This window comes from Agrobacterium sp. LY4 (assembly GCF_001526585.1).
Taxonomy (GTDB): domain Bacteria; phylum Pseudomonadota; class Alphaproteobacteria; order Rhizobiales; family Rhizobiaceae; genus Agrobacterium; species Agrobacterium leguminum.
The window spans coordinates 683,194-796,302 of record NZ_ASYA01000001.1; the positions used below are offsets into that span (position 1 = coordinate 683,194).

Here is a 113,109-nt window from a genome sequence, read left to right on the forward strand (position 1 = left end):
TTCCGTCAACATGGCGTTAAGCGTTAATCCGCCTTTAATCGGCCTTGATTATGGTGAGGCGGCTTGAAATGACCGCAGGAACGGGGCCGCCTTCGCCGGGCGGTGTGTGACGTCGAATATGGGTGAGCGTCATCTTCCCCTCAAGACTGCTTCAAGTTGCAAACCCTGATGTCTCTTTTTCGGAATTTTTCGTTTCATCCCGGCATTTGCCCTGGACGATTCCACTAGAAACATAAGCCTGACCCCTGAAAAACAGGCGGGAGTTTGCAGTTGAGTGATTTGGCGTCCTCTGGCGCGGGCGTTCATACGGTGATGCTTGATGCCCTTTGCGACGCGCTTGGCGCGGCGATCGTCGTTTACGACCGGAACGATCACATTATTTTCGCAAGCCGGAAACTCTTGAGCTTTTTTCCGCTGGAAGAGGCCGTCATCGGCCCGGGCGCGCGGCTGCGCGACTATCTGAGCGCGCTTTACGATTGTTATCTGCTCGAGGCGGAGAGCCTCTCCGCCAATGCCCGCCCGCTCGGCCGGGAGGAATGGATCGGCGAGCGGCTGGCGCTGCACTGGAAGGAAAGATCGGAAAAAACCGAGCGGCTGAAGGGAGAACGCTTCCTGCGCTTCGTCATGAATCGCCTGCCGTCCGGCCTCGGCATCAGCGTGGTTGCGGATATTTCCGAACAGAAGAAACGCGAAGAGCAATGGCGCATCGACCTCGAGCGCGTGCAGCTCATCGAGGATATTCTCGACAATCTGCCGTTTCCCGTCTTCGTCAAGGACCGGAACATGGCCTATGCCGCCGTCAACAAATCCGCCTGCGCTTTGGTCGAAACCAGCCCCGAGAGCATTCTCGGCCGCACCGTTTTCGATCTCCACTCGCGCAAGGTCGCCGGAAGGATCGATATTGCCGATCGTATGGTGCTGGATAGCGGCACGCCGAGCGTCATCCCCGAAAGGGTGCGGCGGCTGAGCGGCGAAGAGGTGCTGACCATCACCCGCAAGCAGCGTGTGGGCAGGCCCGGCCGATATTTCCTGGTGACGACGATGGAGGACGTGACCGCTCTCGCCACCATCGATGCCAACGGCACGCCCGTCATCCCCTCGCTTGAACATGTCCCTTTCGTCGCCTCCACCTATGGCAAGGACGAAGAAACGGACAATCGCGGCGGGGTTTTAAAGAGCAAGGCGGTGCTGATCGTCTCTGAAAACGGACGCTTTGCACAAGCGGCCGGTCGCCGGCTTACGGCGGGCGGCATGGACCATGCGGCGGTGACGAGCGAGGACGAGCAGCGCGCCTTCATCGACGTCGCGACCTCCGCCGGCGTGAGCATCGATGTGGTCGTTGTCGACGCCCAGATGAGCGTCGCCTGCCTCGATATTGCCGCCGAGCATGATCTGCCCGTCGTCACCATCGAGGAAGAGGAGATAGACGCTTCGTTGCTGCATTATCTTGCGGCCGGGCTGCAATCGTCCCCGAAGGAAAAAACCGCCGACGAGGACTGGGAGATCATGACGGAGGACCTGCCTGAAATCCTCAAGACCGGCGGCGTCTGCGATATACTTCTTGTCGAGGATAACAGGGTCAACCAGATCGTCTTTTCGCAGATACTCGAGGGCCTCGGGCTTTCCTGGCGGCTCGCCACCTCGGGCGAGGAAGCGCTGCGTCTCTTTGCCGAACAGCCGCCTTCCGCCGTCCTGCTCGACACGACGCTGGGCGATATCGACGGCTTCGAAGTCGCGCGCCGCATGCGCGGTCTTTGCGGCGAAAAGCACATTCCCATCGTCGGCGTCATCACCCACGCTTTCGAGGGCGATCTCGACAAATGCCGCGCGTCGGGCATGGACGACATGCTGCTGAAACCCGTCAGCCCGGATATGGTCGAGGCGGTTTTCCTGCGGCTTTTCGGCAAGGATGTCCTGCGGCTGCAGGCCTGACATTGCCTTTGTCGGGAGGCTATGGCTTTTTTAATACTTGCCCTGCATTGTGAGCGCGGTCGACACAGGATTCACGAGATGCAGGAATGAAACGGGCAGAGCCGCAAACGTTGCAGGTCAGCCAGAACGAGCTGCAGGCGATGGCCTACAGCGACCCGCTGACGGGGCTCGGCAACCGCTACCGTCTGCGGGACAAGATTCGCATGCTTGCCAGCGAGCGCTCCAGCGATCCGGCGCCTTTCACGGTCGGCATCGCCAATATAGATGGCTTCAAACCTATCAACGATCTGTTCGGCGTGCAGGCGGGCGATGAAATCCTGTGTCAGGTCGCGCACCGGCTGAAGGCCTGCATTCCCGATGGCGCGGTCGTGACGCGCCATGACGGCGACGAATTCGCCTTTGTGCTGCCGCTGGTGTTCGAGCGCACCGGTGCCGAGCGCATCGGCAACATGATCAAGGACGTGCTTTCGGCCCCTTACGATCTCGGCGACCGTAACGTTCGCCTGTCCTCTTCCTTCGGTTTCGCCATCTATCCCTTCGCCGGCGATGAATTCGAGGATTTACTGAAAAGCGCCGAGACGGCGCTCTATCGCTCCAAGAGACGTGGCCGCGGCCAGATCACGGTCTATTCGCGCGAGATCGCGCAGGAGATGAAGCGCGCCACGCAACTGGAACAGGCGCTCAGAAACGCCATCATAACCGATGCCATCGACGTGCATTTCCAGCCCATCGTCAGGCTGGAAGAGGCGAAAGTCATCGGTTTCGAGGCGTTGGCTCGCTGGAACGATCCCGATCTCGGTTTCGTATCGCCCGCCGTTTTCGTGCCGCTTGCCGAAGAGCGCGGTTTCATCGATGCGCTGTCGGAAGCTTTGCTCCGAAAGGCGGCGGAGGCAGCCCTGTTCTGGCCGCGTGAGCTTTTCCTGTCCTTCAACCTCTCTTCCGCGCAATTGATGGACCCCAGCACGGCGGACAATATTCTCTCCATCCTCTCGCGTGTCGGCCTCGACCCGCATCGGCTGGAGCTTGAAATCACCGAAACGGCTGTGATGACTTCCGCCGATACCGCCCAGCGCATCATCAGCGAATTGCAGAGCGCCGGCGTTCGCATTTCTCTGGATGATTTCGGCACCGGCCAGTCGAGCCTCGGCCGCCTGCGGGATTTCACCTTCGACAAGGTGAAGATCGACCGCGCCTTCGTCTCGCGCATCAGCAGCGACCGCCCTTCCGAACACATCATCAAGGCCATCGTCGCCATGTGCGAAGGGCTCGACCTCGAGGTCGTGGCCGAAGGGATCGAAGAACGGGCGGAAGAGGAAAAGCTGCGCGCGCTCGGCTGCGCCATGGGGCAGGGCTATTTCTACGGCCGCCCCGCCGATGCCGCCGCGACCCAGCGCTATCTGCACGAGAATTACCGCGAGATATTGTCGGATATTTCCTGAGGCGGTACGGCTTGGCCGTGACGCTTGTTGGAGAAAACTGCATCTCGGCCAAGCTTGTGTGCGCCGGCGCATCCCCACAACCCTCATTCCTGTGCTTGTCACAGGAATCCAGCCGACGCGCGTCTGCGCGGCGAAACGACTCCTTTCAGCCCAAGGACTTGGGCTGGCTAGATTCCTGTGACAAGCACAGGAATGAGGGAGGTCGTTTCGGGAACAACCCTTGCCAGAAGGCTCTCCACGTTTTGTTGCGTGCGGCCTGCGCCGCGCCTTAGAGCCTGTAAAGCGGCTCGAACCGGCCCTTCACCTCAACCCCCAGCTCGAACGTCAACCCATGCTGCGGATTGACGGCAATGGCGTCATCATCGAGATGTTCGCGCGCCGAGGTGACGAGAAGGTGCGATGCGTCGGGGCCGATGAAGGCCGGGCAGGTCGTCTGTCCGCCGGGCACCTCATATCGGGCGATGTGATTGCCGTCCGCATCGTAACGATCCACAGCACCCACGCCCCAGCGGGCGTTCCAGATATGCCCTTCGGCATCGCAGACCGACCCGTCGATGCCGCCTTTGATACCGGTGGAATCGATGAAGACTTCAGCCTTGCCTGCGGGAAGGCCGGTCTCCGCATCGAGCGGTACCCGCATCAGCTTGTTCACCTTGGTATCGACGTAATATCCCGTCGCGCCATCGGGCGAAAAGCAGATCGAATTCGGAATGCTGATCTCGGCAAACAGCTTGGTCACGGTGCCCTTCGCGACATGATAGATGCTGCCCGCGCCGGTCTCCGCCTTGCGGCCCATGGTGCCGATCCACAGCGCGCCGGAGGGGTGCATGCGCCCATCATTGGAGCGGTTGCCGGGTAAATCCTTTTCCAGCTCCGCATGCAGCGTCAGCACGCCGGTTGCCGTGTCGCGCAGGAAAAGCCCGTCATCGGAGGCGATCAGCTGCTTGCTGTCGCTGACTTTGGCCAGCGCACTGCCCATGAAAGGCAGGGCGTGCACGGTCTTGCGGCCGGAGGCGAGATGCAGCTCATGCAGTTCCCGCTTGAGAATATTGAACCACCAGGCGGTGCCGGTCGCAGGGTCGAAGGTCGGGCCTTCGCCGAGCAGCATCGGCGTCTCGTCCAGAACACGTCCGGCAAAGGGAAAAACAGTCGCCAAGCTCTTATCCTCCGATGGCTGCATCATAGGCTGAAAGTGTGACAGTGGCGCGTTCGCGCACCTCCGCTGCCGTCATGCCCGGCTTGTAAAGGCTTGTGCCAAGCCCGAAAGCCACGATACCGGCCGAGGTATATTCAGCGAAATTCTTGTCCGAGACGCCGCCGACGGCGGCAATGACCAGATCCTTCGGCAGGATCGTCCGGATCGCATTGATGCCGGGGGGCCGATGATGCTGGCGGGAAAGAATTTCAGCCCGGTCGCGCCGGCCTTCGCGGCCACCAGCGCCTCGGTGGGGGTCAGAACACCCGGCATCGTCACCATGCCCTTGACGCGCGCGGCAACGATCACATCGGCGTCGGCATTGGGGCTCACCATCAGCTTGCCGCCGGCCGCATCCAGCGAGGCCACGTCTTCCACGCTGAGCACGGTGCCCGCGCCGATGAGGCAATCGGCGGGCGCCATCTTCGCGGCGATCTCGATTGAGCGGAACGGATCGGGCGAGTTGAGCGGGATTTCAATGGCGCGGAAGCCGGTTTCGATCAGCGCGCCGACGACGCCTTCGGTCTCCTCGGGCTTCAGACCGCGCAGGATGGCGATCAGCGGATATTTGATGGAAGGGAAGGGAATACGCATGGTCGATCTTTCTTCTTATGGCCAGATGGCATTTGCAGCGGCCAGCAATCCGCGCCGCACGGCCTCGTCTGCATCGATGACCGTATAGTGGATATCAAGGGCGGTGAAGGCGCCTTCGTAAAGCGCGCCGAGCGCACCGGAACCGATCAGCACCACCGGCGTCTCGCGCCGGGCGGTGGAATGCGCGCCGGCGATTTCCAGCCCGATCATGATGCCGGAAAGCTTGGCCTTGGCATCGGTGGCGGTGAGGCCGTGCAGCAACTGGCCGGAGCGAAGGGTGAAGAAGCGATTGGTCGCAAGCTGCGGATTGGCGTAGATGTCGCGCACCGCCGCCGTGAAAGCCGCATGCTCGCCGGTAAAGGCTTCGGCCTCGGCCACCGCATGGGAAAGGATCGTCTGTTTCGAGACGACTTCGAAGAGTTCGCCGGTCATGAAAGTGGCAAAGCCGGTCACGCCGCCATCCTTCACGGTCACCCATTTGGAATGGGTGCCGGGCATGCAGACGAGCTTTTCACCGGCGTCCGAGGAGGCGAGAGCGCCAAGCAATTGCGTTTCCTCGCCGCGCATCACGTCGGGCGCGTTTTTATCCCGTTGCGCCAGCCCCGGCAAAATGCGCACATCCCGCGCCTGGCCCGGCACGCGAACCGCGCCATCGAGAACCGCCGAAAGCGATGTCGGCACATCGATATAACCCGCTTCGACCCAGCCCTGCCGCGCGCCTGCCATGCCGCAGACGAGAACCGGTAAACCTTCCGGCGCGCCGATGGCGTCGAGATGCGATTGCAGCACATCGGCGAAACCGGTCCGCATGGCCGTGGTCATGCCTTCCGTGCTTCTGCGCTCCGCCAGCACCGCGCCCGATCGGCTCATGAGCCAGAGCCGGAAACTGGTCGTACCCCAGTCGACGGCGATGAAAGCGGGTTCAGACATTATAGGAGGCCTCCGTCTACGATTATGGATTGCGCCGTGATGGCGCCCGATGCCGATGATGCGAGAAACAGGCACGGGCCCGCCAGATCGGCGGCGACGAGCGTGCGTTTCAGACATTGCCGCGCGGTGGTGGCGGCAATGCCGTCATCCGTCAGCCATAGTTCCTTCTGCCGCTCCGTCACGATCATGCCGGGCAGCAGCGTGTTGACGCGGATATTTTCCGGCCCCAGCCGGCCGGCGAGGCTTTTCGTCAGCCCGATGATGCCGGCCTTGGCCGCCGCATAGGAGGGCAGCTCGCCCATGTTGAGCAGAAACGAGATGGACGAGAAATTGACGATGGAGGCGTCCTTCGCCTGCCGGAGATAGGGCAGGGCTGCCTGAACCGTGAAGAACATCTGCTTGAGATTGACCGCCTGATTGGCGTCCCAATAGGCTTCCGTCACCGTGTCTATGTCGTGGCGGTCGTCCCAGGCGGCGTTGTTGACCAGTACCTTGATGCCACCGGTGGCGGAAGCCGCCGCCTCCACCGTCTTGCCGATCGCCGCAATATCGCGAAGGTCGGTCTTGAAGAAGTGGACCGGATGCGGCGTCGTTATCGCAAGCCGCTTGACGAGCGCCAGGCTCGGCTCTTCGGCGATATCGATGAACGAAACCTTCGCGCCCTGCATCGCAAAGGCTTCCACCAGCGATGCCCCGATGCCGGAACCGCCGCCGGTGACGAGCACGCCCGCATCCTTGAGGTCCGGAAATTGGGCTTGCGTCATCGGCGTCATCTCGTCCATGAAAGGCTTGATTGTTCCATTATTTGGAACTAGATTTTACTAAATGGAATTATTCTCTTGGCGTCACGCTTATGTCAAGGCAGATGATGGTGGATGTTGTCATGCCCGATAATAAAAAGCCCAATGGGCAAAAGCCTGATGCGGTTCCGGTGACGCAACGGAAAACCGGAGTTGAGACGGGCACGCTCGGCAAGGCCGTCTCGCTGCTGGAGTTGATCGCCTTTGCTGAAAAACCGATGCGCTTTACCGATGTGGTCGAAGCCTGCGGCCAGCCGCGCGGCACGGTTCACCGCCAGCTCGCCCATCTCGTTGCCGAAGGCCTTGTCGATCACGCTGCCGATCAAACCTATGCCGTGGGGCTGAGGCTGCTGCAACTGGCCGCGAAAGCCTGGAGCGGCAACGACCTGCGCAGCGTCGCGGCCCCCCATCTAGCGGCCTTGCAGGAGGTGACGCAGGAGTCGGTGCATCTCGCCGTTTTGAACGGCAGACTGGTCACCTATCTGGACAAGATGGAGGGGCAGCACACATTGCGCATGCATTCGCAGGTCGGCAAAACCTCGCCAGCCTATTGCACCGGCGTGGGCAAGGCGGCGCTGTCGCTGCTCTCCGCCGACGATCTGGCGCAGCTGGCGGCGGAACTGGATTTTCATCGCTTCACGGAAAGCACGGTCACGACGCCGGAAGCGCTGATGGCGGAGGTGGCGACCATTCGCGACAATGGCTACGGGTTCGACCTTCAGGAGCACGAGATCGGAATTCATTGCGTCGCCGCGCCGGTCCGGGCGCCCGGCCGCAATTTTCGCGCGGCGATTTCCGTCACCGGTCCGGCCTATCGCGTGGATGTGGAGCAGCTTCGTAAATGGGCCCCTCTGGTGCGCGAGACCGCCGACAGGATTTCCGACGATCTTGCCTGCAGATTATCCCCGGTTGCGGATGGTTGAAGAAAACAGGGTGCGCAGTCCCTGGATTTTCCCGTGCGGAACCGCCGGCCATGCACCCATTCTTATGCGTTCGATATTATTTTCGACTATTCTGAATTAAGTTTTCAACTTTTGTTTGCATGAATCGTTTTGGTGAGTAACATCCGCAACGATTTCCGGGCAAGGGCGGGCCTTTGCGGCGGCATTTTCTCATTCTCGAAGAACAGCTTTGATGCAGAAAACAGAGACGGCCGCCGTTCAGTCGATTGGTGTTGATTGCGTTCGCGAGATCGCCGATCTCAACACGCAATTCGATATATTCCGGTTTTTGAAACGGCTGACGGAGGCCTGGGAATTCAAGGCTTTCATGGTGCTCGACCTGTCTTCGGAAGTGGCGAGCGAACTGTCGCAATATACGATCATCACCAGCTGGCCGGCTGAGCTTCTGCAGCGTTACGATGAAGAGGGCATGCTCCAGACCAGCCGGGTGATGGCGCAGTTGAAAAAATCGACCGTCCCCTTTTCCGTCTCCATGGATTTTCTGGTCAGAGGCGACGGAGAAATCGCCAAGAAAACCGTGATCAACCTTTTCGAACGGTTCGAGATGATCAATTCGGTCTGGTTTCCCGTTCACGACATCACCATGCGACGGGGCGCGGTATCCTTTTCCGGCAACAAGACGGCTGTGCCCGCCAGCCGGCTTGCGGAGCTTTTTTACATTTCCAGCCATGTCTTTGCCCGGCTGTCTGAAATCCGTCGCCTCGATCTCAGGGTTCCCGAAACCTTGAGCGAGCGGGAGATCGACTGCCTGAACTGGACCGCCGCCGGCAAGACCAGCGCCGAAATCGCTGAAATCATGATGCTGTCGGAACATACCATCAATCATTACCTGAACCGCGCGACGAAAAAACTCGACACGGTCAACCGCACCCAGGCCGTCGCAAAAGCGCTGCGGGTCGGCCTGATAAAATAGCGAAATCTTAATTTTATCATTGTGATAAACCGCTTCCTGGGCGATCCTCTTTTCGAATCACCGGAAAGGAGAAATCGTTTGCCGGAACGGCATAAGGTAAAAGCAGGATTTTCTCCGACTATCGACTGCGCCGTGCTGATAGCCGCTGCCGAAAAAGGCTTTGCTGCCGATGAAGGCATAGAACTCGAACTTTTCCGAAAACAGTCAGCCCGCGCCGTGCTTGCGGCGCTTGGCGAGGATGGCGTTCACGTCGCGCATCTGCCCGCTCCGGTTCCGGTCGGCTCCGCTGTCGGCCTTGACGATCTGCCGGCCGATATTGTCGGCGTTTTCACGCTTTCCCTCGGTGGATCGGCGACGACCGTTTCCCACGGATTTTATGACGAACTCTACCGCGAAGGGCTGAAGCTGCCGGACCCGGCGGCTTTTGGACGCGCCATGGCCCGTGTCTGCGCCGCGCGCCGGGCGGCGGGGAAAAATCCGCCGGTCTTTGCGGTCGAGGATATCGTCTCTACGCCGTTTTATGCGCTGCGTTACCTGCTCGGAAGCTGCGGCGTGCTGCTCGGCCGGGATATGGAAATCGTCGAGGCCCTGCCGAAGGCGATGCCGGCGCTCCTGGAAAGCGGCAAGGTCGATGCGCTCTGTACCGCCGAACCGGCGGGCAGCGCCGTGGTGCTCGGCGGCGCCGGCCGGATCGTCACCACCGGGGCGTTGATCTGGCACAATGCGCCGGAAAAGATACTGGCGACGAAGAAGCGCTGGGCGGAGGAGAACCCCTCCCTTCTGGAAGGGCTGTTGCGTGCGCTTTACCGTGCCGGCGAATGGTGCGCCAATGCCGCCAATATCGAGGAACTGGCCGGCATCCTCGCCGCCCCTCAATATATGGATGAGAACGGCGAATTCCTGCTGCCGGCGCTGACGGGCTATATTTCCACCTCGCAGCGGGACATGCAGCGTTTTCAGGAGTTTTTCGTGACCAGCGCCAAGGCCGCCAATTTTCCCTGGCAGAGCCAGGCCCTGTGGTTCTTCAGCCAGATGTTGCGCTGGGGCGAGGTTTCCGCCGATTACCGGTTCGATGCCGCCATGGTGGAGGCGGCCCGCAACGCCTACCGGCCGGATATTTTCCGCAAGGCGATGAAGCCGCTTTTCGTACCGGTGCCGGGTGCTAATCTGAAGCTCGAGGGCACGCTGCGTGAGCCTGTTCATGTCGGCGCATCCCGCACGGGTCTGGTGCTCGGCCCCGACTGTTTTTTCGACGGCCATGTTTTCGATCCGGAAACGCTCGAGATGGACGACGAAATCTGAAACCGCAGCGTTAAATCGTCGCGAATGCCTGACTGTCGCGCTTTGGCATTGGCGAAGCGCTCCGGCTTGTCTATGGATGGCACGCAATACCCGGTCGGATGATGAAGCGGAGCAGGAATATGGCAGAGGTCAGCAGAAGCCAGGTGGAAAAGGCGCTGGAAGCGGTGATCTATCCCGGCAGCGGCAAGAGCATCGTCGCACTCGGCATGGTCTCGGAAATCTTCATCGCCGATGCGAAGGCCTACTTCTCGATCACTGTCCCGGCCGACAAGGCTGCGGAGATGGAGCCGTTGCGGCTTGCCGCCGAACAGGCGGCCAAAAGCGTAGAAGGTATCGTCGGCGCGGTCGTGGCACTGACGGCCGACCGCAAGCCCGGCCAGCAGCAACCCGCACCCGCCGCGCGCCGCGCCGCCGCAACCGGCCGGCCGGCCCAACAGCCCGGCTCGTCGAAGGTGGGCGTTCCGGGTGTGCGGGCAATCATCGCTGTCGCCTCGGGCAAGGGCGGGGTGGGCAAGTCGACCACCGCGGTCAATCTGGCGCTCGGCCTCCAGTCGCTCGGCCTTAAGGTCGGCATGCTCGATGCCGATATTTACGGCCCTTCGCTGCCGCGACTGCTGAAAATTTCCGGCCGCCCGCAGCAGCAGGAAGACCGCATCATCCTTCCCATGGAAAACTACGGGCTGAAGGTCATGTCCATGGGCTTTCTGGTGGATGAGGAAGCCGCGATGATCTGGCGCGGGCCGATGGTGCAGTCCGCCCTGATGCAGATGCTGCGCGAAGTGGCCTGGGGCGAACTGGATGTGCTGGTGCTGGACATGCCGCCCGGCACGGGCGATGCGCAGCTTACCATCGCCCAGCAGGTGCCGCTCGCCGGCGCCGTCATCGTTTCCACGCCGCAGGATCTGGCGCTGATCGACGCACGCAAGGGCATCACCATGTTCCGCAAGGTGGAGGTTCCACTCCTCGGCGTCATCGAGAATATGAGCTATTTCATCGCGCCCGATACCGGCGCGCGCTACGATATTTTCGGCCATGGCGGCGCGAAGGCGGAGGCTGAAAGGATCGGCGTGCCCTTCCTCGGCGAAGTGCCGCTCACCATCTCCATCCGCGAAATGTCGGACGCCGGAACGCCGGTCGTCGCCGCCGAGCCCGATGGCCCGCAGGCCGCGATCTATCGCGATATTGCCGAAAAAGTCTGGGCGCGCATCGGTGCGGGCGAGAGAAAAGCGGCGCCGAAGATCGTTTTCGAATAGCGCGGCAATCATGGACGGAAAATCGGGCAGGTGTCTGCCCGCTTTGAATAATCCTTTGAAAACAGAAGATTAATCGCCAGTATCCAGCAGGCTTTCCGGGTTTGAACTGCAGAAATGCTTCACCTGCAATGCTGTCGAGAAAAAATATTGCTTGATTGCATCTCGCTTTGGGCGCATACGCCTGCGCCGTTTGGCTCTTGGTCCATCGGGCTGGCGAGATTGTGAAAATCCCGCTCGTTCCGGCGTTCCCTGAAGTGTCGTCCAAGGGTTTGCCGAGCGCAAACAGGATATGTTAAGCAGCATTGCGGCTGAAGCCTGCAATGTGGAGCGGAGAAACGGATTGATAAAAGCCTATCGCGCCAATTGCGAGGCGATCAGCCTGTCGTCAGACGACGGCTCCGGACAGATTCCCGACGACATCGTCTGGATCGATCTCGTCAATCCGGACAGGGCGGAAGAGCAGCATGTGGAAAAGCTGCTGGGGCTCGATCTGCCCACCCGCGAAGATCTGAAGGATATCGAACCCTCCAGCCGGCTTTATATGGAAGACGGCAATGTCTTCATGACCGCCTCCCTGGTGTGGAAGGCGGATTCGGACGATCCCCGTCTCACAGACGTCGCCTTCATCCTTGCCGGCAAGCGTCTGGTGACGATCCGTTACGCCGAGCCGAAATCTTTCCATCTCTTCATTGCCGCCATCACCCGCGTTCCGCACGAGATGCGCAGCGGCGCGGCGCTGCTCCTGAAGCTGCTGGAAACCATCGTCGACCGCACGGCGGAAATTCTCGAAAACTCGGTTACGGGGATCGACAATCTCGCCGCCGACATTCTCGGCAGCCAGGCTCGTTCCAAACGCAAGGCGCCGCGCTATCTCGAAGACCGCCTCGGCAACATCGCCGCCTATCACCGGCTTATATCGAAGGTCCGCGTGAGCCTTGCATCTCTGGCGCGCCTTCAGACCTTTCTGTCCACCAGCGATCAGGTGCGCGAAGACAAGGGCGCGCGGGAGCAGGGCAAGTCGATCGGCCGCGATATTCAATCGCTGAACGAACATGCCTCCTTCGTTTCCGGCAATCTGACCTTCCTGCTGGATGCCTCGCTTGGTATCATCAACATCGAGCAGAACAGCATCATCAAGATTTTCTCCATCGCTTCGGTGGTGTTCCTGCCGCCGACGCTGGTGGCCTCTGTTTATGGAATGAACTTTCAGCTCATGCCGGAGTTGAACTGGACATTCGGTTACCCACTCGCGCTCATCGTCATGCTGATGTCCGCCATCATCCCGTTTCTCTTTTTTCGTTGGAAGGGCTGGCTCTGAGGAGCCAGGATCATCATGTCCCAGATCGCTGACAAGGATGTTGCCGAGAAACCGGATGCGGATGACGAGCACAAGAACAAGGGGCTTTATGCCGCGATCCTTGGTTCCATCGGCGTCGTCTATGGCGATATCGGCACCAGCCCGCTCTACGCCTTCCGCGAGGCCCTGCGGCCCATCGCCTATGACGGCGTGACGCAGGAAGAAGTCATCGGCCTCACATCGCTGATGATCTGGTCTTTGACCATCATCGTCACCTTCAAATACATTACCCTGCTGCTGCGCGCCGACAATGACGGCGAAGGTGGCACGCTGTCGCTGCTGGCGCTGCTGATGAAAACGGCGGGCACCCATCGCGGCGTTCTCATCGTGCTCGGCCTCATCGGCGCGGCGCTGTTTCTGGGCGATGCCATGATTACCCCGGCGCTTTCGGTGCTTTCGGCGGTGGAGGGCCTGAAGCTCGTCACGCCGGAAATGGACGCCTTCATCATCCCGATCTCAGTCGGCATTCTCATCGGCCTTTTTGCCATCCAGTCCCACGGCACGGGCACGGTGGCGAAATTCTTCGGACCGATCACTGCCGTCTGGTTCATCGTCATGGGTCTGGCCGGTCTCCTTCATATCGCCGATGATTTCAGCATCCTCTTCGCCTTCAACCCGTGGCATGCGGTGGAGTTTCTGGCCAGTGAAGGCTTCTACGGCATCGTTGTGCTTGGCGCGGTTTTCCTGACGATCACCGGGGCGGAAGCGCTTTACGCCGATCTCGGCCATTTCGGCCGCCGTCCCATCCAGTGGGCGTGGTTCTGTCTGGTTTTCCCGGCATTGACGCTGAATTATCTCGGGCAGGGCGCGCTGGTGCTGAAAGACCCGGCGGCAATGTCCAATCCCTTCTACCTGATGTTCCCGCAATGGGCGATCCTGCCGGCCGTCATTCTGGCGACCGCCGCCACCATCATCGCCAGCCAGGCGGTCATAACAGGCGCGTTTTCGCTCGTGCGTCAGGCGATCCATCTCGGCTATCTGCCGCGCATGGAAATCCTCTTCACCTCGGAAACCAATACCGGGCAGATTTACCTGCCGGCCGTCAACACCATCCTGCTGTTCGGCGTCGTGGCGCTGGTGCTCACCTTCAAGAGTTCGGATGCGCTGGCCACCGCCTACGGTATTTCCGTCACCGGCGCGATGGTCGTCACCAGCCTGATGTTCTTCGAATTCGTGCGCAAGCGCTGGCAATGGTCGGTCTGGCTGGCCATTGCCGTTCTGGCCCCGCTTCTGGCGCTGGAGCTGATCTTCCTCGGTGCGAACCTCCTGAAGATTCACGATGGCGGTTATGTGCCGGTGCTGCTGGCAATCGCCTTCACCGTCATCATGACCACCTGGCAGCGCGGTTCGAGAATCCTCTTCGCCAAGACCCGCCGTATCGATGTGCCGCTGAAGGCTTTCATCGCCTCGGTGGAAAAGGAAAGCGCCCATGCGCCGGTGCGCGTGCCCGGCACGGCCATCTTCCTCACCGGCGATCCGGAGGCGGCCCCGGCCGCACTGCTGCACAATCTCAAGCATAACCACGTCCTTCACGACAAGAACGTCATCCTGACGATCCGCACCGAAGACCAGCCCCGCGTTCATCCCGCAGATCGTTATACGCTGACGAAGATGAGTGAGCGCTTTGTCGTGGTCGAACTGCATTTCGGCTTCATGGAAACCCAGAACGTCACCCAGGCGCTGGGTTATCTCCGGCGCACCGGCTACAAGTTCGACATCATGTCGACCTCGTTTTATCTCGGCCGCCGCAAGCTGGTGCCGGATCCGAAATCGGGCATGCCGGGCTGGCAGAACCGCCTGTTCATCGCGCTGGCCGAAACCGCCGCCGATCCGTCCGATTATTTCCGCCTGCCGGCCAACCGCGTGGTGGAACTGGGTTCGCACGTCGTCGTCTGACGACGTGGGCTTGCCCTCAATTTAGCTGGGCGGTCTCCTTCTTTCCGTCATACCGGCCTTGGGCCGGAATGACGGATGTGGAGATGCCCTGCGGGACAGTTATGATCGGCACATGCGAACGCGACTCCACGCCACGGCATTAGAGGATGGTTACACATTAACGTGAAGCCGCGTCCGCGCGCGGCGTTAACCAAGCATCAAGGTTAATAAGAGATTCTCGAACACCTGTAGCAAATATGGTTGTCGGTGTTCGGAGTGCTGGTTTTGCGTTCGAAAAGAGTAATGCGTCGTCGGTCCCCCGTGTCCCTTCAGGGGTGGGCGTCAAAATGGACCTCGCCCGTCGTCTTCGGCCTTGCCGCCTGGCTCGTTTTTCCCTCCCTCGCTGCGCGCGCGGATCTGGCCTCGCTTCTGGCCGGTCTTGATAATGGCGGCGAGCAATGGCGCATGGTGCTGACGGCCTCTCCGGCGGGCTCGGTGCACAATGCCTCGCTCACCTTCAACGATGCCGCAGGGGAGGCGGCGCTGCAGGGCGGCGGCATGACCCTGCCCAATGGCAGCAAGGTCGCCTTCGTCACCAACAAGAAGGGCGAGGCAACGACGCCCGACAGCGAGCGCGTCAATCGCGCCGCCAAGAAGGGCCGTATCGTCGCCACTGAAATCATGCAGCCGCCCAAAGCCTTCACCGCCGGTTCCGTCCTGCAACGCACCAGCATGCTGGATATCGAGCCGCTGAAGCGCAAGGACCGCACCGCTTTCGTCAAGCCGAAGCGCGGCAAGGACGTGGAACTTGCCTCCTTCTATTTCCGTCGTGAGGAAAAGAAGGCGGACAGAAGCGTCTCGCCGATGCTGGCCGAGCTCATCACCAATCGCACGCCGGATATTCTCGCCACGGCCTATGCGCCGGCCGAACCGGATTTCGCCCGCGAGTCGCCCTTCGACGCCATTCTCAAAAAGCCCGAGGCCGGCCGTTTCGTGCCGCAGATCGCCGAGGACGACCACGCTTGGGCAGCCACCCCGCTGCCCGCCACCGTGTTTTCCGCAGCCGAACAGCAATGCCTCGCCTCCGGCATCTATTTCGAGGCGCGCGGAGAATCGGTGAAGGGGCAGGCGGCGGTGGCGCAGGTCATTCTCAATCGCGTGCGCAATCCCGCCTATCCGAAAACCATCTGCGGCGTCGTCTATCAGAACAAGGACTGGCGTAACCGCTGCCAGTTTTCCTTCGCCTGCGACAATATCAAGGACCGGGTGAATTCCGAACGCCACTGGAAAATGGCGCGCGAAGTGGCCATGGCCACCACCGCCGGCAAAATCTGGATGAAGGAAGTGGGTTCGGCAACCCATTATCACGCCGTTTATGTGCGTCCCGCCTGGGGCCGCACGATGAAGAAGGTCGGCAGAATCGGATTGCACGTCTTTTACCGTACCTATGGTGGCGGCTGGAGCTGATACCACCGCCGATTTGTCGCATTTTGCGTGTCAAAAATGCCGATTCCTTTGCGAAACATCGCGGTCAAACGGCGATTTGAGGTCAAGCTGTTGTTTTTGCATGATTAATTTGTGCTGCAACAACCGTCGCCAGTGCCTTGACTAGAGAAGCCCCTAAAACTATGTTGCGCGCGACTTCAGAGCGGGCTGGAACAGGCTTAATCCGTCACCGTTTACAACTCCAAAGGGTTCTGGCATGGCTGGAACGGAGAAAATGGGTGGGATTTTAAGATGACTGGCAACCGTGACGATAGTCTGGACGAGCGCCGCAAGCGCCTTGCTGACGAGTTGGCGAAGGTGAAGGCGGAGGATGAGGCGGAAGTGAGGGCGGAGACCAATGCTGCGGAAAGCCGGAAGGGCTTTGCGATGGCGGTTAAGCTCTCATCGGAGTTCATTTCGGCCATCGTGGTCGGCGCTATGCTGGGTTATCTTCTGGACTATTTTGCCGGCACGACGCCGTGGGGGATGATCGTTCTTCTTCTTCTCGGTTTCTGCGCAGGCGTATTGAATGTGTTGCGCTCGACGGGCGCGGTGGCCAAGCCGCCGCTGCTGGAGAAGGCGGACAGGCGAGACGAGGGTGGAAAAGGCGGCGTTTAAGCTGTTTTTTCTTGCAGTTGAGATGCCGCGACAGGCGGCGACAGGTAAAGAGGGCAGCCGGTGGCAAACGATCCGACCCATCAGTTCTTGGTGCAGCCGATCATTCCGATCGAAATTGGCGGCGTCGATTTTTCCTTCACCAATGCGTCGCTCTTCATGGTCGCGACCGTGGCTGCCGCTTCCGGTTTCCTTTATTTCGCAACGTCGAACCGCGGTCTGATCCCGACCCGCATGCAGTCCGTCGCTGAAATGTCCTATGAATTCATCGCCTCCATGCTGCGCGAAGGCGCCGGCAAGAAGGGCATGGTGTTCTTCCCCTTCGTATTCTCGCTGTTCATGTTCGTGCTGACGGCCAATCTTCTCGGCATGTTCCCGTATTTCTTCACGGTCACCAGCCAGATCATCGTCACCTTCGCGCTCGCCTGCCTCGTCATCGGCACGGTCCTGGTTTACGGTTTCTGGAAGCATGGCCTGCATTTCTTCGGCATCTTCGCCCCCTCGGGCGTGCCCAAGGCGCTTTTGCCGCTTGTGGCGTCGATTGAAATGATCTCGTTCCTGTCGCGCCCGATCAGCCTTTCGGTTCGTCTTTTTGCGAACATGCTGGCCGGCCACATCACGCTCAAGGTTTTCGCAGGCTTCGTCGCCTCCATGAGTGCGCTCGGCGCGCTCGGTGTCGGCGGTGCTGTCCTGCCTCTCATTATGACGGTCGCCATGACCGCTCTCGAATTTCTCGTTGCCTTCCTGCAGGCTTATGTCTTCGCGGTACTGACTTGCATGTACCTGAACGACGCCGTGCATGGTGGTCACTGAGAAGTAAAGTCGCTGGCCCCGGCAACGGGCGTCAAAAACAGCCGCAACAACCAATATCTCAAGGAGTCTCACATGGAAGCGGAAGCAGCAAAGTACATCGGCGCAGGTCTCGCATGCCTCGGCATGGCTGGTACGTCCCTCGCACTCGGCCGTATCTTCGGTGATTACCTGTCCGGCGCACTGCGCAACCCCTCTGCTGCCGACAGCCAGTTCGGCCGTCTGGTATTCGGCTTCGCCGTTACGGAAGCTCTGGGCATCTTCTCGCTGCTCGTTGCTCTCCTTCTCCTGTTCGCTGTTTAATATCGGCATCAGGTCTGGATCACGGCCCGCAAATGGCGTGCCGTGATCCTTCGCATTTGCAGTCCCCCTGGAGGTGAGCATGTTCGTGACCGAGGCTTATGCCCAGTCAGCACCGACCGTAGGTGAAACGCATACGGAAACTCCGGCTGTCGGCCAGCCGCAACCGGAAGCCACGCACACGGAAACCGGTGTGGCGCACGGCGCCGAACACGGCGCTTCCGGCGTATTCCCGCCGTTCGACCAGTCTACTTATGCATCGCAGGTTCTCTGGCTGGCGATCACGTTCGGCCTTTTCTACCTGCTCATGCAGAAGGTCATCGTTCCGCGCGTCGGCGGCATTCTCGAAAACCGTCATGGACGTATCGCACAGGATCTCGATGAAGCGGCACGGCTGAAAAGCGAAGCCGACGCTGCCGTCGAAACCTATGAAAAAGAACTCGCGGCAGCTCGCGCCAAGGCAGGCTCCATCGGCGCTGCGGCCCGTGACGCCGCAAAGGCGAAGGCCGATGCCGACCGCGCCGCTATCGAAGCCGGTCTTGCTGAAAAGCTCGCCGCCGCCGAAAAGCGCATTGCCGGCATCAAGGAACAGGCATTCGCCGATGTCGGCGCAATCGCCGAAGAAACCGCGACCGCAATCGTCGACCAGCTGGTCGGCGCCAAGGTCAAGGACACGGACGTCAAGGCAGCGATTGCCGCCGCTTCGAACGTGAAGGGAGCCTGATATGGCATTTGATGCATCATTTTTCGCTCTCGTCGGTCTCGTCCTCTTCTTCGTTCTGGTTGCCTATCTCAAGGTTCCCGGCATGCTCGCCAAGTCTCTGGACGAGCGCGCCCAGAACATCCAGGACGAGCTGGCCGAAGCCAAGCGCCTGCGCGAAGAGGCCCAGCACCTGCTGGCCGAATATCAGCGCAAGCGTAAGGAAGCCGAGGCGGAAGCCGCAGGTATCGTTGCCGCCGCCGAGCGCGAGGCCGCAGCCCTGACGGAAGAAGCCAAGCAGAAGACGGAAGAATTCGTCGCCCGCCGCACGGCCCTTTCGGAACAGAAGATCAAGCAGGCCGAAGACGACGCCATCGGCGCCGTCCGCGCCGCCGCCGTGGATATCGCCATTGCCGCTTCCGAGAAGCTCATTGCCGAAAAGACCACCGCTGCTGCAAAGGCCAAGCTTTTCACCGCCACGATCGGCGAAGTGAAGTCGAAGCTGAACTGAGATTTATCTCGGTATTGTTCAAAGCCCCTCCGGCGAGAGCCGTGAGGGGTTTTTGTTTGAGGTGGTAAGGCTGGTTCCGGATGTGGTGAAGCCTGAACTATGGAAATGCGGCATGCGCTTCAGCAGGCCTCCCTCGGAGGTGGCTGTGATTGGCTTTAGTGTTTTTGTCGCTGAATGTCGGATTGCGTTTCCGCTCTGCGCCAGAAGCGGACGGATGAAGTGTGCGTCGCCTGATTGCCATGGCGCCGAAAGCGAAGGCGGCCATTCCATACCTGGCGGAGCATTTTCCAAGGGTCGACCGTCAGCAGTGTGGGCTAAGCCGCCGTTCGTCTAATCGTTCAGACTCTTTAGAACTTGTTGGTAGAACGCGCCTTGTGCATTCTCAGCGGTAGACCTTACGACCCATTCCCAATCCAAATTCAGTTTTCCTGCCGGGACCATTTGCTGCGCGATTTCAGCCGGTGTGGTTTCGTTGCTGGTTCCGTTCTCCCAGTCGTGAAAGGCCGATGAGTATCGAACGACCGCTCCGCTGATCGGCAAATCGAGCAACCCTCCCTCGGCAAAAAAACTCAACCCGTCGCCCATTTCTTCCCCGATGAGTTTGAGCCTACGTCCCAAACGATGTTTGAGGATGGCTACAAACACTATCGCTGCGGAAAACGTGAATTTGTCGACAAGCACAGCAACCTGCCCGCCTGCGTTTTCAGAGATGGCGTCGATCAAGGGCATCGTTTGAAGGAAGTCGCCACCCGTGTTTCCGCGAACGTCAATCAAGAGTGTTTTGTTCGAGCAGGTGCTTACATGCTCCGCTGCACCAGCGATGGCTTCCGGCAACGCAGTTTCGCCTGGATCGAAGAAACTTGGCAATGATATTGAAAGCCCAAGCCCCTGCCAGTCCTTGATCTCCACAAATCTCTCGGGCTTCCAGGCCGGATCAGCCTTGCCATGCTCGTTTCTCGGGTAGAGCATCGATGCAGGAACCGTATGCCCGTTCTCCACTTTCAAATCGGTTATTCGCCCATTCTCGTCTTTCACGCGATATTCAGTCGTATTCTCTTTTGAAGAAAAACCGAGGTGGGCCAATGCATACGGCCATGCCAGAAGAATCGGCCCGATGACCCGTTTCCTCTGGCGCGTTCCCGCCAGAAATTTCTCTGCGGCGGCTTCAATTTGGCCCAAAGGTGTGCCGTTGACTGCTATCAGCTCTCCTCTTGGCGCAGTTGTTTCCAGTGCCGTGTCAGTTAACTGTACCACCGTCCCGACGCTCACAAACCTCAGCGGGAGTACCGCGATGGAATCGTTCGGGATCAGCCGTGTGTGTCCGTTGTCGGGAAGTGCGAGCAGGCGCATCGCGGAGAACAGAAAGGCCTCTTTGGAGCCCTCCAAAGCGTATCGTCGAGTGTCACAAATGCAGCTGTCTATCGTCGCTTGTTCGATCCGCCGAAAGCTGGGATCGGTTGGCAGGACAGTTTCCAGAATTTTCTCGAGGTCTTGCGTCAGGGACATGATTTACGGTGCGCATAGTTGCTCGTCGATGTCCAGATCGGGTCGATAGCGGAGGTTCTGGTTGGAACTCCATTACTTGTCATCAATCCCGCTTCAGCGGCCTGAAGCTCATCCGGTGCAGCGGGCAGGGCCCGTGGCTTTCAATGGCGCGCAGGTGGGCCGGCGTGCCGTAACCGGCATGGCCTTCAAAACCGTAGGATGTGTGCACCACACCCGCGCGTTCCATCATCCGGTCGCGGGTTACCTTGGCGATGATCGAGGCGGCGGCGATGGAGAGGGAGCGGGAATCGCCCTTGATGACGGCTTTGGCCTCGCAGGCGATGCCGGGCGGGCGGTCGCGGCCGTCGGCCAGCACGAGGGCAGGGGAGATTTCGAGACCGAGCACGGCGCGGCGCATGGCGTCGAGGCTGGCGCGCAGGATATTCATGCTGTCGATCAGGCCGGGGCCGGAAGAGGCGACGGATACGATCGAGGTTTCCATGATCTGTACGAACAGGCTTTCCCGCTTCTGCTTCGTCAGCTTCTTGGAATCGTCCATCCCCTTGGGAATATTGTCCGGATCGAGAATGACGGCTGCCGCAACCACCGGTCCGGCCAGAGGTCCCCGTCCTGCCTCATCCGTGCCGGCCACGGGCCAGAGGCCCTTCTTTTTCGCTTCCAGTTCGAAGGAAAAATCCGGGCCGGTATCGGCAAGATCAAAAAGAGCAGGAGAATCGGGTGTGGCCGTGCGTTTCATGCGGCGAAACTGGCACACACACCCGATCTCCTGCAAGCCCCCGGAAGCGGGCGATGACAGGCGCGGTGAGCCGGGGTCAAGGGGCGTGGCTCACCGTGCCCCGAAGGTCATCATGACCTTTGATCCTCCAACGGGGCGGCGGAGGAAAAACGATCGCACGCGAGGCGGCGGTTCCGGGGGCGATGTCCGGCGGGCCAGGGAAAACCCGCCGGGCATTTCGTGGGAGCGTGGCCGGTCCAAAAAAGAGGCCGCCGCTCCCTGTCATATTCTGCCTGATATCGCCGCACGTTCCGTATGGTGCGTCGATCAGGCGGAGTTCTTTTCAGCATCGGTCTTTCAAAGCAGCGACAATTGCACGCCGGCTCCACCCGGCGGCACGAAGAGATCGTCGCGCAGGTGGATGCCGCGACGGATGAGGCCGAGCCTTTTCGTCGCCATCTCGAAACGCCTGCCGATCTGCCAGGCATAGGGGCCGGCGCCCTTCATGCGTTTTCCGAATTCCGCGTCGTAGTCCTTGCCGTCGCGCATGGAGCGCACCAGCGACATGACATGACGATAGCGGTCCGGATAGTTGCGCAGCAGCCAGTCGCGGAACAACGGGCTCACCTCCAGCGGCAGACGCAAAAGCACATAAGACGCTTCGGTGGCGCCGGCGGCCTTGCCGGCCTCGAGAATACGCTCGATCTCATGATCGTTGAGTGCCGGGATGACAGGCGCCATCATCACGGCCACGGGAATGCCGGCCTCGGTCAGCGCCTTGACGGCTTCCAGCCGCTTCTCCGGCGTGGCGGCGCGCGGCTCCATGTTGCGCGCGAGCTTCCGGTCCAGCGTGGTGACGGAAATACCGACCTTGGCGAGCCCCTTTTTGGCCATGGGCGCCAGAATGTCTATATCCCGCTTGATCAGCGCCGATTTGGTGACGATGGCGACGGGATGATCGGCCTTGGCCAGCACTTCCAGTATCTGCCGCATGATGCGCCATTCGCGCTCGATCGGCTGATAGGGATCGGTATTGGTGCCGATGGCGATCACCCGCGGCTTGTAGCCCGGCTTCGCCAGTTCCCGTTCCAGCAGCTTCGCCGCATCCGGCTTGGCGAAGAGCTTGGCTTCGAAATCCAGTCCGGCTGAAAGCCCCATATAGCTGTGCGTAGGGCGCGCAAAACAATAGATGCAGCCATGTTCGCAGCCGCGATAGGGATTGATGGAGCGGTCGAAGGGGATATCGGGCGATTCATTGCGGGTGATGATGCTGCGCGGCTTTTCCACCTGCACTTCGGTGCGGAATTCCGGCATGTCCTCGAGAGTCTGCCAGCCATCGTCAAAAACCTCGTGCTGCAGGGTCTCGAAGCGTCCATCCGGGTTCAGCCCGGCGCCACGGCCGCGACGACGGTCGATCTCGATGCGCAGGCCGGATGCATCGGCCAGCGCATTGGCAATATCCGGCATATGGCTCGGCTGGAAGGCAGCCTGCCCCGAAAGCGTATGGTTTCTCATCTGGATGCTCCCAGGACGCCGCACGCCTCTCAAGGCACGCTCAACGCCCTAAACCGTTTCCATCCGGGCAGGCTTTCAACCGCCTTCCGAATGATTAAATTCCTACATCAGGAATGAGAACAATACAAGAACAAAATTGCAAATTCGGCTCGTTCTCCAGAGATGGATGCGTGGGCGCGACAGGCACGGCCACATCTGGAGACTGTGCGGTCGGTGGCATGGACAGCCTTGGATTTTACAGCGATGAGCATAGTGGCAATTTATTGTGCGATGCGTTAGAGCTATGCAGATGTTGACAGTCATAATGGAATGCCGGGATCACGAGCCGGAACTGGCGCACACATTGTCTGCGCTTGTAACCGGGGCCGTGGAAGGGCTTGTAAGCGATGTTGTGATTCTCGATCACGGTTCGCGCGATGGATCGTCGCGCGTCGCCGATGCCGCCGGCTGCCGTTTTTATGGGCAGTGGGACATCGAAGACGTGGTGAAGTCCGCACGCGGCGGCTGGCTGCTTCTGATCGAGCCGGGCGCGCGCCCGCAGGCGGGCTGGATCGACGAGATTCTCGAATATGTGGCGATCTGCGCGCAGCCGGCCCGCTTTTCGCCCTCGCGCTATCACCGGCGCAATGTCTTCAGCCGTATGCTGCGGCGTATTCCGCCATTGGAACACGGATATCTTCTGCCAAAGAAGCATGCCGTGTCGATTGCGAAATCGGGCATGAGCCTGACGCAATTTGTCGGCGCGCAGAAACCGCGCCGGCTGAATGCGGAAATGGTGCCTGCCTGGGCGCTGCGGGCCTCGGCCTAACCTCGGGGGCCGCTTTACCCGGCCAGAACCTTGCCGGGGTTCATGATGCCGGCAGGGTCGAAAGCGTGCTTGATGCGCCGCATCAGTTCCATTTCGATGCCGGGGCGGATGGCGGCCAGTTCGTCGCGCTTCAATTGCCCGATGCCGTGTTCGGCCGAAATGGAACCGCCGAGCGACAGCACGATGCCATGCACGATCTCGTTCATGTCCCGCCAGCGGCCAATGAATTCGGCCTTGTCGGCACCCACCGGCTGGGAAATATTGTAGTGAATATTGCCGTCGCCCAGATGCCCGAAGGCGCAGACGCGGGCGCCGGGAATGGCGGCAAGAACCGCCTTTTCCGCCGTCGCCATGAATTCCGGTATTTTCGACACCGGAACGGAAACATCGTGCTTGATGGAGCCGCCTTCGGGTTTCTGCGCCTCCGACATGCTTTCGCGCATGTGCCAGAGCGCCTGCCGCTGCGCTTCGGACGCGGCGATCACCGCATCCTGAACCAGCCCGGCCTCAAAACCGCGCTCCAGCAGCGATTGCATCATGCTATCCGCCGTTTCGGCCGAGTCGGAGGTGGAAATATCGATGAGCGCGTACCAGTCATGCGGCTGTTCCAGGGGATCGCGCACGCCGGGAATATGCCGGGCGGTGAATTCGACGCCGATTCGCGGCATGAGTTCGAAACCGGTCAGCGCCGTGCCGCAGAGATTGGAGGCCATCTCGAACAGCTTCAGCGCGTCTTCGGTGGAGCTGAGACCGGCAAAGGCCACCTGATGGCCGAGCGGTTTCGGGAAGAGCTTCAGCACCGCGCCGGTGATGATGCCAAGCGTACCTTCGGAACCGATGAAGAGATCGCGCAGATCGTAACCCGTATTGTCCTTTTTCAGCCGGCGCAGCCCGTTCCAGATTTCGCCGGTCGGCAGCACCACTTCCAGCCCAAGGCAGAGCTGGCGCATATTGCCATAGGCGAGCACCGCCGTGCCGCCGGCATTGGTGGCGAGATTGCCGCCGATGCGGCAGGAACCCTGCGAGCCGAGCGACAGCGGGAACATCCGCTCCACGGAATCAGCAGCCTTGTGGATGTCATCGAGAATGCAGCCGGCATCGGCGACGATGATATTGGCGACGGGATCGATATCGCGAACGCGGTTCATGCGCTCCAGCGACAGGATGATGTCCGTTCCTTCGGCACGCGGTGTCTGGCCGCCCACGAGGCCGGTATTGCCGGTCTGCGGCACGATGGCGGTGCCGGTCTCGCTGGCGAGCTTCAGGATGGCGGCAACTTCTTCAACCGAACCGGGCTTGATGAGCAGCGGCGAGGCGCCGCGATAAAGCCCGCGATTTTCCACCAGGCGCGGCGCCATTTCCGCCGGGTCGCGGACCGCGTTTTTTTCGCCGACAATGGCGGTGAAGCGGTCGAGGATGTCGGAGGAGGGGATGGCGGTGGTCGTCATGGGCGGCGTCTCGCTGTCTTTTGAAACATGGGCGAAAGGATTGGGTGCCGTCAGCCTCGCGGCGCGGCGGCGCGGGAAAGGCGGTCGTTGATCGCCTCTCCGAGACCATGGGTGGGAATGGCGGTGATGGCGATCATGTCTGCGCCGCTCGCATCGGCGGCTTTCAGATAATCGAACAGATTGGCGGCGGCCTCGGAAAGATCGCCGGAAGGGCTGAGATCGAGCACGGTGCGCGCCGTCTCTTCGCCGGCAATGGCGATGCCGCCGAAGCGGATCAGCGCTTCGCCCGGCAGAACCGATGTGGCGTGAAGGCGCACGGCAGCACCCGGCGCGTAATGCGAGGCCAGCATTCCCGGCGCTTCAATGGCGGCGGCGGCTTTTTTCGGCCGTTCGAGCCGTTTACCGGCAATGCGCTCTATATCCGCCGTGACGATGCCGCCGGGACGAAGCAGCCGCACCCGGCCATCCTCTTCCACCTTGACGATGGTGGATTCGACGCCGACAGCGGCCGCACCGCCATCGAGAATGAGATTGATCTTCTGGCCGAGATCCGCCTCCACATGGGAGGCACTTGTCGGGCTGATCTTGCCGGAACTATTGGCGCTGGGGGCGGCGAGCGGCCTGTCGAAGCGGCGGATCAGATCGCCGGCAAAACCCTGCGGCACACGAATGCCGACCGTATCGAGACCGGCTGTCGCCAGCGAATGAATGTCGCTTGCCGGTTTCAGCGGCAGCACCAGCGTCAGCGGGCCGGGCCAGAAGGCTTCTGCCAGCTTCAGCGATATGGGGTCGAAGACGGCGTAACGTTCGGCCATGGCGATATCGGCCATGTGGCAGATCAGGGGGTTGAACTGCGGCCGGCCTTTTGTCTCGTAAATGCGGGTAATCGCCGCCGGATTGGTGGCATCGGCGGCAAGGCCATAGACGGTTTCCGTCGGCAGGGCGATGGGCTGGCCGGCGGCAAGCTCCGCCACGGATGCCTGCAGGGCCGTTTCCCGCTCTTTGTCTATATCGATATGACGCGCCATGATGCTGCCTTTCAGGGCGGTCAATAGCGTATTTCAGAGGCTTATGGAAAGTTTTATATCGCCTTGATGATCCTGCGCATCTCCTCGGACCGCGCGCCGAGCATGAGCACGTTTTTCAGCGCCACCCGCGGATCGTGGGTCTGGAACAGCAGGCCGCCGCGATGCACGGAGGTATCGACGGCGATTTCCTGATCGGGAAGCGCGTTGATGGCGACGGCGAAATACATGCGCGAATAGCGCGCATCGATATTTTCGAAGAAGTTTTCGGCCCCGCTCAGCTCGGCGAAGAAATTCGCGAAATAGAAGGACCAGAGCACATGGCGCTCGGCATCGAAGCTGGTTTTCGCCGCCGTGACGTGACAATAGCCGAGATGCGGCCGGTCATTGAGCAGATGGTGAAAAACCATCTTCGGAAAACGGATGGACTGGTGAAAGCCGTTCAGACGGCTGTGGGTGGCATCGGCGGCAGCTTCCAGCTTTCGCCCGGTCAGCGCAGCCACTTCGTCATGGCTGTAATAGACGCGTTCTTTCGGCAGCCATCGTTCTTCATAACGGCTAATGCGCCCTGTCCGCAGAAAATCGGAATGCGCGGTCTTCGAGCGTATCGGTGTGACCGAATGCCTGCTCGCATCGAAATAGCGTATGCGTGTCGCCTTCTCCACCGGGAACACCCTCGTTGCTGTCGATCCGGCAAGATAATTTAGGGCGCGTTAATACTCCGTTGCGCCGCATCCCCCGTTTTTTAATGGGTGGGGAGCAGGACGCGCGCCATCATGCGTCATATTGCGACGTCATTTCCGTCATTGAATAGCTGTCGGATTTCCCAGCGGAATGGGCTGAGAGGGCGAATTGCGCATGTCGCAATTTGTCGCCAATGCGGAAGGTAATGTCGCTGTTTGTGCTGCCGCAAATGAGCGCCGGTGTTTAGATGAGTACATGCTTCCGCAACCCCGCAAATGGTGTCGGGCAGGGCGGTTTGATCGAGGATTTGGCCATGGAATTGCGTGATACCGTATTGCGCCAGCTGAAAAACCGCCGCGAAGGCTTCAGCCTGGAACAGCCCTTCTACACGGACCCGGATTATTTCAAGCTGGATATGGAAACCATCTGGTATCGCGACTGGCTGTTTGTCGGCCATGATTGCGAAGTGTCGAAATCCGGCAGCTATTTCACCGTGCAGGTCGGGGCCTATTCCGTGGTCATCGTTCGCGGTCGCGACGGGCAGATCCGCGCCTTCCACAATTCCTGCCGCCATCGCGGCTCCCGCGTTTGCACCACGCAGAAGGGCCAGTCGGCCCGCCTCGTCTGTCCCTATCACCAGTGGACCTACGATCTCGACGGCAAGCTGCTTTTTGCACGTCACATGGGAGAAGAGTTTGACAAGGGCGATTTCGGCCTGAAGCCGGTCGCCTGCGAAACCGTCGCCGGTTACGTCTTCATCTGCCTTGCCGATCAGCCGGCCGATTTCGAGCCCATGCGCAGGGAAGTCGAGAGCTACATGGCGCCGCACCGCATCTGGGAAGCGAAGGTCGCGCATGAGAGCACGATCATCGAAAAGGGCAACTGGAAGCTCGTCTGGGAAAATAACCGCGAGTGCTACCATTGCGCCGCCAACCACCCGGAACTCTGCCGCACCTATCCCGAAAACCCGAGCGTGACGGGAACGGACGGCGGTGCGAGCGATCCCGAGATCGGCGGCCACTGGGCGCGCTGCGAGGCCGCCGGCCTGCCGAGCCGTTTCAAGATCGACCCCAAGGGCCAGTTCCGTGTCGCCCGCATGCCGCTGATCGGCGAGGCGGAAAGCTACACCATGTCCGGCAAGCGCGCCGTGCGCCGGCCGCTGTCAGACGATGTCAGCATCAGCCATATCGGCGCGCTGCTCCTGTTCCATTACCCGACGACCTGGAACCACTTCCTCGGCGACCACACCATTTCCTTCCGGGTGCTGCCGCTCAGCGCCACGGAAACCATGGTCACCACCAAATGGCTGGTGCACAAGGATGCCGTCGAAGGTGTGGATTACGATCTCGAGGACCTCACCCACGTCTGGAACGAGACCAACGACCAGGACCGCCGCATTGTCGAGGAAAATGCCTTCGGCATTCGTTCCCCGGCCTACGAGCCCGGCCCCTATTCCATGGAGGATGAGGGCGGCGTGATGCAGTTCGTCAACTGGTACTCCGATTTCATGGTCGACCGGCTCTCCGGCGATAAGGCCCGGCTTTCGGCTGTAGCGTGATGCGAAGATGAATATGGTTGTGACCTATAAGCATATTGACGAGATGAAGCCATGGAGCGACAAGCTCCAGCTTCTGGAGTGCATCTCGGTGACGCCCGAGACGCCTGATGTGATGACGTTCCTGTTCCGCTCGGAGGATCAGAACTGGTTCCGTTATCTGCCGGGGCAGTTCGTCACGCTGGAACTGCCGGTGGGCAAGGAGCCGCTTTACCGCACCTACACATTGTCCTCCAGCCCGTCGCGGCCCTATGCGCTGTCGGTCACGGTCAAGGCGCAGGCCAACAGCATCGGCACGCGCTGGATGTTCGACAATCTGAAGCCCGGCATGAAAATCCGGGCGCTCGGGCCGCTCGGTGACTTTTCCTACGTCAAGCATCCCGGCGACAAATATTTGTTCATCTCGGCAGGCTCCGGCGTTACGCCGATGATGTCGATGGTGCGCGACATGAGCGACCGCGCCCCGCAGAGCGATATTGCCTTCATCAATTGTTCGCGTACCCCCGGCGATATCGTCTTCCGTCACGAGCTGGAATATCTCGCCCGCTTCATGCCGAACCTGTCTCTCGGCTTCATTGTCGAGAAATGCGGCCGCACCGATCTGTGGTCCGGGCTGAAGGGCATGGTCGACAAGGCCAAGATCGCGCTGCTCGCGCATGATTTCATGGAGCGCACCGTCTTCTGCTGCGGGCCGGAGCCGTTCATGGCCGCCGTCCGCTCGATGCTCGATGCCTCCGGCTTCGACATGAGCCGCTATCATCAGGAAAGCTTCGCGCCGGCCGCGCCGGTCACCGTCGGTGAAGCCGTGCTTACCGGTGCGGATGGCGAAGCGCTGTCTATGGTGGGTTTCACCCTTTCCGGTAAAGAAATGCCCTGCCAGCCCGGCCAGACGGTTCTGATGACGGCGCGCGCCGCCGGGGTCCGTATCGGGGCGGCCTGCGAATCGGGGATTTGCGGCACCTGCCGGGTGCTGAAGCTTTCCGGTGAGGTGGAGATGAACCACAATGGCGGCATTCTCGATGAGGAAATCGAGGAAGGCTATATTCTCGCCTGCTGCTCACGCCCGTTGACCGATGTAAAGGTGGAAGCCTGACACGAGCAGGCGTTTCATTTTATCGGTCTTTCACCGGATGGTTGTCTTGGAACCAAATTTCTCTAAACTCGTTTGCACGTCATCGAATTCTTTTCGGGCATGAAACGGGGCTGTCCCATATCTCCGACAAGAGCGAGTGGGTGAAAAGGCGCGGGTCCAACGCGCTGAAGCAAACGGAGGAAGATCATGATGAATTTCCGGACAACGAGTGTCGCCACGGCGATGATCGTGTTCCTCACCAGCTTTACGCCGTCGCAGGCGTTCCAGGCCCCTGTGCCGATGCCCAAGCCGGCGGTTTCGACCGACAATGTCGTGCCGGTGCAGTACCGTGAATGGGACCGCCGATACGACCGCCGGCATGGCGACCGCATGTATCGCCCGCGCCCCCCGCGTGACGGCTATTATAACGGTCACCGCGGCTATCGCGATCGTCGTCCGGGTTACCGTTATCACAATGGTTACTGGTTCCCGCTCGCTGCCTTTGCGGCCGGTGCGATCATCGGCGGTGCCATGCAGCAGCCGCGTCCGACCTATGGCGGCAGCCATGTTTCCTGGTGCCAGAACCGCTGGCGGTCCTACCGCGCTTACGACAACAGCTATCAGCCGAGCAGCGGTCCGCGCCGCATATGCGTATCGCCTTACAGCCGCTGACAGGACTTTCGAAAGCCCGGATTTTGATCCGGGCTTTTGCTTTCCGGCTGCCGGATCGGGTAAACGAAGCGTGATGGGATCGTTAATGCTGGGTTCAGGCGAAAACGCCTAGCCTGCAACCTGCAATGTTCCAGCCAGACCGAAAAACTGGCCGAATGAGAATAAAAAAGTGTTATTATTCACGGAGAACGGCCTGTTGACCGTCGTGAATGGAGGAAGTCAGATGAGAAGCTATATGAAGAATATCCTGGCTGTCGGTCTTTCTGCGATTGTGGTTGCGGGAGCGATTGTTCCGGCGGAAGCAGCAATGCCTTTGCCGATCGCGCCGAAGAGCGTTGAGACCGCAGGCAACGATGCCAGCAAGAATATCGTGAACGTGCAATATTGGCGTGATCGCGACGGCTGGGGCGATCGTCGCGGCTGGTATCGCGGCCACCGTGGTTATCGCGATTACCGTCCGGGCTATCGTCACCATGACGGTTACTGGTTCCCGCTCGCAGCCTTTGCGACGGGCGCGATCATCGGCGGCGCACTCTCGCAGCCGCGTGAAGTTTACCGCCCGGTACCGGAATATCGTCCGCGCCCGGTCTATCGCGAATATCGCCCGGTCTATCGTGGCGGCATGAGCCGCGCGCATGTGAACTGGTGCTATGGCCGCTATCGTTCCTACGATGCCTATAGCAACACGTTCCAGCCGTATCACGGCCCGCGCCAGCCCTGCTATTCGCCCTACGGCTGATAGAGCCGCTTCAATCGAGAGAGCCGTCCGGTCGCCACCGGGCGGCTTTTTGCTGTCACAAGATCCGTGCGCGCTTCAGCACGAACCAGGCGAGCGCAACCGAAATCATGATGAAGATGCTGGCCGACAGCGTGCCGCCCGTGCCGACGGTAAACGGCAGCTCATCCGTATTCATGCCGAAGAAGCCGGTGACCAGCGAGGGCGGCAGCAGGAATGCCGTCATCAGCGACAGGATATAAAGATGCCGGTTGGTTTCGGATGAAAGTTTGGAATCGATTTCTTCATGCAGCAGCCTTGCCCGCTCCTGCAGGGCATAGACGTCGTGGTCGACAGCTTCCAGACGGGCCATCAGGCGTGAGGCGACATCCTCGAAACCGTCCGGCATCTCGTCATCATCGGCGGCCGAAGCCCGCCGCATCAGGGTCAACACGGTGCGCAGATGCCGGTGCAGGCGAACCACGGTGCGGCGCAGCGGGGCAAGACGCCGCCGCTCGTCACGGTTCTCGCTGTCATAGACCATATCCTCGATGGCGTTCAGCTCTTCTGTCGTCTCCATCACCAGATTGATGAGCGAGCGCTGGAACTCCGCCACCAGCCCCTCGAACACATGCGATGGCGTGAGGTAACGGTTGGAATTCTTGTCGACCGCCGCTTTCAGCCGGTCCACCGAATGCAGCGGCTGCAGGCGGGTCGTGATGATAAAACGGTCGCTCACCGCAAAATGCAGCCAGCCGAAATCGCGCGTTTCCTTGTCGAATTCCCGCTGGAAATCGACCAATGTGCCATAGAGCGATTTTTCATCGACCACGATGGACGGATGCGTCTCATGGGTGGTGAGGCTTGCCCGCGCCGCCGGGTCGAGACCGTCGATGGTCTCGAGAAAACCTGCCACACGCTGATCGGCGAGGTTGAGGTGCAGCCAGAAGAACCCTTCGCACTCTGCCATTTCGTGAAAGCCGGCATCGGGCGCGAGCCGCCGGCACGGGGCTGTACCGGGATGAAATTGATAGGCCCAGACAAGGCCGGGAATAACGGGTGTTACGAGATCCATCGTGGCAGTCCTGACCGGCTGGATGGGAGGGGGGAGGCGTCCGTCGTTCCGGTGTGGGAGCGGCGGCGGCGAGGCGCCTTTCAGCGCATGCTGAGCAAATTCATATGACAGTTTTATAACAATCCTGCCGAAATGACGGGAATTTTCAAATTGACGTTTACGTAAAAATCATTTAGCCCGAAGGCAGTAGCAAGATGCCAGAGCTTCGGGAGGAGGCAGCATGTATAGCGCGCCGGTGGACGATATCGCCTTTACACTCAAACATGTAGCGGGTCTTGAAGACGCGCTGTCGACGGGTGCGCTGGGAGACCTTGGGGAAGATCTGGTCGATGCCATTCTGCACGAAGCCGGCCGTTTCGCCACCGCAGAGGTCGCGCCGCTCGCCGACATCGGCGACCGCCAGGGCGCAAAGCTTGCCGACGGCAAGGTGACGACACCGGATGGCTGGGCCGATCTTTACCGCCGCTGGGCGGAAGCGGGCTGGAACAGCCTGACGGCGCCGGAAGAATTCGGCGGCCAGAACCTGCCGCATATGCTGAATGTCGCCGCACTCGAAATGTGGAATTCCGGCTCCATGGCCTTTGCGCTGGCCCCGACGCTGACCATGGGCGCGGTGGAAGCCCTTGTCGCCCACGGCAGCGATGACCTCAAGCGCACCTATCTGCCGAAACTCGTCTCCGGCGAATGGACCGGCACGATGAACCTTACCGAGCCGCATGCGGGTTCGGATCTCGGCGTCCTGAAGACCCGGGCGGAGCGCAATGGCGACGGCACTTACCGCATCTTCGGGCAGAAGATTTTCATCACCTGGGGTGAACACGACGCGGCGGACAATATCATCCACCTCGTTCTCGCCCGCCTGCCGGATGCGCCGGCCGGCACGCGTGGCATCTCGCTGTTCCTCGTGCCGAAGTTCCTGCCCGATGAGAACGGCGCGCCGGGCAGCCGCAACGATCTGTTCTGCCATTCGCTGGAACACAAGCTCGGCATTCACGGCTCGCCCACCTGCACGATGATTTTCGGTGACGGCAAATTCGGAGAAGGGAAGGGCGCTCTCGGTTGGCTGGTCGGCGAGGAGAACAAGGGTCTCGCCTGCATGTTCACCATGATGAACAACGCCCGCCTTGCCGTTGGCATGCAGGGCGTGGCGATCTGCGAAGCGGCGACCCAGAAGGCCATCGAATATGCCAGGGAGCGCACGCAGGGCAAGGCGCCCGGCTGGCAGGGTTCCGGCATGAGCCCGATTATCGAGCACCCGGATATCGCCAGAACGCTTCTGACGATGAAGGCGCTCACTCAAGGGTCGCGGGCGATTTCCTTCAGCTGCGCGCACGCCATCGATATGGCGCATACGACTGAAGACGCCCGGCAGCGCGCTCACTGGCAGGAGCGCGCTGCCCTTTTGACACCCATCGCCAAATCCTTCTCCACCGATGCCGGCGTCGATGTCGCCTCCATGGGCATTCAGGTGCATGGCGGCATGGGCTTTATCGAGGAAACCGGCGCGGCGCGTTATCTGCGCGATGCCCGTATCGCGCCGATCTATGAAGGCACCAACGGCATTCAGGCCATCGATCTGGTGCTGCGCAAGCTGCCGCTCTCCGAAGGCGCGCAGGTGCGCGGTTTCATCGCCGAACTGCGCGAGATCGCCGCCCGCACAGCCGCGTCGAACCGCGACGATCTCGGCGAGACCGGCCGTTATCTCGAAGCGAGCCTCGCCGATCTGGAAACGGCGACCGACTGGCTGCTGGACCGCATCAAGGCAGGCGAAACCGAAACCGCGCTCGCCGGCGCGACGCCCTATCAGCGCCTTTTCGGTCTGGCGCTCACCGGCGCCTATCTCGCCAAGGGCGCATTGGCCGCCGTCGATGATGGCAGGAGCGGGCATCGCGCAGCCCTTTGCCGTTTCGCAGCGGAAAATCTGCTGGCGGAAACGGCAGCGTTGAAGGACCGCGTTATCGCCGGTGCGGCAAGTCTTGCCGCCGCCCGCACCGTATTGGCTTGAGGAGCTTTAGATGTCGGACGAACACATTCTCGTCGAGCGCGTCGGCCATGCGCCGGAAGTCTTGACCATCCGCTTCAACCGGCCGGACAAGAAAAACGCCATCACCGATGCCATGTATCTGCGCATGGCAGATGCCCTCCACGCTGCCAATACGGACCCGGAGATTCGCGTCGTCGCCTTTCTCGGCACGGAAGGCTGCTTCTCTGCCGGTAACGACATGGCCGATTTTCTGGCCTTCGCCATGTCGGGCGGAAAGGGCAAGCTTGCCGCGCTCGAGCTTCTGAAAGCGCTCGTCGCTTTCGAAAAGCCCATGGTATCCGGCGTCGACGGGCTCGCCATCGGCATCGGCACGACGCTGAACCTGCATTGCGACCTGACGGTCGCCTCCAGCCGCAGCCTGTTCAAGACCCCATTCGTGGATCTCGCTCTGGTGCCGGAAGCGGCTTCCAGCCTGCTCGTGCCGAAACTCATGGGACACCAGCGCGCCTTTGCGCTGCTTGCCATGGGCGAAGGTTTTACTGCTGAACAGGCGTTACAGGCCGGAATGATCTGGAAAGTCGTCGCCCCTGAACATGTGGAGAGCGAAACGCTGGCGCTTGCCACCCGGCTTGCAGCCAAACCGCAGCAGGCGCTGAAGATCGCCCGCGATCTGGTTCGCGGCAATCCGAACGATCTTCTCGCCCGCATCGAAGAGGAAGGCCGTCATTTCATCGCGCAACTGCAAAGCGCCGAAGCGCGCGCCGCCTTCGAGGCATTCATGCGTCGTTAAGCGTTCTGGCAGGAATTCCTTGCGGTTAAGCAACCGGGCAATATGGGTTGGGTTAAATAATGCAACGTCATCGCCCGAAAGCCACCCGCATGCGTCACGTCGTTTTCGCCCTGTCCGTCTTCCTCTGCGCCGCCACTGTCACCGAAGCGGCGGCGATAACGCGCCCTCCGGCGGCTTCCGCCGGCAATGTCATTCTGGCGCAATCTGTCATTACCGAAGACGATGGCTCGGATTATTATTCCGGCCGCAATCGCGACCGCCAGCGCCGCGCCCGTTTCGTCTGCGTCATCACCCCGCCGGAGAGCGCCAATCGCCGCCGGCCCTATGTCTGCCCCATCGAGCGGGGCCGCGTGGGCGGCGCCTGCCGCTGCTCGGGCGTGGTCGGTAACGGCACGGTCGATACGGCCTGGTGATTATTTCTCCAGCGTCGCCACCGCTTCCACATGCGGCGACCATAGAAACTGGTCGACAGGCGTGACGCGGGTGATGCGATAGCCGCCTTCCGTGAGGATGGTAAGATCGCGCGCAAGCGTTAGCGGGTTGCAGCTCACCGCAACGATCTTCTTCACCGTGCTGCGGGCCAGTTCCTTGCACTGGAATTCCGCACCGGCGCGCGGCGGATCGAACACGACAGCATCGTAGTTCTTCAGTTCGCTTGTCATCAGCGGCCGGCGGAAGAGATCGCGTTTCTCGACGCTCACCGGCTTCAGGCCCTGTGTGTTGCGGGCGGCGAAGTCCAGGGCCTTCAGCGGCTTGTCTTCCGCTTCCACCGCATGCACCTTGCCGATGCGTGCGAGCCTCAGCGCGAAGGTGCCGGAACCGCAGAAGAGATCGGCAATGCGCTTGGATTTGCCGATATGGCCAAGAACCAGCTCGGCCATGGCGTCTTCCGCCTGTTTCGTCGCCTGCGTGAAGCTGCCGGCTGGCGGCGAAACCGCAACGCCGCCGAATTCGATGATCGGCTTTTGCGGTTCGATCAGGATTTCACCTGAGAGCGAAACACGGGCAATGCCGCGCATGGCGAGCACCGTTTCCGTGAGTGTGCGCCGCTGCTTGTCACTGACCGACTTGATGCCTTCGACCGAAATATCGAGACCCGAGAGCGTTTCGAGAACGGTGATGCGGAACGGTTCGGCATTCGCCACCATGGAAAGCCCGATGGCACGGATGGCATCCAGCCGCGAGACGATGCCGGGCGAGGTGACGGGACATTCCTCGATGGCGACGATGTGATGGCTGTTCGCCTGGCTGAAACCGAGCAGCAGGCCCTTTTCCGTCTTGCGGGCGGCGAACACCGCGCGGCGGCGCTCGCCGGGGCGACAGATGACGAGATCGTCGACCGTCGGCGTCAGACCTTTCGATTTCAGTGCCGAAACCACCAGCTCCCGCTTGTAGGCATGGTAAGGCTGATCGGCCAGATGCTGCAGCGAACAGCCGCCGCAGGTGCCGTTCTTGCCATCGGGGCCGAAATGGCGGCAGGCCGGTTCACGGCGCTCCGCCGAGGCTTCCGTTATCGACATGACGGTGCCGTGATCTTTCACCTTCGCAATCGCGACCGTTTCGCCGGGCAGCGCGAAGGGCACATAGACCGGGCCGTCGGGACAGTGCGCGATGCCGTCGCCCTGCGCGCCGAGGCTCTTGATGGTGACGGTCTGTGTGCTCATGGCTTTTCGCCTCCGAGAAGAAATTCGATGTTGCCATCGCCGCCGGAAATCGGCGAGGGAATGAGGCCGAGGCTTTTCCAGCCCATGTCCTCGGTCAGCCAGCGTTCCAGTTCGGCAGCCACGGCAGGCGCCGTTTCCGGTTCTTTCAACAGCCCGGCCTTGCTGATGGCGTCGCGCCCCGCCTCGAATTGCGGCTTCACCAGCAGAACCGCGAGAGCACCCGGCTCCGCAAGCTCAAGTGCCGGGGCAAGTGCAAGCTTCAGCGAAATGAAGGACACGTCGGAGACGATGAAGCCGATGGGCCGGTCATCGATATCTTCCGCCGTCAGGAAGCGCGCATTCAGCCCTTCCAGATTGGTCACGCGCGGATCGTTCTCGATTCTCGCATGCATCTGCCCGTGGCCGACATCGATGGCGGTGACGTGTTTTGCGCCGCGCTCCAGCAGCACCTCGGTGAAACCGCCGGTCGAAGCGCCGACATCGAGACAGTCATGGCCCGACGGGTCGAGCCGGAAATGATCGAGCGCGGCCACGAGCTTCAGCGCGGCGCGCGAAACATAGGCCTGCGCCGGATCGCTGATGGCGATTTCGGCATCGCCGGCGACGGTCTGGCTCGGTTTGGTGACGGTTTTACCGTTGACGCTCACGGTGCCGCGCGCAACCGCGTCGCGCGCACGCGAGCGGCTGGCGAAGTGGCCGAGCGACACGAGAAGCTGGTCAAGCCGTTCATTTTCAGATGTTTTGGACATGGTCCCGTGTCAATGACCGCCAAACCCCGCCGATGCAAGCGATTTATCGCTGAAAGGGACCGGCGATGCCTGCTGTCGCCCATTGATGTTGCACCGCAAAGTCAGAATGTTCGATTAATCCAATATAAAGGCTTGTATTGCACTTTGTGCACAAGGCCCGTGCGGCCACCGGAACCTGCCATGACGGCATCTCCTCCCATCCACAAAATTGCGGCCGTTGCAGCGCAGACGCTTGCTTCGAGGCATCGGGTCGCCGAGAGAGTTTGCGATGTCGCTTAAAAACCTCCCCATCAATCTGAAGCTCATAGCCACCTTCTGTGCCTTGATGAGCGTGTGCCTGCTCGCTTCCGCGGTCGTATTCTGGCAGACGCTGGGGAGCGAGCGTGTCACGATCGAAAACAACCGCACCAAGGATATTATCCAGGCCGTGGATGGCGCGACGGCAGCCATGCTGGAGCAGGCCGTCAATCAGCGCGGCTTCCTGCTGTTCCGCAGCGACAGCACCTACAACGATGTATTCGCCCAGCGCGACCTGATGCTGAAGAAGCTCGACGAGCCCGCGCGCTGGCCGTCGGCCGGCCGGACATCCTGACATCCATCGACGACATGCAGAAATCCGCAACCGTGTTCTTCAAGGAACTGGCGGAACCGCAGATCGCCGCACGCAAGACGACCGAAGCGCCGATTTCCGAAATCATCGAGATCGGCCGCAATCAGGCCAAGGGCCAGCTCGACGGCTTCCGTGCCTCCGCCGCCAAGATCAAGGAGCAGTTGAACGGCCTGTCCACCGCTTACGCGGCAGAACAGCAGGCAGCCGCACTGAACCTGAAATATGCGCTTCTGGGTGGCGGCGCTGTCGCCGGTCTTCTGGCTGTCGCCCTCATCTGGGCGCTGTCGCGCTCCATCGTCACGCCGATCATCGGCATGACGGCAGCGATGAGCCGGCTTGCCGATGGCGATCTGACGACGGAAGTTCCGGCCACGGATCGTGGCGACGAAGTCGGCAAGATGGCGAAGGCCGTTCTGGTCTTCAAGGAAGCCGGGCTGGAAAAATCCCGCCTTGCCGGCGAGACCGACCGCATGCGCTCCGCGACGGAGGCTGAACGTCGCCGCAACGAGGAAGAAAAGGCCAAGGACGAAGCCGCCAGCGCTTTTGCCAGCGCCGAGCTTGGCAAGGGCCTTGCCGCTCTCGCGGATGGCGATCTTTCCTATCGCATCGAGACGCCTTTTGCGCCCGCCATCGATCCGGTTCGCGTGAATTTCAACAGCGCCGTCGAAAAACTCCAGCAGGCGTTGCGCACCGTCGGTGAGAACGCAGCCGCGATCAATGCCGGTGCCTCGGAAATGCTCTCCGCCGCCGACGACCTGTCGCGCCGCACCGAACAGCAGGCGGCCTCCATCGAGGAAACCGCCGCAGCCCTGGAAGAGGTCACCACCACGGTGCGCGATAGCGCCCGCGGCGCGGAAGATGCCGGCAATCTGGTCCAGCGCGCTCGCGCCGGTGCGGAAAAATCCGGCGTCGTGGTCCGCAAGGCGGTTGCCGCCATGCGCGAAATCGAGAAGTCTTCGGGCGAAATCGGCAACATCATCGGTGTCATCGACGATATCGCCTTCCAGACCAATCTTCTGGCGTTGAATGCCGGCGTGGAAGCCGCCCGCGCCGGTGATGCCGGCAAGGGCTTTGCGGTGGTTGCGCAGGAAGTCCGCGAGCTCGCCCAGCGTTCCGCCAATGCCGCCAAGGAGATCAAGACGCTGATCGGCGCTTCCAGCCAGCAGGTGGAAAACGGCGTCAATCTGGTCGACGAGACCGGCAAGGCTCTGGAACTCATCGTTGCGGAAGTCGAAGAGATCAATGCCCATGTCAGCGCCATCGTCGTCGCCGCCCGCGAACAGGCGACCGGCCTGCAGGAAATCAACACGGCCGTGAACACCATGGACCAGGGCACGCAGCAGAATGCCGCCATGGTGGAACAGCAGACCGCCGCCAGCCATTCGCTGGCCCGCGAAGCGGGAGCGCTGAACAGCCTGCTCGGCCAGTTCAGAATGGATGGCGCACGCGCTGCCGTTGCCAGTGCCGGCGGCTATTCCGCGCCGCGCCAGTCTTCCGCCAGACCCGCCTTCCAGCCCGCGCCGGCCGCACCGGCCCGCAAGGCGCCGGTAAAATCGGCCTCCGCAGCCGCAAGGCCTGTCGCCTCGCCGGCCCGTGCGCTTGGCCAGAGCCTCGCCCGCGCCTTCGGCGGTGCGGCCGAAGCGCCGGCTGCCAAGGATCAGGACTGGACGGAGTTCTGAGCCGGGCTTTCGGATTGAACTTATGGATTGGGGGCCGAAAGGCCCCCTTTTTGCGTCGGTCATTTCAGACGGGAAACGCCGCTTAGAGTTTTTTCGCTTTTCTTCGAAGCGCGAAAACACTCTAACTCTTTGTTTTGGCGCATTTCCGGACGGAAAACCGGGGTCCACTTTTCCTGGAAATGCTCTATGTGCCCTGTAGTCGGAACATCCGCGCAAAGAATAGCTCATCCGACAGGCGGTGAAGCAGGGCGGCAATGCCGGCGGTCGCGGCAATGGCGAAAACAAGCCGCCCGGCCAGAACGCCATAGACATCCGCGCCAAGCGACATCACCACAAGGGTGTCCTCGATCACGCTATGGGCAAAACCCATGAACACGCAGGACAGAAACACCTGACGCGGCGAGATCGTGCCCGATTGCGCCTCGCGGATCAGGAAGCCGGCGCCGTAGGAAATGCCGAGAAACAATCCGATGGCGGTGAGATGTTCGGCCTCGCCGCGAATGCCCGCAAGACGCAGCAGGGGCGAGAGCGCTTTCATCATCAGCGCCAGTAGGCCCGTCAACCTGAGGATTTCAAGGCAAAGGGAAAGTGCCAGGAGGATGACGAGCATCCAGACCATGGTTTCCCCGAGGCCGAGGAAATAGGCGGTCCATTCAGGCGTGGCGCTCATCGCAATCCAGGCGGGGTTTACCGGCGCGGACAGCCATCCCATCGCCTCCAGAACGTGATGCAGCATGAAGGCATAGAGCAATCCGCCGCCGACGCGCAGCGCCGTGGTGACGATCATGCCCGGTCCCGCCTTTTCAATGATCTTCTGTTCGATGGGTAAGCCATGGGCGAACAGGATGAGCGCCGAAAAAACGGTGATATCCGCAACGGTCAAAGAGGATGCGGGCACAAGCGTGAAGATGAGAGGCACCGCACCCCATATGCCGACCAGCATCGCGGTCAGCCAGGCAAGACCAAGCTCCGGCGGCAGCCCGACGAGGTTCATGACCGGCGCGAAGGCAGGCGCCACCGCCTCGATCGCGCCCATCCTCGACAACAACTCGGTCAGAATGGCGATGGGAACCGTGATCCGCACAAGCACCCAGTAGATCGCAAGCGTTTCCCGCGTTTTTTGCCAGACGGGCAGGAGAAGTGACATGTGAGACTCCCTGAAGGTTGTTCCCATTCACTAATCCCGGACCCTTCGCATTTTCGGTCAAAGATTGCAGCTTCATGCAATTTTATTGCAAATCCAATGGCAGGCGATATGCTGCCGGCATGGATCGGATCGACCGGAAACTTCTGAACCTTTTGCAGAACGATGCGTCGCGCACCAATGTGGATATGGCCGATGAAGTCGGGCTGTCTCCATCCAGTTGCCTGCGCCGCCTGCAGCGGCTGCGCAAGTCGGGCGTGATCGACCGCATCGTGGCGATCCTCAACCCCGCAAAGGCGGGACGGGTGATCAAGGCTCTGGTGACGGTGGAGCTGAAATTGCACGGCGAGCAGCATATGCGCCGCTTTCTGGATATTGCGAGTGTCGAAGAGGCCGTGTCGCAGGCCTATGCCGTCACCGGCGCAACCGATGTCGTGCTGATGCTGCGCCTGCGGGATATGGAAGAATTCGACGCTCTGTGCGACAGGCTCTTCCGCGACCAGCACAATGTCGCGCGCTTTGTCACCATGGTCGTCATCAAGACGGCGAAAGAGGAAACGGCCATCAGGCTTTAACCGGAGCCCTTCAATGCGGGACATTCACTCGTCTAGGAAGCCATTTCGCCACGGCGTTTTTTGAAGAGGTGCGTTTTGAACAGTGAAATCGAACTGCCGGTACAAAAGCAGCTTGAGGCCTATAATGCCCGTGACATCGATGCCTTTATGCTCTGGTGGGCGGATGATTGCCAGTATTACGCTTTCCCGGCGACGCTTCTGGCGGGAAGCGCGGCAGAGATTCGACAGCGTCACATCGAGCGTTTCGAGGAGCCGGATTTACATGGGAAACTGCTGACGCGCATTGTCGTTGGCAATGTCGTCATCGACCATGAAACGGTCACCCGGAACTTTCTGGAAGGAAAGGGAGAGGTCGACGTTGCCTGCATCTATGAAGTTGAGAACGGCAGGATCGCCAAGGCCTGGTTCAAAATCGGCGAACCGCGGATATTGTCGCGAAAATCCTAGCGCGTGCAAAGGGTGCGTGCGCGGCTTTCCCATCGTCCATGTCGCTATGCGGTGTGATCCGCCCGCATGGGATGCCAGACGGAAATATCCCGTGGCGCATCCAGAAGCTCGGGCAGGGCATCGTGCCATGCCTGCCGATAGGGGCGGTGGATCTGAACGTCGATGACGTCCTGATGGTCGCTCCAGGTCTCGTGCAGCAGGAAGCGGTTCTCGTTTTCGCCATCCCGGTGCAGGGTTGCGTTCACGAAGGTCTTTTCGTGCCGCATGGCGTCGAGCAGCGCATTCAGCAATTCGAGAAAGTGCTCGCGCTGGCCGGGGCGGACCTGGAAACCGATGAGATAGGTGGTGTGCACGGGTGTTACTCCTTGGTGCCTTGCATCAGTGCTTCGCGGGTTGCCGCGTCGGCGGGGTAGAAACATTCCAGCACCAGTTCGGACAGTGTGACGTCTGTGGCCGTTCCGAAAACCGTGGTGGTTGAAATGAAGCTCAATATGCCGCCCGAAGATGGATCGCGAAGCTGGAGCGGTATGGCCAGAGGGTCGGCCCCGGCGGCATGGGGCGAGGCCTTTGGCGCGGGATAGGCGGCAAGCTCCGCATGCAGCCGGGAAAGCACCTCGTCTCCCGTCTCTTCGACCTGACGGCGCAGACGTTCCAGCAGGTGATGACGCCATTCGGCGAGATTGACGATGCGCGAACTCAGGCCCTGCGGATGCAGGCTCAGCCTCAAGGCGTTAAGCGGCGGGCGAAGCAGCTCCTCGGAAACGCCGGCCAGAAGCGACGTGATCGCCCCATTGGCGAGAACGACGTTCCAGTGTCGGTCAACGGCAAGGGCGGGGAAGGGCATATGTCCGTGCACCACAGTTTCGACCGCCTGCCGGGCCGCCGCCATATCGGGCGCATCTATCGGCCGTTCGGAATGAACAGGCGCATAACCCGCCGCCAGCATCAGCCGGTTGGCGGCGCGGGCGGGCATGGAAAGCTGCTCGGCCAGTTTCGCGAGCATCTCGCGGCTGGGGGATGATCGCCCGCTTTCCACAAAGCTCAGATGGCGCGCGGATATGTCCGCCTCCATCGCCAGATCGAGCTGGCTTAACCTGCGGCGCGCACGCCATTCCTTCAGCACCTGGCCGACATGTTCTCGATGATGTGTCATGCCCCGCAGCCTAGCAGAAGAGAGCAGCAATGCGATTACCTCTGAGGTAATTGTTCCGCTTCCCGACCCCCGGCATGTTTGGGCTGTCAACCAGAAGGAGCGCAATCATGACGCAGCATCTCGCAATCGCCGAAACCTATCTCGCAGCTTGGAACGAAGAGGACAATGAACGCCGCAGGCATCTCGTCGGTCAGGCATGGGCAGAAAATACGCGCTACGTCGATCCGCTGATGCAGGGCGAGGGGCAGCAGGGGATTGCCGCGATGATCGAGGCGGCGCGGCAGAAATTTCCGGGATATCGTTTCGTGCTCACAGGCACCCCGGATGGCCACGGCAACTTCACCCGTTTCTCATGGCGTCTCATTTCGCCTGATGGGGATGATGTCGCTGGCGGAACCGATGTCGTCAGCCTGAATGCCGAGGGGCGGATCGAAAATGTCGTCGGTTTTCTCGATGGCGCCGCATCCTGAGAAAGAGGCGGGATAGTCCCACCTCCTGTCCCGGCAATCTTGTCAGCCTACGAAACCGACGCCGGCCTGACGCTGGCCGAGCGCGTTGAACACGGTGGAAACGATGCCGGCACGGTCGAGGCCGGCATTGGCATACATGGTCTCGGGCTTGGCCTGCTCCACCCACTGGTCTGGCAGGGTCAGCGTCCGGACCTTGGGGCCATGGTCGAGCAGGCCGGCGCTCGCCATGAAATGCAGCACATGCGCGCCGAAACCGCCAACGGAGCCTTCTTCGATGGTCACCAGCACCTCGTGATGGCTGGCCAGCTGGCGGATAAGGTCGAGATCGAGCGGCTTGGCGAAGCGCGCATCGGCGACCGTCGTGGAAAGGCCGGCCGCTTCAAGGTCTTCGGCGGCTGCAAGGCATTCCGCCAGCCGGGTGCCGAAGGAGAGCAGCGCAACCTTGCTGCCTTCCTTGATGATACGGCCCTTGCCGATCTCAAGAATCTCACCGCGTGCGGGCATCTCGACGCCCACGCCTTCACCGCGCGGGTAACGGAAGGAAATCGGGCCTTCATCATAGGCTGCCGCCGTGCGGACCATATGTTTCAGCTCGGCCTCGTCGGCCGCCGCCATCACCACCATGCCGGGCAGGGTGGCGAGGAAGGTCGTATCGAAAGAGCCGGCATGGGTCGGCCCATCCGCGCCGACAAAACCGGCGCGGTCGATGGGGAAACGTACCGGCAGGCTCTGGATGGCCACATCATGCACCAGCTGGTCGTAACCGCGTTGCAGGAAGGTGGAATAAAGCGCGCAGAACGGCTTGTAACCGTCCGCCGCAAGCCCGGCCGCGAAGGTGACGGCATGCTGTTCGGCAATGCCGACATCGAAGGTGCGGGTCGGGAAAAGCTCGGCCATCTTGTCGAGGCCCGTGCCGTTCGGCATGGCGGCGGTGACGCCGATGATCTTGTCGTCGAGGGTGGCTTCCTGGATCAGGGCTTCGGCAAAGACGCTGGTATAGCTCGGCGCATTCGGCTTGGCTTTCGCCTGCGCGCCGGTGATGACGTCGAACTTGTTGACGCCGTGATATTTGTCGGCCGCCGCTTCCGCCGGTGCATAACCCTTGCCCTTCTGCGTCACCACATGGATGAGAACAGGGCCTTTCTGGTTGTCGCGCACATTGCGCAGCACCGGCAGCAGGTGATCGAAGGAATGACCGTCGATCGGGCCAATGTGGTAGAAACCAAGCTCCTCGAACAGCGTGCCGCCGGTCACGTAACCGCGCGCATGGGTCACGGCGCGGGTAATGGCGCGGTCGATGGTCTTGCCGAGATAGGCCGTCAGTTTCTTGCCGAAATCGCGGAAGCCCATATAGGTGCGGCCGGAGGCGAGGCGTGCGAGATAGGCGCTCATCGCCCCCGTCGGCGGCGCAATCGACATATCGTTGTCATTGAGGATGACGATCAGCCGCGCATCGAGCGCGCCGGCATTGTTGAGCGCTTCGAACGCCATGCCCGCCGACATCGAGCCGTCGCCAATGATGGCTACGACCTTGCGGTCGCTGCCATCAAGACCCGCCGCCACGGCCATGCCGAGACCGGCGGAAATGGAGGTGGAGGAATGGCCGGCGCCGAAATCGTCATAGTCGCTTTCCGCACGACGCGTGAAACCGGAAAGCCCGCCTTCCTGCCGCAGCGTGCGAATGCGGTCACGACGGCCGGTGAGGATCTTGTGCGGATAACATTGGTGGCCGACATCGAAGATCAGCCGGTCTTCGGGCGTGTTGAAGACCTTGTGAATGGCAATCGTCAATTCCACCACGCCAAGGCCGGCACCCAGATGGCCACCGGTCTTCGACACCGCGTCGATCATCTCGTCGCGCAGTTCCCGTGCCAGTTCCGGCAGGTCGCGATCGTCGATCTCCTTAAGATCGGAGGGGAAATTCACCCGGTCGAGCAGTGGGGTCTGGGGCATTCCGGTCAATCGTTCGGCCTTTTCTCGTGGTCAGCAGGGGGCACCGGAGCGTCTTTCATGGTGAAAGCCGACGGTCCATTCCTGCATGTCGTACACTTCTATAGAATTTCAACCTTCCGGCAAAGGGACAAACTCTTCTTCGTCGCCGGGAACGATATCGAAGCGTCCGGTTCTCCACTCCTGTTTGGCCTGCTCTATGCGTTCTTTTGATGACGAAACGAAGTTCCACCAGATGTAGCGGCGCTGATTGAGCGCCGCCCCGCCGAAGATCATGATGTGACAGCCATTGCTGCCGGCCTGCAACGTGATGTCGTCACCCGGCCGGAAGACGAGCAACTGGTCGGCGGCGAAGATATCGCCCGCCACATCCAGCGAACCGGACAGAATATAGATCGCCCGTTCCTCATGATCGGCGGAGAAGGGAAATTTCACCCCCGGTTCCAGCGTCAGGTCGACATAAAGCGTATCGGTAAAGGCCGAAACGGGGGAGGTGAGGCCTTCGAATTCGCCGATCACCACCCGGCCGGTAGCGCCCTTGATATCGATCAGCGGCATGTCTTCTTTCGCAGTATGGGCAAAGGCGGGGGCGATTTCTTCCATATGGTCCGGCAGGGCAAGCCAGGTCTGCAGGCCGGACATGGAAAGCGGGTGGCCGCGCAGGTTTTCCGGCGTGCGTTCCGAATGCACGATGCCCCGCCCGGCCGTCATCAGGTTGATGTCGCCGGGGCGGATGACAAGCTCGGTGCCGAGACTGTCGCGATGCTTGATTTCGCCGTCGAACAGATAGGTGACGGTGGAAAGCCCAATATGGGGATGCGGTTTGACGTCGAGCGCCTCACCGGCCTTCAGGATCGCCGGGCCCATGCGGTCGAAGAAGATGAACGGCCCCACAAGCCGCCGCTGCCGGGTCGGCAGCGCGCGGCGCACGGCAAAGCCGCCAATGTCGCTCGTGCGGGGAATGATGAGGTTCTCGATGGCGTCGCAGGCAAAAGCATCACCCGCGACGGGATCGTTACCGGGGAAGAAGGACATCGCAAGCTCCTCGTATCGTCTGGCGGGAGTTTAGCATAACCGAGGGGGAGGGGAGCATCGCGATATCGAACGCAGCGTCAACGATCCTTGTTAACACGACATTGTGAGAACACCTTGCGGCCGTGGAAAGTTTTCAAACCTCTCCTTCGTCATCCTCGGGCTTGCCCCGAGGGTCTAAAGACGTCAATAAAATCGATGCATTGCAAATCCTCGAGACAAGCCCCAAGGATGACGTCGAGTGTTTGAATCGGCAGGTGGCTACCTTATCGAATCACGTCCAAACGCTCCCGCTAAACGCAGTCATTCCCCGTCCAGCGGCTCCACACCCTGCGGCTTGCCCGCACGATCGAGACGGATTTTCTCGATTCGCTTTTCGGCAGCGTTCAACAGCGTCTCGCAGTGTTTCTTCAGGGCTTCGCCGCGCTCATAGATGGCGATTGATTCGTCCAGCGCCACGTCTCCGCGTTCCAGGCGTGCGACAATGCTTTCCAGCTCGGCGACGGCCTTTTCGAAGGAATAACCGCTGACATCGGCTGTGTTGGCATTTTCCGTCATGTTCAACCCTTCATCATTCTCAAAATATGCATGGCTGCCGATTCCGCCAGCCCTTCCAGATCATAGCCGCCTTCAAGCAGGCTGACGACCCGGTTCGATGCGTATTTGTCGGCCATTTCCAGAAGCCGGCCCGTGGCCCAGTCGAAATCCTCGCCCACCAGATTGATCTGCGCCAAGGGATCGCGGTGATGCGCGTCGAAGCCGGCGGAGATGAGGATGAGATCGGGCGAGAAATCGGCAATCGCCGGCAACACGCGGGATTTGAAGGCCTCGCGGAAATATTCGCTGCCGGTGTTGGGCGAAAGCGGGGCGTTGACGATATTGTTCTTCACGCCGGTTTCGTTTTTGTCGCCGCTCCACGGGTAAAGCGGCATCTGGTGGGTGGAACAGAACAGCACTGACGTGTCGTTCCAGAAGATATCCTGCGTGCCGTTGCCGTGATGCACGTCCCAGTCGATGATGGCGACGCGCTCCGCGCCGTGCGCCTTCTGCGCATGGCGGGCGGCAATCGCCACATTGTTGAAAAGACAGAAGCCCATGGCCTTTGCGGTTTCCGCATGGTGGCCGGGCGGGCGGGCGGCGACGAAGACATTGTCGGCAGCACCGGTAAACACGTCATCCACCGCCGCCATGGCAGCACCGATGCCGGTCAGCGCCGCCTGCAGGCTTTTCGGCGAGACGTAGGTGTCGGCCTCGACGCGGTTGATCTCGCCATTCTCTTCGGGGATTTGCCGCATGATGGCAAGCAGATGCTCCTCCGGATGCGCCAGCAGCACCGCATCCTCATTGGCCTGAGGCGCTTCTTTGCGTTCCAGCCGCTCGAAATTCGGATGTTCGAGCGCGATGTTCAGCGACCGCAGGCGGTCCGGCCGCTCGGGGTGGCCGGATGGCGTGATATGCTCCAGGAAGATCGGATGTTCGTATAAACGCGTCGCCATTCTTTTCCTCCCGAAGAAAGTCCGTTCAGGCGCGCTGCGGCAGAAGCGGATAACCGGCCATCACGGCGCGGCCGGCAAGTGCGGCAAGCACGGCCTTCAGCGCATCGCCCGGAATGAAGGCGAGCGAACCCATGAAGGCCTTTTCGAAACCGAGCCCGACGACCAGCGCCAGATAGGTGATGCCGAAAGCATAAAGCACGACCACGCCGCCGATCAGGCTGGCGACGAAGAAACCGATGCCCTGTGTTAGAGCGGACTGGCCGCGATTGACGAGCTTTTCCGAGAGCGTGCCGGTGACGAAAACCGCCGCGATCCAGCCGATCAGGAAGCCCGTGGTCGGCGTGGTGAAGATGGAAAGGCCGCCGCGTCCGCCCGAAAGCACCGGCAGGCCGATGGCGGCAATCAGGATCGTCAGGAGAACCGCCAGCGTACCGCGCTTTGCGCCCAGCACGACACCGGCCAGCATGACGCCGAGCGACTGCGCGGTGATCGGCACGGGGATGAAACCGAGCGTGATCGGCGGCAGAAGCCCGAGTGCGATGATGATGGCGGAAAACAGCGAAATCAGCACAAGGTCGCGGGTCGTCATGGCTCGGAAACTCCGGATGGTTATCTGGCCGTCAGCTTTGGCCTCTGAAACCGCGCGCGTCAATGGCGTCGGCAATGGCATCGGCATCCTTCAACGTCATAATCACCAGCGGCACGATGATGGTGGCCATCCGCACGGGCAGACCGCGCGCCCGGTGCGCATCGCGCATCGCATGGTAACGGTTGACGATTTCAGGCACGAAGCGCACGACGAGCCCGACCGAAAGCCCGATATCAGCGGCCTTCACCAGCCCCAGCCTTTCCAGCGGGGCGGCGGCAAGCGCGATCTCGTCCATGAATTGCGAGATGCTGACGGTGATGGTGACAGCGGTGGCAAGCAGCGCCAGCGCCGTCAGCCGCAAAAGATTGACACTGGCATCATGAGCCGGAAGCAGGAGATAGCTGAAGGCGGCGACGAGAAAGATTGTCAGCATCACCGGCCGGAGCCGCAGGCCGATATCCTTGAAGGGCAGCCGCGTGGCGCCCAGAATAAGGGCGGCCAGAACCGTCGCGCATGCGAGAACCAGCAGATCGCGGGTGAGGAACAATGCGATGCTGAAACCCATCAGCGTCACGAGCTTGAGGCGCGGCGAGACGCGGTAGAGCCAGCCAGTGCCTTCCACATGCAGCGATTTCATCGCGATGCCACCTCCAGATAGCGCGCCACCGCTTCTTCGGGCGCGGCGTCGGCAACCAGTGCGCCTTCATGGAAAACCAGCACCCGGTCGAAACCCGCAACCAGCGGCAGATCGTGGGTGATGACGATCAGCGCCTGCGACAGTGCCGCCATGGTTTTTTCAACGATAGTACGGTTTTTCAGGTCGAGCTGGTTGGTCGGCTCATCGAGAATGAGGATTTGCGGTTCGGTGACCAGAAGCGCCGCCAGCGCCGCAAGCTGCAATTCGCCGCCCGAGATTTCGTGCGCACGGCGCTCTTCCAGGTGAGCGATGCCGAGCCGGGCAAGGACGGCTTTGACCCTGGCGTCGGTTTCCGCCCTGCCTAGGCCGAGCCGCTTGAGACCGAAGGCGACATCGTCGCGCACGATCGGCAGGATGATCTGGTTCTGCGGATTCTGAAAGATGAAGCCGACCGCCTGCAAGACCGCCTTGGCGTCGCTCACGGTGTCGAGACCGTTCACCGAAACCTTGCCCTCGCTCGGTTTGTTCAGCCCGTTGATCAGCCGGGCAAAGGTGGTCTTGCCGGAACCATTGAGGCCGATCACGCCGATGCGCCGTTCCGTCAATGTCACAGACAGCGGCTGCAGGGCCTGCCGACCCTCGAAAGCGACTCCGGCGGCGTTAAAACGGATTTCCAAGCTTACATCCTCGCGCTCTTTTCCGGTTCTATACCCCGTCATCAACAGAAGTGAAACAAGGAACAAAAAAAGAACATTGCAATCCTGAAAAAGCCGTTCTACCTTCTGCGCCATGGCGATCAAGGTTTCAAACGAAGCGGCAAGGCGGATTTTTCTGGCGCGGCAGGGGCTTTCTTCTCCGCCCGGCAAGGCGCTTTCCAAGAGCGACCTGCTGCAACTCATCACCGATATCGGTTTCGTGCAGGTGGACAGCATCGGCACGGTGGAGCGCGCCCACCACCAGATTATCTTCTCCCGCAACCAGACCTACAGGCGCGGCCACCTGACCACGCTTTTGGAAAAGGACCGGGCGCTTTTCGAGCACTGGACGCATGACGCCTCCATCCTGCCGACGGAGTTTTATCCCTATTGGAAACATCGTTTCCGCCGCCGCGAGCCGATCATTCAGGAGCGCTGGCGCAAATGGCACGGCGAGGGCTTCGATGCGGCTTTCGGTGAAACGCTGGAGCGCATCGCCGCCACCGGTCCGGTTCTGGCGCGGGAGCTGAAGGAGGAGGGGCACCAGTCCGGCGGCTGGTGGAACTGGCATCCCTCCAAGACCGCGCTCGAATATCTCTGGCACACCGGCAAGCTCGCGATTGCCGGCCGCGTGAACTTCCAGAAGGTCTATGATCTCGCCGAACGGGTCATTCCCGGCGAGCATCATGGAACCGAGGTGGAGCATGCCGAATTTGTCGACTGGGCCTGCCGTGAGGCGCTGAAGCGGCTGGGCTTCGCCACCCACGGTGAAATCGCCGCCTTTTTCGATCTCGTCACCCCGCAGGAGGCGAGGGACTGGGTCAAAAGCCATCGCGATGAACTCTGCGAGGTCTCGCTTCTTTCCAGCGATGGAGACAATGCCCGCCCGTCTTTTGCCTTTGCCGATTTCACCGCCGACCTGACCGACGTGCCGGAACCTTCCGCCCGCGTCCGTGTTCTCAGCCCCTTCGACCCGCTGCTGCGCGACCGAAACCGCACGGAGCGGCTGTTCGGCTTCTATTACCGCATCGAGGTCTTCGTGCCCGAGCCGAAACGGCAATATGGCTATTATGTCTTCCCGCTTCTGGAAGGTGACAGGCTGATCGGCCGCATCGACATGAAAGCGGATCGCAAGCGCGGCACGCTGGATGTGCGCCGCCTGTGGCTGGAGCCGGGCGTACGCGCTTCGGCCGGTCGGCTGGAGAAGCTCGACGCGGAACTGGTGAGGCTGGCGAAGTTTACCGGGGTTGAGAGTGTGAACTATCTGGATGGGTGGCGGGAGGAAAACTGAGGTCTTTCGCTCGGGACACTGTGAGAGTGGCATCCCACCGCGCGATGCCGTCTTCGCCTCTGAGGTAGCACAGCGTCGCCGCTTGTTTCTTCTCCCCGTCGGGGAGAAGGTGGCCCGAAGGGTCGGATGAGGGGGCAAGCTCTCCGTATATCGGCAACGTGGCCCCCTCAACCCGCTGCCGCAACCTTCTCCCCGGCGGGGAGAAGGCGAGGATGCATCCACTCGCTTCACAATTGCCCTGGAAAACCAAGGAAAACCACAAAAAATCACCCGATATCCGTCGCCGAAATCTTGATGCCGAAGCCTTCAAGGCCGACATAATGTCGCTCCCGCGTGGTCATCAGCTTGATGGAACTGATGCCGAGGTCTTTCAGGATTTGCGCGCCGAGGCCGATTTCCAGCCATTCGTTTTCGCGCGAACGAGCCTGCGCATGTGCCTCGTCGGGATCACGCGCCTTGCGACGTCCGGCTACCTGGCCGACGCCGACGGAGCCTTCGCGCAGATAGACGATGACGCCGCGGCCTTCCTCGGCGATCTTCTGCATGTAATGCCGCACCGGCTGGCGGTCGCCGAACACGTCGTCGGCGACATTTTCCGGGTGCAGGCGCACGGGAATGTCGATGCCGTCTCTGATATCGCCGAAAATCACCGCCATATGCTGCATCGGGTCCCAGGGCAGGGAATAGGTCTGCGCCTTGGCCGGCCCGAAGGGCGTTTCGATGGTGAAGGAGGATTCCATCTCCACCAGTGTTTCCTTGCGCTGGCGATAGGCGATGAGATCGGCGACCGAAACGTGCTTCATGCCGTGTTTTTCAGCGAAATCCAGCACCTGCGGTCCGCGCATCACCGTGCCGTCGTCATTCACCAGCTCGCTGATGACGCCGATGGGCGGAAGGCCGGCGAGCCGGCAGAGATCGACCGCCGCTTCTGTATGGCCGGAGCGCATCAAGACGCCGCCCTCGCGGGAAATCAGCGGGAAGATGTGGCCCGGCCGGGTGAAATCGGAAGCGCCGACATTGGGATTGGCAAGGTTGCGCACCGTCAGGGTGCGGTCATCGGCGGAAATGCCGGTCGTGGTGCCGTGCTTGAAATCGACGCTGACGGTGAAGGCCGTGGTATGAGCGCTGTCATTTTCCGCCACCATGGCATTGAGGTTCAGCCGCTTGGCTTCCTCGCGCGGCATGGGCGCACAGACGATGCCGGAGGTATGGCGTACGATCAGCGCCATTTTCTCGGGCGTGCAGTGAACCGCCGAAATGATCAGATCGCCTTCGTTCTCACGGTCGTCATCATCGGTCACGACAACGATTTCACCCGCTTCGAAAGCGCGGATGGCGTCCACGACGCGTTTCTGGTCATAGGCCATGGCGATCCCCCTTATTTGAGAGCAACGGCACGTTGCTCTCCGTTTTTGTTTCAGTATCGGATTTTCCGAAAACCGCTTCGCACTTTTCGGTTCTCTACCGGCGGCCGGTCTGGCCGCGATCCCTCAGATAATGGTCGGCAACGGTGCAGGCGATCATCGCTTCGCCGATGGGCACGGCGCGGATGCCCACGCAGGGGTCATGGCGGCCCTTGGTGCGCACATCCACATTGTTGCCGTCGGTATCGATGGAAAGGCGCTCCGTCAGAATGGAGGAGGTGGGCTTGATGGCGAAGCGGGCGATGACAGGCTCGCCGGTCGCGATGCCGCCCAGAATGCCGCCGGCGTGGTTGGAGAGGAAGATCGGCTTGCCGTCATTGCCCATGCGCATCTCATCGGCATTTTCCTCGCCGGAAAGCTCGGCGGAGGCGAAACCTTCGCCGATCTCCACGCCCTTGACGGCGTTGATCGACATCAGGCTGGAGGCGATATCCTGATCGAGCTTGGCATAGATCGGCGCACCGATGCCGGCCGGAACCCCTTCAGCCACCACTTCGACGACGGCGCCGATGGAGGAGCCGGCCTTGCGGATGCCGTCGAGATATTCTTCCCACACCGGCACCATGGCGGCATCCGGGCAGAAGAACGGGTTCTGGTCGACCTGATCCCAGTCCCAATTGTCGCGATTGATTTTGTGCTTTCCGATCTGCACCAGCGCGCCGCGCACATTGAGGCTCGGCACAACCTTGCGGGCGATCGCACCGGCGGCGACACGCGCCGCCGTCTCGCGCGCGGAGGAACGTCCGCCGCCGCGATAGTCGCGAATGCCGTATTTCAGATCGTAGGTGAAATCCGCATGGCCGGGGCGGAACCGTTTGGCGATCTCGCCGTAATCCTTGGAGCGCTGGTCGGTATTTTCGATCAGCATGGAAATCGGCGTGCCGGTGGTTATCATCGTCTCGCCGTCCTCATCCAGCATCACGCCGGAGAGAACCTTGACGATGTCATCCTCGCGGCGCTGGGTCACGAAACGGCTTTGGCCGGGTTTGCGTTTGTCCATCCAGTGCTGCACCTCGGCAAGGGTGAAGCGAATGCCGGGCGGGCAGCCATCCACCACGCAGCCGAGTGCAGGCCCGTGGCTTTCTCCCCAGGTGGTAACGCGGAAAAGATGACCGAAACTGTTATGCGACATATTTTCAAAACCGGAAAACAGGGCGCCTGCGGTGAGCGCCGTTTAAAACAAGCGGATTTGTCTTAGTGGAAAATCCGGGCAAGGCAAAAGCCTTTCTTTCGCTGCGGCGGTATAAGTGCGGGACACGGCATCCTGACTGGAGACGCGCATGTCCGTGCCCTCATTCCTAGGATAGCACGGGGATGAGGGCAACGGGGCGATTCGCGCCCGCCGGAGACGTTTTTCGAAATGACGAAAATGTAAAAGCGCCGTCGTTTTCCACGTTAATCCGGAGTTTTCCAATATTGCCGGGAAATGCGGTGTAAAAATCACTAACGGCTTGAACACGATCCCAAATCCGTTCATCAATTGGGCCGAAAATGTCATGGTTGCGGGCAATTTCCGCCACATTCGAAAGGCAATTCTTCATGCATGTAAGGTTTTCACGCAAATCCACGAAAGCTAGATCGATGCGTATGATGATTGCCGCCCTTCTGGCCACCGCCAACCTCCTGATGCCCATCAACGGCTACGCCCAGAGCGTCGACGTGGAAGGTACGATCAGCAAGATCGATGCGAATGGGCTGAGCATTACGCTCAACGACGGCAAGACCTATCGCGTGCCGGAAGAGTTCAATTTCGAAGGTCTGAAAGCGGGCGTGAAGGTCGTGGTTTTCTACACGGAAGTGGATGGGAAACGCGTGGTCGACGATCTTCAGGTCGTGCAGTAAGGCTGCGGTTGCGGCTTTGCCTGTTGGCGGGGCGAACCCCTGTAATCTCGTTCGGTAAGCACCAACATTTCCGTCATGCCGGACTTGATCCGGCATCCAGACGACGCGTGTCTCGCGCGGCGGGATGAGTTTTTTCAGCCCAAGGACTTGGGCTTGCTGGATTCCGGCTCAAGGCCGGAAAGACGGGAGAGGAGGGGAGCCATGCGCCTCACGAAACCCACTCCGCACTATTCCTGTCGATCTCGACCTTCAAAATCCGGTCCTGCGGAATTTGCGTCCTTGACGCCTCGTCCTTGTCCATGCCGGAGACCAGCCGGAAGATGGAGCGGATCACGCCGCCGTGGCAGACGCATATCGTCGGAACCTCGACGGAGGAAAGCCATGCGCCGATACGCCAGGAGAGGATTTCATAACTTTCGGCATCCTGGCCGGGGGGAATGAAATCCCACTTGTTGGCCTTGCGCGCCTTCACCCGGTCCGGGAACTCTTTTTTCAGCTCCGGCAGGGTTTGCCCTTCCCAGTCGCCGAAGGAAACTTCGATCAGGCGATCGTCGGTACGATAGGCCTTCGGATCGAGGCCCATCGCGCCGCGCATCAGTTCCATGGTCTCGCGCGTGCGCCCGAGCGGGCTCGCCACATAGTCGAAATCCGTGGCCTGTTCTCCCAGCAGATGCGCGAGGAGTTTGCCGTTACCGACCGCCTGCTGGCGGCCGAAATCGTTGAGCGGAATGTCTTTCTGGCCCTGAAGCCGGCGTATCGCATTCCAGTCCGTTTGTCCGTGCCGGATCACATAGACGAGCAAGGCGATACCCCGTTCTTACACTTTTCAGGCTTAGTCCTTCACCACCGAAATGTCAGGCGCATCCACCGCCTTCATGCCGATGGTGTGGTAACCGGAATCGACATGGTGGATTTCGCCGGTCACGCCGGTCGAAAGGTCGGACAGCAGGTAAAGCGCCGACTTGCCGACTTCCTCGATGGAAACGGTGCGCTTCAGCGGCGCATTGTATTCGTTCCACTTCAGAATATAGCGGAAGTCGCCGATGCCGGAAGCTGCAAGCGTCTTGATCGGGCCGGCGGAAACGGCGTTGACGCGGATGCCGCGATTGCCGAGGTCGACGGCGAGATAACGCACGCTGGCTTCGAGAGCAGCCTTGGCCACGCCCATGACGTTATAGTTCGGCATGACCTTTTCGGCGCCGTAATAGGTCAGCGTGATGATCGAGCCGCCGTCATTCATGACCGGCTCGGCGCGCTTGGCGACGGCGGCCAGCGAGAAGACGGAAATGTCCATGGTGCGGTTGAAATTATCGCGGCTGGTATCGAGGTAACGGCCGGTCAGCTCATCCTTGTCGGAAAAGGCGATGGCGTGCACGACGAAGTCGATCTTGCCCCAGTGCTTTTCCAGCCCGGCAAAAACCGCATCGATCGTCTCGAGATCGGTCACATCGCAGTGACCGGCCATGAAGGCGCCCAGTTCCTGCGCCAGCGGCTCGACACGCTTCTTCAGCGCGTCGCCCTGCCAGGTCAGCGCAACTTCCGCGCCCGCGTCGGCACAGGCCTTGGCGATGCCCCAAGCGATGGAACGATTATTGGCGACACCCATGATGAGGCCGCGTTTGCCAGCCATGAGGCCGGATGCCTGAGCCATTTTATGCTCCCTAGTACTTTTGATCGGTCCTGCCTATGGCATAGGCTGCAATCCTGTTCAAGATTGCCAAAGATCATCAACTGTTAGGGAGCGTAACAAAGGGTGCGTTGTCCCGGCTATTCGCAAAACTTTCACAAATAAAGGCCTTCGCGCATGTGCCGCATCAGGTCGGTCACCTTTTCATCCGGCTTTTCCAAGAGAACGATGCGCAATTCGATGACGAGATCGCCCTGTCCGCCCTTGCCATCGGTAAGGCCCTTGCCGGTAAGCCTCAGCACACGGTCCGAGCCGGACCAGGCCGGAATGGTGATGTTTTCCTCACCGAGCGGTGTCCTGACTTTCGTTTCACACCCCAGAACCGCGTCGCTGAGCGATATCGGCAGCGTCGTGTGAATATCGAAGCCACGAAGGGAAAACGCGTCGTCACGGGCGGTCAGCAATGTCACGGCAAGGTCGCCGCGCGCCATGTTGGGAAGCTTCAGCCCCTGTCCCTTCAATCGCACCACGTGTCCGTCGCTCATGCCGGCTTCGAGCTGGAAGCGAACCTCTCGTTCGTCGGCAAGCGACACGGTAATCCACTTGTGCTCCAGCAGATCGGCGACCGTGACGGAGGTCTCCGCAGTGATGTCCGGCGCTTTTTCGGGAGCCGGCTGCTGCGTGCGGAAACGGCGCACGAGAGCGCTGAAAAGATTGGCGGCTAGCGATGCGGGTGCTGTCCTGTCATCGCCGGCGCCGGGCTGCGCGGTCTCGCCGGCGCCCGGAATATCGCTTTTCGCGGCGCCCGCGGCAGCCTTTGCCGCTTCCGCCGCCTGCTGCACCTTGGGATCGTTCTGTGCTTCCGCGCCAAAAATCCGTTCGACGATATCTTCGGCGGTTTCCGCCTTGGCGTCGGGTTTCTGGCCGGTCTGCGCCCGGTTGCGGGCGTCCGCACGGGCAAGCTCCTCCATCAGCTTTTCGGCGGCCTTGGCGCGCTCGGCAGCCTCGCGCGCGGCTTCCCGCTGCTGCATGATGGTTTCGCCGCGCTGTTTCTTTTCGGCCGCCCTGCGGGCCTGATCGTAGAGATCGCGCTTTTTCGGGTCTTTGAGAAGATCATAGGCCTGCCCGATCTCGGCGAATCGCGCCGAGGCGTCGGGATCGTCGCGATTGGCGTCCGGATGGACGGTTTTCGCCTTCGTGCGCCAGGCGGCCTTGATTTCCTCGTGGCGGGCGTCACGTTTTACGCCGAGGATCGAATATGGATCGCGCATGCGAAACACCAGTTACGTTGGCTCAGGCGCTGCCGCCCTTCATGGCGCAATCCTGAAACTAACCCCTCCGAAAAGGGATGCCCGCGATCATTCGCCTGCACGCCCTCGGTTTAATCAACGTCGACTGTTGCAATAAGTTGCTAATCACTCCTTTACGGAGGAAGCGCGCCGCACCCGGGCCGGCTCTATTCCATATTTAAGGGTAAACAGATTATTTCTGCTCGAAGCGGGTCAGCAGCCATTCGCCGGTTTCCGACAGGCAGGCCTGTCCCGAATAGCTCGCAACGCCCTCGAAGGAGTGGCGCGTCGTCCTGAAATCGCGGCAGACGAAACCGCTGGATTTGTCTTCGTGAATGGCAGTGACGACGCCGGCGCTGCCGGTGGCGGCATTGGCCCAGGGCAGCGGCTGGTCGGCGAGCTTGGCGAGATCGGCCGACGTCACCGCATTGCGGATCGTCGCATCGTCCGTCTGCGGCGCATTGCTCGGCTGGTTGGGAATGGAGGCCGTGGAAAGCGAGCGGTCGACCTTGTCGCCGCCGAACAGGTCGAGGCTGACGCAGCCGCTCAGCACCACAAGCATTGACACGACGGCGGAAACTTCCGCTACCGACGAAAGGAGGCTCTTTGTTCGACTGTTCGACTTTGCTATGACGGTCACCATCTTTCGCCAGAGATCATCTCTGGGGTCCAAATCAGCTCGGGAGCATTTTAGTCAATATGTCGGAAACGGGGTTAACATCCAGTGACTTCACGGAAGAAAATGAACCGTTCACGCTTTTTGCCGAATGGCTGAAGGATGCGACGGCTTCCGAAATCAATGATCCGAACGCGGTAGCGCTTGCCACCGTGGACGAAAATGGCCTGCCGAATGTGCGCATGGTGCTGCTGAAAGGCGTCGACGACCGCGGCTTTGTTTTCTACACGAATTTCGAAAGCCAGAAGGGCCAGGAGATCCTCGGCCAGAAAAAAGCGGCCATGTGTTTCCACTGGAAAAGCCTGCGGCGACAGGTGCGCCTGCGCGGCGAGGTGGAGATCGTCAGCGACGAGGAGGCGGATATCTATTACGCCTCGCGCCCGCGCGGCAGCCGCATCGGCGCCTGGGCTTCCAAGCAGTCTCGGCCGCTGGAAGGCCGTTTCGCGCTGGAAAAGGCCGTGGCGGAATATACCGCCAGATATGCCATCGGCGATATTCCGCGCCCGTCCTACTGGTCCGGTTTCCGCATCCGGCCGCTCAGCATCGAATTCTGGCACGACCGCAAGTTCCGCCTGCACGACCGCATCGAATTCCGCCGCGAGACGCCTGACGGTGCATGGTCCAAGGTCCGCATGTATCCGTAAGGGCGGTCAGGGCAGGCCATTTACGGCCTGCCTATTTCAGCAGCGAATCGAACAGCGGCAGGCCGATGACGGCGGAGATGGCGATCAGCCCATAGCAGATGCGCCGGAACGCCGCCTCGTCGGCAAGCCCGTGCAGTCGCGCGCCGGCATAAAGCCCGGCCCCGTAAAAGGGCAGGGCGAGCAGGAAAAAGACGAAGACATCGGCGGTGAACAGGCCGCTGACAAAATAGCTGCCGGTGGAGATCACGGTCGAGATCGCGAAATATAAGATGACATTGGCGCGCACGAAGGCGCCTTTGAGGGCGCCGCCGAGCCAATAGGCGACGACCGGCGGACCGCCCAGTTGCGCAGCCCCCGAAAACAGCCCGGCCAGAAACCCGGTAAAGAGGGTCAGCGGCGTCTTCGGCCGGCCGCTGTAACGCCAGCCGGAAAGCAGAAACAACAGCAGCATCACGACCACGGCGGAGATGATCCAGCGCAGCGTCAGCGGATCGCCGTTGGAAAGCAGCATGGTTCCAAGCGGCACGCCGACAAAGGCGCCGGCCGCCATGATGAAGACTTCGCGCCGGTCCGCCATGCGCCATGCGGGCGGTATCATGCCGAGCGTCAGCACGGCGTCCACCACCAGCAGCACTGCCGAGGCGACACGCGGCCCGACGATGGCGCTCGCGAGCGGGATGAAGATGAGCGCCGCACCGAAACCGGAAAAGCCGCGGGCAAGGCCGGCGAGAAAGGCGGCGCCCGCAAACATGGCGAGCAGCGTCGGACTGTGCGCGGTGATGAGGGACGAGAAAAAATCGAGGTGGGACATGGGCGATGGCACGGTTGTTCGAATATCTTTTCTCTATCCCGCTTGTATGTACATGTCGCGGAAATTTCAGTTCATGGCTGCGTGACGGCCTGACGGGTCGACGCCGTCAGAGAATCATGATTAGAGTTGTAGCGCATGAACAAAGGATGAACAAATGTTTGCTGACATGATGCCTCGGTTTGAAGAGGCCTCGCAAAAATATGCCGCTGAAAACGGAATATTCCGCGACCCGGACTGGTACATGCTGAAGCTTCAGGAAGAGGTTGGCGAGGTCACACAGGCCTGGAATCGGCTGACAGGACGGGGGCGCATCAAGGGCAGGAGCAAAGAGGAGATGAAGCGGGATCTGGCCGACGAAACCGCCGATCTGCTCGGCCATGTGCTGTTGCTGGCCCATTATAACGGTCTCGATATTGAAGGAGCGATCGAGCGTAAGTGGCGTTTCAAGCCGGGAGCCTGACGATGCGCCGAACGGCGGCTTGATCCTTGAGGTATCTCGCCTCTGGCGATACGGCTAGGAGAGGGCGACGATAAAGAACAGGATCGCAAGAGCGGCAGCCACAGGCGTCATCACCAGCCGCTCCGGGCGGCTTTTCGACATTGCGTTCAATCCAGCGCTCACCGCCAGATAGCAGGCGATGATCCAGATGCCGGGTTCGATCCAGCCGGATGGCCAGATGTGAGCATAACCTGCCTTTTGCAGCGGAAAGGACGCAAAAAAGGCATAAATAAGCGGAGCCGCCGCGCTGGCAATCCTTTGCCGGGCCGGCAACACCCGGTGCGCACCGCCCCAGGCAAGGCGTCCGAAGGGTGCACCGGCTGCAAGGGCAATCTGGAATAGGGACAGAACCAGCAGTATCAGCGTTACGAGCGACACGGCAAAAGGCGGCATGATCACCCCGGTTATGGATACGCTGACAAGGGCGTTCGACCAATCTCGGCGTTACAGCCGAGATGAGCCTCATCATGAAGCCGGATGGCTAAGGACATATGACGCCTCTCCGCACTTTTCATCTCGTTACGGGCTGCGCCTTTTGCAGAAGGCCTGCCACCGCATGCAGGTCGCTTGAAACGGCAATGCACTTCTCCCGCATTTCCTCGGTCGGCGGCGCCACGTCCGGCACCATGATCGTCATCATGCCCGCCGATGTCGCGGAGCGCACGCCTGAGTAAGAATCCTCCAGCGCAAGGCAGCGGCCCGGATCGAGGGAAAGCCGTCGGGCTGCGGTGAGATAGGGCATGGGTGCGGGTTTCGGCTCGGTATAGTCACCGCGTGCGACGATGGTGTCGAAACGTCTGAGAAGATCGTGGGGACCGAGATGGCGCGTCACCGAATCGTGCCGCGACGAGGTGGCGATGGCGCGGCGGATATCGAGCCGGTCGAGCAGATCGAGAATGTCGACGACGCCCGGCTTCAGCGCCACGCCCTCCGCCATCATCACGCCGAGATGCCGGAGCCAGGCGTCGCGGAAGCTGTCGATGGGAAAATCCGCGCCATAATCGGCAAAGATGGTGCCGGTGATGACGTCCCACGGGCTGCCGCAGACCTTCTGATAGGTCTCGACCTTCATTCCGTGGCCGCCTTCATCCGAGGCAGCCAGAAATGAATCGCGATAGAGCCTCTCGCTCTCGATCAGCAATCCGTCCATGTCGAAAACCACGGCCTGCGGAAGAAAAGGCAGCATGGCTTAACCGAACCGGAAGGGGCGTTCGCCGAGGCTCTCGAACGGTCGGATCAGATAACCGTCCGGATCGGCGACGATGAATTGCCGGTTGCCCACTTCGACCGTGCCGCGCCTGTACCATTTTTCCTCCAGCGGCATGACGAGGTCGATGGAGGATCGCTCCAGCCGGGAGAGAATCGGTTGCAGGGAGGGAACGGCGAGTTGCAGGTTCATGCCGCGGCCGAGCGGAAATTCGAGCGCGGCATTGTCCGTCACGAATGTCCGGGTCGCGCCGATCTGGTCGATCATCAGCTGGGCATCCCCCAGCGCCAGATAGGTGAAACCCTCCTCGGGGCGCTCATAGACCACATGAAAACCGATCAGATCGCAATAAAAGGCGCGGCTTTTCTGCCAGTCGCTGACGGCAAGTTCAGGAACGAGGGCATTTCGTATGATGGTCATGGTCTCCTTTGCCGCGCAGGCCCGGGGTGGGAGGAGGGGCCTGCCATGAGGGATGATCTTACCGTCTTCCCGGCCGCATGCCAGAGGAAACCTCATCATGGCAGCCATGTGCGGGGTTATGGGCTTACAGGATGGCGACAGGCTCAGTGCGGTTGCGACTCTTTCTGCCGTCATTCCGGCCTTGAGCCGGAATGACTGACCGGGGATAGGGTGCCACGTCGTTTTGTCCGCGTTATCGACTCAACTGAGTGCAATCACCCGAAAACCACCGCCTAAGCCTTCGTACCGCCGACGGTGATCTGGTCCATGCGCAGATGCGGCTGGCCGACGCCGACCGGCACCCATTGTCCGGCCTTGCCGCAATTGCCGATGCCGGTATCGAGCTTGGAATCGTTGCCGATCATCGACACGCGCTTCATCGCATCCGGCCCGTTGCCGATCAGCATCGCGCCCTTTACCGGCGCGCCGATCCTGCCGTTCTCGATGAGATAGGCCTCGGTGCAGCCGAACACGAATTTGCCGGAGGTGATATCCACCTGGCCGCCGCCGAAGGAAACGGCATAGATGCCCTTCTTCACGGAAGCGATGATTTCTTCCGGCGTCTTGTCGCCCGACAGCATATAGGTATTGGTCATGCGTGGCATCGGCACATAGGCATAGCCCTGCCGGCGGCCGTTGCCGGTGGGCCTGGCGCCCATCAGCCGGGCGTTCTGCCGGTCCTGCATGTAACCGACCAGCCTGCCGTTCTCGATCAGCACATTATAGCCGGAAGGCGTACCTTCATCGTCGATCGTCAGAGAGCCGCGGCGGCTGTCGATGGTGCCGTCATCCACCACGGTCACGCCGGGGGCGGCGACCATTTCGCCCATCAGGCCGGCGAAGGCCGAGGTTTTCTTGCGGTTGAAATCGCCTTCCAGACCGTGGCCCACCGCCTCGTGCAGCATCACGCCCGGCCAGCCGGAACCGAGCACCACATCCATGGTGCCGGCCGGCGCGTCGATGGCGGTGAGGTTGACGAGCGCCTGGCGCAGCGCTTCATCCGCACCGCGCTGCCAGTTTTCCGTGGTGATGAAATCGCTGAAGCCGACGCGGCCGCCAATGCCGTAGGAGCCGCTTTCCTGCCGGTCGCCTTCGCCCGCCACGACGGAAACATTGATGCGGGTCATCGGCCGGATATCGCTGACGCGATGGCCGTCGGCCCGCAGGATGTCCACCACCTGCCAGCTTGCGGAAATGGTCGCCGTCACCTGCCGGACCTTGTCGTCCTTGTCGCGCAGATAGGCGTCGATATCGGTGAGGAGCTTCACCTTTTCCTCGAAGCTCGGACTGCCGATAGGGTTCTCGTCGCCGTAGAGCTTCTTGTTGGTGCGCTGCGGTGCGGCGGCATAGGAGCCGGAATAACCTCTGGTCACCGCGCCCACCGCATCGGAAGCACGTTTCAGCGCGCCTTGCGACAGCTCACCCGCATGGGCATAGCCCACCGTTTCGCCGGCGACGGCGCGCAGGCCGAAACCCTGGTCGGTGTTGAAGGAGCCGCCCTTCAGCCGGCCATTATCGAAAGTCAGCGATTCGGCTTGGGCATGTTCGATGAAAAGCTCGCCATCGTCAGCGCCGGCGAGCGCCTCGCCGACGAGCTTGCGCAATTGCGTTTCGTCGCAATCGAAGAGTTTTACAAGATCGTCGGTCATGGGAGGCTCCAGTCATTATCGTTCAATGACCGATTTAGGCACTGGAGCGGACGGACGCAAGGCTGTCCGGCAATGGCAGGCTTTAAGGAAGCGCGTCGTAGCCCTCGGCAAAGCCGGAAAGCTCGATCGGAATGCCGACGCGATCCTGATCCACGGCTTCGCGCAGCGCGAAAACCGCATTCTTGCCGGCGCGCAGAACCTTCAGCAGCTCGTCGTCGATATCCACTTCCACATAGCAGCCTTCGGAGAAGCAGCGGGTGAAATAGGCGCGACCGATATTATTATTGTCGATATAAAGCTCCATGCCATCCTTCAAAAGCACGCCGAGCGGTGCGAGGATGCGCAGGATGCGCGACTTGCGGTCGGCCGTCTTCAGCACCACCACCGAAAGCCCAACTTCCGGGCGGTCATCGGCGATCACGTTCTGCATCAGCGCGCATTGTTCTTCGGACGCACCCGCCGGCTTGTCGCAGATGACAGACCATGCTCCATGCGTCGACTTCGGCGTGCCGGGCGGCTGCTGTTGCGCCAGCGCCGCAGCGGCGGGAGCGATGATGGCAAGACCGGCGGCGGCAAGAAAAGTGCGCGCGAGCGGGGAAAGACGCATGGATACCTCTGGGATTCGAATCAGTGCGGCTATTTTGACGCCATAATCCGGAAAAAAAAGCCTCAGGCCTTCAATTCCAGCGGAGTTGGGCGGAAATAGGACCTGTCTTGCGGTATGGGCGTCTGATTTGCCCGGCGCGACATTCATTATCCGGCGATGAAACTGGTGGCAAAACCGGCTGTGAGAAGGGGCTTTGTCGCATTTGGGCTGTTTGAAACCGCGTTCGGCCGGTCCGGCAAGGCGTGGGGTGAGAGAAAGTCGCCGTGGATTGACCAATGGCAAAATTGGGGCGCATCCGTGTCCCGACGCATATTGCGGCAGAGGACAAACTGTGGTTTGAAGTTAGTACCATAAGCATGGATTCTGCGTCTGTGATTGATCTAGATCAGACGCGTGAGGGAGAGGGTACCGTGACGAATAGGATTTACGCAGCACTGGCGGGGATGACCTGTCTGCTCACGGCTGTCGGCGCCCACGCCGATCAGCCGGTGCATTGGCAAATGGGCATGCAGGAGGCCGCCACGCCGATCATGCACGAAATACGCTGGTTTGAACAATATACGCTCTGGTTCATTGTTCCGGTTACGCTTTTCGTTCTTGCGCTGCTCATCGTCGTCGCCCTGAAATTCCGCGCCGCGAAAAATCCGGTGGCTTCCAAGACCAGCCATAACACGGCGATCGAGGTGGTCTGGACGCTGGCGCCGGTTCTCATTCTCCTGTTCCTTGCTTTCCCGTCGTTCAATCTCTTGAACGCGCAGCTCACGCAGCCGGAAAACCCCGATGTGACGCTGAAGGCGACCGCCACGCAATGGCTCTGGAGCTATGAATATACGGCCGCCGAAGGCGCCGAGCCGGTTTCCTTCGACAGCTACATGCTGAAGGACCAGGATCGCGCCGCCGCGGGCAAGGAAGACAGGGCCCGCTATCCGCGTCTTCTGGCGGTAGACAATGAAATGGTCGTTCCGGTCGGCAAGACCGTTCGCCTGCTCGTCACCGCCGCACCGACGGATGTGATCCATTCCTTCGCCATGCCGGCTTTCGGCGTCAAGATCGACGCCGTTCCCGGCCGCCTGAACGAAACCTGGTTCAAGGCGGAAAAAGAGGGCCTTTATTACGGTCAGTGTTCCGAGCTTTGCGGCAAGGACCATGCCTTCATGCCGATCGCCATTCGGGTGGTTTCCGAACAGCAGTACAACACCTGGCTCACCGCCGCCGCCTCTGACCTGAGCGGCGCGAACCGGGCGCTGATGGCCTCTGTCGATGGCGCTCCGCGCACCGTCGACGTTGCCGCCAACGAAACCAACTGACTCTGGAGTGAGGACAATGGCTGGACCTTCCGCACACGACGATCATCACTCGCATGGTCATTCCGCACATGATGGGCACGATCACTCGCATGATGCGCATCATTCCCATACGCCGGGCTTCTTCGCCCGCTGGTTCCTGTCGACCAACCACAAGGACATCGGCACGCTCTACCTGATCTTCGCGATCATCGCCGGCATCGTCGGCGGCGGGCTTTCCGTCGTCATGCGCATGGAGCTTCAGGAGCCGGGCATCCAGATCTTCCACGGTCTGGCGTCCATGGTCTACGGCTTCGAGGGTGACGCCGCCATCGATGGCGGCAAGCACATGTTCAACGTGTTCACCACCGCGCACGCACTGATCATGATCTTCTTCATGGTCATGCCGGCGCTGATCGGCGGTTTCGCCAACTGGATGATCCCGATCATGATCGGCGCTCCGGACATGGCTTTCCCGCGCCTGAACAACATCTCCTTCTGGCTGATCGTTCCGGCTTTCATCCTTCTCATTCTCTCGCTCTTCGTCGAGGGCCCTGCGGGCGCCTACGGTGTCGGTGGCGGCTGGACCATGTATCCGCCTCTATCGACCAGCGGCATGCCGGGACCGGCGGTGGATCTGGCGATCTTTGCGCTGCACGTTTCGGGCGCGTCGTCGATCCTCGGTGCGATCAACTTCATCACCACCATCCTCAACATGCGCGCGCCGGGCATGACGCTGCACAAGATGCCGCTCTTCGCCTGGTCGGTCCTCGTCACCGCGTTCCTGCTGCTGCTTTCGCTGCCGGTTCTGGCGGGCGGCATCACCATGCTTCTGACCGACCGCAACTTCGGCACGGCATTCTTCTCGCCGGAAGGCGGCGGTGACCCGATCCTTTACCAGCACCTGTTCTGGTTCTTCGGCCACCCGGAAGTCTACATCCTGATCCTGCCGGGCTTCGGCATCATCAGCCACATCGTCTCCACCTTCTCCAAGAAGCCGGTCTTCGGTTACCTCGGCATGGCCTATGCCATGGTCGCCATCGGCGCCGTCGGCTTCATCGTCTGGGCCCACCACATGTACACGGTCGGCCTGTCGCTCGAAGCGCAGCGCTACTTCGTCTTCGCCACCATGGTCATCGCGGTGCCGACGGGTATCAAGATATTCTCGTGGATCGCGACCATGTGGGGCGGTTCGCTGACCTTCTCGACCCCGATGGTCTGGGCGATCGGCTTCATCTTCCTGTTCACGGTCGGCGGCGTCACCGGCGTCCAGCTCGCCAATGCCGGTCTCGACCGTTCGCTGCATGACACCTATTACGTGGTGGCGCACTTCCACTACGTTCTGTCGCTCGGTGCGGTCTTCGCGATCTTTGCCGGCTGGTATTACTGGTTCCCGAAGATCACCGGCTACATGTACAGCGAATTCCTCGGCAAGCTGCATTTCTGGGTCATGTTCGTGGGCGTGAACCTCGTGTTCTTCCCGCAGCACTTCCTCGGTCTTGCCGGCATGCCGCGCCGCTACATCGATTATCCCGATGCCTATGCCGGCTGGAACATGGTATCGTCCTACGGTTCCTACATCTCGGCCGTCGGCGTGCTGATCTTCCTCTTCTGCGTCTGGGAAGCCTTCGCAAAGAAGCGGATCGCCGGCAACAACCCCTGGGGTGAAGGTGCGACGACGCTCGAATGGCAGCTGTCTTCGCCGCCGCCCTACCACCAGTGGGAACAGCTGCCGCGCATTCGCTGATGCGCGGGCCGGAAGGCGCGGGCAGGGCCTGCGAATTCCCGGCGCTGAAAATGAGGGACGGCGCGGTTCGGTCCGTGCCGTTTCCCGAACGGGCAGTCTCTCCTGCCGCGTGACATTTTGTCCAAGCGATGCCTGCCGTCCGACGTGATACATGCCCCGGACGTGATAAATGCCAAATCTGGCCTTTATGAAATGCAAGCGCAGACGAATGGCGGCAGGGTGCGGCGAAAAGCCGGAAAATGGCATCGGTTTTGCCCGGCGCCGCTCATGCCAGGACGTTCGGGACCCATGAATTGACGCATCGCGCATGCCGGAAATCACATTCGTTTTCGGGCCGGTGCAGGGGACGTCGCTTCACGCGACGTTCGAAGGAAACAGGACAGGAAATGAGCATTATCGACAATCGCGACATGCTGGGCGTGAAGGGCTCCGAACTTTCGGAAGCCGGCGCGCGCGATTATTTCGAATTGCTGAAGCCGCGCGTCATGTCGCTCGTCGTCTTCACGGCCTTTGCGGGCCTCGTGCTGGCGCCGGGTGAAATCAACCCGGTGCTCGGCATCATCGCCATTCTCTGCATCGCCGTCGGCGCCGGCGCGTCCGGTGCGCTCAACATGTGGTACGATGCCGATATCGACGCCGTGATGAGCCGCACCGCCCGGCGGCCGATCCCGTCCGGCCGTATCGCGCCGCGCGAGGCGCTGGCCTTCGGGCTGACGCTTTCGGCCTTTTCGGTGGTCATTCTCGGCCTTGCGGTCAACTGGTTCTCGGCCGGCCTGCTCGCCTTCACCATCTTCTTTTACGCCGTCATCTATACGATGTGGCTGAAACGCTCGACGCCGCAGAACATCGTCATCGGCGGTGCGGCCGGCGCTTTCCCGCCCATGCTCGGCTGGGCCTGCGTCACCGGCGGTGTTTCGCTGGACAGCATCATCCTGTTCCTCATCATCTTCCTGTGGACACCGGCGCATTTCTGGGCGCTGGCGCTGTTCAAGATGCGCGATTACGGCGCCGTCGGCATTCCGATGATGCCGAACGTGGTCGGCGAACGCTCGACCAAGAACCAGATGATCGTTTATGCGGTGCTGACCGCGGCGGCGGCCGTCGCACCTTATTTCACCGGCCTTGCGAGCGCCGGCTACGGCATTTTCGCAGCCGTGCTGAGCGCGATCTTCGTCTACTGTTCTCTCGATGTCCGGCGCATGCCTGAGGGCGACGAGAAGATGCTGCCGGCCAAGAAGATGTTCGCCTATTCGGTGCTTTACCTTTTTGCGATTTTCTCCGGCCTTCTGGCCGATCATTTCGCGCCGGCCCTGAAGGCCGTCATGTCGGGAGTCCTGTGATGGAAACGGTGGAACTGAGCGCGGCGCAGAAAAAATCGAGACGTGGGCGCAACATCGCGCTCGGCGTCCTACTCGCCGGCCTGGTGGTGCTGTTCTACATCATCACCATCATCAAGATCGGCTCGCACTGACGCGCTGATCGAGGGGAGAGGAGGAGGAGATGGCGAATATGGAAGCGCAGACGGCAGGGACCGGCAGGCAGCGGGTGAGCAATCGCTCCATCCTCGTGCTTTGTCTGGTGTTTTTCTGCGCCATGATCGGCATGGCCTATGCCGCCGTGCCGCTTTATACGCTGTTCTGCCGCGTTACCGGCTATAACGGCACCACCCAGCGCGTCGAGCAATATTCCGACGTTATCCTCGACAAGACCATCAACGTCACCTTCGATGCCAATACGTCGAACGGCCTCAACTGGGATTTCCAGCCGGTCGACAAAAAGGTCACGCCGAAGATCGGCGAAACGGTGCAGGTGACTTTCAAGGCGACGAACCGTTCACCCGTGGCGACCACGGGCACGGCGGTCTTCAACGTCACACCGATGGAAGCCGGCGCCTATTTTAACAAGGTGGAGTGCTTCTGCTTCACCGAAACGACGCTGCAGCCGGGTGAAACGCTGGAGATGCCGGTGGTGTTCTTCGTCGATCCTGACATCGCCACGGCGCGCGAGACCAAGAGCATTCATACTTTAACGCTGTCCTATACGTTTTATCCGGCCAAAACCGAAAAACCGGTTGCGTCCTTGCCGGTAAAGACTTCATCTGGCGAAAGCAAATTGTGAGAGGAGATCTGGCCTTTTATCCGAGGCCGGATCAGGGAAGAGACATTCGGGGATTGTCGCAATGGCAGATACGCATCAGAAGAACCACGACTACCACATTATCGATCCAAGCCCCTGGCCGCTTCTGGCCTCGATCGGCGCCTTCATCCTGACCTTCGGTGGCGTCTGTTACATGCGTTACCTGTCGGGCGGCTCCTTCAAGCTGTTCGGCGCGGAACTGGCCAATCCCTGGCTGTTCTATATCGGCCTCGTCATCGTGCTTTACACCATGTACGCATGGTGGTCCGATACGATCAAGGAAGCCCATGAGGGCAACCACACCCGCGTCGTCTCGCTTCACCTGCGTTACGGCATGATCATGTTCATCGCCTCGGAGGTGATGTTCTTCGTGGCGTGGTTCTGGGCCTATTTCGATGCCAGCCTCTTCCCGCACGAAGCAATTCAGGCGTCGCGCCTCGAATATACCGGCGGGCAATGGCCGCCCAAGGGCATCGAGGTGATCGATCCCTGGCACCTGCCGCTCTACAACACCGTCATTCTGCTGCTGTCCGGCACCTGCGTCACCTGGGCGCACCATGCCCTGCTGCATAATGACCGCAAGGGCCTGATCACCGGTCTGTTGCTCACCGTCGCGCTCGGCGTCCTGTTCTCCACCGTGCAGGTTTACGAATACATGCACGCGCCGTTCGACTTCAAGAATTCGATCTACGGCGCGACCTTCTTCATGGCCACCGGTTTCCACGGTTTCCACGTCTTCGTCGGCACGGTCTTCCTGCTGGTCTGCCTGTTCCGCGCCGTTGGCGGCGGTTTCACGCCCAAGCAGCATTTCGGTTTCGAAGCGGCTGCCTGGTACTGGCACTTCGTTGACGTCGTCTGGCTGTTCCTGTTCTTCGCCATCTATATCTGGGGTGGCTGGGGCGCGCCGCTGCACGGCTGATTGCACCGGCTAGGGACCTGGAGCCAAAGCAAGGCATCCTGTGGAGCGAGCGGGTGCAACTTGTTTCTTCTCCCCGCCGGGGAGAAGTCCGCGGCAGCGGGATGAGGGGGCGAGGCCGGCAATTGGCGGCGACGGTGCCCCCTCATCCGCCCCTTCGGGCCACCTTCTCCCCCTCGGGGAGAAGAAACACGCGGCAACGCCGGGCAACGAACGGTTGCCCCGGTTTGGAGGCGAGCTTCCTGCAGGCTCGACGTCATCAGCGTGCTTGACCCGAGGACTGTTCAGGAGGGGTCTGGATAATTTCGCGGGAGGTCGTCATGTCTGAACCATCAAACGGCAATTTCGCGCCGGTCGATCCCATCAAGGTCGGGCTCAAAGGCTGCTGCCCGCGTTGCGGCAACGGACGGCTGTTCGACGGCTTTTTGACCATAAAACCCGCCTGCAGCGCCTGCGGACTGGATTACGGTTTTGCCGATGCGGGCGATGGCCCGGCGGTTTTCGTCATGCTGATCGTCGGTTTTCTGGTCGTTGGGCTGGCGCTCTGGTTCGATCAGCGTTTTGCGCCGCCGGTCTGGGTGCATGTCATGCTGTGGTTGCCGTTTACGGTGATTGTCTCCCTTGTGCTGCTGCGCAAGCTGAAAGGGATCATGATTGCGCTGCAATACCGCAACAATGCAAGCGAAGGCAGGCTTGATCGTGAATGACGTTTCCCACATGAAGGCGGCGGAAGGCGGGTCTGGTTCGCCGCGCCGCTGGTGCTGCTGGCGCTTGCCATTCTTCTCGGGCTCGGTACCTGGCAGGTGAAGCGTCTCTACTGGAAAGAGGCGCTGATTGCCGATATCGAGGAGCGGCGGAGCGCGAGCCCGGTGCCGCTCTCCGATATAGAGGCGATCGCGAAAAGCGGCGGCGATATCGAATATCGCACGGTCAGCCTTTCCGGCACCTTCGATCATGCCCGCGAGCGGCATTTCTTCGCCACCCATCAGGGGCAAACCGGCTATTACATCTATACGCCGCTGACGCTCGCCGATGGCCGCATTCTCTTCGTCAATCGCGGCTTCGTGCCCTTCGAGATGAAGGAACCCGCCAAACGGCCCGACGGGCAGGTTGCCGGTGCGGTGACGATCACCGGCCTTTCGCGCGCGCCGCTGGTTGCAAAACCGTCCTCGCTACTGCCTGATAACGATATCGCCAAGAACATCTTCTACTGGAAGGATCTGGCGGCCATGGCCTCCAGCGCCGATATCCCGCCCGACCGGTTGGTCCACCTCTTCGTGGATGCTGACAACGCGCCTAATCCGGGCGGTTGGCCGCAGGGTGGCGTGACGCTGATAGATTTGCCCAACAATCACCTGCAATATGCGATAACGTGGTATGGGTTGGCGGCGGCCCTTGTCATCGTCGCCGGTTTTGCCTATTTCCGGAACGGTAAGGCGCAGGGTGAATAAAGCGCAGCCCGTCCGGTAAGGCAGCTTGTCGGGCAAGGCCATGAAGCACGGCCCAAGGAGCAGGCCAAGGAGCTGGAATGAACATCGCCGTTTCCAAACCCCCTTTGACGATAAGGCTGTGCGGACCGCGCGGCTTTTGCGCGGGCGTGGACCGGGCGATCCAGATCGTCGTGCTGGCGCTGAAGGCTTATGGCGCACCCGTCTATGTCCGCCACGAAATCGTGCATAACCGTTATGTGGTGGAAGGGCTGGAAGCCAAGGGCGCGGTTTTCGTCGAGGAACTGCATGAAATTCCGGCCGAGCACCGCGAGCAGCCGGTGGTTTTTTCGGCCCATGGCGTGCCGAAATCCGTGCCGGAGGATGCACAGGCGCGTAATCTCTTTTATCTCGATGCCACTTGCCCGCTGGTCTCCAAGGTTCACAAGCAGGCCATGCGCCACCAGCGCCTTGGTCGCCATGTGGTGCTGATCGGCCATGCCGGCCACCCCGAGGTCATCGGCACCATGGGCCAGCTTCCGGAAGGAACGGTCTCGCTGATCGAAACTGTGGAAGATGCCGGCCGTTACGAACCGGCGGACCGCGAAAATCTCGGCTTCGTCACCCAGACGACACTTTCGGTCGATGACACGGCTGGCGTCATCGCCAGGCTGCAGGAACGTTTCCCGGCCATTCAGGCGCCCGCCGCCGACAGCATCTGTTACGCAACCACCAACCGTCAGGATGCGGTGAAACAGGCGGCCCCCGGCTGCGACCTCTTCGTCGTCGTCGGCGCCCCCAATTCCTCCAATTCCAAGCGGCTTGTGGAAGTGGCCCTGCGGGCTGGTGCACAGCGTTCCGTGCTGGTGCAGCGGGCCTCGGAAATCGACTGGAATGAAATCGGCGATATCCGCACCGTCGGCCTTTCGGCCGGCGCATCCGCACCGGAGGTGATCGTCGATGAGATCATCGAAGCCTTCAAGGCGCGTTTCGATACGACGCTCGATCTCGCCGTGACGGTCGAGGAAACGGAACATTTCCTCGTCAATCGCGAGCTGCGCAGCATCGAGCTGACGACGGACGACATGGCTTTCGTGAACGGCAATGCCAATGACGCGCTGCCGCCGAAAACCGCCGCCGGTATCTGAAGCGGGATGGCGCTGAATGCGGGCGGTTTCCGTCCCACCTGCGTCATCTCCACCCGAGATTTCCACTCCATCCTTCATCAAGAGATTTGAAATTGGCAGTTTATACGGACATCACCGAAGATGATCTGAGGAATTTCCTCACGCAATATGACGTCGGCAGCCTCACCTCCTATAAGGGCATTGCCGAAGGCGTCGAAAACTCCAATTTCCTGCTGCATACCACCAAGGACCCGCTGATTCTCACGCTTTATGAAAAGCGCGTGGAGAAATCCGATCTGCCCTTCTTCCTTGGCCTCATGCAGCATCTGGTCGCCAAGGGCCTGTCCTGCCCCCTGCCGCTGCCGCGCAAGGATGGCGAGTTGCTGGGAGAGCTATCGGGCCGGCCGGCGGCGCTCATCTCCTTTCTCGAAGGCATGTGGCTGAGAAAGCCGGAAGCGAAACATTGCCGCGAAGTCGGCAAGGCGCTGGCCGCCATGCATCTGGCCGGCGAGGGGTTCGAGATCAAGCGGCCGAACGCGCTTTCCGTCGAAGGCTGGAAGGTGCTTTGGGACAAGTCCGAAGACCGCGCCGACGAGGTGGAGAAGGGCCTGAAAGACGAGATTCGCCCCGAGATCGATTATCTCGCCGCCCATTGGCCGAAAGATCTGCCCGCCGGCGTCATCCATGCCGATCTGTTCCAGGACAATGTGTTCTTCCTCGGCGATGAACTGTCCGGCCTGATCGACTTTTATTTCGCCTGCAACGACCTGCTCGCTTATGACGTGTCGATCTGCCTCAATGCCTGGTGCTTCGAAAAGGATGGCGCTTACAACGTCACCAAGGGCAAGGCGCTGCTGGAAGGTTACCAGTCGGTGCGTCCGCTCGGCGAAGCGGAGCTGGAGGCGCTGCCGCTTCTGGCGCGCGGTTCGGCGCTGCGTTTCTTCCTCACCCGCCTTTATGACTGGCTGACGACGCCGGAAGGCGCGCTGGTGGTCAAGAAGGACCCGCTGGAATATCTGCGCAAGCTGCGGTTCCACCGTTCCATCGCCACTGTCGCCGAATATGGGCTGGCGGGCGAATGAAACATGTCGATATTTTCACCGATGGCGCCTGCTCCGGCAATCCCGGTCCCGGCGGCTGGGGCGCCGTGCTGCGTTACGGCGAAGTGGAGAAGGAACTCTCCGGCGGCGAGGCCGAGACCACCAATAACCGCATGGAATTGATGGCGGCGATCTCGGCGCTCAATGCGCTGAAAAGCCCCTGCGAGGTCGATCTTTATACCGACAGCTCCTATGTGAAGGATGGCATCACCAAGTGGATTTTCGGCTGGAAAAAGAAGGGCTGGAAAACCGCCGATAACAAGCCGGTCAAGAACGTTGAACTATGGCAGGCGCTGGAAGCGGCGCAGCAACGCCATAAGGTTACCCTGCACTGGGTCAAGGGCCATGCCGGCCACCCGGAAAACGAGCGCGCCGACGAGTTGGCGCGAAAGGGCATGGAGCCCTTCAAACGGCGGTAATGGAAGCCTGCTCTATTTCGGGCCGGGCAAATCCGCGCCGGCGGCCCCGTTATCGGGGGTTGTGAAAACCGAAACCCGACCTATCTTGTCGTCAAGGGGCGCTCCGGTAGCGCCCAACGGAGGAGAGAAATCCGGATGATCCTGCATTGTGTATTTCTACGCTTCAAGGCTGCAACGGCCTCTTCTGAAAAACACGCAATATTCGAGGCGATTGCTGCCCTGAAGGATGTGATACCCGGCATCGTCGATGTGAAATACGGCCAGAATGTCTCACCCGAGGGGCTGAATGGCGGTTTTGTCGATGGTTTCATCGTGACGCTGGAAAGCCCCGAGGCCCGCGACGACTATCTCGCCCATCCCAAGCACATGGAAGTGGGGGAACGTCTCGTGTCGCTCACCGATGGCGGTCTCGCCGGGCTTCTGGTGTTCGATATGAATGTTTGAGAGCGCGGCTTCTCGTCGCTCTCTTCCGTCATGCCGGGCTTGTCCCGAGCATCTGCAACGTCTCGATTGAATTGGACGTGATTAGATCCTCGGCACAGGGCCGAGGATGACGTCTTATCTAGGGCCAAGAGGCCTTCTTCTTAACGTCAAAGCTGCTCGATCATCGCCGCAGCGGCAGAGACCGTCGCCTGGCCGGGGTTCTCTTCCACGTTGAGCGACTTCACCACACCGTCTTCCACCAGCATCGAATAACGCTTGGAGCGCACGCCGAGGCCGCCGGCGGAAAGATCGGCGTCGAGGCCGAGCGCCTTGGTGAAAGCGGCGTCCCAGTCGGCGAGGAAGTGGATTTTGCCCTGACCGCCGGAGGATTGCGCCCATGCGCCCATCACGTGCCAGTCATTGACGGCGACGACGGCGATGTCATCCACGCCCTTGGAAAGAATGGTGTCGCGGTTTTCGAGATAGCCCGGCAGATGGTTCAGTGAGCAGGTGGGGGTGAAAGCGCCGGGAACGGCGAAGAGAACCACCTTCTTGCCGCCGAAAAGCGCGTCCGTGGTGGTTTCCACCGGGCCGTCGGCCGTCTTTTCCTTGAAAGTTGCGGAAGGCAGTTTTTCACCGATCTTGATGGTCATGTCCGTGCTCCTGTAGCCGTTCGGTTCGCGCGACTATAGAGCAACCAAATGAAACGTGTCATGCGGTTTTCGCAGGAAATTCCATTGCAGACGCGGCCGCTCAAACGTGACCGCCGAACCGATCAGGGCTTTGGAAAATGGAGCATCGTTTCCATGGCCCGGTCGCCCGATTTGACCAGGATAGGCCAGCTGTTGCCCTGCACCTGATAGGTTTTCGGCAGGCCCTTGATGTTCATGTAGAAGGAGAGCTTGCGCTTGTCGCGCACCAGGTTCTGCGGCTCGTAATAGGCAAAGCCCGAGGGACCGGCGATGAAAATTTCGGTCTCCTTCGGCGCGTTTTCCGGAAGCTGCAATTGCACGCCGAGCATGGTCTTGTCGGGTGTGATGTGGAAATCGATCACCTTGAAATCGTCGGATGCCGCCTCGGGCAGCGTTTCGCGCGCCTCCTCCAGCAATCGCCGTTCCTCGCGGTCGTCATCGCCGGCATTGCCGCGCTCGATTGAAAACTTCGCCTCGAAGGGAATGCAGATATTCTGGCACACGCCGATGAAGGCGGTGAGATCGATCTTCCCGCCTGCCGCCGGGTCGGCGGCTTTCAGCTGAAACGGAAGGCTGACGGCGTGGTCATAGCCGATATCGGTGATGTCGCCGTTTTCGATCAGCTTCGGAACCGGATAGGCCATGGTGGTGAGCGCCGCGCCGCTTGCCGGATCTGGCGTGATCTGCGGCGGTATGCCTGCTTCGCCCGGTTCGCGCCAATAGGTGATCCAGCCGTCCTTCGGCTCGATCTGCAGCACGCCGCGCACCACGCCGTCGGCATCCATGGCAAGGCTCGCCACGCGCATCTGGCCGCCTTCGCTTCTCGCCCAGTCGGTAATCTCGGCCTGGGCGGCTTCAGCACCGCCAAGTAGGGCAGCAAATGCCGCTGCAAAACGGAAATGTGAAAATCGAAAGAATATTCTGGCGCTCATACTTTCCCGTCTAACCCAACATCGCCCGGCGGACCAGTTACGAATTCGTGCGGTTCATCATTTTCGGTTGATTGATCGGGCGCGATGCCGCATCCTGTCCTTTGTCGAAGTGCGAACGCCGTTTTCCGTTAAACGACGGAATGCGGTCTGCTGGAGGCGCCGGTGAGCTTTTCAACCCTGATGGACAAACGCGAACGTGGCTTTCTCGATGGTCAGTTCCTCATCGCGATGCCGGGGCTGGACGACGGCAATTTTGCCCGTTCGGTGATCTATATCTGCGCCCATTCGGATGCAGGCGCCATGGGCTTCATCATCAACCGGCCGCAGCAGATCACCTTTACGGATATTCTGCTGCACCTGAAACTGGTGGACAGCAACGACGCCATCATGCTGCCCAACCGCACCCGCGAATTTCCGATCCAGTGCGGCGGCCCGGTGGAATCCGGCCGGGGTTTCGTGCTGCATTCGGATGATTATTTAAGCGAATCCAGCATCCCGGTCAGCGATGATATTTCATTGACAGCAACGCTCGATATCGTCCGCGCCATTTCCAACGGCCGCGGTCCGCAAAGGGCGACCATGATGCTCGGTTATGCGGGCTGGGGTCCCGGCCAGCTCGAAAACGAGATCGCCAATAATGGCTGGCTGAATTGCCCCGCTGCGGAAGAGCTGATCTTCGACCGCGGGCTGGACAATAAATACGAGCGGGCGCTGGCGCTCATGGGTGTCGATGCGCGCATGCTTTCCACGGATGCCGGGCACGCCTGAGCTCCTGCATGTTCCCGCCCGTTTTGGCTGGAACCAAATCCCGACCCCTGACGTTACTCACCCGGAAAGCCGGACAGACAGTACGGCTCAACGAGGGAGTAGTATTATGGGTAGCACATCTGACAAGATCGCCGGTAAAGCCAATGAAGTTGCTGGCAAAGTGAAGAAGAACGTCGGCGAAGCGACGGGCAATAATGAATTGCGCGCCAAGGGTGCCGCCCAGGAAGCCAAGGGCAAGGTACAGACCAGCGTTGGCAAGGCGAAAGACGCCGTCAAGGGCGCCGTCGACCGCATGTAATCTCGCCCAACGGTCTCGCGCCTCTTTCGATGCGGCGCTTCGGAGCGCATGTGTTGACCGCACATGCGCTCCTGTCGTCTGGGATGTTCCGAAGGCGGTCGCCTGTTACGCCCTTCATAGTGGCCACCGTAGGCGACCGTTGCCAATCATTGATGCTCCTGCGCTCCGGGCTTACCCCCTCTGTCCTGCCGGACATCTCCCCCTCAAGGGGGGAGATCGACCTGAGGCGAGGTCTCGCCCATCTCAATGCTTGAGAATGGAGTGGTGGAAGAGCGTCTTGCCGATCTCCCCCCTTGAGGGGGAGATGTCCGGCAGGACAGAGGGGGGTAAGCCCGGAGCGCAGGAGCTTCAATGATTTTCAGCTGTCGTCTACGGTGCATGTTGGCATCGTATGTTACCTCCACCCACCCGATCCATCGCAAGGGTTTCATCGATGAAGCTTTTTTCCTGCGCATCCTGCGGCCAGCCGGTCCATTTCGACAATCGTTTCTGCGTTTCCTGCGGTCATCGTCTGGCCTTCGTGCCGGAGCGGCTTTCCATGGAGGCGCTGGCACCTGCGGGTGAGCCGAACTGGCAGATCGTCGCGGACCCGCAAAAACAGGTGCGGTTTTGTGCCAATGAAGTGAACGATATCTGCAACTGGTCAGTGCCGGCGCAAAGCGACAGCGCCTTTTGCCCGGCCTGCAGCCACAACCGTCTGGTGCCGGACATCGCGACGGATGAGGGCGTCGCACAATGGCGTCGCATCAGCCAGGCGCAGCGGCATCTGTTCTATTCGATCCTGCGGCTCGGCCTGCCGCATCCCAATCGCGATGCCGATCCGGCCGGTGGGCTGGTCTTCGACTTTCTGGTGGACGAGGTGGCGCCCGATGGTTCCGTCATTCCCGCCATGACCGGTCACGATGAGGGCCTGATCGCGATCCGCGCCGCGGAAGCCGACGATGTCACCCGCGAGCAGGTCCGCGCCAATATGAACGAGCCGTACCGCACCATGCTCGGCCATTTCCGCCACGAGGTGGGGCATTTCATCTGGAACAAGCTGGTGCGGGATGAGAACCGCCTGGAGGCCTGCCGCGCCGTCTTCGGCGACGACAGCGAGGATTATGGCGCCGCGCTGCAACGCAATTACGAAGAGGGGCCGCGTGCCGACTGGCAGGAAAGCTTCATCAGTTCCTATGCGTCCGTCCACCCCTGGGAGGATTTCGCCGAGTGTTTCGCCCATTATCTGCATATCGTCGATACGCTGGAGACGGCGCGGGCCTTCGGCGTGGCCATCGATCCCGATGGGCATGAAGAAATGGCGGCGGAGGTGACTTTCGATCCATACAACGCCCGCAGCGCCGAACAACTCGTCAAGGCCTGGATTCCGCTCAGCGTCGCGATCAATTCCATCCAGCGCAGCATGGGGGAGGCGGACCTCTATCCCTTCGTGCTGACACCGCCGGTGGTGGTGAAGATGGAATTCATTCACGACCTCCTGCATGGGAGGGTGGCGGCGGATGCGCAGCCGGTGACGATGGTTCAGTAAATATTCGGCGTGCAGATTGAAAATCCGAGACGTTCCGGGGAGCATTAGCCCTCTCCGTCGTCATCCTCGGGCTTGTCCCGAGGATCTGCCGTCGGTAGTTTTAGCATGCGTGATTAGATCCTCGGGACAAGCCCGAGGATGACGTGGAATTTGAGGAGACTGCGTCCCCTCGCTTCCATGTACCCAATACTCCGCTTACGAAGCCCGCTTCGTCGGCTGGAACCGCTCCCGCAGAAGCTTCAGCGCCGCATCGCCTGAAACCGGGGTACCGAACAGGAAGCTCTGGCCGAAATGGCAGTTCATGCGCGCCAGTTCGGCCGCATCCTCGGGCGTTTCGATGCCTTCCGCCACGACCTGCATGTCGAGCGCCCGCGCCATGGCGATGACGGAGCGCAGGAGCACGTTGCGCTTGTCGCTGGTATTGGCCACCAGCGCCTTGTCGAGCTTGATGGTGTCGAAGGGGAAACGGGTGAGATAGGCGAGCGACGAATAGCCGGTGCCGAAATCGTCCATGGCGAGGCTTAAGCCCGTTTCCTTGAGCTTGGAAAGCACCAGCCGCGCCTGCTCCGGGTTCTCCATGACGACGGATTCCGTCAGTTCCAGCTTCAGCTGCTGCGGATTGCAACGCGTGCGGGTCAGCATGCCGCGCACGTCATTGTACAATTCATTGTTCAGCAGCTGCGCGCTGGAAATATTGACGGAAATGAAGATCGGCATCTTCTCGATGGCGTGCTGCCAGTCCATCAGATCGGTCGCCGCCCGTTCCAGCGCGAACATGCCGAGCGGCTCGATCAGGCCGGAGGCCTCCGCAATCGGAATGAATTCGCTCGGCGGAATATTGCCGCGCTTGGGGTGCTCCCACCGCATCAGAGCTTCGAAACCGGCCAGCTCGCCATCGTCGAGCTTGACGATTGGCTGGTAGGCCAGCGACAGCTCCTTGCGCTCGATGGCGCGGCGAAGGTCGCTCTCCATCTGCAGCCGGTCGGTGCCCGACGTGCGGAAGGCGGGACGGAAGGGCTCGACGCGGTTGCCGCCGGCGCGCTTGGCGCGATACATGGCGAGTTCCGCATCGCTCAAGAGTCCGGCCGCACTTTCCTGCTGGTCGATCCACGAGACGAGGCCGATGGAAGCGGTGAGGATGATTTCGCGGTTGGCGAAGTTGATCGGCACCATGATCGCCTTGTTCACCGCATCGGCGAAATCGGCCACACGCTGCGGATCGCGCTCCGAGGTCAGGATCAGGCCGAACTCATCGCCGCCAAGACGCGCCAGCGTATCCTGCGGTTTCAACAGACGACGCAGACGACGGGTCAGCGCAATGAGGATATTGTCACCGGCGGCAATGCCGAGCGTATCGTTGACCAGCTTGTAGCGGTCGATATCGATGGCCATCACGGTCGGGCGCACGCCGTCGCTGTCGGAAGACAGGTTGAGGATCGATTGCAGGCGGTCGAGGAACACCTGCCGGTTCGGAAGCCCGGTCAGATTGTCGTTCATCGCATCCTGAAGCAGCCGCTCGACGGAATTCTTCTGCTCGGTAATATCGGTGATGGTGCCGACGCAGCGGATGATTTCGCCGTTGGAGCCGAGAACCGGACGGGCGCGGATTTGCAGCCAGTGGAAATGCCCGTCTTCGGCGCGAATGCGGAACTCGTGGTTGAGGCGGCCCTTGCGATGGTCGAGCAGCACGTCGAGCGTCGCCTTGAACCGGTCGCGATCGTCAGGGTGCAGGCGCGGCAGCCAGTTGCGCGCAGCGCCGTGCATGGCGCCGGGTTCCAGCCCCAGCCGGTTGGAAATATCGGGCGTGGTGACGATGCGGTCGCGCGTCACATCCCAATCCCACACCGTATCGCCGCTGCCCGTCAGCGCCAGCGATTGCCGCTCCAGATCGGAGAAGAGACCCTGCTGATAGGCGCTGCCGGCAAAGGCGTGCTGAATGACGGTAAAGCCGATCAGCAGCACGATCAGCACCAGCCCGCCGCCGAGTGCGGGCTGCACAATGTCGTTGTCCAGCTGCCCCGTCACCGTCAACCAGCTGCCGAACAGCCAGACGAGGATAAGCGCCCAGGAAGGCACAAGCAAAATCGCCCGATCGTAACGGTTGAAACCGAGATAGACGATAAGCGCGATGCCGGCCGTTGCGGTGAGCGCAAAGGACACGCGCGCGATACCGGAGGCGACCGAGGGATCGTAGATCGCCACGCCGAACAGCAGCGCCAGACCCACCACCCAGGCAAAGGTCGCATAACCGAGATGCGCATGCCATCGGTTGAGATTGAGATAGGTGAACAGGAAGACCACGAAGCTGGAGGCGAGCGCCACTTCCGCGCCCGCCCTCCATATTCGCTGATCGCTTGAGGTGACGGTGATGAGCTTTTCGAGGAAGCCGAAGTCGACGCATATATAGGCGAGCACCGCCCATGCGAGCGCGGCCGAGGCCGGCAGAACGGAGGTTCCCTTGACCACGAACAGGATGGTGAGCAGCACGGCCAGCAGGCCGGCAATGCCGAGCACGATGCCGCGATAGAGCGTAAACGCGTTGATCGTGTCCTTGTAGGCCTCGGGCTCCCACAGATAAAGCTGCGGCAGCTGCGGCGTGGAAAGCTCGGCGACGAAGGTGATGACGGAGCCGGGATTGAGGGTGATGCGGAACACGTCGGCATCCGGGCTCGGCTGCCGGTCGAGTGCGAAACCTTCGCTCGGCGTAATCGCCATGATGCGCTGCGAGCCGAGATCGGGCCAGAACAGCTTGGAATTGACGAGGCGGAAATGCGGCGCGACGATCACGCGCTCCAGCTGCTCTTCGGAGACGTTGGCGAGTGCGAAAACCGCCCAGTCGCCCTGATGGTCGGTGGAGCTGGCGCGCACCTCGATACGGCGGCGAATGCCGTCGGGGCCGGGCGCGGTCGAGACCTGAAAGGCTTCGCCCTGGTTGGCATAGATATCGGTGGTGGCCGTCAGGTCGAGCGCCGTGTCGTCACGGGAAATCTTCACCGGCTCGAAGGCGTAGGAATAGGAAGAGAAAAGCAGGAAAAGCAGGAAAAACGGCGCAGCCAGCGCGATTGCCGCCAGACGTTTCGCAAGGCACGGCGCAGTGTGATTGTAGGTCATGTATCGTACTTCGTTCCGCCGGAGCTTTGCTTGTCGGCAAGAAGGGAAAACATCATATGATCCCGCCATTGGCCATTGATTTTCAGATATTCCCGCAGGAGGCCTTCCCGCTGGAACCCGGCATTTTCGAGAAGCCGGATGCTTTTGAAGTTTTCCGGAATACAGGCTGCCTCGATACGGTGCAACTGAAGTCCGTTAAAGATGTATGGTATTACCAATTTTAATGCGGCAGACATATGGCCTTGGGCGGCGTGCCGCTCGCCGATCCAGTATCCGATCATGCAGCTTTGCGCCGCACCCCGGCGGATGTAACCGATGGTGATGCCGCCGACCAGCAGCGTCTCTTTCTCGAATAGCAGGAAGGAAACGGCGGTGCCGGAGGAAAATTCCTGGCCGTTGCGCACCACGCGCATGCGGAAGGCGCCTTCCGTCAGCTCGTCCGGCCGCCAGGTCGGCTCCCAGGGCTGAAGAAACTGCCGGCTTTCGGAGCGCAGCACATGCCATTGCTTGAAATCGCCGTAGCGCGGCAGTCTGAGAAGGTGATTGGCGCTGCGCAGTTCGGGCGTGTCGCTATGTCGGGAAAGAAAACGCAGCATTCACGATCCCTGTGCGGCAGACATCGCCATCCGCGAGCGGGATGGCGAAAAAGATGAGCGGTCTTTGCCTTTAAATCCCGCTCTCATATCGGTTTATCCGTTCGCCTTTATCCTTGCGGGCTGCTGCGCGGAAAGCGCGGCAGTGATGTCGGAAAGAGGCGGCAGATGTTCGAGCGGGCCAATTGCGGACAATGTCGGAACTGTATCGAAAAACAGTCGTCCCGCAAGATCGGTCAGGCGCGCGCGGGTGATGTCGCCAAGCCGCTCCATCATCTCCTCATTGGGGATGGGCCGGCCGTAGAGCATCATCTGCCGGGCCATCTGGCCGGCGCGGGCGGCCGGGCTTTCCTGGCCCATCAGCAATTGCGCGCGAATCTGCGCCCGGGCGCGGTCGATTTCTTCCTGGTGGATGGTCTGCGAGGACTTGCGAAGTTCCTCCAGAATGACGGGCACCAGTTCCGGCAGGTCGTTGCCGCCGGTGGCCGCATGCACGCCGAAGATGCCGGTATCGGAAAAGCCCCAGTGGAACGCATAGACGGAATAGCAGAGGCCGCGATATTCGCGCACTTCCTGGAACAGGCGGGAGGACATGCCGCCGCCCAGTATATTGGCGAGAATCTGCGAACAATAGAAATCGCGGGCGTGATAGGCCTTGCCCTCGAAGCCGAGGAGCACCTGCGCATCCATCAGGTCGCGGGTCTCGCGGATTTCCCCGCCGGTATAGATAGCCTTTTCGAGCACCGGCGTGGCGATGGGCAATTGCGGCAGCGAGGCGAAACGTTCCTCCACCTGCTTCACGAAGCTCTCGTGATCAACTGCGCCGGCCGCCACGACGAAAATGCGGTCCGTCGTGTAGTTGCGGGCGAGATAATGCCTGATCTGGCCGGTGGTGAAGGATTGAACGGTGTCCGGCGTGCCGAGGATCGGGCGGCCGATGGTCTGGTCGCGATAGGCGACACCGGAGAAATTGTCGAAGATCACGTCGTCGGGCGTATCGGTCGCCGCGCCGATTTCCTGCAGGATGACGTTTTTCTCCCGCTCCAGCTCGTCTTCGTCAAACAGCGATTCCGTCAGGATGTCGGCAAGAATATCGACGGCGAGGGGGACGTGGTCTTTCAGGACGCGGGCGTAGTAGGAGGTCGTTTCCGTCGATGTCGCGGCGTTGACTTCGCCGCCGACATTTTCGATTTCTTCGGCGATCTGCCGGGCAGTGCGGCGCGCCGTGCCCTTGAAAGCCATATGTTCGAGAAGATGGGCGATGCCGTGTTCGGCAGTCGTCTCGTTGCGGGAACCGGATTTGATCCACACCCCAAGAGCGACGCTTTCGAGATGCGGCATTTTTTCCGTCACAACGGTCAACCCGGACGAAAGCCGGGTCACATTTACTCTCATACTCAACGTCTTTCCGCGTCTCTATTTGCCGGCGCGTGCGTGTTTGCCGATGAAGGTTTCCACGGCTTTGAGCTCCGCATCCAGAATGTCGAAACGCTCCTCCCGGTTCATAATGTCAGCTAACCATACTGGAAGCGCAGGCTCGATTGCGCAAGCGGATTTTACAGCGGCCGGGAATTTAGCCGGGTGAGCGGTCGACAGAACGACCATCGGGCTTGACGCCTTTTCGTGCTTTTCCGCCACGAAAACGCCGGTCGCCGTATGCGGGTCGATCAGGTAGCCGGTTTTCTCAAGCGTGTCGCGGATCGTTGCCGCCACCTGCTTTTCGGTGGCGCGGCCGGCGCGGAAATCCTTCTTGATGAATTTCAGCGCGTGCGGCGGAATTTCAAAGGATCCCGACTGCTTGAGGCCGTCCATCGATGCCTTTACCGCAGCGGAATCACGGCCATAGGCTTCGAACAACAGGCGCTCGAAGTTGGACGAGATCTGGATGTCCATGGAGGGCGAGGTGGTCGGCTTGACGCCGCGCATCTCGTAACGGCCGGTCTTCAGCGTGCGCGCCAGAATGTCGTTGTCATTGGTGGCGATGACGAGCTTGTCGATCGGCAGGCCCATCTTCTTGGCGACGTAACCGGCGAAGATATCGCCGAAATTGCCGGTCGGAACGGTGAAGGAAATCTTCCGGTCGGGGCCGCCGAGCGAAAGCGACGCGGTGAAATAATAGACCACCTGCGCCATGATGCGCGCCCAGTTGATGGAATTGACGCCGGAAAGCTTCACGCCGTCGCGGAACTTCACGTCGTTGAACATCTCCTTCACCAGCGTCTGGCAATCGTCGAAATTGCCGTTGATCGCCAGCGCATGCACGTTGGAAGCGGTCGAGGTCGTCATCTGGCGCTGCTGCACCGGAGAGACCTTGCCGTTCGGGAAAAGGATGAAGATGTCGGTGCGCTCGCGGCCTGCGAAGGCGTCGATGGCCGCGCCGCCGGTATCGCCCGAGGTGGCGCCGACAATGGTGGCGCGTTCGCCGCGTTCGGAAAGCGTATAGTCCATCAGGCGGGCGAGAAGCTGCATCGCCACGTCCTTGAAGGCAAGCGTGGTGCCGTGGAAAAGTTCCAGCACGAAGGTGTTAGGGCCGGTCTGCGTCAGCGGCACGACGGCAGGATGCCGGAAGGTCGCATAGGCGTCGTCAATCATCGCCTTGAACTTGTCTGCCGGAATCTCGCCGCCGGTGAAACGGTAGAGAACCTCGAAGGCGACGTCCTGATAGGACTTGCCGCGCAGGTTGCGGATTTCCTTCTTCGACATGGAAGGCCATTTGCGCGGAACATAAAGCCCGCCGTCACGGCCAAGGCCCGCCAGAAGCGCGTCGCAAAAACCAAGCGAAGGGGCCGCACCCCTGGTCGATACATATTCCACGAGATAGTCCCTTATCCGTTACCGATGCGATCGGCGTCTTTGTCCGCAGCGTCTCACCGGAATGAGGCGATTGGCGAGCTAATGAAGGGCTTTTCTGAAAATTCAAGCAAAACCGAACATGCCAATCGATTTTTTCCGGCGTCGCTGCTATAGACCATCGCCAACCTGGGTGAAAGGTCAATAAACAGCGTCTCCGGTTCTGTTCCGGGACAAGGGAGAGGATTTAGAAGAGTGTCAGGGAATTTCTTGCGTTTGTCCGCCGCGATGTCGCTTCTCGTCGTTGTTGCAGGATGCAATTCCTCCAACCCGTCGGACTCGCTTGCCGTCAACCCGCCGGCGGCGCAGGCCGCACCGACGGCTGCCGTGGTTCAGGCCAATTGCCCGGCCGTGACGGTTCTCGATGCCAACGCCGTTCATCGCGTCTATGCCGGAGGCGCGAAGGACGATCCGCAGAAACTCGCCTATCAGGTCTCGCTGTCCGATACGACGCGTTCGTGCACCGCCAATGAATCGACGCTCACCGTGAACGTGCTGGCCCAGGGCCGCCTCGTTCCCGGCCCGATGGCCAAGCCCGGCCGCGTGACCGTGCCGATCCGCGTGACGGTGAAGGACGGCGACGGCGAGATCTACGGCGAAACCACCGCCTTCGCCGTCGATGTTCCGGCAGGCGGGGCGGGCACGCAGTTCATCTTCAACAACGACCACGTCGCCATCCCCAACGGACCGGGTGGCGCACCGAAGTCTGTCAGCGTCTTCATCGGCTTCGCCGAGCAGGGCGCAAAGGCCAAGACCAAGCGCCGGTGATTTGACGGGCGAAATGTAAAAAACCGGAGGCTGCTTTTGCGGGCTCCGGTTTCTTTTTGAATGGCAACGGATTTAAATACCAGCTGCCTTTCGCAAGGCCTCGTTGATGCGGCTCTGCCATCCTTTGCCACCTTCGCGAAAACGCTCCACCACGTCTTCATCGAGGCGCAATGTTACCTGTTTCTTCGGCTTGTCCACCGGCGGGCGGCCACGCGTCTTTCTGTATTCATCAATTGCTTCGAAGAAAGCAGGAGGCAAAACGTCTCGGGCGGGGCGTGCATTTGCCAGTTCCTGATCCGTCATTTCCGGGAAATCGACGGCGTCCCAGTCCGCTTTGGTATAGCCGCGTCCGGGTTTGAATTCTTTTAGTTTTGCAACTTTGGCCATGGCAACCTCCTTCTTTCCCTGGAACTCGCCCGTCGGAAGCTGATGATGGATATTGCTTCTGTCCCGACAGTCGCAAAAACAACGGCCATAGTCCCGTCCCGGAAATATCCGATCGCTTTGAAGCGCGAACTTCCCGGTTCGGTCAGGCTTTTCTCGATGATGGCGTTCTCCCAATCAAACCCATCGATATCTTCAAAATCGAAGCCGTGCTTCTCGATATTGGCGAGCCGTTTGTGCTCATCCGATATGATTTTCATGAATTAATGTAGCTACATTTATTAAAATATCAATGCTGCCACTCAGATCACGAAAGAAGCCCCTTCACAACTCAAAAAGCGCCTTCCCACTCCGTCATTGCCGCAATCACGGCCGGCAGGTCCTGCATGCGCGAGATCACCGTTTCGGCGCCCGCATCCGTCAGCCGGTCGGCGTGGCTCGGATAGGTGTGGGATGCGCCGGTGAAGCCGATGACGCGCATGCCGGCGGCTCTTGCGCCGTGGATGCCGTGCACGGAATCCTCGACCACGACCACGCGGTCGGGGGAAACGCCGAATTGTGCCGCGCCGTGCAGGAAGATGTCGGGCTTCGGCTTCACGCGGTCGGCTCCAAGGTCCTTGGCGGAATAGATATGCGGCGCGAAATAGGGCTTCAGGCCCACCTTCGTCAGCATCATGTCGAGGCGGTGGCTCGATGAGTTCGAGCAGATGCAACGCGGCGTGGTCAGGCGCGACAGGGCGAATTTCACGCCCTCGATGATCTTCACATCGCGTTCCAGCCGCATGTCGAGCAGCTTTTCCGACTTGTCGAGCAGCGAGGCGGAGAGCGGAATGCTGGCTTCGCTTTCCACCTGCAGAAGAATGTTCTTCCAGGTCATGCCGGCGAAGCGCTCGCCCATTTCCTCGACGGAGATCGGATATCCGGCTTCGGTCAAGAGGCGGGATTCCACCTGCGCCGCGATGATTTCGGAATCGACCAGAACGCCGTCACAGTCGAAAATAATGAGGTCGAAGCCGCTCATGGGCGCTCCCTGTATCGGATTTGGCTGGAAGAAAATGATGCCGGGCTTTTAGACCATGTCCGCGCCAAGCTCAACCGGCTCACCCGCAAAGGTCGGTCCCATCAGGCTCATAGCTCGGTCGGCCCGTGTAAGCGACTGTGCCGCCTCGAATATTTGGCTTGGCGTTACTCTTTCGCGCAAAAACAGCTACACACGGCCGCGCCATATGCGTTATGGGATGTTATGCCCAAGCCAGAGAAAACCACGCCCGAAGACACCATTGCCGCACGCATCAGCCGCACGCTCGCCGACCGCATCGTTCGCGGTGAGCTGTCGCCGGGTGAAAGGTTGCGGCAGGACCACATCGCCGCCGAATTCGGCGCGTCGCATGTGCCGGTGCGCGAGGCGTTCCGCCGGCTGGAAGCGCAGGGGCTTGCCGCCAGCATTCCGCGCCGGGGTGTCCGGGTGGCGGATTTCGGCCTTGACGATGTGCGCGAGGTAGCGGAAATGCGCGCCGCCCTTGAAGTTCTGGCGCTGCGCCACGCCATTCCCAACATGACACCCGCCATTCTCGACCAGGCGGAGGCGGCGACGCTCGAAGGCGACAGCGCCGTCGATGTGCAGCATTGGGAGGAGGCCAACCGCCGCTTCCACCGCCTCATCACTGCGCCCTGCAACATGCCGCGCCTGATGGAGGCGATCGACGGTCTGCATGCGGCGAGCGCCCGCTTCCTGTTTTCCGCCTGGCGCGCCGGCTGGGAGCGCCGCACCGATACCGATCACCGCGCGATCATCGACGCGCTGCGTGGCGGTCGCGCCGAAGAGGCGGTGCGTATCCTCGACGGACATGTGCAATGGATCGGCCGCAAGGCAATCCGCACCTCGTCCGGCTCGGTGCGCGACGCCTTCGCCATCGTCGGATAGGGCGGGCCCGTGACCGTCCGCCTCCGGCCCCACCATCTTCTCTGTATGCTCACTTACGTGGGCAAGGGATATACGTCCGGCTTCGTCGAGAATTACGACCGTGTCGCCGCCCGCCTGAATACCGGCGAGGAGGACATCGAGCTGGTGGATGGTCCGGATGATATTTGCGAAGGCCTGTTGTGTGAAAGCCATGCCCACTGTTTCAACGAGGGCGTGGTGCAGCGGGACGAGACGGCCCGCCTTTCGGTGGCTGTGCTTTTGGGCGAGGCACTGACCGCCGGCAGGCGGTTGCAGGCGACGCCTGACTTTCTCGCGAAGATGCGTCTGGCTTTCGCCGCAGGCGAGATCAGGCCGGCCTGTCGAGGCTGTCAGTGGATAAGACTGTGCGACCGTATCGCGGCGTCAGGCTTCGCAGGCGTGAAAATCGGCGAAGGTCCGGAGCCTCCGGCCGGGCGGCGGCCGAGGCCTACTCCGGCACATCCGTCTCGGTTCTCTCGGCGGCCTTGACCGTCGCCTTGATCTCCTTCGGCTCGCGGCCGGATTTCTTGTCGTAGCTCACCTTCACCGAATATTCGCCGGGATGCAGGGTTTCCTGATGCTGCGTGCCGTAACGGCCGGAAATCTCCTTCTGCGTGCCCTGAAGATCCCTTGTGGTTTCAACGATATCGATCCGTTCCGCACCGGGCGCCTTGATGGCGAGAACGCCCGCATCGAGATCGAGGGTGATTTCGGTTCGTTTTCCGGCAGTCACGGTGAATGGTTGTTCCACCGTCACCTTGCCCAGACGCGCGCGCATGACGAAGTCGCCAGCGGGCATTTCCATGATCTTGCCGGTGCCGTAAATGCCGTTGATGGTCTCACGCGTGCCATCCAGCGTTTCCCTGGCCGACATCGCTTCGAAGCGGATATCATCCGTTTCCACCGCCCTGCCGCCTTCCGCATAAACGGCCTTGGCGATCACCACGCCGCTTGGAATGACCAGCTCGTGGCTGATCTTCTCGCCTGCCTTGATGGCAAGCTTCTCCTCAGCCCGCGCCGGGCCGATGCTGCCGGTGAGCACGACGTCTCCGGCCGGCACGAAGACAGTATTCTGGCCATAGACGCTGTCCTTGAAATCGCCCTTGGTGATTTCCGTCTTCGCCTGCGTTTCCACATCGCCGCCGGCGCTGCGTTTCGGCACGACGGTCAATTCCGCAGCGTCGAAATTCACCTTCGGCCTCGCGACGCTTCCGTCCTTCACCTCGAACGACACTTCGCGGGTCACATTGCCCAGCGCCGCCACCCCGACATATTTGCCCGCCGGCAGTTTCGCCTCGAAGGTGGCGTCATAGGAGCCGCCGGCATTGTCGTCGGTCCGCCCGCCGGAACGGTCTGCCTTGTAGAAATCCCACCGCACCCTGTCGCTGTTGCCAAGCGAGGGGCCGCCATCAAACAGGACCGCATCGGTGACGACGTTATATTGCGGGGCCGGTTGCTGCGCCTGCGATGGCGCCGGCAGCGCCGTTGCGAAAAGTGCGGCGCAGACGACATTCATGGAAAAAGAAGCCATTTTCATCACGGACCCCATTGCGGATTACCCCCTGCCATAATGGCTCTTCCCGCCGCGCCGATATGCGGGGACAGGAGAACCCGTTGTGCACAACGTTTTTGCCCGACTTCGGGTTCCCCCGCTGGCCGCCGCAAATCGCGCCTGCGGGCCGCGACAGCCATTTATTTCGCATTTTCCGTGACTTGTTCAGGCTTTGATAACCATCTTCGGTAACCATAAGCATCAGTAGAGAGTAAGCGTATGGAGCGAGTACCAATGGCAGCAGTTTTTCCGCTGGCCGATTTTCGGCGTGCCGGTTTTGATCGTGCGGGCGAGAGCGACGCCTGGAAAGACAGCATCATCAAAGGTGATTGTGTCGCTGCCTTGGATGCCCTCCCGAGCCAGTCGGTCGATGCGATCTTCGCCGATCCACCCTATAATCTCCAGCTTGGCGGCACGCTTCACCGGCCCGATCAGTCGCTGGTCGATGCCGTCGATGACGAGTGGGACCAGTTCGCCTCCTTCGAGGCCTATGACGCCTTCACCCGCGCCTGGCTGCTCGCCTGCCGCCGCGTCCTGAAGCCGAACGGCACCATCTGGGTCATCGGTTCCTACCACAATATCTTCCGCGTCGGCTCCATGCTCCAGAACCTCGATTTCTGGATCCTGAACGACATCGTCTGGCGCAAGACCAACCCCATGCCGAACTTCAAGGGCCGCCGGTTCCAGAACGCCCATGAGACGATGATCTGGGCCAGCCGCGATCCGAAAGCCAAGAACTACACCTTCAACTACGATGCGCTGAAGGCCTCCAACGACGATGTGCAGATGCGCTCCGACTGGCTGTTCCCGATCTGCAGCGGCAACGAGCGGCTGAAGGGCGACGACGGCAAGAAGGTGCATCCGACCCAGAAGCCGGAAGCGCTGCTGGCGCGCATCATCATGGCCTCCACCAAGCCGGGCGATATCGTGCTCGACCCGTTCTTCGGCTCCGGCACCACGGGTGCGGTCGCAAAACGTCTCGGTCGTCACTTCGTCGGCATCGAGCGCGAACAGGATTATATCGACGCGGCATCCGCCCGCATCGCCGCCGTCGAGCCGCTCGGCAAGGCGGAACTGACCGTCATGACCGGCAAGAAGGCCGAACCGCGCGTTGCCTTCAACACGCTGGTGGAAAGCGGCCTCGTCCGCCCGGGCCAGGTGCTGACGGATGCACGACGCCGTTATAGCGCCATTATTCGTGCCGATGGTACGATTGCATCCGGCGGGACCGCCGGCTCCATTCACCGCCTCGGCGCGAAGGTGCAGGGTCTCGACGCATGCAACGGATGGACCTTCTGGCATTTCGAAGACGGCGACGCGCTGAAGCCGATCGACGATCTGAGAGCGATCATCCGCAGTGAAATGGCAAAGGCTGAATAGTCAAAAGCCGTAGAGGCTGGAGACGGACGATCCACCGCCCGCCCTTGCCAGGATACGTCTCCGTCCGGTTTAGTACCTTCAGTCCCGGAAGGAGAACGACCAACGCCCGGCACTTCGGTGTCGGGCGTTGGTATTTTCGAGTATCCTATTTTAGCAAGACAAGTTTCGCGCAAGAGATCGGCAATACTGTCTCAAATCAGAGCAGTGGTTGTGAAAATCCGGTTCGGAAAAATCACAAAAACATTGCGTCCGATGCCGCTTGCGGCAGGACTGGCGCAGGCCGGAGACCGCCATTTCCGCCTGCGCCAATTTCTTTTCCCGATCTGTTTTGACAAACTTTGCCAAATTCTGCACTCTTCCATCAAAGGAGATGAATATGGCGACCATGAACATATCGCTGCCTGCACCCATGAAAGAATGGGTCGAGGCCCAGTCCAGGACAGGTCGTTACTCCAATGCGAGTGATTACGTGCGAGACCTGATCCGGAAGGATCAGGAACGAGGCGAAAAAATCGCGGCGATGCAGCATTTTGTGGATGAGGGACTGCGGAGTGGCGTCGGGCATCGCTCGCAGGAGGCCCTGTTCGCCGAGGCTGAAGCCCGCTCCATGAAACGCAAAATCGGTTGATCATGGGCTTTCGCCTGTCTCTGCTCGCGGAAGAGGACGTCATTCGCATAGTCGAAGAAGGCATCGTCTTATTCGGGCTGGCGCAGGCGCAAAAATATCACCGGGAACTCTATGAGATATTTGAGCTGATATCTAGCAACCCACGAATGGCACGAGAGCGGCATGAGTTGTTACCGCCGCTGCGTATCCATCGGTTCAGGGCACATCTGGTTGTTTATGCCGTGGGAACGGACGATGACGTCCTGATCGTCCGCGTCCGCCACGCACATGAAGACTGGGCCAACGAGTTGTAGCCGGGCGTCCACGTCACCGTTTTGCCCGGCAGCCAGCTTACGCTTCCACCCCATAAGCCCGCAAATCCTGCCGCAGCTTTTCTGCGCCGGTGAAGTGCACGGCCTGCCAGCCTGCTTTCTTCGCGCCTTCGACATTCACGAGCGTATCGTCGATGAAGAGGCTGGCGGCGGGGTTGAGGCCGAATTCCCTGGCGTGCAGATCGTAGATCGCCACATCGGGCTTCAACAGCTTCACATCGCCGGAAACGGTGACGCCGCGCGGCAAAGTGAGGAAGGGGAACATTTTCTGCGCCTCGCGAAACGTGTCGGAGGCGAAGTTGGTCAGCATCGTCACGTCATGGCCGCTGTCGATCAGGGCAACCATGATCGCGACGCTGTCGTCATAGGAATGCGAGACCATCTCGTGCCAGAACTTGCGGAAGGAACGGATATGCTCTTCCCGCTCCGGAAACTGCTCCACCAGCAGCGCTTCGGCATCCTCCCAGCGGCGTCCGCGATCCTGTTCGAGGTTCCAGTCATGGGTGCAGACGTTTTCGAAGAACCATTTGCGCTCGTCGGCATCGGGAATGAGGCGGCTATAGGGAATATGCGGATCGTAATGGATCAGCACCTTGCCGATGTCGAATACGATATGCTCAATCTTGGTCATCGAAATTTCCTGCTTTCATCGAACATTAGCGCGTCTTTCAGACGCTCTAAATCTTTGAGTTGCGTATCGTTCCTATCGAAAATCAATTTCGATTTTCGGGCCGATACGCGGATGGAATAGCTTGGGCGATGACTTTTTTCATCACCGTTGGCAGCGCCTGTGCGTCAAGATTTGTAACCGGCTCCCACCATCCGTCATCCGGGCCGGTTTTAAGGCCGTCCGGCACCTGCGCGCGGTAGACGGTGAGCCGCAGTTCGAAATGGGTGAAGACATGCACGATGACGCCCGCCGCCTGCCAGCCGGCGGCAAAGGGCGCATGGCTCGCCTCCGTGCCGCCGTCCATGCGGGCGGTCCATGCCGTTGTCGGCACCTCGGTCATGCCGCCGAGAAGCCCGCTTTCGATGCGCCGGCGAAGCAGGATTTCACCGCTCGCATTCACCGCCACGAAGGCGGCCCCAAGCCGCACCGGCTTTGCCTTCTTCGCCGCCTTGACCGGAAAACGCTCCGGCTCGTCATGCGCAAGCGCAAGACAGTGGCCGTTGAACGGACAGAGCGCGCAGGCCGGCCGTTTCGGCGTGCAGATCGTCGCGCCGAGATCCATCATCGCCTGGGCGAAATCGCCGGGCCGATCGGAAGGGGTAAGTGCGGCCACCTTCGCTTTCATGGCGGGCTTTGAGCCGGGCAGGGGAGCGTCTATGGAAAAGAGGCGGGAGATGACGCGCTCCACATTGCCGTCCATCACCGCCGCCTGCCGGTTGAACGCGATGGCCGCCACGGCGGCGGCGGTATAATCGCCGATGCCGGGCAGTTGCTTCAGGCCCTCTTCGCTGTCCGGAAAGGTGCCGCCATGGTCGCGCGCCACGGCTTCGGCGCATTTTTTAAGGTTGCGGGCGCGGGCATAATAACCGAGCCCCGCCCAGGCCGCCATGACATCCTCGACCGGCGCCGCGGCCAGATCGCTGACGCTTGGCCAGGCGGCGAGAAACTTCAGGAAATAGGGTTTAACCGCCTGCACCGTCGTCTGCTGCAACATGACCTCCGACAGCCAGACGTGATAGGGATCGGCGCGTTTTCCCCGTGCCGCCATGGCGGGGGACGTGCGCCATGGCAGTTCGCGATGGTGCCGGTCATACCATGCGAGAAGTTGTTCCGCTGTCGGATGTGATATGTGTCGCCGCGTATGTGTGTTCATCGCCGCTGAACATAGACACGGCACGGCAATCTGCAACAGCAGCCTGCGGCGGCGGCGTGGAAAACCGCATCCGGCAACGAATGCCCGACATCGAAACCCATGATCCGATTTTGGAGGAAGAGCCCCATGCTGAATGCGCTGCTGGATAATATACCCCAACCGCTGCTTTATGTTATCGGGGTTTTGTTGGCCCTGTGCCTGATAGGAAGCCTGTTGAACCATATTGGCCGTCTGTGTTTCGGACGCCAGAACAGCGTGGCCTTTGTGGTTTCCCGCCTGATCGGCGAAGTCCGTGAACTGGAGAAGATGAGAGGCAAGCCCTCGCGCCGCTTTCGAATTATCGAATCCGGTTTCTGGGCGATTTTCTGCCATGGCCTGTGGATATACCTCTCCATCGTGCTCACCTGCATGTTGGTGATTGCCGTTATGTCGGATAAGCCGGGAATATCGCATCTGAAGTTTTTGGCTGGGGCCTATTTCCTCTTTGGATGTTTGGTGGCGGGAATGATACGCTTGGGCGCCTGCCGGGACTGGCGACGATTTCGCGCATTGTTGCGCGGAGAAGAAGATGACGATGGCGCGACCGCTTGAGGCCGCTTGGCCTCTGTCGAGGAGAGCATGAAGAAACCCGCAGATTCATTCCGCAAAGGCGTCGTGCAGATCGCCGAAGTCGCCAATGGCATCATGGACCCCGTGCTGTCGAAACGGGCGGGCATCAACACGGCGCTGCTCGGCTCCTGGGACGAGATCGCTGGTGACGACTTCGCCGATTGCACCCGCCCGGAAAAGATCACCTGGCCGCGCCGCGACGAGGGACCGGATCGCGGCGGTTACCAGCCGGGCGTGCTGACGATTGCCTGCGAAGGCGCGCGCGCCCTGTTCCTCACCCATGCGCAGGGCGAACTGATTGCCCGCATCAACGGCTTTTTCGGCTTTCCGGCGGTGCGTCAGATCAGGATCGTGCAGAAACCGGTGTCCCAAACCATCACCCGCCGACGCAAACCGCAACCCCTGCGCGGCGATGCGGCAAAACGTCTCGATGACATGATGGACGGCATCGAGAGCGAGGCGCTGCGCAAGGCGGTGGAGAGGCTGGGCACGGCGGTATTGCAGAAAAAGCCACCGCAACGAAGTTTGAAATAGGACGAAATTTCAGAGGTGGCTTCTGATTGCGCGGTAAATAGAATTTCATTCTCGATTTCAATTTGTTGGCCGACGATTTCCGAATTACTCCATGGCTCAAAGGAGTATGCCGATGGAAATCAAGGAAACACCAGAAATGTGGGTTGTGCGTTTTGGTCAACGCCTGCGGATACCCGATGTCAGACAGGCTGCTGCCGAATATTCGGCAATCATAGACAGGCAGCTCGCCGAGCACCGCCTGGAAGCCGATGGGCCTTGGATTTTCATTTCCCACAACCTGCCAAGAGATAGCAAATCCCTGTTTGACTGGGAGATATGCCGCCCGATAAGAAAACCCGTGCAGTGGGATGAGACAATCGAGCTTCATCATCTCGAACCAATCATCGTTGCAAGCAGGGTGCATCAAGGATCACTGAGATCGTTATTCACCAAAGGATATGCCCCGCTGGTTGCGGAGATAGAAATGTCTCGCCACCATTTCTCGGGTGAGAGCCGTGAAATTTATCACGGCTGGAACGGGCACGGCTCGTCTTATCACAATATCGAAATCCAGTTTGGTCTATCGCGTTGAGGTCATAAGGGGCGCTTGCTGCGACCATTGCCCGCACCCTCTGTATTCAGGGCTTGTTTCTCTTCGTTGTTTTTGCGCTTTCGCCTTCTCGAAGTCACGATTCTTTGACAAGGAAGTTCCAGAGCCCGCTTGTCGCGCTGCCGGTGCTGGTGGTATCGGGTTAGCGAATTGCGCATCAGGCAGTTTCAAATCAACACGGGTGTTTCCATGCCGATTTCCGAATTGAATATTACCAGACGCAGCCTCCTCGGCGGCGTTGCTCTTGCCGCCGTTGCCACGGCCCTGCCGTTTGCCTTCACGCCCGGTATCGCCGAGGCGCAGGAATTGCCTGAATCCACCGGCGATGTGGATATGGCTGCGGTGATGAAGCCCGGCCCGCTGCCGGAAGCCGCGCTCGGCGATGCCAACGCACCCGTCAAGATCGTCGAATACATGTCGATGACCTGCCCGCACTGCGCCAACTTCCACAACAAGACCTTCGAAGAGATCAAGAAGAAGTACATCGATACCGGCAAGGTCTATTTCGTGCTGCGCGAATTCCCGTTCGATCCGCGCGCCGCCGCCGCCTTCATGCTGGCGCGCTGCGCCCCGGAAGGTCAGTATTTCCCCTTCGTTTCCATGCTGTTCAAGCAGCAGCAGAGCTGGGCAGTCGCCCAGGATGCGCGCGCCGCTTTGCTGCAAATGTCGAAAATGGCCGGTTTCTCACAGGAGTCTTTCGAGGCCTGCTTGACGAACCAGAAACTTCTGGATGATGTGAACGCAACGATGCAACGCGGTGCGACGGAATTCGGCGTCAACTCCACGCCGACTTTCATCATCAACGGCAAGAAATACGCGGGAGACATGTCGGTTGAAACCATGTCGGCTGTCATCGACAAGCTGCTCTGATCGCCGAACCCTCAAAGGAACGGGCGGCGGATATCTCCGTTCGCCCGTTTTTTATTGCCGTTTTTCTGTCCGGAGCATGGCGGCATGAAGTTCAACAAGCTCCGCCTCATCGGTTTCAAGTCCTTCGTCGAGCCATCCGAATTCATCATCGAGCCGGGGCTTACCGGCGTCGTCGGCCCGAACGGCTGCGGCAAGTCCAATCTGGTCGAAGCGCTGCGCTGGGTGATGGGCGAAAATTCCTACAAGAACATGCGCGCATCCGGCATGGATGACGTCATCTTCTCCGGTTCCGGCAACCGCCCGGCCCGCAACACAGCCGAAGTCGGCCTTTATCTCGACAATTCCGATCGCACCGCGCCCGCCGCCTTCAACGATGCCGATGAAATTCAGGTCACACGCCGCATCGAGCGCGAAAACGGCTCGGTCTACCGCATCAATGGCAAGGAGGCGCGCGCCAAAGATGTGCAGCTTCTGTTTGCCGATGCCTCCACCGGCGCGCGCTCGCCCTCCATGGTGGGGCAGGGGCGCATCGGCGAACTCATCAATGCCAAGCCGCAGGCCCGCCGCCAGCTGCTGGAAGAGGCGGCCGGCATTTCCGGCCTGCATTCCCGCCGCCACGAAGCCGAGCTGCGCCTGCGCGCCGCCGAGACCAATCTGGAGCGGCTGGAAGACGTCACCGCCCAGCTGGAAAGCCAGATCGAAAGCCTGAAGCGTCAGGCCCGGCAGGCCAACCGTTTCAAGATGCTGTCAGCCGATATCCGCGCCCGCGAAGCTACCCTGCTGCACATCCGCTGGGTCGAGGCGAAGGAAGCCGAGGGGGAGGCGGAAAGCGCGCTCAATCAGGCCACCAACATCGTCGCCGAAAAAGCGCAGGCGCAGATGGAAGCGGCCAAGCAGCAGGGAATCGCCAGCCTCAAACTGCCGGAACTGCGCGAGGACGAGGCCCGCGTCGCCGCCGCCCTGCAACGCCTGCAGATCGCCCGCACCCAGCTGGATGACGAGGCGAACCGCCTGCTGCGCCGCCGCGATGAGCTGGCGCGCCGCCTGTCGCAGCTTGGCGAGGACATTATCCGCGAGGAACGGCTGGTCTCCGATAATGCCCAGATACTGGCGCGGCTGGATGAGGAAGAAGCCGAACTCCTCGAAATCCTCTCCGATTCCGGCCGCCATGCCGAAGAAATGCGCGAAGCCTTCGAAGCCGCCGCTATCAAGCTGGCGGAAAGCGAAGCCATCTTCACCGCGATAACCGCCGAACGGGCCGAGGCCTCCGCCGCCCGTCAGCAACTGGAGCGGGCGATCCGCGATCTTTCCGATCGCAAGCTGAGGCTGGAGCGGCAGTCGCAGGAGGCATCCGCCGAGATCGATGCCATCGACGAAAAACTTTCCGGCCTTCCCGACCCGTCCGAACGGCGCGAAGCGGTCGAGGCGGCGGAGATCGCGGTCGAGGATGCCCTGATCGTGGCGGAGGAGGCCGAGGCCGCCGTCGCCGAGGCGCGTTCCGCCGAAGCGCTGGCGCGCGCGCCGCTGGAAACGGCGCGGAACCGGCTGAACGCGCTGGATACGGAAGCGCGCACCATCACCAAAATCCTTGCCTCCAGCGCCGCCGCCAATGGCAGCTTTACACCGGTGGCGGAAGAAATGACGGTGGAGCGCGGTTTCGAGGCGGCATTGGGTGCCGCCCTCGGCGACGATCTCGAAAGCCCGCTCGATCCCGCCGCGCCCGCCTATTGGGCCGGAAATGGCGATGGCGCTGATGATCCCGCCTTGCCGCAGGGCGCGAGGCCGCTTCTGGATTATGCGCAGGCGCCGGAAGCCCTGCGCCGCGCTTTGGCGCAGATCGGTGTCGTCGCAAACACTGCGGAAGCCCTGCGCCTGCTGCCGCATTTGAAGGTTGGCCAGCGGTTGGTGACGCGCGAAGGCGCGCTGTTTCGTTGGGACGGTCACATAGCCAGCGCCGATGCGCCGGGTGCCGCAGCACTTCGCCTGTCGCAGAAGAACCGCCTCGCTGAAATCGAGACAGAACTGGATGAGGCACGCTCCATTCTGGATGAGGCCGAAGACCAGCTTGCCGCGAAAACCGAAGAAATCCGCAGCAGCGAATTGCGGCTCTCGGAAGTGCGCGACAGAAGCCGGCTTGCGACCCGCCATCTTGCCGAGGCGCGCGAGGCGCTCACCGCCGCCGAAAGGGCCTCGGGCGATCTTCTACGCCGTCGCGATATCGTGTCCGAAGCACTGAACCAGATCGGCGCGCAGATCGACGAGATCGCCGTTCAGGAGGAAAACGCCCGCATCGAAATGGAAGACGCGCCCGATCTTTCCGTGCTGGATCTGCGGCTGCGCGAAAGCCAGCTCGAAGTTGCGACCGACCGCGGCCTTCTGGCGGAGGCCCGCGCCCGCCATGAGGGTGTGAGCCGCGAGGCGGAAAGTCGCCAGCGCAGAATTCAGGTAATCGGGCAGGAGCGCTCCACCTGGCAGTCGCGCGCGGCAAGTGCGGCCGATCACATCGCGACATTGCGCGAACGCGAGGAAGAGGCGCGCGAGGAAATCGCCGAGCTGGACATAGCGCCGGAAGAATTCGACGAGAAGCGCCGCAACCTTCTCAACGAATTGCAGAAGACCGAAGACGCCCGCCGCGGGGCCGCCGACCGGCTAGCCGAGGCGGAAAACCTGCAGCGCGGCGCCGACCGTGTGGCGGCAACCGCGCTTTCGGAACTGGCCGAAGCGCGCGAAAAACGCGGCCGTGCCGAAGAACGGCTGGTTTCCGCCCGCGAAAAACGACAGGAAACCGAACACCGCATCCGCGAAACGCTGAATACCGAGCCGCATATGGCGTTCCGCCTGACCGGCCTTGGCCCGGACCAGCCGAAGCCGGACATTCGCGATGTCGAGCGCGATCTCGACCGGCTGAAGATCGAGCGCGAGCGGCTGGGCGCGGTCAACCTGCGCGCCGAGGAAGAGCAGGCCGAGCTTTCCGCCAAGCTCGAGGCGCTGATTAAGGAACGCGACGACATCATCGACGCCGTGCGCAAGCTGCGCGCCGGCATCCAGAACCTCAACCGCGAAGGCCGCGAACGGCTGATCGCCGCTTTCGATGTGGTCAATTCGCAGTTCCAGCGGCTGTTCACCCATCTCTTCGGCGGCGGCACGGCGGAATTGCAGCTGATCGAATCCGACGATCCGCTGGAAGCGGGCCTGGAAATCCTCGCCCGCCCGCCGGGCAAGAAACCGCAGACCATGACGCTGCTGTCCGGTGGCGAACAGGCGCTGACGGCCATGGCGCTGATCTTCGCGGTCTTCCTCACCAATCCCGCGCCCATCTGCGTGCTGGACGAAGTGGATGCGCCGCTCGACGACCACAATGTCGAGCGTTACTGCAACCTGATGGACGAGATGGTGGCCTCCACCGAGACCCGTTTCGTCATCATCACCCACAATCCCATCACCATGGCGCGCATGAACCGCCTCTTCGGCGTCACCATGGCCGAACAGGGCGTCTCGCAGCTCGTCTCCGTGGATTTGCAGACCGCCGAGCAGTTGCGCGAAGCCGTCTGAGGCTTCTTTTCCCCTTCGCCCACCATCGCGAATTTATCTGGCCGTATCACCCATTCGGGTGAGCGACAATGCGCGGTGTTTTGCTATGTTTTCCGCAAGGGCCAAAGGGCTCGTCACAGACCCCACCATCCGGTTTCCTGTACCGGATGGAATGCCTTGCGAGGCCGCTGCCGTGGCCTCGCAAGGCTTTCTTTTTCGGCTGAAGAATACGGGCGGGCTCCCTCATTCCTGTGCTTGTCACAGGAATCCAGCCAGCCCAAGTCCTTGGGCTGAAAAGAGTCTTCCGCCGCGCAGACGCGCGTCGACTGGATTCCTGTGACAAGCACAGGAATGAGGAAGGGGGGCGGTGAGGCTCTGTAGTGTTCGGACGAATTTGTGTGAGCATTTTTTGCGGCACCCGCTTCGTATCGAGCGTATGGACCACTCACCCCGGCACCAGCCGCAACCGCGTGCCCCAGGGGTCTATCGCTTCCACGACGTTATTCTCCATCTCCACCAGCACATAACCGGCGGCCCGCAGCCGCGTTTTCTGCGCCTCCAGATCATCGGGGTTGCGAACGGTGAGAGAAAACCAGTCGAGGCCGGTTTCCATGGCGTTGCGTTCCTTCGCGCCACGGCTGTTCCATGTATTCACCGCCAGATGATGATGATACCCGCCGGAAGAGAGAAACGAGGCATCGGCGCGCGCGTCCTGCGTCGGTTGCAGGCCGACGGCCGTTTCGTAGAAGGCGCGGGCGGCGGCGATTTCGCCGACCCGCAGGTGTACATGCCCGATGCGCATTCCCGGCGGGGCAGCCTCGTAGTCGCTTCTTTTGGTATCGGTCAGCTTCACCAGATCGTCGACATCGAGCGGTTCGGTGCCCATTTTCACCACGCGGCCGCTCCAGACCCATGTGTCCTTCGGCCGGTCGCTGTAAACCTCGATGCCGTTGCCCTCGGGATCGTTGAGATAGATCGCCTCGCTGACATTGTGGTCGGCAAAACCGGAAAGCGGCACCTGTTTCAGCGCCGCATGCACCAGCCAGCGCGCCAGATCCTTGCGCGAGGGCATCAGATAGGCGATGTGGAACAGGCCGGCGGAGGTGGGGCTTTCGAAATCCGCGGCCGGCTTGTGCACCAGATCGAGCAGCGGCACGGTGCCGACGCCGAGCGTCACGCCTCTGGCCGTGCGCTCCACCTCGTTCATGCCCAGCACTGAACGGTAATACTCGATCATCTGGTCGAGATCGCGCACGCGCAGCGCGGCCTGGCCGATATGCATCGGCGTCGTCAGCGCGAAGGGAAGGGCGGAGGCGGCGCCTGCGACGGGCACTGCGCCTTCGGCTCTGAGCGCCCCGGCAAGCGCGCTGGCGGCACAGGAAATTCCGGCAAATTTAAGCGTATGGCGGCGGGTAAATTGCATGAATAATCTCTTTGTCGGCGATTTGAATGGCTTAGGCAACACTCCAGTTCAGCGCACTACACGAATGCGTCAATCATGCCGTTATTCGGCCTTTGCGGCAATTCTTGCGCGCAATTTGCCGCAATTATGCTGCACTGCGATGTAAACTGCACGTTGCGGCGTTTCCAACGTGCCGCCAATGCTGTAGATGATAGAAAAATGACAACGCTTCTGGGTGGAGAGCGTGGAATGAAAAAGTGGGTTTATACCTTCGGCAACGGTGCTGCCGAAGGCAGGGCAGGTGACGTTGCGATATTGGGCGGCAAGGGCGCGAACCTTGCCGAAATGGCAAGTCTCGGCCTTCCCGTTCCCCCCGGCCTCACCATCATAACCGATGCCTGCGCCCTTTATCACAAGAATGGCCGCGATCTTCCCGAAGAGCTGAAGCTGCAGGTCATGGCCGGCCTGCACGGCATGGAAACCGTGACCGGCAAGACCTTCGGCGGCAGCCACTCGCCGCTGCTCATCTCCGTCCGCTCCGGCGCGCGCGCCTCCATGCCCGGCATGATGGATACCGTGCTGAATTTGGGTCTCAACGACCGCACCGTCGAGGCGCTGGGCCACGATGCGGGCGACGCGCGTTTTGCCTGGGACAGCTACCGCCGCTTCATCCAGATGTATGCCGATGTGGTCATGGGCCTGGATCATGAGCTGTTCGAGGAAATTCTCGAGGACGAGAAAGGCCGCCTCGGCCACGAATACGATACCGACATGTCGGCGGTCGAATGGCAGCATGTCGTTTCGCTTTATAAAAAGCTGATCGAGGATGAGCTGGACGAAGCCTTTCCGCAGGACTGTCACGTGCAGCTCTGGGGTGCCATCGGCGCCGTCTTCGCCAGCTGGACCAACCACCGCGCCGTGACCTACCGGCATTTACACAATATTCCGGGCGACTGGGGCACGGCGGTCAACGTTCAGGCCATGGTCTTCGGCAATCTCGGCTCGTCTTCGGCAACCGGCGTCGCCTTTACCCGCAACCCCTCGACGGGTGAGGCGGAGCTTTACGGCGAATTCCTCGTCAACGCTCAGGGCGAAGATGTGGTGGCGGGCATCCGCACGCCGCAATCCATCACCGAGGCCGCGCGTCTGGCCTCCGGCTCCGACAAGCCCTCGATGGAAAAGCTGATGCCGGAGGCGTTCAGCGAATTTCTGGCGATCTGCAAGCGGCTGGAAAACCACTATCGCGACATGCAGGATCTGGAATTCACCATCGAGCGCGGCAAGCTCTGGATGCTGCAGACCCGTTCCGGCAAGCGCACCACCCGCGCGGCCATGAAGATCGCCGTCGATATGGTCGAGGAAGGGCTGATCTCGCAGGAGGAAGCCGTCTGCCGCATCGAGCCCTCGTCGCTCGACCAGTTGCTTCACCCCACCATCGATCCCGGCACATCGCGTCCCATTATCGGCTCCGGCCTGCCGGCTTCGCCGGGGGCGGCGACGGGCGAAATCGTCTTTACCGCCGAAGAGGCGGTTGCGGCGGAAGCCGAAGGCCGCCGTGTCATTCTGGTGCGCATCGAAACCAGCCCGGAAGATATTCATGGCATGCACGCCGCCGAAGGCATTCTGACGACGCGCGGCGGCATGACCAGCCACGCAGCCGTGGTGGCGCGCGGCATGGGCATTCCCTGCGTCACCGGCGCCGGCTCCATGCGCGTCGACATGCGCAACAAGGTGCTGATCGGCGTCGGCTGTATGCTCAAACGCGGCGATGTCATCACCATCGACGGTTCTTCGGGCCGGGTGCTGAAGGGCGAAGTGCCGATGACGCAGCCGGAACTCTCGGGCGATTTCGGCAAGCTGATGGAGTGGGCCGACAGCCTGCGCCGCATGACCGTGCGACCAATGCCGATACCCCGGCCGACGCCCGCGCCGCCCGCGCCTTTGGCGCTGAAGGCATCGGCCTCTGCCGTACCGAACATATGTTCTTCGAGGGCGACCGCATCCACGTCATGCGCGAGATGATTCTCGCCGAAAGCGAAAAGGGCAGGCGGGCGGCGCTCGATGAGCTTCTGCCGATGCAGCGCTCGGATTTCACCGAGCTTTTCCAGATCATGCATGGCCTGCCGGTGACGATCCGCCTGCTCGACCCGCCACTGCACGAATTCCTGCCGAAGACCGATGGCGAAATCGTCGAGGTGGCGGCCCCCATGGGCATGCCGCAGACCGTGTTCCGCCAGCGGCTGGATGCGCTGCATGAATTTAACCCCATGCTCGGCCATCGCGGCTGCCGTCTCGCCATTTCCTATCCGGAAATCGCCGAAATGCAGGCCCGCGCGATTTTTGAAGCCGCCGTTGCCGCAGCACGCATCACCGGCGCGCCGGTCGTGCCCGAGATCATGGTGCCGCTTGTCGGTCTGCGCGCGGAACTGGATTACGTCACCGAAGTCATAGACGGCGTCGCCGCTGCGGTGGCGCAGGAAACCGGCATGGAGATCGAATATCTGACCGGCACCATGATCGAGCTGCCGCGTGCGGCCCTGCGTGCCCATGTCATTGCCGAAGCGGCGGAATTTTTCTCCTTCGGCACCAACGACCTGACGCAGACCACCTTCGGTATTTCCCGTGACGATGCGGCGCGTTTCATCAATACCTATCAGCGCAAGGGCATCATCGAGCGCGACCCGTTCATCTCGCTCGATTTCGACGGCGTGGGCGAGTTGATCCGCATCGCCGCCGAACGCGGCCGCCAGACGCGGCCGGAGCTGAAGCTCGGCATCTGCGGCGAACATGGCGGCGACCCGGCCTCGATCCATTTCTGCGAGGACGCCGATCTCGACTACGTGTCTTGTTCGCCCTTCCGCGTGCCCATTGCCCGCCTGGCGGCGGCGCAGGCAACGCTGGCGGCAAAGAGGGATGAGGGCAGGGTGGCGAGCAATGTCGCCTTCATTCCCGTCAGGGGTTCTGTTGGACGATGATGCGCCGCTCCACCACCACGGGGCGGTAGAACATGTCGCGGTTCATCTGCGCCTGCCAGGCGCGGTTGTCGGCGCGGCGGTCCATTTCCAGATCGAGAAGGCAACCGGCCATCGGGTCCGTGCCGGGGCGGAAACCATAACCCCGGCATGTCGCCTCATCCCGCGCCCGACGCTCTTCCGGCGTCAGCGTCTGGCAGGCGGTGAGCGCCAGCATGGCGGCAAGCGCGCCGAAGACGATGGAAACACGCATTTTGTTTCTCCCTTAACATGACGGCCGTACGGCACTTTTATTGCCGCGATTGATACGCCTGTTTTGATACGGGGAAAAGCCGCGTAGGGGCGGAAAGTTGCATCAATCCATCATGGAGAATGGCTTGGCAGGCGGCGGCGATAGCGGTGTCAGGCGGCGTGGCGTCGTAAAATCCGACATACTCCCGTTGCTCAGGAATCACGAAGAAAAGACGGCGGGAACAAACCCTGTTGAATGAGCCAGTCGCCGAGCAGAACCGTGAGGATGGCGATGAGGACGATGCCGCCGATAAATGCGAGGAGGCCGAGCGTGGCGCGGGGCCACCGGCGGGTTTGATAAAGGTAAATCGCAAGCCCGATGGGTGCGAGCAGAACGGTGGTGATCTTGGCGGCGGAGCTGCGCCGGAGGTCCCGCTTTTCGGCATCCTCTATCTGCCACCAGGCAAATAGCGTGATGATGCCGATCATCTGCACCAGATCGTTTGCGGTAAAGGATGCTGGAGGCCCGGCGGGCCAGACGGCCGCGTCGATCAGAAGCCCGAGGGAGATGAAAGCGAGCAGGCCGACATAGATCCAGTTACGTTTCGCCATGCACAGTTTCCGCTCTAAATTGCGCTATTGCCCGTGCCGCTATCGCTATCGATGAAATTGGCACCGTCAACCCCAAACTATCAGGGAACAACGGGAATGATCCGCATGGGGCGTCTCCCTTTTCAGCGGAAACGCCCCATGATTATCGCTGTCAGGCCGGCGCTGCTTCCCGGTCGTCGAGCGCGTCGATATCCTTGGCGTTGTTATAGAGGGCCTCGTCCAGAATGCCCTCGCGCTTGGCGACGATGGTGGGCACCAGCGCCTGGCCGGCGACGTTGACCGCCGTGCGGCCCATGTCGAGGATCGGGTCGATGGCGAGCAGCAGGCCCACACCTTCCAGCGGCAGGCCGAGCGTCGAAAGCGTCAGCGTCAGCATCACCACTGCACCCGTCAGACCTGCCGTTGCGGCGGAACCGAGCACGGAGACGAAGACGATCAGCACATATTCCTGGATGCCGAGCGGCACCTGGAAGAACTGCGCGATGAAAATCGCCGAAATCGCCGGATAGATGGCGGCGCAGCCGTCCATCTTGGTGGTGGCGCCGAGCGGCACGGAGAAGGCGGCATATTCGCGCGGCACACCGAGGCTCTTTTCCGTCACGGTTTCGGTGACGGGCAGCGTGCCGATGGAGGAACGCGACACGAAGGCGAGCTGGATGGCCGGCCATGCGCCCGCAAAGAAGCGCGACGGCTTCAGGCCATGGGCGAGAAGCAGCGCCGGATAGACCACGAAAAGCACCAGCGCGAGACCGATATAAACGGCCGCCGCGTACCAGCCGAGCTGCGACAGCGTCGTCCAGCCATATTGATCGACCGCGCGGCCGAGCAGGCCGATGGTGCCGATGGGGGTGAGGCGGATGACCCACCACAGGATTTTGCGCACGATGGCGAGCAGCGACTGGTTGAAGGCGAGGAACGGCTCCGCCGCCTTGCCCGCTTTCAGCGCCGCGACACCGAAGGCAATCGACACCACGAGCAGCTGCAGCACGTTGAAGTTCAACGAGGTGCTGGCCGCGCCATTATTGAGCTTGGTAGAAGCTTCGAGGCCGAAGACATTGGCCGGCACAAGGCCCTTCAGGAAATCCAGCCAGGAACCGGTGGAAGAAGGTGCCGCCGCTGCCGTATTGGCAATCGCCGTGTTGACGCCCGGCTGGATGACGAGGCCAAGCACGATACCGATGACGACGGCGATCAGTGCGGTGATGGCGAACCAGAGAAGTGTCTGCCAGACGAGCTTCGCCGCATTGGAGAGGTTCTTGAGATTGGCGATGGAGGCGACGATGGCCGTGAAGATCAGTGGCGGAACCAGCGCGCGCAAAAGCTGCACGAAAATGCTGCCGATGGTTTGCAGTGTCACCGAAAGCCAGTTGGGGCTGCCGGCGGCATCGGGACCGATGTTGCGCGCAACGAGGCCGAGCAGCAGGCCGATGACCATGGCGATCAGAACCTGAAAGCCGAAATTGCGATAAAAGGGTTTAGGCCCGGAGGGACCGGCGGACGTCGTTGCCTGTGACATGACATGTCTCTTTATTGTGCAAGAAAACGAGAATGTTGCACTTTTTACACGCATTCTCGAGGGAGGTCGCCGAGAATACGCCGATTTCCTCAGCAATTAAGGGATGAACATGCGTATTTATTGCGTTGTCGGGGAATAATTCTCTTTAGGTGAGGCAATGCGGAAAAATATTCCGCGCCTTCGTCGCCTTCGACGTCAGAGTCCTAAAACCTATAGTTTGGCAGTGTCATAGCCTGATATTCCGTCACCCCGGACCTGATCCGGGGTCCAGCGCGATCAAGTCCATGATCGCAAAAGACTCATCCCTCACGGCGCAGCATGGCTGGATGCCGCATCATCCTCGGGCTTGTTCCGGGGACCGGCATGACGGAGAAGTTCGCGCGCTTTAGCGTACGGATCGCCTCCTCCTTTGTTTTCCTCGCCGCAAATCCGGTCTATGACATCATATGCAGGTGATTCTCTGCCAGAATTCGGGTGCAACGCTTTTTAGCCAATGCGATCTAACGGATATCCGCTTTCATGACTGTGCGTTTCGTCCGGCCTTTTTCAGTTGCAGCCTATCTTTCCCGCTATCTCGGTCTTGCGGCGCTTGTGCTGTTTCTCATCGCCGCCGGCATTCATCGTTTCGGGCCGCTGACGACGCCCGATCTCGTCGGTCTCATCATCATCGCCGCCGGCATCGCTCTCGCGGCCGTGCTTCTGGCGTTGATCGGGCTTCAGCGGCTGTGGACTAGGGGCGCGCGCGGCGGCCTTTCGGCGCTGGCGGCGTTGCTTCTCTCGGCCCTGCCGCTCGGCGTGGTCGGTTACGGCGCTTTTCTTTATTGGCAGCAGCCGAAGATTTACGACATCTCCACCGATCTGACCGATGTGCCGGAATGGCTGGTGACGCCCGCAGCCAACCAGCAATGGCTGACACGATCCGCGACCATTGCCAAGGAAGACCGCGACGCGCAGGCTGAAGCCTATGCCAGCCTCGCCGGCCGCCGTTATGAAGGCGCAATCGACCGCATCTATGCCGCCGCCAAAAAAATGGCCGCCGCCCAGAATATCCGCATCGTCCACACGAAGGGGGTGATCGGGGCGGAAGATGCGCCCTCCGTCGGCGTTCCGGAGCAGGACAGGACGCAGCCTGCGGAAGAAGGGCCGGTCGAGGATCTGCCCTCCATCGTGCCGGTGCCCATGGCCCGCCCGACGGACGCGCCGTTGCCCACCTTCTTTAACGGTAGCGGCGTGGTGCTGATGCAGGGCGAAACCCGCACGCGCATCTGGGGCCTGCGTTTCGATATCCTCATCCGCCTCAAGGAAGAGGCCGAAACCACCATCGTCGATGTCCGCGTCGCCTCCCGCTACGGGCCGCACGATCTCGGCATGGGCGCTGCGATTGCCGAAGCCTATCTCGATGCGCTGGATGCGGAGATGCAGGGGTTGAACGACAATTGATGTGTAGTTGACGCTACGCTTCATCTTGATGAGAAACGAGAGTGTGCCGCCTGTTTCTTCTCCCCGCCGGGGAGAAGGTGGCCCGAAGGGTCGGATGAGGGGGCTACGTTGCCGAATATCTCTACCCTTGCCCCCTCATCCCGCTGCCGCGGACTTCTCCCCCTCGGGGAGAAGAAACAGGCGGCATCCACTCGATCCAATCGAGGCTTGGAGTGAGAGGTGAGGTCGCAACGCGCCCTGAAATCTCGCGTGCCCAAAATATCCGCTATGCCGGAAAATACTCACCCAGCAGCGAAGGCGCACCATCCGTCTGCACCTCGCCCTTTTCGATCAGGTCTTCTATATGCGCCAGCACGGAAAGTGCGGCGGCGCCATGCAGGCGCTTGTCGGTGCTGGCATAGATTACCTTCACCATATCGGCGATCAGCCGGTCGCCTTCGCGGATACGCTTCAGAACCGCCTTTTCCCGCATGCGGCGGTGGGCGCGCAAGCCCCGCATGAAGGCGGCGGGGTCGGTGACCGGGCCGCCATGGCCGGGCAGGAACAGCCGGTCGTCGCGGGTCAGCAGCCGTTCCAGCGAGGCCATGTAGTCGCTCATCGCCCCATCCGGCGGCGCGACAATGGTGGTGGCCCAGGCCATGACGTGATCGGCGGAAAAGACGATGCCGCTGCCATCGAGCGCGAAGGCGGCGTGGTTGGCCGTGTGTCCCGGCGTATGCAGCGCGGTAAGCCGCCACCCGTCGCCGGAAAGGCTTTGGCCGTCGCCAAGCGCGATATCGGGCACAAAAGCCGTATCGGAACTTTCGGCAAAGGGGTTTGTCTCGCCCGCGTGCAGCGGGCGGGCGGCCCGGTGCGGGCCTTCCGCCACCGTTATCGCCCCGGTCGCTTCCTTCAGCCGCCGGGCAAGCGGAGAGTGATCGCGGTGGGTATGGCTGACGAAGATATGGGTGACCTCGCGGCCCTTCAGCGCCGCCATCAGCGCCTGAAAATGCGCCTCATCCTCCGGGCCGGGATCGATGACGGCGACGGAACGGTCGCCGACAATATAGGAGTTGGTGCCATGGAAGGTGAAGGCGGAAGGATTGTTGACGGTGATGCGCTGGATCAGCGGGGCGACGGGAACCGCCTCGCCATAGGCCGGCTGGAAATCGAGATCGAATGCCGGGTCCGCCATCGAGACCTCCTGAAAAATGCCATGCCAGCTTGAGCCGCAGCCTCAACCGCGCCATCGCCAAGCCCTAACATGCGAACTTCGCCACGGCACCCAAAAAGCTTGAATTTTGTGAAAAAATAAGTCGCCGGGTCATTGCCGGGCCGGGCAGGCTTTGCTAATCAGGCGCGGTTCAGGCAGCGGCGTTTCGCCTTCGCTGCCCTGTTGGGGCGTCGCCAAGCGGTAAGGCACCGGTTTTTGGTACCGGCATTCCCAGGTTCGAATCCTGGCGCCCCAGCCATCTTTTCCAAAGTCAGAACAACGTTTGCAGGTCCCGGCGACCATCGATCACGCGAACGATTTCCACGGAATATATTTCGCCGCCATCGGTATCCGGCACGGTTTCGTAGAGAATGATATAAGGTGCTTCAACGAGCATACGGGCGGACGGAAAAATTTCCGGGTGACGCTCGCCAAGGCGAGGATGGTCGACCAAGCGCTCCGCTTTGGCGCGGAACCGAGCGAAATATCGCTCTGCGGCAAGAGGCTGTGATTTGCCGATGTCGATATAGATTTTCTTCACATCGCTACGTGCGCGGGGCGTCCAGACAAGCTTAGTGGTCACGATTTTTCAACGAGGCCAGTTCTGCACGCGCTTCATTGAGCGCCTCGTCGAAATCCACTTCGGTTGAACCGCCACTGGCTTTGCCCTCAGCCCACAATGCGCGCAGCTTGGCGATGTCGTCGCGTCGCTGAACCCATTTTGCCGACCAGTCTCGCATCGCTTCACGGATGACTTCGCTGCTGCTGGCATAAGCACCGCTTTCCACGGCATCACGCAAGATTTCGGCGTGCTGGGGCGTCATCGAAACGCTGATCTTTTCAACGTTGGCCATGTTATTTCTCCATGGTGTTTGGTAGGAATTATTACCACCAGGTGGTCTTTGACGCGAGATGTTTTTTCGACGCCCTGGTGGCAATACACCGGAGGATGCCGGTGCGGGTGGAGAAGTCATCTCCAACAAAAAACGCCGCGCATCCAGAGACACGCGGCGTCAAACCTAAAAATCGCGAAATGCCTTAAAGCGCGATATCCGGCACCTTCTTCACCGGCGCACCTGCAGGGGCCGCACCGGCGCCCTTCAGCGCCTCAAGGTCGATCTGCGGCGGGGTGGGCAGCTGCAGGTGTTCGGCGGTGTAGGCCCATTCCTGCTGCACCTTTTCCGGGTCGTCATTGAGCTTCGTGCCGTAGCTCGGCACGATCTGGCGGATCTTGGCCTGCCATTCAGGCGTGGCCACCTTGTCCTTGAAGACCTTTTCCAGAACGCTGAGCATGATAGGGGCGGCCGTGGAAGCGCCCGGCGAAGCGCCGAGCAGGCCGGCGATGCTGCCGTCCTTGGCGGCGACGACTTCGGTGCCGAGCCGCAGCACGCCGCCCTTTTCTTCGTCGCGCTTGATGATCTGTACGCGCTGGCCGGCCTGCCACAGGCGCCATTCGCCCTGCTTGGCATTCGGGAAATATTCCTTCAGCGCGGCAAAACGGTCGTCATCCGACATCATCAGCTGACCGGCGAGATATTCCACCAGCGGATATTCATCGATGCCCACCCGCACCATCGGCCAGGCATTGCTGGTGGTGACGGAGGAGACGAGATCGAAATAGGAGCCTTCCTTCAGGAACTTGGTGGAGAAGGTAGCGAAAGGCCCGAACAGGATGACGCGCTTGCCGCCCAGCACGCGGGTATCGAGATGCGGAACCGACATGGGCGGCGAGCCGACCGAGGCCTTGCCATAGGCTTTGGCCAGATGCTGCATCGTCACGTCGGGGTTCTCGTTGATGAGGAACGAGCCGCCCACCGGGAAGCCGGCGTAATCGTCCGCTTCCGGAATGCCGGACATCTGCAACAGATGCAGCGCGCCGCCGCCGGCGCCGATGAACACGAATTTCGCATCCACCACCTGTTCGGCATCGGTCTTGGTGTTGGTATAGGTCACGCGCCAGCTGCCATCGGCATTGCGCTGGATGTCGGAAACCTCGCTATTGACCTGCAGGTCGAAATTCTGGTCGCCCTGCAGATGCGATACGAATTGCCGGGTGATTTCGCCGAATTCCATGTCGGTGCCGAGCGGCGACCAGGTCGCGCCGATCTTCTGGGAAGGATCGCGGCCTTCCATCATCAGCGGCACCCACTTCTTGATCTGCTCGGGATCGGTGGAATATTCCATGCCGGCGAACAGCGGGCTGGCTTTGAGCGCCTGATAGCGCTTTTCAAGATAGGCGACGTTCTCGTCACCCCAGACGAAGCTCATATGCGGCGTGTGGTTGATGAAGGAGCGCGGGTTCTTCAAAACGCCGTTACGCACCTGCCAGGCCCAGAATTGGCGGGAAATCTGGAAGGATTCATTGATGTTGACGGCCTGGGTGATCTTGATGTTGCCGTTGTCGTCTTCCGGCGTGTAGTTGAGTTCGGCGAGAGCGGAATGGCCGGTGCCGGCATTGTTCCAGCCGTTCGAGCTTTCAAGCGCCACGCCATCCAGCCGCTCCAGCATCTGCATCGACCAGGTGGGCTCCAGTTCACGCAGCCAAACACCGAGCGTCGCGCTCATGATGCCGCCGCCGATCAAAAGCACGTCGACCTTCTTGGCGGCCGTATTGGCGAGAAGCGGGGAAGAAGGCAGTGCCGCTGCGGCAATGCCGGCAAGCGCACCGCCCAGAACCTGTCGGCGGTTCATCGGAAGCGCGCCGGGGGCAAATGCGTTGGAAAGGGTGGTTTCCTGGGAAAGATCAGTGAGCTGGGATTTGTCTTGATCGATGGGAGTCACGGCCATACCTGATTCTTGTTTTGTGTTAAAAACATTCCTCCCGTTCGCCCCGTTACAGCAAAGCGCAAACCGGCACAACCCGGACTCGTTCACTCCAGTTCAAGCAGTTTTGCAGGGATTTTGCAGGGACATATGGTCGCAACGGCCATTTTTGCGGTTTTGCCGATCGTCATTTTTATGACGGCGAAGATTAGCCGACGCTTTCAAACGGTTGAAAGGGTTCTGTGAGCGGGATATCGCGGAAAGGCGGATATGACGCTGTTTCCGGCGCGTCACGGGTCGCAGGGTGCGGCTATAGGCAAAAATTTTTTCAGAAAAATGACAATAATCCCGAAAAAGTGAAAAGGCCCGCCGGTTCGGGCGGGCCTTGCTGCGTCTGGTCTGTGGCCGAAGATCAGTCTGCGGCGAGGAATTCCGCGCAGTAGCTCGGGCCGTTGATGCCGGGGCGGTCGGAAACCGTGCGCACCGCGGTAATCTTGTAATCGCTGGAAACGACAAGCTGCACCGTGCAGGAGAGCGAGGCGGTGCGGGCGGGCGAGATCTGGCGACCTTTCTTGCCATCCTTGCCTTCTTCGAACCTGGCCGGAATGGTGGCCTTTCTGTAGCCGCCGCGCCAGTTATAGACGGTGGAGCTGCCGGTTTCCGTATCGCTCAGCGGCGGGCCGAATTTTGCGAAGAAAATACCTGCGGACTGGCCGACCCAGCGGGTCTCAACGGGGCTCTTCTGGGTGAAAGAGGGAGTGGAGCCGCCCGTGGAAGTGGTGCAGGCCGAGAGCGCAATGGCAAACGCTGCAAGCGTTACGCTGCGAGATAGCATGGTGAAATGTCCTTTGTGCCGTGTCCGGCTTCCCGCCGGTCATTCCGTTCCCCTAGCAGATTTGGAGACGGCGGGCAGGGGAGGTATGCGGCTCGATGAAAATTTCCTGCCACAATTGCTTTTTTGTAACGTTTTGAGGCCTTCCAGCCGGTGCCACAGGCTCCTGGCAGGGTTGTTTCAACAGATGGAAAAAACTTGTCACAAAAAATGCAATAAGCCGCTTGTCGAATGCCGGAGGCTGGTCTATAGAAGCGCCGCTGGTCACGGAGTGTAGCGCAGTCTGGTAGCGCACCACGTTCGGGACGTGGGGGTCGGAGGTTCGAATCCTCTCACTCCGACCAGCTTGAAGCCCAATAGTTACAGCGGCTTGCAACTCATCCCGAAAATTCCAAGATCGAAATCTCGCACCGAAACCGGACGTGT

112 protein-coding genes, 2 tRNA genes and 3 pseudogenes are annotated in these 113,109 nt (G+C 60.9%); 61 read left to right on the plus strand and 56 right to left on the minus strand.

What is annotated here, in order from left to right; all coding sequences use genetic code 11:
* The first annotated feature begins 312 nt into the window (after positions 1-312).
* A complete protein-coding gene (locus tag L904_RS03350; protein ID WP_051671862.1) occupies positions 313-1,932 on the plus strand; it encodes a response regulator in 1,620 nt (539 codons plus the stop codon).
* An 86-nt stretch (positions 1,933-2,018) separates the two neighbouring features.
* Positions 2,019-3,371, plus strand: a complete 1,353-nt coding sequence (locus tag L904_RS03355) for a bifunctional diguanylate cyclase/phosphodiesterase (protein ID WP_003521030.1) — start codon at positions 2,019-2,021, stop codon at positions 3,369-3,371.
* Positions 3,372-3,639: 268 nt separating this feature from the next.
* Here L904_RS03355 and L904_RS03360 read toward each other — a convergent pair whose 3' ends face one another.
* From L904_RS03360 to L904_RS03375, 4 genes and pseudogenes are all read right to left on the minus strand, one after another.
* Complete coding sequence (locus L904_RS03360) at positions 3,640-4,527, minus strand: SMP-30/gluconolactonase/LRE family protein (protein ID WP_020809273.1); 888 nt, start codon at positions 4,525-4,527, stop codon at positions 3,640-3,642.
* A gap of 4 nt (positions 4,528-4,531) precedes the next feature.
* Positions 4,532-5,160: pseudogene (locus L904_RS03365) on the minus strand (2-dehydro-3-deoxy-6-phosphogalactonate aldolase).
* 15 nt (positions 5,161-5,175) lie between these two features.
* A complete protein-coding gene (locus L904_RS03370; protein ID WP_020809272.1) occupies positions 5,176-6,090 on the minus strand; it encodes a 2-dehydro-3-deoxygalactonokinase in 915 nt (304 codons plus the stop codon).
* Positions 6,090-6,872: an SDR family NAD(P)-dependent oxidoreductase gene (locus L904_RS03375; RefSeq protein WP_031233551.1), complete on the minus strand. Its 783-nt coding sequence runs from the start codon at positions 6,870-6,872 to the stop codon at positions 6,090-6,092. The genes L904_RS03370 and L904_RS03375 overlap by 1 nt, the downstream gene beginning before the upstream one ends.
* A gap of 71 nt (positions 6,873-6,943) precedes the next feature.
* Here L904_RS03375 and L904_RS03380 point away from each other — a divergent pair, with 71 nt between their 5' ends.
* The 12 genes from L904_RS03380 (at position 6,944) to L904_RS03435 (ending at position 18,973) form a co-directional block, all read left to right on the plus strand.
* Positions 6,944-7,813 (plus strand): IclR family transcriptional regulator, encoded by an 870-nt coding sequence (locus L904_RS03380; RefSeq protein WP_031233549.1) that lies wholly within the window; start codon positions 6,944-6,946, stop codon positions 7,811-7,813.
* Between the two features lie 211 nt (positions 7,814-8,024).
* Entirely contained in the window at positions 8,025-8,765 is a 741-nt protein-coding gene (locus L904_RS03385; RefSeq protein ID WP_020809269.1) for an autoinducer binding domain-containing protein, read from the plus strand.
* A 78-nt stretch (positions 8,766-8,843) separates the two neighbouring features.
* Positions 8,844-10,067 carry a CmpA/NrtA family ABC transporter substrate-binding protein gene (locus L904_RS03390; protein ID WP_020809268.1) on the plus strand — a complete coding sequence of 408 codons (1,224 nt, stop codon included), beginning with the start codon at positions 8,844-8,846 and terminating at the stop codon, positions 10,065-10,067.
* A gap of 119 nt (positions 10,068-10,186) precedes the next feature.
* On the plus strand, positions 10,187-11,320 hold the full coding sequence (locus L904_RS03395; RefSeq protein WP_020809267.1) for an Mrp/NBP35 family ATP-binding protein: 1,134 nt from the start codon (positions 10,187-10,189) through the stop codon (positions 11,318-11,320).
* A gap of 340 nt (positions 11,321-11,660) precedes the next feature.
* Complete coding sequence (locus L904_RS03400) at positions 11,661-12,638, plus strand: magnesium transporter CorA family protein (RefSeq protein ID WP_003521041.1); 978 nt, start codon at positions 11,661-11,663, stop codon at positions 12,636-12,638.
* A 15-nt stretch (positions 12,639-12,653) separates the two neighbouring features.
* Positions 12,654-14,573 carry a potassium transporter Kup gene (locus L904_RS03405; protein ID WP_020809266.1) on the plus strand — a complete coding sequence of 640 codons (1,920 nt, stop codon included), beginning with the start codon at positions 12,654-12,656 and terminating at the stop codon, positions 14,571-14,573.
* A gap of 282 nt (positions 14,574-14,855) precedes the next feature.
* A complete protein-coding gene (locus tag L904_RS03410; RefSeq protein WP_035261814.1) occupies positions 14,856-16,019 on the plus strand; it encodes a cell wall hydrolase in 1,164 nt (387 codons plus the stop codon).
* 270 nt (positions 16,020-16,289) lie between these two features.
* Positions 16,290-16,655 carry an AtpZ/AtpI family protein gene (locus L904_RS03415; protein ID WP_035261818.1) on the plus strand — a complete coding sequence of 122 codons (366 nt, stop codon included), beginning with the start codon at positions 16,290-16,292 and terminating at the stop codon, positions 16,653-16,655.
* A 60-nt stretch (positions 16,656-16,715) separates the two neighbouring features.
* Entirely contained in the window at positions 16,716-17,465 is a 750-nt protein-coding gene (locus L904_RS03420; RefSeq protein WP_003521045.1) for a F0F1 ATP synthase subunit A, read from the plus strand.
* 72 nt (positions 17,466-17,537) lie between these two features.
* Positions 17,538-17,765 (plus strand): F0F1 ATP synthase subunit C, encoded by a 228-nt coding sequence (locus L904_RS03425; protein ID WP_003494147.1) that lies wholly within the window; start codon positions 17,538-17,540, stop codon positions 17,763-17,765.
* 79 nt (positions 17,766-17,844) lie between these two features.
* Positions 17,845-18,486 (plus strand): F0F1 ATP synthase subunit B, encoded by a 642-nt coding sequence (locus L904_RS03430; protein WP_059760786.1) that lies wholly within the window; start codon positions 17,845-17,847, stop codon positions 18,484-18,486.
* Position 18,487: 1 nt separating this feature from the next.
* Positions 18,488-18,973, plus strand: coding sequence for a F0F1 ATP synthase subunit B (locus tag L904_RS03435; RefSeq protein ID WP_020810758.1), 486 nt, complete (start codon positions 18,488-18,490; stop codon positions 18,971-18,973).
* A 330-nt stretch (positions 18,974-19,303) separates the two neighbouring features.
* On the opposite strand, the gene L904_RS03440 is transcribed toward L904_RS03435, so the two are convergent.
* The 3 genes from L904_RS03440 to L904_RS03450 form a co-directional block, all read right to left on the minus strand.
* A complete protein-coding gene (locus L904_RS03440) occupies positions 19,304-20,479 on the minus strand; it encodes a peptidase S41 (protein ID WP_020810757.1) in 1,176 nt (391 codons plus the stop codon).
* An 82-nt stretch (positions 20,480-20,561) separates the two neighbouring features.
* Positions 20,562-21,215, minus strand: coding sequence for a ribonuclease HII (locus tag L904_RS03445; RefSeq protein WP_031233992.1), 654 nt, complete (start codon positions 21,213-21,215; stop codon positions 20,562-20,564).
* A gap of 336 nt (positions 21,216-21,551) precedes the next feature.
* A complete protein-coding gene (locus tag L904_RS03450) occupies positions 21,552-22,709 on the minus strand; it encodes a PA0069 family radical SAM protein (protein WP_020810756.1) in 1,158 nt (385 codons plus the stop codon).
* 289 nt (positions 22,710-22,998) lie between these two features.
* Here L904_RS03450 and L904_RS03455 point away from each other — a divergent pair, with 289 nt between their 5' ends.
* Positions 22,999-23,517, plus strand: coding sequence for a hypothetical protein (locus L904_RS03455; protein ID WP_003521054.1), 519 nt, complete (start codon positions 22,999-23,001; stop codon positions 23,515-23,517).
* A 14-nt stretch (positions 23,518-23,531) separates the two neighbouring features.
* Here the strand turns inward: L904_RS03455 and L904_RS03460 are convergent, their stop codons facing one another.
* From L904_RS03460 to L904_RS03470, 3 genes are read right to left on the minus strand one after another with little or no spacing between them, the layout of a single operon-like run.
* Positions 23,532-24,965, minus strand: coding sequence for an FAD-binding oxidoreductase (locus L904_RS03460; protein ID WP_020810754.1), 1,434 nt, complete (start codon positions 24,963-24,965; stop codon positions 23,532-23,534).
* A gap of 50 nt (positions 24,966-25,015) precedes the next feature.
* Positions 25,016-25,993, minus strand: a complete 978-nt coding sequence (locus L904_RS03465; protein ID WP_003521056.1) for an L-threonylcarbamoyladenylate synthase — start codon at positions 25,991-25,993, stop codon at positions 25,016-25,018.
* A gap of 53 nt (positions 25,994-26,046) precedes the next feature.
* A complete protein-coding gene (locus L904_RS03470) occupies positions 26,047-26,655 on the minus strand; it encodes a DUF6656 family protein (protein ID WP_035262032.1) in 609 nt (202 codons plus the stop codon).
* Positions 26,656-26,987: 332 nt separating this feature from the next.
* Here L904_RS03470 and L904_RS03475 point away from each other — a divergent pair, with 332 nt between their 5' ends.
* The 4 genes from L904_RS03475 (at position 26,988) to L904_RS03490 (ending at position 30,712) form a co-directional block, all read left to right on the plus strand.
* Positions 26,988-28,232 (plus strand): aromatic ring-hydroxylating dioxygenase subunit alpha, encoded by a 1,245-nt coding sequence (locus L904_RS03475; protein ID WP_031233390.1) that lies wholly within the window; start codon positions 26,988-26,990, stop codon positions 28,230-28,232.
* A gap of 7 nt (positions 28,233-28,239) precedes the next feature.
* Positions 28,240-29,322, plus strand: coding sequence for a hybrid-cluster NAD(P)-dependent oxidoreductase (locus L904_RS03480; RefSeq protein WP_020808792.1), 1,083 nt, complete (start codon positions 28,240-28,242; stop codon positions 29,320-29,322).
* A gap of 186 nt (positions 29,323-29,508) precedes the next feature.
* A complete protein-coding gene (locus tag L904_RS03485; RefSeq protein WP_020808793.1) occupies positions 29,509-29,973 on the plus strand; it encodes a BA14K family protein in 465 nt (154 codons plus the stop codon).
* 223 nt (positions 29,974-30,196) lie between these two features.
* The gene (locus L904_RS03490) at positions 30,197-30,712 is read left to right on the plus strand and encodes a BA14K family protein (RefSeq protein ID WP_020808794.1); all 516 of its coding nucleotides are present in this window, start codon (positions 30,197-30,199) and stop codon (positions 30,710-30,712) included.
* A gap of 55 nt (positions 30,713-30,767) precedes the next feature.
* Here L904_RS03490 and L904_RS03495 read toward each other — a convergent pair whose 3' ends face one another.
* The gene (locus L904_RS03495) at positions 30,768-31,763 is read right to left on the minus strand and encodes a transporter (RefSeq protein WP_020808795.1); all 996 of its coding nucleotides are present in this window, start codon (positions 31,761-31,763) and stop codon (positions 30,768-30,770) included.
* Positions 31,764-31,983: 220 nt separating this feature from the next.
* On the opposite strand from L904_RS03495, the gene L904_RS03500 reads away from it, so the two are divergent.
* The 3 genes from L904_RS03500 to L904_RS03510 all read left to right on the plus strand — a co-directional run bounded on the left by L904_RS03500 (position 31,984) and on the right by L904_RS03510 (position 34,950).
* Complete coding sequence (locus L904_RS03500) at positions 31,984-33,768, plus strand: acyl-CoA dehydrogenase (RefSeq protein ID WP_020808796.1); 1,785 nt, start codon at positions 31,984-31,986, stop codon at positions 33,766-33,768.
* Positions 33,769-33,778: 10 nt separating this feature from the next.
* Positions 33,779-34,537, plus strand: coding sequence for a crotonase/enoyl-CoA hydratase family protein (locus L904_RS03505; RefSeq protein ID WP_020808797.1), 759 nt, complete (start codon positions 33,779-33,781; stop codon positions 34,535-34,537).
* Between the two features lie 89 nt (positions 34,538-34,626).
* On the plus strand, positions 34,627-34,950 hold the full coding sequence (locus L904_RS03510; protein WP_003521066.1) for a hypothetical protein: 324 nt from the start codon (positions 34,627-34,629) through the stop codon (positions 34,948-34,950).
* Here L904_RS03510 and L904_RS03515 read toward each other — a convergent pair whose 3' ends face one another.
* Both L904_RS03515 and L904_RS03520 read right to left on the minus strand, forming a co-directional pair.
* Complete coding sequence (locus L904_RS03515; protein WP_035259586.1) at positions 34,951-36,201, minus strand: class I SAM-dependent RNA methyltransferase; 1,251 nt, start codon at positions 36,199-36,201, stop codon at positions 34,951-34,953. It lies immediately after the preceding gene.
* Entirely contained in the window at positions 36,198-36,950 is a 753-nt protein-coding gene (locus tag L904_RS03520; protein ID WP_020808799.1) for a TlyA family RNA methyltransferase, read from the minus strand. The genes L904_RS03515 and L904_RS03520 overlap by 4 nt, the downstream gene beginning before the upstream one ends.
* 268 nt (positions 36,951-37,218) lie before the next feature.
* Between L904_RS03520 and L904_RS03525 the strand changes: the two are divergent.
* Positions 37,219-39,239, plus strand: a pseudogene (locus L904_RS03525) (methyl-accepting chemotaxis protein).
* Positions 39,240-39,423: 184 nt separating this feature from the next.
* On the opposite strand, the gene L904_RS03530 reads toward L904_RS03525, so the two are convergent.
* Positions 39,424-40,386, minus strand: a complete 963-nt coding sequence (locus L904_RS03530; RefSeq protein WP_020808801.1) for a nucleoside recognition domain-containing protein — start codon at positions 40,384-40,386, stop codon at positions 39,424-39,426.
* Positions 40,387-40,505: 119 nt separating this feature from the next.
* Between L904_RS03530 and L904_RS03535 the strand changes: the two genes are divergently transcribed.
* The gene (locus L904_RS03535) at positions 40,506-40,958 is read left to right on the plus strand and encodes an Lrp/AsnC family transcriptional regulator (protein WP_031233391.1); all 453 of its coding nucleotides are present in this window, start codon (positions 40,506-40,508) and stop codon (positions 40,956-40,958) included.
* 75 nt (positions 40,959-41,033) lie between these two features.
* Positions 41,034-41,405 carry a nuclear transport factor 2 family protein gene (locus tag L904_RS03540; RefSeq protein ID WP_020808803.1) on the plus strand — a complete coding sequence of 124 codons (372 nt, stop codon included), beginning with the start codon at positions 41,034-41,036 and terminating at the stop codon, positions 41,403-41,405.
* A 44-nt stretch (positions 41,406-41,449) separates the two neighbouring features.
* Here L904_RS03540 and L904_RS03545 read toward each other — a convergent pair whose 3' ends face one another.
* Entirely contained in the window at positions 41,450-41,758 is a 309-nt protein-coding gene (locus L904_RS03545; RefSeq protein ID WP_020808804.1) for a putative quinol monooxygenase, read from the minus strand.
* A 5-nt stretch (positions 41,759-41,763) separates the two neighbouring features.
* Complete coding sequence (locus L904_RS03550; protein WP_031233393.1) at positions 41,764-42,558, minus strand: helix-turn-helix domain-containing protein; 795 nt, start codon at positions 42,556-42,558, stop codon at positions 41,764-41,766.
* A 107-nt stretch (positions 42,559-42,665) separates the two neighbouring features.
* Here L904_RS03550 and L904_RS03555 point away from each other — a divergent pair, with 107 nt between their 5' ends.
* Complete coding sequence (locus L904_RS03555) at positions 42,666-43,028, plus strand: nuclear transport factor 2 family protein (RefSeq protein WP_020808806.1); 363 nt, start codon at positions 42,666-42,668, stop codon at positions 43,026-43,028.
* A 42-nt stretch (positions 43,029-43,070) separates the two neighbouring features.
* On the opposite strand, the gene dxs is transcribed toward L904_RS03555, so the two are convergent.
* The 7 genes from dxs to L904_RS03590 all read right to left on the minus strand — a co-directional run bounded on the left by dxs (position 43,071) and on the right by L904_RS03590 (position 49,409).
* The gene (dxs, locus tag L904_RS03560; protein ID WP_031233394.1) at positions 43,071-44,990 is read right to left on the minus strand and encodes a 1-deoxy-D-xylulose-5-phosphate synthase; all 1,920 of its coding nucleotides are present in this window, start codon (positions 44,988-44,990) and stop codon (positions 43,071-43,073) included.
* A gap of 99 nt (positions 44,991-45,089) precedes the next feature.
* On the minus strand, positions 45,090-46,013 hold the full coding sequence (locus L904_RS03565) for a pirin family protein (RefSeq protein ID WP_035261792.1): 924 nt from the start codon (positions 46,011-46,013) through the stop codon (positions 45,090-45,092).
* Positions 46,014-46,313: 300 nt separating this feature from the next.
* Positions 46,314-46,568 (minus strand): exodeoxyribonuclease VII small subunit, encoded by a 255-nt coding sequence (locus L904_RS03570; protein ID WP_003503059.1) that lies wholly within the window; start codon positions 46,566-46,568, stop codon positions 46,314-46,316.
* A gap of 2 nt (positions 46,569-46,570) precedes the next feature.
* Entirely contained in the window at positions 46,571-47,506 is a 936-nt protein-coding gene (locus tag L904_RS03575; RefSeq protein ID WP_035261790.1) for a histone deacetylase family protein, read from the minus strand.
* A 25-nt stretch (positions 47,507-47,531) separates the two neighbouring features.
* Positions 47,532-48,095 (minus strand): biotin transporter BioY, encoded by a 564-nt coding sequence (locus L904_RS03580; RefSeq protein WP_020010590.1) that lies wholly within the window; start codon positions 48,093-48,095, stop codon positions 47,532-47,534.
* A gap of 31 nt (positions 48,096-48,126) precedes the next feature.
* On the minus strand, positions 48,127-48,732 hold the full coding sequence (locus tag L904_RS03585; protein WP_035261786.1) for an energy-coupling factor transporter transmembrane protein EcfT: 606 nt from the start codon (positions 48,730-48,732) through the stop codon (positions 48,127-48,129).
* Positions 48,729-49,409 (minus strand): energy-coupling factor ABC transporter ATP-binding protein, encoded by a 681-nt coding sequence (locus L904_RS03590; protein WP_035261784.1) that lies wholly within the window; start codon positions 49,407-49,409, stop codon positions 48,729-48,731. The genes L904_RS03585 and L904_RS03590 overlap by 4 nt, the downstream gene beginning before the upstream one ends.
* 112 nt (positions 49,410-49,521) lie before the next feature.
* On the opposite strand from L904_RS03590, the gene L904_RS03595 reads away from it, so the two are divergent.
* Positions 49,522-50,718 (plus strand): winged helix-turn-helix domain-containing protein, encoded by a 1,197-nt coding sequence (locus L904_RS03595; RefSeq protein WP_035261780.1) that lies wholly within the window; start codon positions 49,522-49,524, stop codon positions 50,716-50,718.
* Between the two features lie 266 nt (positions 50,719-50,984).
* On the opposite strand, the gene ribB is transcribed toward L904_RS03595, so the two are convergent.
* Both ribB and aroC read right to left on the minus strand, forming a co-directional pair.
* Entirely contained in the window at positions 50,985-52,085 is a 1,101-nt protein-coding gene (gene ribB / locus L904_RS03600) for a 3,4-dihydroxy-2-butanone-4-phosphate synthase (RefSeq protein WP_003521085.1), read from the minus strand.
* Positions 52,086-52,179: 94 nt separating this feature from the next.
* Complete coding sequence (gene aroC / locus L904_RS03605; protein ID WP_035263544.1) at positions 52,180-53,274, minus strand: chorismate synthase; 1,095 nt, start codon at positions 53,272-53,274, stop codon at positions 52,180-52,182.
* Between the two features lie 449 nt (positions 53,275-53,723).
* Here aroC and L904_RS03610 point away from each other — a divergent pair, with 449 nt between their 5' ends.
* On the plus strand, positions 53,724-53,984 hold the full coding sequence (locus L904_RS03610; RefSeq protein ID WP_003521088.1) for a DUF1344 domain-containing protein: 261 nt from the start codon (positions 53,724-53,726) through the stop codon (positions 53,982-53,984).
* A gap of 208 nt (positions 53,985-54,192) precedes the next feature.
* Here the strand turns inward: L904_RS03610 and L904_RS03615 are convergent, their stop codons facing one another.
* From L904_RS03615 to L904_RS03630, 4 genes are all read right to left on the minus strand, one after another.
* Positions 54,193-54,786: a histidine phosphatase family protein gene (locus L904_RS03615; protein ID WP_020812073.1), complete on the minus strand. Its 594-nt coding sequence runs from the start codon at positions 54,784-54,786 to the stop codon at positions 54,193-54,195.
* A gap of 30 nt (positions 54,787-54,816) precedes the next feature.
* A complete protein-coding gene (fabI, locus tag L904_RS03620) occupies positions 54,817-55,635 on the minus strand; it encodes an enoyl-ACP reductase FabI (RefSeq protein WP_003521090.1) in 819 nt (272 codons plus the stop codon).
* Between the two features lie 131 nt (positions 55,636-55,766).
* Positions 55,767-56,882, minus strand: coding sequence for a DnaJ C-terminal domain-containing protein (locus L904_RS03625; protein ID WP_035263543.1), 1,116 nt, complete (start codon positions 56,880-56,882; stop codon positions 55,767-55,769).
* Positions 56,883-57,093: 211 nt separating this feature from the next.
* On the minus strand, positions 57,094-57,543 hold the full coding sequence (locus L904_RS03630) for an RT0821/Lpp0805 family surface protein (protein WP_035263542.1): 450 nt from the start codon (positions 57,541-57,543) through the stop codon (positions 57,094-57,096).
* Between the two features lie 56 nt (positions 57,544-57,599).
* Here L904_RS03630 and pdxH point away from each other — a divergent pair, with 56 nt between their 5' ends.
* On the plus strand, positions 57,600-58,220 hold the full coding sequence (pdxH, locus tag L904_RS03635) for a pyridoxamine 5'-phosphate oxidase (protein ID WP_003521093.1): 621 nt from the start codon (positions 57,600-57,602) through the stop codon (positions 58,218-58,220).
* 31 nt (positions 58,221-58,251) lie between these two features.
* Here pdxH and L904_RS03640 read toward each other — a convergent pair whose 3' ends face one another.
* Positions 58,252-59,031: a sulfite exporter TauE/SafE family protein gene (locus tag L904_RS03640; protein ID WP_035263541.1), complete on the minus strand. Its 780-nt coding sequence runs from the start codon at positions 59,029-59,031 to the stop codon at positions 58,252-58,254.
* 154 nt (positions 59,032-59,185) lie between these two features.
* Here L904_RS03640 and L904_RS03645 point away from each other — a divergent pair, with 154 nt between their 5' ends.
* Positions 59,186-59,491 (plus strand): MazG nucleotide pyrophosphohydrolase domain-containing protein, encoded by a 306-nt coding sequence (locus tag L904_RS03645; protein WP_003521095.1) that lies wholly within the window; start codon positions 59,186-59,188, stop codon positions 59,489-59,491.
* A gap of 54 nt (positions 59,492-59,545) precedes the next feature.
* On the opposite strand, the gene L904_RS03650 is transcribed toward L904_RS03645, so the two are convergent.
* From L904_RS03650 to L904_RS03670, 5 genes are all read right to left on the minus strand, one after another.
* Entirely contained in the window at positions 59,546-59,923 is a 378-nt protein-coding gene (locus L904_RS03650; RefSeq protein ID WP_035263540.1) for a hypothetical protein, read from the minus strand.
* Positions 59,924-60,041: 118 nt separating this feature from the next.
* Positions 60,042-60,716 (minus strand): HAD family phosphatase, encoded by a 675-nt coding sequence (locus L904_RS03655; protein ID WP_035263539.1) that lies wholly within the window; start codon positions 60,714-60,716, stop codon positions 60,042-60,044.
* Between the two features lie 3 nt (positions 60,717-60,719).
* Positions 60,720-61,157: a VOC family protein gene (locus tag L904_RS03660; protein WP_003521098.1), complete on the minus strand. Its 438-nt coding sequence runs from the start codon at positions 61,155-61,157 to the stop codon at positions 60,720-60,722.
* Positions 61,158-61,429: 272 nt separating this feature from the next.
* A complete protein-coding gene (gene tldD, locus L904_RS03665; RefSeq protein WP_035263538.1) occupies positions 61,430-62,845 on the minus strand; it encodes a metalloprotease TldD in 1,416 nt (471 codons plus the stop codon).
* An 82-nt stretch (positions 62,846-62,927) separates the two neighbouring features.
* Positions 62,928-63,452, minus strand: a complete 525-nt coding sequence (locus L904_RS03670) for an invasion associated locus B family protein (protein WP_003521101.1) — start codon at positions 63,450-63,452, stop codon at positions 62,928-62,930.
* Positions 63,453-63,895: 443 nt separating this feature from the next.
* On the opposite strand from L904_RS03670, the gene coxB reads away from it, so the two are divergent.
* From coxB to L904_RS03730, 12 genes are all read left to right on the plus strand, one after another.
* On the plus strand, positions 63,896-64,759 hold the full coding sequence (coxB, locus tag L904_RS03675; RefSeq protein WP_003521102.1) for a cytochrome c oxidase subunit II: 864 nt from the start codon (positions 63,896-63,898) through the stop codon (positions 64,757-64,759).
* A 16-nt stretch (positions 64,760-64,775) separates the two neighbouring features.
* Positions 64,776-66,482: a cytochrome c oxidase subunit I gene (ctaD, locus tag L904_RS03680; RefSeq protein ID WP_020809078.1), complete on the plus strand. Its 1,707-nt coding sequence runs from the start codon at positions 64,776-64,778 to the stop codon at positions 66,480-66,482.
* A gap of 386 nt (positions 66,483-66,868) precedes the next feature.
* The gene (gene cyoE, locus L904_RS03685) at positions 66,869-67,822 is read left to right on the plus strand and encodes a heme o synthase (protein ID WP_003521104.1); all 954 of its coding nucleotides are present in this window, start codon (positions 66,869-66,871) and stop codon (positions 67,820-67,822) included.
* Positions 67,822-67,953, plus strand: coding sequence for a hypothetical protein (locus L904_RS28510; RefSeq protein WP_003521105.1), 132 nt, complete (start codon positions 67,822-67,824; stop codon positions 67,951-67,953). The genes cyoE and L904_RS28510 overlap by 1 nt, the downstream gene beginning before the upstream one ends.
* Positions 67,954-67,982: 29 nt before the next feature.
* Positions 67,983-68,600: a cytochrome c oxidase assembly protein gene (locus L904_RS03695; RefSeq protein ID WP_003521106.1), complete on the plus strand. Its 618-nt coding sequence runs from the start codon at positions 67,983-67,985 to the stop codon at positions 68,598-68,600.
* A 61-nt stretch (positions 68,601-68,661) separates the two neighbouring features.
* Entirely contained in the window at positions 68,662-69,537 is an 876-nt protein-coding gene (locus L904_RS03700; protein WP_003521107.1) for a cytochrome c oxidase subunit 3, read from the plus strand.
* A 317-nt stretch (positions 69,538-69,854) separates the two neighbouring features.
* A complete protein-coding gene (locus tag L904_RS03705; RefSeq protein WP_003521108.1) occupies positions 69,855-70,241 on the plus strand; it encodes a DUF983 domain-containing protein in 387 nt (128 codons plus the stop codon).
* Between the two features lie 48 nt (positions 70,242-70,289).
* Complete coding sequence (locus tag L904_RS03710) at positions 70,290-70,985, plus strand: SURF1 family protein (protein ID WP_059775491.1); 696 nt, start codon at positions 70,290-70,292, stop codon at positions 70,983-70,985.
* 77 nt (positions 70,986-71,062) lie between these two features.
* A complete protein-coding gene (gene ispH / locus L904_RS03715; RefSeq protein ID WP_020809076.1) occupies positions 71,063-72,109 on the plus strand; it encodes a 4-hydroxy-3-methylbut-2-enyl diphosphate reductase in 1,047 nt (348 codons plus the stop codon).
* Positions 72,110-72,201: 92 nt separating this feature from the next.
* On the plus strand, positions 72,202-73,170 hold the full coding sequence (locus L904_RS03720; RefSeq protein ID WP_031233476.1) for a homoserine kinase: 969 nt from the start codon (positions 72,202-72,204) through the stop codon (positions 73,168-73,170).
* Positions 73,167-73,607 carry a ribonuclease HI gene (rnhA, locus tag L904_RS03725; RefSeq protein WP_020809074.1) on the plus strand — a complete coding sequence of 147 codons (441 nt, stop codon included), beginning with the start codon at positions 73,167-73,169 and terminating at the stop codon, positions 73,605-73,607. The genes L904_RS03720 and rnhA overlap by 4 nt, the downstream gene beginning before the upstream one ends.
* A 135-nt stretch (positions 73,608-73,742) precedes the next feature.
* Positions 73,743-74,051, plus strand: a complete 309-nt coding sequence (locus tag L904_RS03730) for a Dabb family protein (RefSeq protein WP_020809073.1) — start codon at positions 73,743-73,745, stop codon at positions 74,049-74,051.
* Between the two features lie 146 nt (positions 74,052-74,197).
* On the opposite strand, the gene L904_RS03735 is transcribed toward L904_RS03730, so the two are convergent.
* Both L904_RS03735 and L904_RS03740 read right to left on the minus strand, forming a co-directional pair.
* Positions 74,198-74,683: a peroxiredoxin gene (locus tag L904_RS03735; RefSeq protein ID WP_003521115.1), complete on the minus strand. Its 486-nt coding sequence runs from the start codon at positions 74,681-74,683 to the stop codon at positions 74,198-74,200.
* 122 nt (positions 74,684-74,805) lie between these two features.
* Positions 74,806-75,654 (minus strand): protein-disulfide reductase DsbD domain-containing protein, encoded by an 849-nt coding sequence (locus tag L904_RS03740; RefSeq protein ID WP_020809072.1) that lies wholly within the window; start codon positions 75,652-75,654, stop codon positions 74,806-74,808.
* A 162-nt stretch (positions 75,655-75,816) separates the two neighbouring features.
* On the opposite strand from L904_RS03740, the gene L904_RS03745 reads away from it, so the two are divergent.
* The 3 genes from L904_RS03745 (at position 75,817) to L904_RS03755 (ending at position 78,248) form a co-directional block, all read left to right on the plus strand.
* The gene (locus L904_RS03745; protein ID WP_003521117.1) at positions 75,817-76,422 is read left to right on the plus strand and encodes a YqgE/AlgH family protein; all 606 of its coding nucleotides are present in this window, start codon (positions 75,817-75,819) and stop codon (positions 76,420-76,422) included.
* Between the two features lie 106 nt (positions 76,423-76,528).
* Complete coding sequence (locus L904_RS03750; protein ID WP_003521119.1) at positions 76,529-76,720, plus strand: CsbD family protein; 192 nt, start codon at positions 76,529-76,531, stop codon at positions 76,718-76,720.
* A gap of 433 nt (positions 76,721-77,153) precedes the next feature.
* Positions 77,154-78,248, plus strand: coding sequence for a putative zinc-binding metallopeptidase (locus L904_RS03755; protein ID WP_020809071.1), 1,095 nt, complete (start codon positions 77,154-77,156; stop codon positions 78,246-78,248).
* A gap of 195 nt (positions 78,249-78,443) precedes the next feature.
* On the opposite strand, the gene L904_RS03760 is transcribed toward L904_RS03755, so the two are convergent.
* The 4 genes from L904_RS03760 to thrC all read right to left on the minus strand — a co-directional run bounded on the left by L904_RS03760 (position 78,444) and on the right by thrC (position 84,766).
* Entirely contained in the window at positions 78,444-81,359 is a 2,916-nt protein-coding gene (locus tag L904_RS03760) for an EAL domain-containing protein (RefSeq protein ID WP_035262976.1), read from the minus strand.
* On the minus strand, positions 81,356-81,955 hold the full coding sequence (locus tag L904_RS03765) for a GNAT family N-acetyltransferase (protein WP_003509108.1): 600 nt from the start codon (positions 81,953-81,955) through the stop codon (positions 81,356-81,358). The genes L904_RS03760 and L904_RS03765 overlap by 4 nt, the downstream gene beginning before the upstream one ends.
* A 93-nt stretch (positions 81,956-82,048) precedes the next feature.
* Positions 82,049-83,347 carry a pitrilysin family protein gene (locus L904_RS03770; protein ID WP_003520499.1) on the minus strand — a complete coding sequence of 433 codons (1,299 nt, stop codon included), beginning with the start codon at positions 83,345-83,347 and terminating at the stop codon, positions 82,049-82,051.
* Between the two features lie 21 nt (positions 83,348-83,368).
* Complete coding sequence (gene thrC, locus L904_RS03775; RefSeq protein ID WP_003520498.1) at positions 83,369-84,766, minus strand: threonine synthase; 1,398 nt, start codon at positions 84,764-84,766, stop codon at positions 83,369-83,371.
* A gap of 264 nt (positions 84,767-85,030) precedes the next feature.
* Here thrC and L904_RS03780 point away from each other — a divergent pair, with 264 nt between their 5' ends.
* Positions 85,031-85,570, plus strand: coding sequence for a hypothetical protein (locus L904_RS03780; RefSeq protein WP_035236805.1), 540 nt, complete (start codon positions 85,031-85,033; stop codon positions 85,568-85,570).
* A gap of 72 nt (positions 85,571-85,642) precedes the next feature.
* On the opposite strand, the gene L904_RS03785 is transcribed toward L904_RS03780, so the two are convergent.
* From L904_RS03785 to L904_RS03795, 3 genes are all read right to left on the minus strand, one after another.
* Positions 85,643-85,957: a BrnA antitoxin family protein gene (locus L904_RS03785; protein WP_035262978.1), complete on the minus strand. Its 315-nt coding sequence runs from the start codon at positions 85,955-85,957 to the stop codon at positions 85,643-85,645.
* Complete coding sequence (locus L904_RS03790; RefSeq protein ID WP_035262980.1) at positions 85,936-86,214, minus strand: BrnT family toxin; 279 nt, start codon at positions 86,212-86,214, stop codon at positions 85,936-85,938. The genes L904_RS03785 and L904_RS03790 overlap by 22 nt, the downstream gene beginning before the upstream one ends.
* Positions 86,215-86,285: 71 nt before the next feature.
* Entirely contained in the window at positions 86,286-86,975 is a 690-nt protein-coding gene (locus L904_RS03795) for an HAD family hydrolase (RefSeq protein WP_035262983.1), read from the minus strand.
* A gap of 222 nt (positions 86,976-87,197) precedes the next feature.
* Between L904_RS03795 and L904_RS03800 the strand changes: the two genes are divergently transcribed.
* A complete protein-coding gene (locus tag L904_RS03800; protein WP_035262986.1) occupies positions 87,198-87,878 on the plus strand; it encodes a GntR family transcriptional regulator in 681 nt (226 codons plus the stop codon).
* 45 nt (positions 87,879-87,923) lie between these two features.
* Positions 87,924-88,385: a DUF1284 domain-containing protein gene (locus tag L904_RS03805; protein WP_059775492.1), complete on the plus strand. Its 462-nt coding sequence runs from the start codon at positions 87,924-87,926 to the stop codon at positions 88,383-88,385.
* Here L904_RS03805 and L904_RS03810 read toward each other — a convergent pair.
* Positions 88,345-89,445 carry a hypothetical protein gene (locus L904_RS03810; protein WP_035262989.1) on the minus strand — a complete coding sequence of 367 codons (1,101 nt, stop codon included), beginning with the start codon at positions 89,443-89,445 and terminating at the stop codon, positions 88,345-88,347. The two genes, L904_RS03805 and L904_RS03810, sit on opposite strands and share 41 nt — an antisense overlap.
* Positions 89,446-89,682: 237 nt before the next feature.
* On the opposite strand from L904_RS03810, the gene L904_RS03815 reads away from it, so the two are divergent.
* The 3 genes from L904_RS03815 to L904_RS03825 all read left to right on the plus strand — a co-directional run bounded on the left by L904_RS03815 (position 89,683) and on the right by L904_RS03825 (position 91,749).
* Positions 89,683-90,828 (plus strand): site-specific DNA-methyltransferase, encoded by a 1,146-nt coding sequence (locus tag L904_RS03815; RefSeq protein WP_035262992.1) that lies wholly within the window; start codon positions 89,683-89,685, stop codon positions 90,826-90,828.
* A 376-nt stretch (positions 90,829-91,204) separates the two neighbouring features.
* Positions 91,205-91,456 (plus strand): type II toxin-antitoxin system ParD family antitoxin, encoded by a 252-nt coding sequence (locus tag L904_RS03820; RefSeq protein WP_035263006.1) that lies wholly within the window; start codon positions 91,205-91,207, stop codon positions 91,454-91,456.
* Between the two features lie 2 nt (positions 91,457-91,458).
* Positions 91,459-91,749, plus strand: a complete 291-nt coding sequence (locus L904_RS03825) for a type II toxin-antitoxin system RelE/ParE family toxin (protein WP_035262995.1) — start codon at positions 91,459-91,461, stop codon at positions 91,747-91,749.
* Positions 91,750-91,786: 37 nt separating this feature from the next.
* Here L904_RS03825 and L904_RS03830 read toward each other — a convergent pair whose 3' ends face one another.
* Both L904_RS03830 and mutY read right to left on the minus strand, forming a co-directional pair.
* Positions 91,787-92,398 (minus strand): HAD family phosphatase, encoded by a 612-nt coding sequence (locus tag L904_RS03830; protein WP_035262998.1) that lies wholly within the window; start codon positions 92,396-92,398, stop codon positions 91,787-91,789.
* Positions 92,399-92,480: 82 nt separating this feature from the next.
* Complete coding sequence (mutY, locus tag L904_RS03835) at positions 92,481-93,590, minus strand: A/G-specific adenine glycosylase (RefSeq protein WP_051671890.1); 1,110 nt, start codon at positions 93,588-93,590, stop codon at positions 92,481-92,483.
* On the opposite strand from mutY, the gene L904_RS28040 reads away from it, so the two are divergent.
* The 6 genes from L904_RS28040 to L904_RS03860 all read left to right on the plus strand — a co-directional run bounded on the left by L904_RS28040 (position 93,503) and on the right by L904_RS03860 (position 99,744).
* On the plus strand, positions 93,503-93,739 hold the full coding sequence (locus tag L904_RS28040; RefSeq protein ID WP_174022976.1) for a hypothetical protein: 237 nt from the start codon (positions 93,503-93,505) through the stop codon (positions 93,737-93,739). The two genes, mutY and L904_RS28040, sit on opposite strands and share 88 nt — an antisense overlap.
* Positions 93,717-94,181 (plus strand): hypothetical protein, encoded by a 465-nt coding sequence (locus L904_RS03840; protein WP_035263001.1) that lies wholly within the window; start codon positions 93,717-93,719, stop codon positions 94,179-94,181. The genes L904_RS28040 and L904_RS03840 overlap by 23 nt, the downstream gene beginning before the upstream one ends.
* Positions 94,182-94,208: 27 nt before the next feature.
* Positions 94,209-94,733: a DUF721 domain-containing protein gene (locus L904_RS03845; protein ID WP_035263010.1), complete on the plus strand. Its 525-nt coding sequence runs from the start codon at positions 94,209-94,211 to the stop codon at positions 94,731-94,733.
* Positions 94,734-94,845: 112 nt separating this feature from the next.
* Positions 94,846-95,304: a hypothetical protein gene (locus L904_RS03850; protein ID WP_035263012.1), complete on the plus strand. Its 459-nt coding sequence runs from the start codon at positions 94,846-94,848 to the stop codon at positions 95,302-95,304.
* A gap of 207 nt (positions 95,305-95,511) precedes the next feature.
* Positions 95,512-96,192: a DsbA family protein gene (locus L904_RS03855; protein WP_003520487.1), complete on the plus strand. Its 681-nt coding sequence runs from the start codon at positions 95,512-95,514 to the stop codon at positions 96,190-96,192.
* Positions 96,193-96,276: 84 nt separating this feature from the next.
* On the plus strand, positions 96,277-99,744 hold the full coding sequence (locus tag L904_RS03860) for a chromosome segregation SMC family protein (RefSeq protein WP_035263003.1): 3,468 nt from the start codon (positions 96,277-96,279) through the stop codon (positions 99,742-99,744).
* A gap of 424 nt (positions 99,745-100,168) precedes the next feature.
* Here L904_RS03860 and L904_RS03865 read toward each other — a convergent pair whose 3' ends face one another.
* The gene (locus L904_RS03865) at positions 100,169-101,146 is read right to left on the minus strand and encodes a VOC family protein (protein ID WP_035260602.1); all 978 of its coding nucleotides are present in this window, start codon (positions 101,144-101,146) and stop codon (positions 100,169-100,171) included.
* Between the two features lie 228 nt (positions 101,147-101,374).
* On the opposite strand from L904_RS03865, the pseudogene ppdK reads away from it, so the two are divergent.
* Positions 101,375-104,100 (plus strand): annotated as a pseudogene (gene ppdK / locus L904_RS03870) (pyruvate, phosphate dikinase).
* Here the strand turns inward: ppdK and L904_RS03875 are convergent.
* The 3 genes from L904_RS03875 to L904_RS03885 form a co-directional block, all read right to left on the minus strand.
* Entirely contained in the window at positions 104,078-104,350 is a 273-nt protein-coding gene (locus tag L904_RS03875; protein WP_035260597.1) for a hypothetical protein, read from the minus strand. The pseudogene ppdK and the gene L904_RS03875 overlap by 23 nt on opposite strands.
* Positions 104,351-104,541: 191 nt before the next feature.
* Positions 104,542-104,940 carry a hypothetical protein gene (locus L904_RS03880; protein ID WP_035260595.1) on the minus strand — a complete coding sequence of 133 codons (399 nt, stop codon included), beginning with the start codon at positions 104,938-104,940 and terminating at the stop codon, positions 104,542-104,544.
* A 151-nt stretch (positions 104,941-105,091) separates the two neighbouring features.
* Positions 105,092-106,456, minus strand: coding sequence for a dicarboxylate/amino acid:cation symporter (locus L904_RS03885; RefSeq protein WP_035260593.1), 1,365 nt, complete (start codon positions 106,454-106,456; stop codon positions 105,092-105,094).
* 519 nt (positions 106,457-106,975) lie between these two features.
* On the opposite strand from L904_RS03885, the gene L904_RS03890 reads away from it, so the two are divergent.
* Positions 106,976-107,896: a DUF1499 domain-containing protein gene (locus L904_RS03890; RefSeq protein WP_035260590.1), complete on the plus strand. Its 921-nt coding sequence runs from the start codon at positions 106,976-106,978 to the stop codon at positions 107,894-107,896.
* A 265-nt stretch (positions 107,897-108,161) separates the two neighbouring features.
* On the opposite strand, the gene L904_RS03895 is transcribed toward L904_RS03890, so the two are convergent.
* Positions 108,162-109,070 (minus strand): MBL fold metallo-hydrolase, encoded by a 909-nt coding sequence (locus L904_RS03895; protein WP_035259880.1) that lies wholly within the window; start codon positions 109,068-109,070, stop codon positions 108,162-108,164.
* Between the two features lie 202 nt (positions 109,071-109,272).
* On the opposite strand from L904_RS03895, the gene L904_RS03900 reads away from it, so the two are divergent.
* Positions 109,273-109,347 (plus strand) — tRNA-Gln (locus L904_RS03900).
* 12 nt (positions 109,348-109,359) lie between these two features.
* Here the strand turns inward: L904_RS03900 and L904_RS03905 are convergent.
* From L904_RS03905 to L904_RS03920, 4 genes are all read right to left on the minus strand, one after another.
* On the minus strand, positions 109,360-109,671 hold the full coding sequence (locus tag L904_RS03905) for a type II toxin-antitoxin system RelE/ParE family toxin (protein WP_035259882.1): 312 nt from the start codon (positions 109,669-109,671) through the stop codon (positions 109,360-109,362).
* Positions 109,661-109,942, minus strand: a complete 282-nt coding sequence (locus L904_RS03910) for a type II toxin-antitoxin system ParD family antitoxin (protein ID WP_035259884.1) — start codon at positions 109,940-109,942, stop codon at positions 109,661-109,663. The genes L904_RS03905 and L904_RS03910 overlap by 11 nt, the downstream gene beginning before the upstream one ends.
* 184 nt (positions 109,943-110,126) lie before the next feature.
* Complete coding sequence (mqo, locus tag L904_RS03915; protein WP_035259885.1) at positions 110,127-111,875, minus strand: malate dehydrogenase (quinone); 1,749 nt, start codon at positions 111,873-111,875, stop codon at positions 110,127-110,129.
* A gap of 388 nt (positions 111,876-112,263) precedes the next feature.
* A complete protein-coding gene (locus tag L904_RS03920) occupies positions 112,264-112,686 on the minus strand; it encodes a hypothetical protein (protein WP_003520473.1) in 423 nt (140 codons plus the stop codon).
* 264 nt (positions 112,687-112,950) lie between these two features.
* On the opposite strand from L904_RS03920, the gene L904_RS03925 reads away from it, so the two are divergent.
* Positions 112,951-113,027 (plus strand) — tRNA-Pro (locus tag L904_RS03925).
* The last annotated feature ends 82 nt before the right edge of the window (positions 113,028-113,109 follow it).

Coding starts and splice junctions, on each gene's coding strand:
- tldD (WP_035263538.1), bottom strand. CDS start 62,845: ATGACCGACGATCTTGTAAAACTCTTCGATTGCGACGAAACGCAATTG.
- L904_RS03700 (WP_003521107.1), top strand. CDS start 68,662: ATGGCAGATACGCATCAGAAGAACCACGACTACCACATTATCGATCCA.
- L904_RS03820 (WP_035263006.1), top strand. CDS start 91,205: ATGGCGACCATGAACATATCGCTGCCTGCACCCATGAAAGAATGGGTC.
- L904_RS03550 (WP_031233393.1), bottom strand. CDS start 42,558: ATGACACATCATCGAGAACATGTCGGCCAGGTGCTGAAGGAATGGCGT.
- L904_RS03860 (WP_035263003.1), top strand. CDS start 96,277: ATGAAGTTCAACAAGCTCCGCCTCATCGGTTTCAAGTCCTTCGTCGAG.
- L904_RS03890 (WP_035260590.1), top strand. CDS start 106,976: ATGACTGTGCGTTTCGTCCGGCCTTTTTCAGTTGCAGCCTATCTTTCC.
- L904_RS03810 (WP_035262989.1), bottom strand. CDS start 89,445: ATGGGGTCCGTGATGAAAATGGCTTCTTTTTCCATGAATGTCGTCTGC.
- L904_RS03405 (WP_020809266.1), top strand. CDS start 12,654: ATGTCCCAGATCGCTGACAAGGATGTTGCCGAGAAACCGGATGCGGAT.
- L904_RS03780 (WP_035236805.1), top strand. CDS start 85,031: ATGTCGCTTCTCGTCGTTGTTGCAGGATGCAATTCCTCCAACCCGTCG.
- L904_RS03920 (WP_003520473.1), bottom strand. CDS start 112,686: ATGCTATCTCGCAGCGTAACGCTTGCAGCGTTTGCCATTGCGCTCTCG.
- mutY (WP_051671890.1), bottom strand. CDS start 93,590: ATGAACACACATACGCGGCGACACATATCACATCCGACAGCGGAACAA.
- cyoE (WP_003521104.1), top strand. CDS start 66,869: ATGAGCATTATCGACAATCGCGACATGCTGGGCGTGAAGGGCTCCGAA.
- L904_RS03805 (WP_059775492.1), top strand. CDS start 87,924: ATGCTCACTTACGTGGGCAAGGGATATACGTCCGGCTTCGTCGAGAAT.
- L904_RS03645 (WP_003521095.1), top strand. CDS start 59,186: ATGTTTGCTGACATGATGCCTCGGTTTGAAGAGGCCTCGCAAAAATAT.
- L904_RS03705 (WP_003521108.1), top strand. CDS start 69,855: ATGTCTGAACCATCAAACGGCAATTTCGCGCCGGTCGATCCCATCAAG.
- L904_RS03795 (WP_035262983.1), bottom strand. CDS start 86,975: ATGAGCGGCTTCGACCTCATTATTTTCGACTGTGACGGCGTTCTGGTC.
- L904_RS03610 (WP_003521088.1), top strand. CDS start 53,724: ATGCGTATGATGATTGCCGCCCTTCTGGCCACCGCCAACCTCCTGATG.
- L904_RS03475 (WP_031233390.1), top strand. CDS start 26,988: ATGGAATTGCGTGATACCGTATTGCGCCAGCTGAAAAACCGCCGCGAA.
- L904_RS03630 (WP_035263542.1), bottom strand. CDS start 57,543: ATGGTGACCGTCATAGCAAAGTCGAACAGTCGAACAAAGAGCCTCCTT.
- L904_RS03570 (WP_003503059.1), bottom strand. CDS start 46,568: ATGACGGAAAATGCCAACACAGCCGATGTCAGCGGTTATTCCTTCGAA.
- L904_RS03670 (WP_003521101.1), bottom strand. CDS start 63,452: ATGCGTCTTTCCCCGCTCGCGCGCACTTTTCTTGCCGCCGCCGGTCTT.
- L904_RS03555 (WP_020808806.1), top strand. CDS start 42,666: ATGACGCAGCATCTCGCAATCGCCGAAACCTATCTCGCAGCTTGGAAC.
- L904_RS03485 (WP_020808793.1), top strand. CDS start 29,509: ATGATGAATTTCCGGACAACGAGTGTCGCCACGGCGATGATCGTGTTC.
- L904_RS03535 (WP_031233391.1), top strand. CDS start 40,506: ATGGATCGGATCGACCGGAAACTTCTGAACCTTTTGCAGAACGATGCG.
- L904_RS03765 (WP_003509108.1), bottom strand. CDS start 81,955: ATGCTGCGTTTTCTTTCCCGACATAGCGACACGCCCGAACTGCGCAGC.
- L904_RS03505 (WP_020808797.1), top strand. CDS start 33,779: ATGTCGGACGAACACATTCTCGTCGAGCGCGTCGGCCATGCGCCGGAA.
- L904_RS03695 (WP_003521106.1), top strand. CDS start 67,983: ATGGCGAATATGGAAGCGCAGACGGCAGGGACCGGCAGGCAGCGGGTG.
- L904_RS03580 (WP_020010590.1), bottom strand. CDS start 48,095: ATGACGACCCGCGACCTTGTGCTGATTTCGCTGTTTTCCGCCATCATC.
- L904_RS03440 (WP_020810757.1), bottom strand. CDS start 20,479: ATGTCCCTGACGCAAGACCTCGAGAAAATTCTGGAAACTGTCCTGCCA.
- L904_RS03740 (WP_020809072.1), bottom strand. CDS start 75,654: ATGAGCGCCAGAATATTCTTTCGATTTTCACATTTCCGTTTTGCAGCG.
- L904_RS03370 (WP_020809272.1), bottom strand. CDS start 6,090: ATGTCTGAACCCGCTTTCATCGCCGTCGACTGGGGTACGACCAGTTTC.
- ispH (WP_020809076.1), top strand. CDS start 71,063: ATGAACATCGCCGTTTCCAAACCCCCTTTGACGATAAGGCTGTGCGGA.
- L904_RS03815 (WP_035262992.1), top strand. CDS start 89,683: ATGGCAGCAGTTTTTCCGCTGGCCGATTTTCGGCGTGCCGGTTTTGAT.
- L904_RS03655 (WP_035263539.1), bottom strand. CDS start 60,716: ATGCTGCCTTTTCTTCCGCAGGCCGTGGTTTTCGACATGGACGGATTG.
- L904_RS28040 (WP_174022976.1), top strand. CDS start 93,503: ATGGCAGTTCGCGATGGTGCCGGTCATACCATGCGAGAAGTTGTTCCG.
- ribB (WP_003521085.1), bottom strand. CDS start 52,085: ATGGCCTATGACCAGAAACGCGTCGTGGACGCCATCCGCGCTTTCGAA.
- L904_RS03430 (WP_059760786.1), top strand. CDS start 17,845: ATGTTCGTGACCGAGGCTTATGCCCAGTCAGCACCGACCGTAGGTGAA.
- L904_RS03575 (WP_035261790.1), bottom strand. CDS start 47,506: ATGGCGACGCGTTTATACGAACATCCGATCTTCCTGGAGCATATCACG.
- L904_RS28510 (WP_003521105.1), top strand. CDS start 67,822: ATGGAAACGGTGGAACTGAGCGCGGCGCAGAAAAAATCGAGACGTGGG.
- L904_RS03625 (WP_035263543.1), bottom strand. CDS start 56,882: ATGCGCGATCCATATTCGATCCTCGGCGTAAAACGTGACGCCCGCCAC.
- L904_RS03865 (WP_035260602.1), bottom strand. CDS start 101,146: ATGCAATTTACCCGCCGCCATACGCTTAAATTTGCCGGAATTTCCTGT.
- L904_RS03640 (WP_035263541.1), bottom strand. CDS start 59,031: ATGTCCCACCTCGATTTTTTCTCGTCCCTCATCACCGCGCACAGTCCG.
- L904_RS03350 (WP_051671862.1), top strand. CDS start 313: ATGCTTGATGCCCTTTGCGACGCGCTTGGCGCGGCGATCGTCGTTTAC.
- L904_RS03755 (WP_020809071.1), top strand. CDS start 77,154: ATGAAGCTTTTTTCCTGCGCATCCTGCGGCCAGCCGGTCCATTTCGAC.
- L904_RS03465 (WP_003521056.1), bottom strand. CDS start 25,993: ATGGCGCGTCATATCGATATAGACAAAGAGCGGGAAACGGCCCTGCAG.
- L904_RS03845 (WP_035263010.1), top strand. CDS start 94,209: ATGAAGAAACCCGCAGATTCATTCCGCAAAGGCGTCGTGCAGATCGCC.
- L904_RS03885 (WP_035260593.1), bottom strand. CDS start 106,456: ATGTCACAGGCAACGACGTCCGCCGGTCCCTCCGGGCCTAAACCCTTT.
- L904_RS03380 (WP_031233549.1), top strand. CDS start 6,944: ATGTCAAGGCAGATGATGGTGGATGTTGTCATGCCCGATAATAAAAAG.
- L904_RS03750 (WP_003521119.1), top strand. CDS start 76,529: ATGGGTAGCACATCTGACAAGATCGCCGGTAAAGCCAATGAAGTTGCT.
- L904_RS03585 (WP_035261786.1), bottom strand. CDS start 48,732: ATGAAATCGCTGCATGTGGAAGGCACTGGCTGGCTCTACCGCGTCTCG.
- L904_RS03445 (WP_031233992.1), bottom strand. CDS start 21,215: ATGAAACGCACGGCCACACCCGATTCTCCTGCTCTTTTTGATCTTGCC.
- L904_RS03840 (WP_035263001.1), top strand. CDS start 93,717: ATGCTGAATGCGCTGCTGGATAATATACCCCAACCGCTGCTTTATGTT.
- L904_RS03425 (WP_003494147.1), top strand. CDS start 17,538: ATGGAAGCGGAAGCAGCAAAGTACATCGGCGCAGGTCTCGCATGCCTC.
- L904_RS03375 (WP_031233551.1), bottom strand. CDS start 6,872: ATGGACGAGATGACGCCGATGACGCAAGCCCAATTTCCGGACCTCAAG.
- L904_RS03355 (WP_003521030.1), top strand. CDS start 2,019: ATGAAACGGGCAGAGCCGCAAACGTTGCAGGTCAGCCAGAACGAGCTG.
- L904_RS03455 (WP_003521054.1), top strand. CDS start 22,999: ATGTTGACAGTCATAATGGAATGCCGGGATCACGAGCCGGAACTGGCG.
- L904_RS03460 (WP_020810754.1), bottom strand. CDS start 24,965: ATGACGACCACCGCCATCCCCTCCTCCGACATCCTCGACCGCTTCACC.
- aroC (WP_035263544.1), bottom strand. CDS start 53,274: ATGTCGCATAACAGTTTCGGTCATCTTTTCCGCGTTACCACCTGGGGA.
- L904_RS03800 (WP_035262986.1), top strand. CDS start 87,198: ATGCCCAAGCCAGAGAAAACCACGCCCGAAGACACCATTGCCGCACGC.
- L904_RS03495 (WP_020808795.1), bottom strand. CDS start 31,763: ATGGATCTCGTAACACCCGTTATTCCCGGCCTTGTCTGGGCCTATCAA.
- L904_RS03875 (WP_035260597.1), bottom strand. CDS start 104,350: ATGCGTGTTTCCATCGTCTTCGGCGCGCTTGCCGCCATGCTGGCGCTC.
- L904_RS03855 (WP_003520487.1), top strand. CDS start 95,512: ATGCCGATTTCCGAATTGAATATTACCAGACGCAGCCTCCTCGGCGGC.
- L904_RS03790 (WP_035262980.1), bottom strand. CDS start 86,214: ATGAAAATCATATCGGATGAGCACAAACGGCTCGCCAATATCGAGAAG.
- L904_RS03510 (WP_003521066.1), top strand. CDS start 34,627: ATGCGTCACGTCGTTTTCGCCCTGTCCGTCTTCCTCTGCGCCGCCACT.
- L904_RS03650 (WP_035263540.1), bottom strand. CDS start 59,923: ATGCCGCCTTTTGCCGTGTCGCTCGTAACGCTGATACTGCTGGTTCTG.
- L904_RS03450 (WP_020810756.1), bottom strand. CDS start 22,709: ATGAGAAACCATACGCTTTCGGGGCAGGCTGCCTTCCAGCCGAGCCAT.
- L904_RS03830 (WP_035262998.1), bottom strand. CDS start 92,398: ATGACCAAGATTGAGCATATCGTATTCGACATCGGCAAGGTGCTGATC.
- L904_RS03515 (WP_035259586.1), bottom strand. CDS start 36,201: ATGAGCACACAGACCGTCACCATCAAGAGCCTCGGCGCGCAGGGCGAC.
- L904_RS03895 (WP_035259880.1), bottom strand. CDS start 109,070: ATGGCGGACCCGGCATTCGATCTCGATTTCCAGCCGGCCTATGGCGAG.
- L904_RS03500 (WP_020808796.1), top strand. CDS start 31,984: ATGTATAGCGCGCCGGTGGACGATATCGCCTTTACACTCAAACATGTA.
- coxB (WP_003521102.1), top strand. CDS start 63,896: ATGACCTGTCTGCTCACGGCTGTCGGCGCCCACGCCGATCAGCCGGTG.
- pdxH (WP_003521093.1), top strand. CDS start 57,600: ATGTCGGAAACGGGGTTAACATCCAGTGACTTCACGGAAGAAAATGAA.
- L904_RS03385 (WP_020809269.1), top strand. CDS start 8,025: ATGCAGAAAACAGAGACGGCCGCCGTTCAGTCGATTGGTGTTGATTGC.
- L904_RS03660 (WP_003521098.1), bottom strand. CDS start 61,157: ATGACCATCATACGAAATGCCCTCGTTCCTGAACTTGCCGTCAGCGAC.
- L904_RS03415 (WP_035261818.1), top strand. CDS start 16,290: ATGACTGGCAACCGTGACGATAGTCTGGACGAGCGCCGCAAGCGCCTT.
- L904_RS03850 (WP_035263012.1), top strand. CDS start 94,846: ATGGAAATCAAGGAAACACCAGAAATGTGGGTTGTGCGTTTTGGTCAA.
- L904_RS03595 (WP_035261780.1), top strand. CDS start 49,522: ATGGCGATCAAGGTTTCAAACGAAGCGGCAAGGCGGATTTTTCTGGCG.
- L904_RS03785 (WP_035262978.1), bottom strand. CDS start 85,957: ATGGCCAAAGTTGCAAAACTAAAAGAATTCAAACCCGGACGCGGCTAT.
- L904_RS03435 (WP_020810758.1), top strand. CDS start 18,488: ATGGCATTTGATGCATCATTTTTCGCTCTCGTCGGTCTCGTCCTCTTC.
- L904_RS03490 (WP_020808794.1), top strand. CDS start 30,197: ATGAGAAGCTATATGAAGAATATCCTGGCTGTCGGTCTTTCTGCGATT.
- L904_RS03910 (WP_035259884.1), bottom strand. CDS start 109,942: ATGGCCAACGTTGAAAAGATCAGCGTTTCGATGACGCCCCAGCACGCC.
- L904_RS03410 (WP_035261814.1), top strand. CDS start 14,856: ATGCGTCGTCGGTCCCCCGTGTCCCTTCAGGGGTGGGCGTCAAAATGG.
- fabI (WP_003521090.1), bottom strand. CDS start 55,635: ATGGCTCAGGCATCCGGCCTCATGGCTGGCAAACGCGGCCTCATCATG.
- rnhA (WP_020809074.1), top strand. CDS start 73,167: ATGAAACATGTCGATATTTTCACCGATGGCGCCTGCTCCGGCAATCCC.
- L904_RS03825 (WP_035262995.1), top strand. CDS start 91,459: ATGGGCTTTCGCCTGTCTCTGCTCGCGGAAGAGGACGTCATTCGCATA.
- ctaD (WP_020809078.1), top strand. CDS start 64,776: ATGGCTGGACCTTCCGCACACGACGATCATCACTCGCATGGTCATTCC.
- L904_RS03770 (WP_003520499.1), bottom strand. CDS start 83,347: ATGAGAGTAAATGTGACCCGGCTTTCGTCCGGGTTGACCGTTGTGACG.
- L904_RS03880 (WP_035260595.1), bottom strand. CDS start 104,940: ATGGCGAAACGTAACTGGATCTATGTCGGCCTGCTCGCTTTCATCTCC.
- L904_RS03520 (WP_020808799.1), bottom strand. CDS start 36,950: ATGTCCAAAACATCTGAAAATGAACGGCTTGACCAGCTTCTCGTGTCG.
- mqo (WP_035259885.1), bottom strand. CDS start 111,875: ATGGCCGTGACTCCCATCGATCAAGACAAATCCCAGCTCACTGATCTT.
- L904_RS03760 (WP_035262976.1), bottom strand. CDS start 81,359: ATGACCTACAATCACACTGCGCCGTGCCTTGCGAAACGTCTGGCGGCA.
- L904_RS03730 (WP_020809073.1), top strand. CDS start 73,743: ATGATCCTGCATTGTGTATTTCTACGCTTCAAGGCTGCAACGGCCTCT.
- L904_RS03735 (WP_003521115.1), bottom strand. CDS start 74,683: ATGACCATCAAGATCGGTGAAAAACTGCCTTCCGCAACTTTCAAGGAA.
- L904_RS03395 (WP_020809267.1), top strand. CDS start 10,187: ATGGCAGAGGTCAGCAGAAGCCAGGTGGAAAAGGCGCTGGAAGCGGTG.
- L904_RS03530 (WP_020808801.1), bottom strand. CDS start 40,386: ATGTCACTTCTCCTGCCCGTCTGGCAAAAAACGCGGGAAACGCTTGCG.
- L904_RS03480 (WP_020808792.1), top strand. CDS start 28,240: ATGAATATGGTTGTGACCTATAAGCATATTGACGAGATGAAGCCATGG.
- L904_RS03565 (WP_035261792.1), bottom strand. CDS start 46,013: ATGTCCTTCTTCCCCGGTAACGATCCCGTCGCGGGTGATGCTTTTGCC.